Genomic DNA, 115,343 nt, shown 5'->3' on the forward strand with positions numbered 1-115,343 from the left:
CAAATAATGGATGCTCTTATCAAGAATATGCCGCAAGATGATCCGGTATATCAGTTCCTGGATAAGAAACGAGCTCAGGGTAAACCCTACTATGTCTACATGACAGCAGGTGCCAACAAGTTTCTACGAATCTACTATGGACGAGTGAAAGAATATCTTTTATCTCTTCCGGATTCAGAATAGCTTCATAAACACCCTTTCAGACCAGCACGAGTATGGTGGTGGTCTTGTTTTGATACCTAATTTTCAACCTGTATAAAATTTTCAATGTTCTTCACTTTCGCCTTGACTTTTTATTTGCAGGCTGTTTATTTGAAAATCTCGCCGCCCATGACCATCTTCATGACCTCTGACGTGCCTTCGTATATCTCTGTAATTTTGGCGTCTCTCATCATTCTCTCCACCGGATAATCCTTGATGTATCCGTATCCGCCGTGGAACTGCACGGCCTTCTCCGTTACATACATCGCCGTTGTGGAGCACGCCAGCTTAGCCTCCGCCGCCGCGACAGTTGAAGGCAGTCCGCGGTCTCTGCGGTTGCAGGCATCATAAAGGAGATAGCGTGATCCGTCAATTTTCGTCCGCATCTCCGCCATCTCAAAGGCGAGTGCCTGGAACTTATCCAGCGTCTTTCCAAACTGTTTTCTCTGCTTCATGTACTCTACGGTTTTGTCAAAAGCTCCCTGTGCAATTCCCAGGGCCTGTGCGGCAATGCCAAGACGGCCGACGTCCAGTGCGGACATGGCTATTTTGAATCCCTTGCCGGTCTGTCCCAGCAGGTTTTCTTTCGGGATGCAGCAGTCCTCAAATACCAGTTCTGCAGCAATGCTGCCCCGGATACCCATCTTGTTCTCATGCTTCGGCGAAGTGAAGCCCGGCGTTCCCTTCTCGACAATAAACGCACTGATTCCGTGCGTTCCTTTGCTCTTGTCTGTCATCGCAAAAATAACATAGACGTCTGCGATTCCGCCGCCGGAAATAAAAATCTTGGAGCCGTTCAGCACCCAGTGATCGCCTGCATCGGTCGCCTTCGTCTGTGTTCCGGCGGCGTCTGTTCCCGCATTCGGCTCCGTCAGACCGAAAGCTCCCAGTTTCTTCCCGGAAAGCAGGTCCGGCAGATATTTTCTTTTCTGTTCTTCTGTTCCGTAAGTGAAAATCGGCCAGCAACAGAGCGCATTATGTGTCTGCACGATGACACCGTGAGACGCATCGACCTTTGAAATTTCTTCAATGGCCATGATATATGTCAGATAATCGGTGCCCGCTCCGCCATATTCCTGCGGGAACGGCATTCCCATGACGCCGAGTTCGCCAAGTTTAGCGACGGTTTCATACGGATATTCTGCCTTTTCATCGATTTCCGCCGAAATGGGTTCGATTTCATTTTCAGCAAACTCTTTCAGCATTTTTTTCACCATCTGCTGTTCTCTTGAATAACTGAATTCCATTTTCTCCTCCGTTTGATACGGCCCTCCGGCCGCCAAAGATGTTAATATCGTTCTACTATGCTTATTTGCATGATATGTGCCAACCGCTGCCAAAGTCTGCGAAAACGCTGTTCATCCCTCAAACCCTTTGAAAAATCAACAAAAAAGAAACGACCTCCTGTCGTTTCTCATTCCTGTATATCTGTTTTCCGTGATGCGTCAATGCATTTTCAGGTCTTTGATGCTTTAATGCATCGGAACCGGCGGTCTCGCGAGGAGCGGCGAAGGCGGCGAAGCGTCAACGAGCCGGCGAGCCGCCGGCAAAGCCTCGCCAGAGAGCCGCGCGAAAACCGGCGAGCCGCCGGCTGTCACTCCCTCTTCAGATTATACTTCTGCATCTTCCGCACCACGGTGGACTGATTGACTCCCAGCGCTTCCGCAATATCCCGTGTCGTCTTTCCTTCCTTGATATACCGGTGCAGCATAATCTTCTCCAGCTCCTCTGTCGCTGCTTCCAGTGTCAAATCCAGATTCGCGACCATCTTCACCGCCAAGGAAGGCTCTCCCGCTCTGCGCCTTTGTCCGGTGACCCACGGCAGATCCTCCACCTGAAGATACTCGTTATTGCTGACGATCACCATATTCTCCATGATGTTTTTCAATTCACGGACGTTCCCCTTCCATTCTTCGTTTTCCATCTCCTGCTCCACCTCATAGGTGAGAACCTTCTCCTGCCCGTACATCCGATTGAATTTACTGAGAAAGTACATCGCCAGCGGAAGAATATCCTCCTTCCGCTCCCGAAGAGGCGGAACCTCCAGCTGCACCACATTAAGACGAAAATACAAATCCTCGCGAAACTGTCCATCCTCGATCATCTGCTCCAGATTCCGGTTGGTCGCCGCCAGCACCCGCACATCAATATGCCTGGAATGCACCGAACCCAGCTTCCGAACTTCCTTTGTCTCCAGAAACCTCAGCAGCTTAACCTGAAAATCCAGCGGAGTCTCACCGATCTCATCCAGAAATACCGTTCCTCCGTCCGCCGCCTCCAGCAGCCCGGTCTTCCCCGTCTGCATCGCGCCGGTAAAGGCTCCCTTCTCATAGCCGAACAGCTCCGATTCCAGAAGATTGTCCGGGATCGCCCCGCAGTTGATGGTAATAAACGGTTTGTCCCTGCGCGCTCCGTTATTATGGATGAACCGGGCAATCTCCTCCTTGCCCACGCCGGACTCGCCCAGAATCAGCACAGTAATCTGAAAATCCGCCACCTTTTTCGCCAGCGTCAGAATGTCCCGCATCGACTTGCTGACCGCGATAATCGGCCGCTCCGTATCGCTCATGCTGGAGAAATCGGTCATCCTCTCCATATAGAGCTTCTCCGAATTCCGGGACCGCTGCAGTTCCTCCGTCAGCTCGTAAATCTCGGTGATATCTCTGGCGTTGATGACGATAATCTTAATCTCTCCGTCCTCATCAAAGATCGGCCGCCCCGTCACCATGATATGACGTCCCGACTTGACCACCTGCCGCTTGGAAACCGTCGTCTTCTGCTCCGCGACAATATACGCCACCGAGTTCGGCATCCAGACGGGGTTGATCAGGTCTTTCATATATTTTCCTTCGATGTCACTTCTCTTGATTTCCGCAACACGCTCATAAGAGTCGTTAACAAAGAGTACCTTCCCTTCCTTGTCGGTGACAAGGATTCCATCAAAAGAACCCTCCAGAATCTCGATCAGAGACTCTGCAAGCTTCTCCTTGCCGGCCGCACTCAGCAGCGGATTTTCTTTTTTCTTCGCATTATCCTTTGTTCCCATCGACACCATCCCGTGATATTTCACCGTTTAGTTCAGGCACAAAGCCCAGTCCGCCGACGCCGAGGTCCGCCCGCGCCAGAGCCTTCCCGCCGACGCCGCTTACGAATAAACCGCAAATAGAATCAGTTTCCTCTTTTCCCGTACAGTGTACTACAAAAACCTTTTCAATGTCAATTTACGGACGGGGTGTCTCAGACGCATGTGTGGACGATGTATCGACGCACGGGAGCCGCTGCAATAAAGCCCGGAGCATGAAGACCGGCCGCACGAGGGCCTGCTGCGATAAAAGTCAGACGCACGAGGGTCGGGCGCAGTAACTCCGGAAGCATAAAGACCGGAGAGAGCCGGACGCACAAGGACCGGGCACGATAAACTCAGACGGTCATCAAATCCTCGAACAGGTCCAGCTGCACGGATTCATTCTTTTCTTCAAAGGTGCTGAGATATTCGAAAATCTGATCGTTGTCATGCAGGATTCCTTTTTCTTCGCACAGGCTGTGGAACAGGTCCATCAGCATATCGGCGCGCGGGCTTTCCAGCTGGTACCGCATTCCGTAAGTCCGTATGTATTTTTCCTTTATTCCGGGGAAAAGCCTGTCCAGCTGGCGGTAGAAGTACTCGCGGCTGCCTTCGCGAAGTGTCATCCCCATTCCAAAACAGATCACTCCGCGCACCTTCGCCTCCGCACAATAATCGATGATGCCCCGGATATTCTCTTCCGTGTCATTGATAAAAGGAAGGATCGGGCAGAGCCAGACGACAGTCGGAATACCCGCCTCATTCAGCTTTCGCAGAGCGGCCGCACGTTCCTTTGTCGTGCTCACGTTCGGTTCAATCCGGCGGCAGAGTGTTTCATCGCAGGTTGTCAGCGTCATCTGCACAACACATTTTGTTTTCTCATTGATTGCCCTCAGCAGATCGAGATCCCGCAGCACCCGGTCTGATTTTGTGATCAAAGTAAACCCGAAGCCATATCGTGCGGCAAGCTCCAGCGCCTTACGGACGCTCCCAAGTTCATCCTCCAGAGGAATGTAAGGATCAGTCATAGAGCCTGTCGCCAGCATGCATTTTTTCCGTTTCTGCCGCAGCGCGGTCTCCAGCAGCTCCGCGGCGTTTTCCTTGACCTCAATATCTTCAAATTCATGATCCATATGGTAACACCGGCTTCTGGAATCACAGTAAATACAGCCATGAGTGCAGCCCCGGTACAGATTCATTCCGTTTCGCGGAGATAAAATTCCTTTCGCTGTTACAAAGTGCATTCGACGTTCCTCCTGCCAAATCGGCGTTCCTCTCTGCCAGTTCTGACGGCGCACGCTGCCACTGAGTTGTGTGCCGCGGCGCTGCCGGACGGGTTGGCGACGCCCAGAGCCGAACGGGTTGACGACGCCCAGAGCCGAACGACGAAGATTGTATACATATAGCGCTGTTTGAGTTAGAGGCCTTTAAATCTGCCACATTTTTGATTTTTTTCGAGAAATGTGGCAGATTTCACGAGATTTTTACTATGTATAACATATATTTTATAATTGAGGTATCCAAATCACGTCATTCGTACCCGATTTTATAAAATTTTATAGAATCCCGTTGCGCCAAAGTGTACTTAGTGTACATTTCCTTGTGTGAAATGGTAAAAAATGTAAATCTGTGAAAGAAAATCTGCCACATTTTTGGTTTTTTTCGAGAAATGTGGCAGATTCTCCGAACAATGGGCTTTTAAGCGGCTTTGAAATCGTCAATTTACGATTTGTATCACTTGCCATTAATCGAAGTCGTCATTCTTTGTCACTTCTTGTCGTTCTTCGTCATCTTTCGGCCGTCGTGCAAATCAGACAGGTCCATCAAAAGATGAAGTCAAAAGATGAAAAGGATGAAATTCTGCAATCGGTGTCGAATATCTGTCAGGGTACTTTCCGAAACTGTTGCAGGCTTACTCCAGCACCTCTTGTGAGGGCATTCCTGCATCTGCTGTGAGAACGTTCCAACACCTCTTGCGAGGGCATTGAATTTCTCAGCCTCTGAATCTGGCCAGGAGCTCTTCGCACTGCTTGCGTGTTGCGTCAATCAGCTCGTGGCTCTTCTGCTCGGCAAGGGCGATTTTTGCGTCTGCCTTGGCGCGGGCTTCTTCAACCTGGGCGTCGGCGCGTTTTCTTGCGGCGGCAACCTGAGCATCGGCACGTTTACGGGCCTCTGCCAGTTCTTCCTGGGCTCGGCTTTTGGAATCCTTCAGAACCTGCTCCGCCTGTGTACGCAGAACCTCTGCCTGGGAGAGGAGGGATTCCGCTTCCTTGCGCTCGGCGTCCGCCTTCTGCTGAATTTTCTCATTGATGCGCTGCTGACGGACCATTGCCTCAGCAACTGCGGTCCGGGCGTCTTCCTCTGCCTTCTGACGAAGCTTTACAACCTCTCTGTCTGCTTCCGCCCTCTTTGTCTCGATTTCCCTGGCCGCCGCAGCTTTCTTTGTTTCAATTTCTTTGTCCGCCGCAGCTCTTTTCGCTTCGATTTCCCTGGCCGCTTCTGCCTTTTTCGCCTCCGCATCCATTTTGGCGGCATACCTGATGCCTACGGCTTCCTCCTCCGCCTGCTTCTTTGTTTCCGCGGCTTCCTCCTCCGCTTTCTTACGCGCGCCGGCTGCCTCATCAGCCGCCGCCTTGCGTCTGGCGTTGGCCTCAGCGAGAGCCTTCTTGCCTTCTTCCACTGCCGCGTTCTTCAGTGCGGCCACCTCTGCCGCGGTGCGCTGCTGCATCGTCCGGATATTGGAAAGATAGTCATTTGCGGTCTCCTGTGCCTTCTCAAAGATACCGCTCAGAGATGCGGTCGCTTCCGCAATAGACCCCGCTTTATCCATCGTAATTTGGCGATTCTTCAGTTTTTCCTGCGCCTCCGAGAGCTGCTTCGCGGCCTCGTCATACTGCTTTTTCACTGAGCTGAGCTGTCGTCTGGTACTGTTCAGTTTTTCCTGTGATTCTGCCAGAAGCTTATTCGCCTGCGCTCTGGTGACATCCATCTCCTGCTCCAGTGCTTCTTTGTCCTCCGCCGCTCCCCGCAGCAGTTTAATCAGCTGTTCACGTGTCAGGTTCGCCAGTTCTCTGTCATTCATATCGTCGTACTCCTTCCGTATATCCCTCCGTGTTTTTTTACAAAAGCTTTTTCATATGTTTTTCGCACAGCGCGGACAGCGCGGCATGCTCTGCTGCGTGCGGTTTCGCGAATGCCGCGCGTTGTCGTCGGCCGGCGTTGTCGCCGTGAGTCGCTGCCAATCGCCGTGCTGAAAATGCTACTCGAAGATTTCCGCAGCGGCAGCCAGTTCCTGAATGATGCCGATGTGCTGTGGACAGACTTCCTCGCACTGCCCGCATTCGACGCATCTGGATGCCACGCCGCCGTCGCGGGTCTGCCACTCGTAGGTTCCCTGCGCACCCGGATCATGATACAGGCTGCGATTGTTCATGGCCTTGAAAATTCCCGGGATCACGATCCCCTGCGGACAGCCTTTGACGCAGTAACCGCAGTTTGTACAGGGGATGCTGGGCAGACTGCGCATCTCCTCCGCCACCTTTTCCAGGAGCGCCCGTTCATCCTTTGTCAGAGGCTTGCCGCTGTCGGCGGTGTTCAGATTATCCTCCATCTGCGCCAGATCCGACATGCCGCTGAGCACCGTCAGAACGCCGGGCAGCCCCAGCGCGAACCGCAGCGCCCAGGACGCCTGACCGGCCTGCGGATCAGCTTCCTCCAGGAGCTTCGCCGGACCCTCGGGAAGGTTGACCAGATTTCCGCCCCGCACCGGTTCCATCACAATAATCGGCTTGGCGTAAGCCCTTGCAGCTTCATAGCATTTCCGGGCCTCCACCGCTCCATCCTCCCAGTCCATGTAGTTGATCTGGAGCTGTACAAAATCAACGTCGCTGTGCGCGGCCAGCACCTCCTCGAGGCGTTCTGCTTTGTCGTGAAAAGAAAAACCGTAGTTGCGGATCTTGCCTTCCGCCTTCTTCTCCTTCACAAAATCCCAGAGGTGATAATCCTCGTAGAAATGCGTTCTGTCCTCGCCGAGATTGTGAAGCAGATAATAGTCGAAGTAGCCCGCTCCGGTGCGCCGCAGAGATGTCTCAAACATCTCCTTCGCCTCCGCCTCACTCTTCGCCAGAAATGCCGGGAGCTTGGTGGCGAGATAGAAGCTGTCTCTGGGATAGCGGTCCACAAGCGCCTCCTTCGCAGCAGTCTCCGACTCTCCGTTGTGGTAGCTGTAGGCCGTATCAAAATAATTATAGCCGCGTTTCATAAACAGATCGACCATCTGCTTCACGGTTTCGATATCGATTTCTTTGTCCTTCATCGGCAGACGCATGAGACCGAAGCCCAGCCGTCTGACGTCCGTAATCTTTTCGTAACTCACTGCTTCTCCTTCCTGTATTTCCACGATATATCCAAATCCCGGCTCGGGAATCCAGTCCCACATGCTGCCGTTTACATCGGGAAACAGCTCCATCATCATCGCGGCAATCACCCCGCCGTGGCAGACCGTCACCGTGACCGCATCCTGTCCGCCGTGCCTGTGTGACCACATTTTCAGCCGGTGGAGCCCGATCAGCTTCTTTCTGCCGGCAGACACGCGGCTGCGGAACGCATTGCGGGACTCCCCTCCGGGCGGCTCCGCATCGCCCGTTTCATCGAAAGCCCAGCGGTCAAACTCCGGATTTCCTTTCATCTCATCGTAGGTATGGCACTCAAATTCGCCGAACCGCATCTCCTGCAGTTCGGGAATTACTTTGTACTCCCTCTCCCCATAGAGAATCCGCAGGGTCTCCACGGTTCTTCCCAGTCCGGAAACGATGAACTGAGCGTCGTCCGGAACCTCCGGGTAAACGCCTTTGTCACGAAGACGGCAGAGCGCTTCTCTCCCCTGCGGTGCCAGCGGAATGTCAACTCCGCCGTAGAACCAGCCTTTAAGGTTTCCCTCTGTCAGACCGTGACGCAGCAGAATCAGTCTGGACACCATTATTTCACCACCTGTGGAATCCCGCAATAGATCCGGATCACGTGCTCCGCATGCTTTCCGAGGTAGACCAGACACCGTCCGACCTCCTCCCGCCAGGCGCGCTCATCCCTGTTCATCGGCACGACCCCCTGGGTCACATCATCCGCCAGTATGATTTTGTCGCTCAGCGCGTCCACGTTGGACACCAGGTACTCCTTGGCCTCGATCCCTTCCCGGACGCAGGCCAGCACAAAACGGTCGAAATGGTTCAGCGCCCTCGCGTTCAGGTCCACGGACGGCCAGTAGCTGCCGTCGTTCTCGGCGCAGTCGAATATCTCTCCGTCCGACAGCCCGTATGTTTCCTTTGCGTAATCCAGCTTGCCCTGGAACGCTCCGCCAAATATCAATATCATATGTTGTCTTCTCCTTCTCTCGATTTCCCGCAGTCGCGCCGGCGTCATCGAACAAAGCCCGGGGCGGCTCTGCGTGTCTGTCCGTTCAGTTTCCCGCAGTCACCGTCAGTGTCACGATTCCCGCAAACTCCGACCAGCAGATCATATATCCCGCGATGTCTCCGCTCATGCCGCCCAGCTGCCTCCGCGCATAGCGTCCGGCGATTCCCGCAGTCACCGCCATTTCGACAATCATGAGTATGGCCGGGCGGAGAAAGCTCTGCCGGTACGCCAGTGCCAGTGCGGGCAGAACACAGATCGCGCATAAAACACCGTTCATCACATGCCATTTCCACTTCCCCGGCTGCCGGTAATCCTCCCTGTACTGGCTGGTGCCGAGCGGCCTGTGCCGCATCACGGCAGCGCCCGACAGGCTGCGGCTGAGCACCGGAATCATGAAAAATGTCACACACGGGACTTTGTCCCAGCACACACTCATACACGCATACCACGTCAGCAGCAGGAACATCAGCGTTACCACGGCGAATGCTCCCACCGTGGAATCCTTCAGAATCCGCTGTTTGTCCTCCATGGGCCGGCGGGAGAGAATCGCGTCGTTGCAGTCCATGAAGCCGTCCAGATGCATGAACCCGCAGAGAGCGAACAGCAGAAACACCGCCAGAACCGCCGCCAGAGGCGAGGGGACCGCGAGGCCCTGCGGCTGCGCCGCGTCGATGCTCCGCATGCTCCAGATCACCAGTCCCCATATGCTCCCGATAACCGCACCGGTCAGAGGCAGGAACGCCAGCATCATGTTCTTCAGCCCGCCGTCCCATTTTTTGTACGGGCAGGGAAGCGTAATAAAATTCCCCCACGCCATGAAAAAAGCCGTTATAAATTTCATTTCAGCTCCTTGAAAAATCCGAAACCCGTTTCAATGACCCGGTCGCAGACCGCCGCCAGAGTCCGGTCGCAGAGGGCCAGCGCCCGCCGGTAATTCTCCGTCGCCGGGTCAAACACTCTGGCGTCCGAATAGATATAATCCGAGACGAACACCGTGCTCCCGGTTTCCCGGGCGAACCGCTCGAGGTCTGCGGCAACCCGTGCTCCCGCATCCGGGTCATACTCGCCCTTCGGCGGAAACATCTCGTTGGAGAGAAGCGCCGTCACGCTGTCCATCAGAAACACGCCGTTTCTGTCCACGTCAGGTCTGTCCAGAAGAGCGCAGAGATCTGTTCCCTGCTCCAGAGTCGCGAACCCCCAGCCGTCTCTGGCCGCCAGGTGTCTGCGGATCCTGGTCCGGTCCTCCTGATCCGTCGGAATCATGGTCGCCACGTAATACAGCGCGGCTCCGCGGTCCGCCGCCATATCCCGGGCCAGTTCCTGGGCGTGAAGGGATTTCCCGTTTTTGCATCCTCCGCTGACAAATATATTCATCAGAAAAAGTTTCCTTTCTTGATTTCCTCCAGATATCCGGCGTCGATAGAACCCTCCGCCAGAGTCTTCATCAGATCCATGGACGCGCAGCCCGCTTCCATTATCTTGAAGGCGACCGGACAGCCGCTGCCTTCGCCCAGCCGCATCCCCAGATCAAACATAGGCTTCAGTCCGAGACGTTCCATCGCGGTGTTGTAACCCACCTCCATGGACTTATGAGAGGCGAACATATAATGAGTGACCAGCGGCTGGATCTCCCTCGCCATCACGGCCGCCACAATGGAGATAAACCCGTCGATGACCACCGGCATGCGGTTGCGGGCAGCGCCCAGATAGCATCCGGTCATGGCGCACAGATCGAAACCGCCGACGGCGGCCAGTTTGCCGATGGGATCCATATCCCGGCACCGGACGCCAGCGTCCCGGACAATGCGGATTTTCGTTTCCAGACCTTCATTATTCAACCCGCCGCCACGACCCACCAGATCCTCTGCCTCAACTCCGGTCACCGCGCTCAGCAGACACGAGCTGGTCGTCGTGTTTCCGATTCCCATTTCACCGATACCGCAAAGCTGAATCCCCGCCTTTTTCATGGCATCCGCCGCCTCGAATCCGGTCAGGATTCCCTGTATCGCCTGCCGGCGCGTCATCGCCGGCTCCTTCGCCAGGTTCTTTGTTCCCCGCGCGATGCTCCGGTTCACGATCTTCACCGGGATGCTCCCGTCCTTCGTCAGCATGCTGTCCGTGTACAGTTCCTCCGGGATATCCTCCGCGACGCCCATGTCCACGTCCAGCACATCGATGCCGAAGTAGCGGGCCTGCGCGCTCATTCCGGTAATCCGCCGGGTAAAGTTGATGGTCTGGCACAAAGTAACGGTCTGGGGCGCGGAAGCCACGCCCTCCGCCACAACGCCGTTATCACCGCAGAACACGGCGATGCACTGCTTCCGCAGGTCGTTGCCCGTCACGTTTCCCGTGATTCCCGCCATCCGTATGGAAATATCCTCCAGCCGTCCGAGACTGCCGGGGACCTTCGCGAGTTCCTCCTGGCGGGCCGCCGCCTTCTCCATCGCCTCCCGGTCAGGCGGACAGATCTCCCGGCTTAGCGCTTCTATATTTTTCTCATCTTTTTCACAAATCATGACGCAAACTCCTCGTTTTGTTTTGAATACAAATATCTTATCATATTTTTGTCCAGAAAAAAAGTCGCGCATCTTGAAAGTCGGAACTCCCGTAAATATAATCTAAGTATACTTACATAAGTATACTTGATGAAGAAAGGTTATTGAGTTTATGAACAAGAGACTGAAAAGTGACATTCTGCTGCTTCTGACAGCATTCATATGGGGATCCGCCTTTGTCGCTCAGAAGGTGGGCGCAGATATCGGAACCTTTACGTTTAACGGCATACGGACCTTTATCGGCGGGCTGGCCCTGCTTCCCGTGATTCTGATTCTGGATTCCATGCAGAAGAAGAAAGGAAACGGCGAAGCCCCCGACCCAGCGCAGAAGGCTGCGGACCGGAAGGTTCTTCTGGCCGGCGGTCTCAGCTGCGGAATCGTGCTGTTCATCGCCTCGACACTTCAGCAGTACGGCATCTTTTTCACCACTGCCGGCAAATCCGGGTTCATCACATCGCTGTATGCGGTCATCGTACCGTTCCTGGCCGTCGCGACCGGCAAGCATGTGAAGAAAATCATCTGGCTCTGTGTGGTTCTGGGCGTGACCGGGCTGTATCTGCTGTGCATGACGCCGGGAGAAGCGTTCCGCATTCAGCGGGGAGATTTCTTCGTCCTGCTCTGCGCCTTCGCTTTCGCCGTGCACATCATGGTTATCGATTATTTCTCGCCAAAGACCAACGGCGTCAAGATGTCCTGCATCCAGTTCCTGACCGCGGGCGCGATCGGAATCGTATGTATGTTCATCTTCGAGAACCCGAGCATGACGGCGATTCTCCACAGCTGGTTCCCGATTCTGTATGCGGGCGTCTTCTCCTGCGGTATCGCCTACACCCTGCAGATCGTGGCACAGGCTGACGCGGATCCGTCGGAGGCGTCGCTGATCCTCTGCCTGGAGTCTGTATTCTCCGTCATCACCGGGGCGATCATGCTGCACGAGAGCATGGCTGTGCACGGTTATCTGGGATGCGCACTGATCTTCGCGGCGGTCGTAATGTCTCAGCTTCCCTCCAGAGAAGAGCGGCTGGCGGCGAAGAACCGCTGAACAAAATTGAGTCCTCTGAAACTGCGTTTCTAACGCATTCATTAAACACGAACAAAATGCGGACAGTCTACCCATATCGTTTGCATTTTGTTCGTGTTTTTGCTGAAAGTGAAAAAATATTCGTTATTTCCGAAGGACAGAGACGAATAACTTCTTGAATCCGCCTTCTGAAGACGTGTATAATAATTAGTGTCTGCTCATTAAGTCCCCGTCGGACTTAATGGGCGCTGACGGCAGTTTGTCAGCAGCGCCGTGGCGCAAAATCCAACGGAAAGATGCGCCGGCAGACACTAATTGATGCTTGTGCTCAGGGATTCGGCCGTTTCCGAATCCCGCTGCCGCAGGCTTTTCGGATGAAACGCTTGAAAACCCTGCGGCGGGCCACCGAATATGCTCTCTGTATTATTGATATTTCAAGCATATTCGATGACTGAGCGCGCATTAACTATGTCTTTTTATTATTCATTCAACTAAAAGGAGAAAGAGTTTATGGAAAAGTTTTTCAAGCTGAAGGAGAATGGCACGGATGTGCGGACTGAGGTTACCGCCGGCGTGACCACCTTCCTGGCGATGGTCTACATTCTCGCCGTCAATCCCAACATCCTGGCTGCCTCCGGCATGAACAGCGCCGCGGTATTCACGGCTACCGCTGTCTCCGCCGGATTCGCCACGTTAATCATGGCGTTTTACGCAAATTATCCGGTCGCTCTGGCCTCCGGCATGGGTCTGAACGCCTATTTCGCGTTCAGCGTCTGCGTCCCGATGGCCAAGGCGGGCGTACAGGATCCCTGGAAAATCGCTCTGGCGGCGGTACTCTGTGAAGGTATCATTTTCATCCTGCTCTCTCTTACCCAGTTCCGTGAAAAGCTGGTCAACGACATCCCGATGAACCTGAAATACGGCATCACTTCCGGAATCGGTCTCTTCATCGTCATCGTCGGTCTGAAGGGCGCGGGCATCGTAATCGGCGATCAGTCCACACTGGTCACCATGGGCAAGGTCGGCTCCCCGGAATTCGTTCTGGCCATGGCAGGTCTGATCATCATCGCGGTTCTTCACCACTATCGAGTGAAGGGAGACATCCTCATCGGCATCCTGGCCACCTGGATTCTGGGAATCATCGCGCAGGGCGCAGGCTGGTACAAGGTAGATGTTGACGCAGGCGTCTATTCTCTGATTCCGAGCTTCGCGGGAGGATTCCTGCCTGCCAAGATGAACATGTTCGCATTCGACTTCGACTGGATCGGAGCACACGTCATGGACTTCGTCGTCATCGTGTTCTCCTTCCTGTTTGTTGATATTTTCGACACTGCCGGAACCCTCATCGGCGTCGCCTCCAAGGGCAACCTGCTGGATGAGAACGGCAAACTCCCGAGAGCCAAGCAGGCGCTGCTGTCCGACGCCATCGGAACAGTCGCGGGAGCCTGCATGGGAACCTCCACAGTCACTTCCTATGTCGAGTCCAGCGCGGGCGTCGCGGCCGGCGGAAGAACCGGTCTGACCTCACTGACCACAGGCGTACTGTTCTTTGTTTCCCTGCTGCTGTCCCCCATCTTCCTGGCAATCCCCAGCTTCGCCACAACCCCGGCTCTTCTCTGGGTCGGCCTGCTGATGCTGAGCTCAGTCAAGAACATGGTGTTCGACACAGATACCGACCTGGCGGACGTCGTTTCCGGGTTCATGGCCATCGTCATGATGCCCTTCACCTACTCCATCGCCAACGGAATCATGTTCGGTATGCTCTCCTGGGTGCTGCTGAAGCTTCTGACCGGAAAAGCGAAGGAGATCAACGGAATCATGTGGATCTGCTTCTTCCTGTTCGTGGCCCGCATCATCACTCTGGTTGTATAACAAAGGATAATTCAGGGAGTGTGAGGAGTCTTTCTTCACACTCCTTTTTTCGTGAAATAATGCGTGCTCAGCCATCGACTATGCTTTGAGACAGCTCATCGCAGAGAGGTATACAGACACAGATAGGCAGCGTCTGCCCGTCGGTTTCCGGCAGGCGCTGTTTTATTTGTAATCCCGGAAGAAACGCATCAGCCCGTTGTAAAGATACGGATATGTATAGTAGTAGTGATGGGAGCGTCCGGCGAACTCGGTGAAGCTCAGGTTTCCATCGTAGAATCCGGTATCCGTATATGTGAACACGTCGGGATAACCCTTCAGGGTGTCCACAACGCCCTTTGTTGCCGCGCACATGAAATCGTCACTTCCCGAAGCCGCGAAGATATAATAGCCGTCCTTCCCGTAGCCGGATTTCCTCGCCGACTCAGCAAGCGCCGGCGCGGTCGCGGCGTTCTCGCTCTCATTATATCCGGCCTCGTCGTAGTACAAAGGCATGCTGATCGGCAGATAATATTTGAAGTAGCTGATGCGATCCCGGAACACCCGCCAGGTCGTGCATCCGCCCATGGAAAAGCCTCCGATCGCCCGGTGTCCGCGGGAGGCCCGAAACCCCTTCGGCGTCGTGTCCGCCGCGTAGGTGCTGTATTTCTTCTCCACCGCAGGCATCAGGTAATCCGCGATTTCATCCACCATGCCGTTCAGTTCTGTGTAATAGTCTGTATATTCCTTTGTATATGTCGGAGTGACAACGATGAGCGGCTCGATTCTCCTGTTCTCGATCATATTGTCCAGCACGTTCTTAAACGTGTGCGGAAGGAGCCTGGTTCCGAGCCAGGTCGTTTCGGAGCCTCCGTATCCGTGACAAAGGTAGAGTACGTTGTATTTTTTCGAAGAGTCGTAATGATACGGCAGGTATACGGTCGCCTCCTTCCGGACCGTCCGTCCGCTGCCGTCGATCAGCCGCGTGTCATAGTCAATCGTTGTCAGTGTTCCGCGCCGGTCGGCGCTGCTCTTATACGATGACGGCATCTGCTGAATTTCGGTTATCATTTCCTTCTGCAGCGCCGCCTTCCTCGCTGCGGCCTCCGCCTTTCTCTGCTCTGTCACCTGCTGATGGTGCAGAACTGCGCCGCAGCCTGCCGCCGCTGCCGCGAGAATGAGAATGACGGCCGCAATCCTCCGTCTCGCCCTGTTGTTCCCCTGTTTCCGTTCCGATGATACTCTCATACTGACCCCTTTCCGGTCTGCCTTCTGATACTGCTTTCGTTCCATTTTAATCAAAATATTCTTTATTGTCAATATATACTATGTTTTAAAGAGTATTGTTTATTCATACTATCTCCTGTATACTGAAAATGAAAATCTAACGAAAGGGATTCCTATGGCCAGAGGACGAAGCAGTTTTAAGATGGGAACCGTGGAAATGCTGGTTCTCTATCTGTTAGAAAAGAAAGATTTATACGGGTATCAGCTGACGAATCTGATCCGGGAGATTTCAGAGGGCGATGTTGATATGCAGGAAAGCACTTTGTACCCCACCGTCTACAAGCTTCGGGAGAAGGGCTATCTTTCGGAGCGGGAGGTCATCGTCGGCAAACGCCGTCTCCGGGTGTACTATCACCTGGAAGACTCCGGACGGGAACGGCTCGCTGACCTTCTGGAGGATTACCGGCAGATTACCCGCGGCATCCGGCGAATTCTGGAATGTGACACGCTGCCGGAGGAGCAGGAGAAATGAACGGGAAACTGTCACGGGAGCTCAGCAGCTATTTCCGCCAGATCCGGCTTCTGATGCCCGTCTTCACCCGACGGGAGAAGCAGTTTCTGCGCATGTTCCGGGAACGGGTGCTCGCCTTTGCGGAGGAGAATGAATCCTGCGATCTGCCGGCGGTCATCCGGCGATTCGGAACGCCCCGGGACGTGGTCTCCGACTATCTGGACGCCATGGACACGTCGGACCTTTTTCATCATCTTTCTGCGTGGAGGATGATCCGGCGCGTCATTATCATCATCATGCTGCTGGTCATTCTCACCGTAGAGATTCAATGGGGAATGGTCGAGGTTTCCCGATACATCTGTAACCATCATCCCCGTATCGTTACAACTCTGACCGGGGGCAGATAAAGCGCCGGGGAACGCTGCGGAATGTTGCAGGCACCGCGCCGCGGGCTGCCGGAGAACGCCGCGGAACGTCGCAGGCAGGTTGAGGAAGGTTGAAGTAGTTTGAAGAAAAGCACCCTTGACACGGAACTGAACACCTATTTTCGCAATATACGGCTGCTGTTTCCGGTCTATGCCGGGGCGGAGCGCCGCTATGTAAAGGCGCTGCGGCGAGAGATCCGAATATACGCCGAGGAGCACGAAGGCGCTTCAATCTCCGAGATTATCGGCAAATTCGGCTCGGCGAAGGACGTCGTGAAATCGTATCTGAACGCGATGGAAAACGAGGAGCTTTACCGCTATCTCAGACGCTGGAATCGTATCCGCCGCTTTCTGGCGGTGATTCTTCTGGCCGCCTTCATCCTGTCGGCCGCGAAAATCGGTTTTGTTTTCTACAATTTCTACACCGGTCTCGACTCTATCGCGGTGACAGAGGAGACGGTAATCGAATAGCGCCCGCCGCACGTGCGGGTCAGAACCGGAAAAAGCATCCACATCCAATCACGGGAGAAGAAACATGTGCAGAAAAGGAAGAACAATCAAAATAACGGGGCTGCTGACCGCTGTTTTCCTGCTGTTCCTCACGGTCCAGCCGGTCCTCGCGGCAGACGGTGAACAGAGTACCAGCATCCGGCGGCTTCCTGACGGAAGTTACTATGAAACTATTGTCGAGACCGTCCCTGGGCAGCCGGGGGCACTTGCTTCGTCGAGGATTTTCGCTCCGTCAGGAGTTTATACCGTGACAAAATCCAAGACTACCCGCTACCGCAGCGCATCCGGGTCTGTTTTGTGGTTCGTGAAGGTCACCGGCACCTTCCGGTACGGCAGAGGCTCCTCAACCTGCCTTTCCTCCCGGGTCACAGCTAAATCCAGAAACAAAAGATGGAAGGTGACCAACCGCCGCGCCGGGAAAATCAAAAACAAGGCTATCGCGTCCGCAACCGCCAAACGATACGAAAACGGAGAGGTGGTACAGAAGATCCACAAAACCGTCACGCTGACCTGCACTGCCTCGGGACATTTCTATAAACGGGCGCACCGCACCGGAGCCGAAGGGCGCCGCCATTCCTCTGAAAAAAGGCAGCGCCGCGGCGCACAGTCCGGCGGCGAAGTGCGCCGGCAGAGCATGTATTAAATGAGCTCCAGCATCTCCTCCAGGATCATTTCCTTCTCCTCCGGAGAATCCACCCTGGCCGCTTCCTTCCGGTATTCCGCCATCATAGCGCTGAAGATGTCATCCAGCCCCGGCGGAGTATAGCTGATCGTGTTTGCACCCGCGGCGATGGTCTCCCGGATGGTGTCGTCCGTGGGTCCACCCGTAGCAATGATGGGCACTCCCGGAAACTCCGCCCGGATATGCCGGACCAGCTCCGGCGTTTTGGCCGCGGCGGATACGTTCAGAATCGACGCTCCCGCGTCCAGACGTGCTTCAATATCTGTATTTTCATTAACCACTGTGGCGATGACCGGGATATCGATTACCCTCTTGATCATCTCGATATTTCCGTTCTGCATCGGCGAATTGACGACGACCCCGTACGCGCCGTCCGCTTCCGCATCCTTGGCGATCAGCGCGGTCCGCACGCCCTGTGTCGTTCCGCCTCCCACGCCGCAGAACACAGGAATCGACGCGGTATTGATAATCGTCGTATTGATGATCTGCTGCGGCGTAAACGGATATACGGCAAGCACCGCATCCGCGTTGCAGTTACGTATGATAGCGATATCCGTGGTGAAAATGCAGGATTTAATCCTGCGGCCCAGCACCACCATTCCCTTGGCGCTCCAGATCACCTCAGGCATCTGAATTGACTTGGCTCTCAATGTTCCGTTAATTCTCGGTATGTCCTTGTAAGTCATCATTGCATCCCCCTTCATTACTTGTATCATCTGTGCGGCCTGCGCGGCCGCCGTCTGTATCGACCGCATGACCTGTCCGGCCGCATGTTCCGTCTGCATCATCCGTCTCCGGAGGAGTCTTCTCCGGATCTGACGCCGGCCCATCCGGTTCTGACACCGCCGGCCCATCCGGTTTCGGAGGCGCCTCCGCCGTTCCGAAAAGCTGCCGGTCCAGCGCGTCCTCTGTGACATTCATCTCCACCACCGGAAACAGGATTTCTGTCGTATAAATCTTCTCCTCCTCCATGGCGTGAAAGGCGCCGTTCATATCCTCACAGAGCCGCTTGCAGGTCCGGACGCCGATTTTGGTGCTCTCCACCTTCTTCGCCTCTTCATGGATATGATTCTGCAGCACCAGCTTGATTCTGTCCAGAATCAGATCTGCCTTTATTTCCACGGAGAAAGAGTGATCCGCATACTTCATGATATTTGAAAACAGATTGTCGAAGAGCCGCCGCATGGAAGAGATGTCCACATCCACCAGAAATCCCTCCGGCACATTGTACTGCAGATTCACATTGAACCCGCAGCCGATGGTCTCCGCCACGTGCTCCACCAGAAGCTGCTGAAACAGAATCCCTGCATCCATCCGCTCCAGCCTGATCTCCTGTTCCTGATTGCCGAAAACGAGGAAATACCGGAACAGCCTGTCGGAAAGATCCTTCAGCTGAAACGCCTTTTCCCTGCAGGATCCGATGTACCGGTCCAGCTCCTCGCGAGACTCAAACTTGCCACTCTCAATAATGTCCAGGTATCCGATCAGGGAGGTCAGCGGCGTCCGGATATCATGAGACATAGACGTGATCAGTTGCGTATTGGCGTCCCAGGCGGCCTTCTCGTTCCCCATCTTTTCAAGAATCGCGGTCCGCATCACATCCACGCTCGCCGCCAGCTCTCCGATCTCATCCCGATGTCCCGGAACGATGCGCCGGTTCAGATCCCCTTCGCTGATTTTCCGGACATCGTCAGAAAGGTCGCTGACCCGCTCCAGCACCGTACTGTTGTAGATGAGAATAGTCATCAGGAACAGCACCGCCGCGATTAAGACCGCAACGATATCCATGATATAGTACCAGCGCTTCTCTCCGTTGACGTTGATATATGTATAGTACGTCCCGTCCGCAAACGTCACGTACCGGTTATAGACATCCTCCTTGAAATCCTCAGGGCTCAGATGCTTCACCGTGTCTGATTCCGTCGTCCTCGCTCTGTTCTTCTGCACCGTCAGGCTTCCGTCCTGCGCGCCGCGCGTATCGCTGGAATCCACAATCCAGCCGCCGCTGAACACATCCTTGTTGTTATCCCAGACAAGCAACTGCGTGTAGCTTTTTCCGGCGAGCCAGTTCTGCAGCGCCCGGCTGTCCGTCGCCTTTACGTGATTTTCTCCGACAAAGGCTTTCAGCTCGCGGTAGCGGTCCCCGACCGCCGCGGCCTTGGCTTTGTCCGAGAGATAATATCTCTGCGCAACATAGTCTTCAAGCACAGAGCACGCCAGAAACCCGCCGACCGCGAATACCGCCGCGACAAGCACGGCCACGATCAGCTTGAAATTCAGCGACAGATAATGCACGCTCCACCAGTTCCTGATTTTCACCCTGCATTTATTCAATCCGGTAACCCTTTCCCCAGACAGTCTTGATAATTTTCGATTTGCTCACGTTGTCCTCCAGCTTTTTCCGAAGGTTCAGCACGTGCACCATAATCGTGTTCCCGGCGGACGGAAGGTACTTCTCACCCCAGACGCTCTCATAGAGGTCTTTGTTCTGCACCACCTCTCCCCGGTGCTCCATGAAATACCGGAGAATGTCGAACTCCTTGTCGGTCAGGTTGATCCGGGTGCCGTTCCTGCGCACAGAACGGGTCCGGATATCCACCACCACGTTCTCCGCCAGCACCTGTGTATTCTCGTCCGCGGTACGGACGGGATACGTGTTATATTCCGTATGGCGCCGGATGAGGGATTTCACCTTCATCAGCAGCTCCGTCTGGGAGAACGGTTTCACCAGAAAATCGTCGCCGCCGCTGGTATACGCCGCCACCTTATCCTGATCCTGCGATTTCGCGGTGAGGAACAAAATAGGAACCGACGAGGTCTCCCGCACTCTGGCGCAGACCTCCAGCCCGTCCATCCCGGGCATCATGATGTCCAGAATCATCAGATCCGGCGACGGTCCGGCAAGCACGCGCTCCACCGCCTTCCGGCCGTTCTCCGCTTCCTCCACGGCAAATCCCTCGCTGCCGAGAAGCACCGACAGCACCTTCCGGATATCGGGATCGTCGTCCACAACCAGAATTCTGTTATGACTCATTTTCCCTCCTTCCTCCGCCTTCGCCGCACACGCTGACGCCCGCCGCAGCCTCCGTGCCGACGCCCGGCGCGCCGCTCATGCTTATAACAGCCGCCTCGCTCGCGCCGTCTTCGCCGCACAGCAGGTCGAAATCCTCCAGGCTCTCGTAATAGAAATCCGCCGTCCGTATGATTTCCTCCCGGTCCTTTTCGCTGACCGGATCATAAACCCCGACCGTCCGGAAGCCCGCCGCCTCAGCGGTCCGGATCGCATAAAGCCCGTCCTCGAACACCCATGTGTACTCCGGCTGCGTCTGCATGCAGTCCTCCGCCGCATAGAAAATCGCCGGACTGTTCTTTGTCGCCCCCACCTCGCTGCAGGTGAAGATTCCCTCAAAGAGCTCCCGGATTCCCAGCCGGTCAAACGCCGCCTCAATGCATTTCCGATGCGTGGAGGTCGCCACAGTCAGATGGATCTCCGCGTCGTACATCTGCTGAAGAAGCTTCCGGGCGCCGGGCTTGAAGTCCGCCTCGCGAAAGTAGAACTGCTCCACCTGCTCATCGATTCCCCGGGCAATCTCCGGAATCGACATGGTCAGTCCGTAATGATCGATCAGATACTGCGCGCCGGTTTCCACCGTTTCCTCGAACAGCAGATCCCCCAGTCCGGGCTCCGCCTGAATTCCCAGCGTGGCCAGAAAACGCGCCCCCGCGTCGTGCCACACCGGCATCGTGTCCAGCAGCGTGCCGTCCACGTCGAAGATAACGCCGTCAATCATTCTGTTGCAGTTCTTCTGATTCATATCTGATATTTCCTGTATTCCTTTCCTGTTTCAAGATCAACCCACGTAAACGTCTCCTCCTCCAGCAGCATATAGCTGTGGGGGCTGTCCTCCTTCGGTATGGACACCGACCCCGGATTCATGTACAGAAAATCCGGAAAGCCCTCGCACCGGGGCACGTGGGTATGCCCGTTCAGCAGAATCGTTCCCGGCGTCATCGGCGGTCTGTGCTCCGGATTCCAGATGTGTCCGTGGGTGGCGTAGATCGTAAGACGCTCTGTCATGAACAAAGCATAATCCGCCAGAACCGGGAAGTCCAGCACCATCTGGTCCACCTCTGCCTCGCAGTTGCCTCTCACGCAGAGGATCCGGTCCGCATACGGGTTCAGCATCCGGATAACCTCCTTCGGTGCATAGTCCCGCGGCAGATCATTCCGCGGTCCGTGATACAGAATGTCGCCCAGCAGCAGAAGCCGCTCCGCGCCGGATGTCCGGAAAGCCTCAAGCATACGCCGGCAGTAATACGCCGACCCGTGAATGTCAGACGCAATCATGAGCTTCGTCCGCCCCTCCGCTCCCGGCGACTTCTTCGCTTCCGCTGTTCCTGCCGTTTCCTTTCCTTTATTTGCAGGCATCCGCCCCTCCTATCTCGCGAAGGTACTGACGTAAACGCTGACGCCGTACCCGTCGTTAAAGACTACAACATACCAGCGCTTTCCGATCCGCCGGCCGTCCATACCGTTGTCCCGGATGGCCTTGACCTCCTCCGATTGCCGGATTTCCTCCAGCATTTTGCGGTCTATGATCTTGCCGTCCAGGTTCGTGATTTCTTCTCTCGTCATAATTCGTCACCTCTGATTTTATAGAAAAAATTATACCATATTATGCGGTTCCCTTCAATTCATGATATTCGGTTCGGCCCCGCCTGCGATATTCGGTTTCGCCCCCCGCGAAGGGATGCGCGCCCCGGGGAAAGCACAAAAAACGCGGAAAAGCTGCAAAAAACCGCGAATATCCGACCGTTGGGCACGAAACACTTGTAATTTTTATTGTTAACCATTATAATAAGGAGACAGGACGCCGCGCGGGTTTCTCCGCGCGCTGTTTCAGAGTATTCATCCGGAATCGAAAGAAACGAGGTTGACATGAACAGTACGTTGAAGCGGAATATTATTGTTGCCCTGCTCTGCGCCGGAATCGCTGTCACATTTTCGGCCGCGACACTGACGAGCAAGGCCTTTGCCGCGACAAAGAAACCCGCGCAGACGAAGATCTCCTATACTGCCAGCAAGGAGGAAAGCCGGCTGGACGTGAAGTGGAAGAAGGTTTCCTGCTCGGGCTACCAGATTAAAGTTGCGACGAACAAAAAATTCACTCATAATAAAAGAGTTCTGACTCTAAAAGGGAAGAGTGCGACGCAGACGACCTTCACCGATCTGATCCGTGGCAAGGTATATTACATTGAAGTCCGCGCGTATAAGCAGAAAGGGAAATCCCGTTATTACGGGAAATGGAGCAGCGTGAAGAAATGCTGGGTATTTTCCTATGCCGGGCGGGTCACCACGAAGCCGACCTGCGAATCGGGCGTGAAGACTTACCTGGATCCCTCCAGCGGCGCTGTGACGGGAACCAAGGTCATTCCCATGACCCACTCTCACGAAATTTCCAGGAAGACCGCACGCCGGATCACCGGTAAAACCGCCCACACCACCGGCGTCTGCGCAGCATGTGATCAGCCCTTTAATTATATCCGTCGCACTCTCGCGGACAAAAGCAAGGTCACCTTTGTTGCGCCGAAGAACACTGACGCCAACGTCACCAACCCGACCGTCACCAACAGCGACGGCTACACCTACAACTACAAGCTCTACTACCAGAATTCTACCGCTCTGGATTACAAATATCCGGAATATCAGGCCTATCTGAAGGCGCACGGCTGTTCCACCTGCTCACTGACCACCGTGCTGAACGCCACCGTTCCGGCGCTTGCAGACTACACGCCGGACAGAGTCATCGAGGAAGTGGAGCGGACCGTCTTCGGCACTGACGCGGTAAACGCGAATATGAGCAAAACTCTGAGCAAACAGATGCCGGTCAACCTGAAAGGCATCTCCACAATCCTCACCTACTACGGCGTGAAAAACAAGTACGTCTACAAATATACTGCAGCCTCCGCGAAGAAGGAGATCACCGCTCATCTTAAGGAGGGCAATCCTGTCATCATCACGCTGCCCGGCAAGAACAATTATGCCGGCGGCACGCACACCATGGTCATGCTGGGACTGGACGAAAACGGGGACGTCATCATGGGTGACTCGCTGAAACAGAGCAGCGGCAAATGGGGAAAGGACAACCGGCTCGTGAAGTTTGACACGGCCAAAAACGGCAACGTCAATACGGTGAGCAGCATCGTGAAAAGCTTCAGCGCCTATTCCACCTCCAAATCCAAGGTGACCAGGAGCATGTACTATACAAAGGCAAAAGCCGGAAACATCGGATACGTTCTGGTCAACTGACGCGCGCTCAGCCGCCGGATTACGCGCTGCGGCACAGATGCACGGCAGGCGCAACAGGCACACGCCGCATACGACAGATGTACGATGAATACGATAACAATAACGGACAAATATGCTGAATAAAATCTGTGATCTGCTGGAGAAAACCGGCAACATCAGAAGAAGTTCCTATCTGTGGAACGCCATAAACGCGATGCTTTCTGCCCTGCAGAGTCCGGTCATCCTGATGGTGATGACCCGGACCAACGGCGTCTACGACGCCGGGGTCTTCAGCATCGCTTTTGCTGTTGCGAGCCTGATGCTCTATGTGGGCCTCTACGGTCTGCGTCGTTTCCAGGCCTCGGACATTCATGAAAAATACAGTTTCCAGGAATACCAGGCCATGCGCTTTGTCACCTGCGGTGCCATGATCGTCGCTTCTGTCGCCTACTGCGTCTACGGTATCGGCTTCAAGGGCTACGGCCCGGAGAAGGCCGCTGTCGTTTTTCTGATGTGCATGCTGAAGCTGGTGCAGGCCTATACTGATGTCATCCACGGAAATATGCAGCAGAAGGATCGCCTGGATGTGGCCACAAAATGCTCCTCCGTCCGCTATGTCCTGGAGGTCCTGGGATTAATTGCTGCGCTGGCGGTGACGCATGACCTCCTGCTTTCCAGCATCGTCTGCGTCGCGGTCTCCGTCATCGGAATGATGCTGACGACTGTCAACGCCGGCCATCGCTACTGCGAATCCTACCGTCCCTCCATCAGCCGCGGGAAATTCCGCACGCTGCTCATCGACGGCTTCCCCATCTTCATCAGCCTGTTTCTGAACATGTATATCAGCAACGCGCCGAAATACGCCATCGACGCCTATCTCACAGAAGAAATCCAGGCCGTCTATAATATTATTTTCATGCCCGCCTTCATGGTCATGCTCATCGCCAACTTCATTTTCAATCCCATTCTGACGTCTTATGCGGAGCTGTGGCTGTCCGGCACCCGCGAAGCCTTCCTCGAGCTGAACCGCCGGATCCGGCAGCAGCTGCTGCTCGTCCTGGGACTTACTGTGCTCGGTCTTGCAGTCGCATGGACAATCGGCATCCCGATCCTGTCCTGGATCTTCGGCGTGGATCTTCACGCCTACCGGATAGAGCTGTGTATCGTCATGATCGGCGGCGGCGCGCTGGCGTACGCCACCTTCTTCAGTACCGTTGTCACGATTATCCGTGAACAGAACTTCCTTCTGGTATGCTACGGCATAGCGGCGCTGGCCGCTTTCGTCCTGTCCGGCATCCTTGTCAGAAACCACGGAATCCTGGGAGCGGCGACCCTGTACGCAGTAATCATGACAATTCTGGCCGTACTGCTGGCAGTCCTGACATTCAAAAAGCTGTCCGACGCCCGCAGAAATCTGCAAAACGCCTGACAGCTATAAACATCAGTTTTCTTGTTTCCTTCAGTCAGTTCCTGTCTTTCGGCCTTTCAGCTCAGTAGCCCCGCCGTATGGATACGATCTTCCGGAAATTCACCTTGGAAATGCTGATTCCCTTGCGAATCGCATGGATGACCTTTCCGTTCCCCATGTAAATCGCGACGTGGTTTCCGTAGTAGACGATGTCGCCGGCCTTCGCCTGAGAAAGCGATACAGCGCGTCCGTAATGTCCGATGGCCGTGCGGCCTTTGGGAAGAGTGATTCCGTATTTCTGGTACATCGCTCTGACAAAGGCTACGCAGTCGATTCCGTGATACAGGTCGTTTCCGCCCAGCTTATACGGATTTCCCAGATAGCGAATCCCTTCTTTGGAGATCTTCACGCCGAGCTCATCGTTCAGCTTGCTCGTATACTCATCGTAATCGGACCATTTGAGATCCGTCGGCATATTCTGGTTTCCGGTCAGAACCACCGCATTTTCCGGCTCCTCCAGAACCTTCACGCCGGTCTTCTTCTTTGAAATCAGCTTCCCGTTCTCATTCGTCAGCCGATAGGTAATCCTGCTGGAGCCGGCCTTGCCTTTGTCCTGCACCTTGCTCTCGAAAGCGGACAGTGTGGAGTCGTATTTGAAAGTAACTTTCCGGTCAGTTTTCTTTGTCTTATACTTCTCAGAGACCGTCGTCACAGTAAACATCGGATCCTCTTCTGTATTCCCGTCCAGAATCGCCTGCACAGCTTCCGTTCTGGTCTTCACCGTGGGGGCGTCCTCGAACAGGGACAGTTTACGTTCCTGAATCTTCACCTTTGTGTCATAGGAGACCTTCTTCAAAACGGCGCCCTTGGGCGTGTAACTGGCGGCCACGTCCTTCATGACCTTTTTCCCGGTGGACTTCCCGTTGACAACCGCAACCTCTTTTCCTCCGATCAGAATCGAGTAGGGCTCCTTCACAACGGTGCCGTTGGCGTAGGCCGCGCGCGGCGTCATCAGCACCAGCGCGACGATTCCCGTGGCAATCAGCGCAGCCACAATCAAAATCGCAATAGCTAATTTACTGTGTTTCCTGACCATCGATCTTTCTCACTCCTTCTGGAAATAACTGCCGTTTCACATAAACATTTACCCCGTTCGCACGGATTGCAGACGCCTCGCCGCAGATCAGTAGCTGATTACCTTCGTTCCGTTCGGAATATGCCTGTAAATCCAGACGGCGTATTTCTCGTCCAGGCGGACGCAGCCCCGGGTATTCGGCTGTCCGCTGTTGCTCATTCCCTTGACCACTCTGCGTGTTCCCTCATACCAGCAGATGGTATGGAAGGAGTCCCCTCCGGTGAAGAAGGACAGGTGCGTGTAATAATACGGATTGCCGTGCTTCGTCAGGCGTGTCCGCTTCATCTTATGCTTATGAATCGTAAAGCTCTTGCTCTTCGGCGTCGGCTGCTGGAACTTGCCGCTGCAGCAGCGGAAGGATTTATACACCTTCCAGTGCCCCTTTTTGCCCTTGAAGATCGTGACATGCTGCGTGTACTGGCTGATCCAGATGAGGTAACGGGTCTTGCTTCCGTATTTCTTTTTGTTGACCCATTTTTCCTTTACCTTCTTCGTCCAGTCGTTGTTCTTATCCAGTTTCTTGCTGTACGGAACATTTCCCTTTACTGTCTTGCAGTCCTTCCAGCGGACCCATCCCTTCCGGATGACCTTGCCGCTCTTTCCGTCCTTCAGCTGCTTGACATAGATTCGCTTGGGAACATCCCAGTTCAGAATTTTTCTCGGATATTTGTCGGTCACAATAACATAGGTTCCCTTCTTGAGCGTTCCCTTGCTCTTGCTTCCGGTTCTGGACGTGTACAGCTTCGCACTGGTCTTTGTTGTCGTATACCACTTGATGGTTCTGACGCCGCAGGTCAGATACCAGTTCACCGTGACCGATTTGCGGGCGGAAGCCTCAGAGGCTGTCTGATAGTCTGAGCCGTTGCTGCTTCCCTTGTAAATCGCTCTCACATAATAGTAGTAGGTTTTCTTTCCCGAGCGGTTCTTATCCACGTAGGACGTCGTCTTTCCGCTGCTGATGGTCTTCGTCTGCTTCGCGGGAATCTCCGACTTGCTTGTCGTGCGGTAAATCAGGTATCCCGACGCGTCGCTTACCTTCTTCCATTTAATCGTAACATTATTGTCGCTCTTGGGACATTTCACGCTGACGCCGGTCGGCGCGGACAGAAATTTATATCCGCTTAACAGAGCGGACTCGAAAACCTGCGCGGTCTCTCCCTGCTTCGCGGCCGTGCAGACAAGCTTATACTTCGTTCCGCTGTCCTGGATCTTATAAACAAAGCTCGCAATGTCTGTGACCTTCGTCAGGACTTTATCGTTCTGGTCCTTCAGCTCGTAGGTCAGAGTCCAGCCGGCGTCCGTCAGCTTCTTCTGCTGTGCGGGATCCAGCCAGGCACCCGTAAATTTCACCGCGAACTGACCCGGCGTATTCTGTGCGGCGTCCGATGTCACCGGCTTCGCGCTCAGCTTCAGCGGAGCCTTGCTCTGTGTTTCAGCCGAGCTGACCGAAGCTTTGTCCGGCGTCTCTGCCTCCGCGGACCCGCTTTCCGCCGCGGAGCTGTTATCCTCCGTCTGCACCCCCGATGTGCTCTGCCCTGCCTGAGTATCCTCAGCAAACGCAGGCACCGCCACGAACGTCGTGCCGATCATCGCGACCGTCAGAACCATGCAGACAACCTTCTTCAATCTCTTTCTGTGCATTCCTTTATCTCTCCTTACTGCATCAGTGTGTTCGACTTCCAGATCACACATGCATCTTCCCTATACTCACTCGCATATATAATGTAGTTTACCATATCGGAGCGGCAATATCAACAAAAAACGGCCGGGGCGAGGGTCAGTAACAGCCGGGGCGAGAAGCTGAAAGGGGCGCAGAGAGGTCCTGAAACGGCCGGGGCGGGGCGCTGCAAAAGAACCGCGGCGGAGCACTGCGAAAACGTCTGCGGCTGTAATTCGTTGATATTCCTTGCTATTTTCCGGACTCTGTGTAAAAATAAGCGTATGAGACGTATGAGAAATGTTTGTAACGTGAAGAATCAGAGCAGGCCGGATCTGCTGTATGTCATGATATGTGCCGCGGTTTTTCTGGCTGAAGCTTTTCTGGCCCGGCGCCAGTCAATCCGGTACGGCGGCGGATACATGTCCGACGTGTCTTTGTATGTAAAAATCGCCCGGCGGAATCCCACTCCGACGCGCGCCGTCAACTGGCTGTTCAGCCACCTTATGGATCTGTGCGGAAATACACTGGGAATCGCTGTCCTTCTGGGGCTTGCGGTTTCGCTGACGATGGTCGCAAACTACCTGCTGCTGCGCTATCTGTTCTGCAGCCGGTTTTCGGAAAACGGAGGCAGACTCTCAGGCGCTGGCGCCCCCGGATTCCGGGAAACAGGTACGCCGTTCCCAGAGGCGGGCGATACGGCGACGGGATGCTGTGCAGACGCTTCTGCCGACCGGCGGCTTCTGGAGGCAGCCTCTGTCGCAGCTTTGTTCTCCGGCCCCGTCTACATTCCGCATCTGATGCCGTATTTCTACGAGAAAACGCTGAGCAAGTACGCCTGGCAGAGTCCGACGCAGATTATGATGATGCCTCTCGCGATACTTGCACTTCTGCTGTTTTTCCGCATCCGGGAGCGATATTTCCGGCGGATTGCCCCGGGGCAGTGGCTGCTGCTGAGCCTGGCGTTTCTGGCCTCGGCGTGGGCCAAGCCCAGTTTCATCATGATTTTCTATCCGCTGATGGCGGCGATCCTGCTCCGGGATCTGATTTTCGGCAGGAGGGAATGCGGAAGTGTCGGGAGGCGGTTTCGCAGCGTTCTGATTCTCGGGTGCTCCGCCCTTCCGGGAATGGTCTATTTTCTCTACCTGAACAAAGCCATGTTCGGCGGTGCTCCGGGAGCCGCCGGCGCGGGCGCTTCAGAAGCGGCCGGAGCTGCCGCATCGGCCGCCGCCTCCGGCGGAGACGGCAGTGTGATCATCCAGTTCGGTCGGGCCTATTTCAACCAGGACTTCTCCGTTCCTCTGAGCCTTCTGGCCGGTCTTCTGTTCCCTCTGCTGGTGCTCCTCTTCAACCTTCCGGCCCTGCGTGATATCCGCTATGCCTCCGGATGGCTGCTGCTGCTCATCGGCATCGCAGAGCATTTCACGTTCAGCGAGACGGGACGGCGAGCCGCTCACGGCAATTTCGCCTGGGGGAAAAAGGCGGGCGCATACCTGCTGTTTCTGCTGAGTATCTGGAAATTCGCGGAAAACTGGCGGGATCCGCAGTTCCTGCAGCGACGTCCGGGGCTGCGGCGGCTGTACTTCGTTCTGGGGCTTGTGCTGCTGGGGCTTCACGTGGTTTGCCAGTTGTATTACTTCCAGCTGCTGCTGCGGGGACATCACTACATGATGTGACCGCGGTTCGCCGCAGGATATTACTGGATAAGACGACACTTTGATGCTATAATGGAACTATGTTTGAGAATTTGGAAAAGAAGCTGGTCAATCTGCTGATTTTCACGGATCTGGCCAAGATGAAGAAAAAAATCCCGGAGGATTTCTCCGGAGTCAAAAGAATTCAGGATCGGCGTGTTCGCAGGCTCGTGCGGAAGGCGTACAGGATCCCGTTCTACAAAGAACGGTTCGACGCTGCGGGCGTGAAGCCGGAGGACATCCGGACCGGTGCGGACCTCACCCGTCTGCCTTTGTTGCATAAGGAAGAGCTGCGCGCCTGGATGAAAGAAGAAGCGAAGAACCCCAGGTATGACAACTGGTACCACGACACCACCAGCGGATCGTCCGGCGAACCGCTGATGATTCTTCTGTCGCCCAGGGAAAAGGCCTACATGATGGCCAACTGGTTCCGGGTCATGATGCTGGCAGGCTACAACCCCTTCCTCGGTAAAACCATGAGCCGCAAGAGCGCGCACAGCGTTTCCGCCGGCTACGACACCGCGCTCCAGCGCCTGGGCATCCTGCGCCGCGGATTTCTGGACCAGTACGCGCCGGAGGAGGAAATGATCCGGCAGGTCAATGAATACAAGCCGGACTTCCTTTACATGAATAAAACCGAGCTCATGCGGCTCTGCCTGTACTGCAGACAGCACGGCAGCAAAATATATCAGCCGAGGTTCTTTGTGCCCACCGGAGAAAAAACCGACGACATCGCCCGCCGGCTGTTCAAGGAGGTTCTGGGCCCCGGCATCATCGACTCCTACGGAACAGCCGAGACCGGCGCCTGCATGGTGAAGATCGGCGAGAGCCCGGAGTACGTGGTCCACAACGATTCCTTTGTGGTAAACATCTACGACGACAACGACCGGCCGGCCGACGACGGCAAGATCGTGGTGACACCGCTGTACAAGACCGACCTGCCGCTGATTAATTACTCCATCGGCGACAAAGCCACATCCGTGACCCGGAACGGCGTCCGGTTCATCACCGGCGTGCAGGGCAGAATGAACGATTTCTTCCGGTACGAGACCGGAGAAGTCACCACATTCTTCGAAATCGCGCCCATCATCGCTCACTGCACCGACATCCTGCAGATCCGCTTCATCCAGGAATCCTACGATATGATCCGGATCCAGTGCGTCTATAACAAAGAAGAATCCGAACGCACCAGAGATGAAGTAGCCGCACAGCTCACCGCGGATCTGAACAGAAAATTCAAGCACCCCTTCCGAATCGAGTACGACTGGATGGACTCCATTCCGCCGGACGAGAACGGCAAGCTTCGGATGATTGTCTGCAAGGTAAAATAGGCGGCGCGGCATTCAGCGCGAGACGGCCGAGAAGCGCGGGACAGTCGGCGAGACGACGCGGACACAGAACCGCGAGTCGCGGAACAGTCGGCGAGACGCACCGGCACAGAACCGCGAAGCGCGAGCCGACCGCCTCTCACCTTCTCCGCTCCTCGGACAGCACTTCAAAGCCCTGCGCCTGAAAATAGTCCTTTGTCTTATACGCAAAGCTGTTATTTGCGCCCAGACTTATGTTGAACAGGCCATCGCCGCCTCCGCATCCGTTAATCAGGACTCTCTGCTCACCGTCCTGTTCGCTGAGGAGAATGATGACAGTGGCGTAGCTGCTGTTCCTGAAATAAAACCGCTCATACAGCATCTGACAGACAGTAAGGTCCGTTCCCTCAAGCCACGTCTCCGTCAGAAACTCGGCAAACGTTTCATTATATTTCCTCCGAAACGCAGACGCGATATCTTTCAGTTCGCCCTGCGCCGGGCGTCTCATCTTAATCGTTGTAAGGCTCATCGCACAGACTCCTTTCTTATCGGGAACAAATATCTTTTTCTGCTGCGCATGGCATCACCTCTTTCTTTCCACAGTCTTTCTGCAATAACTTCTGCCCTTTTGAACAAAACTCTCCGGAACGCGAATCCTTGATATCCGGATCCGGAGGCTGTATTGAAGAGACGGCACCCGTCTCTTTCACCCCTTCACACATAGAAACGTAAAAAAAGGGCAAAAGGGGACAGCAAAATAAAATTTTTTTCTTTTTTTATCAAAACGCGGAGCAGGCAAATCCTCTCTCCTAAGCATATCTTTGTTAAATATGAACAGAGACTGATGTCTGTTGCCGCCAGGTACTTGTCAAAGGTCATGAGAAATATGTCGAGAAGGTTAACCTGTCCCACCGGATAAGACTTGGGTGTCGCAAGAAGTGTTCCCGGCAGGCTTCCTGCGGTAACAATATGATATTCCCCGACGTCTTCCCTAAAATATTTTAAGGAATTTAAAGCTTCAGGGCATTCCTGTATCTCGTCAAGAACAATAAGTGTATCCTCCGGAACTATCTTCTTTCCTGAAATCAGTGAAAGAATTTCAACAATCCGGTGTGGGTTCTTGTTTTTTTCAAATATTGATTTCAATTCCTCTTCTTCATCGAAGTTGAAATATACAAAGCTGTCATATTCACATTCTCCAAACTCTTTCATCAGCCAGGCATCAGTCAGGTTTTGCCGACCTGACGCGCCCCTCGGAGAATCAGGGGTTTTCGTTCAGGATCGGATTTCCACTGAATGAGCTTGTCAATGGCTTTTCGTTTTAATGTGTTCGCCTCCTTCTATTACTCTAAGACAACGTTATCACGTTTTTACACGATTTACAACGCGAATCAAACACATTTTTACGTACAATTGGCAGTGAAAAATACATTTTTGCACGTAATTTCGACAGTATAATGCACATTTTTACAAAGAAGCCGGTCCGGTTTCGTACCTGACAGGTTCCTGCGGCTTGAAAAATTCTCTACCCGCTGCACAAATCCAGTTCGCGCATAAGCATCATATATATTGAATATTTATTTAAAATATGATTAATTGACAATAGTCTAAAAAGAGTGTACACTGGTTTTGTGGTATTGGGGAGTTGTTCTCTTTTGGAACTTAACGATTGATTTCTTTGTTTACAAAAATCTAATTCCCCGAAGAGCCGTATGGCTCTTCTCTTCGGTATACCCAAATGCGGTCGTGTCTCCACCCATCAAAAGAGAGGGGACTTGTCATATTATATTCGGGCTACTTTCGCGATAACACATTCAGAGACTGGCATAACTTAAAATATGCTATAGCAAAAAGAAAGGACTTCATTATGAATAACTGTAAAGTTAGAAATCGATTAGCATCTGTGATCATCTGCATCATTGCTATTGTAACATCGTTCTCATGTACAATCTTCGCTGATGATGATGCATCTTCTGCAGAGCCTCTTCGTGCACAAGCCAGTTGTAAATCTCATTGTTACGGTGTTACCAACGAACAACACAAACGCGCGCATTATACAACCATCCGCGGTTCAGGCAATACTCCTGCAGCCGCAAAATCCGATCACAACCGAAATATGAAAAAGCATAAAGCCTCTATGCCGAAAGCCACTCATGATGGTAAGTATTTCTAAATATTAGGATCATTACCCTATTATATAATATGGCCGACCTTAAACGCTTACAGCGGATGGAATTTTCATCCGCTGTAAAGTACCTTTTGTCCGCCCATTAGTCTGTATCAAACTTAATGGTCGCTGACAACGATTTGTTAACCGCGCTACAGCGAACGAGTTCAACTGCAAGCAGAAACCGACAGTTTCCCGGTTATCTGCTGTGGTATGATAAAATTTTCAACCCGCATATCGATGCAAAAGCCTGCTACCGGACGGACAAGGAAAAAGCACTGAAAATGACTGACTTAATCGATAAAACGACGGTGATATTTATGAAAAAAACAACCTTAACATCCCTACAGCGGACGGAATTCTCATCTGCTGTGAAATGCCTGTTGAGTCTTCTGCTCTGCATCCTGCTGTTTCTTCTGGCCGGGTGCGGTGACAAAGGCTCGGACACGGAGACATTCTACAAAGCAAAAGAACTCAAGCTCCCGGAAAACCTGAACCGCATTGAGGAAATGTACTTTGACGGCAACGACATCTACGTCGGCGGAGTCCGGGAGCAGAACGCGCGCAGCGTTACAGCCGTTGTTTTGAAAAGCCGGGATTCCGGCTCCTCCTGGACGAGAATACTGAAGAAGACATACACCTGCCCGGATGTGCGGAATTTTCTTTCTCTGGACGTGAAGTTCTCCATGAGCAGCAGCGGCATCGCCGTGATGAGTGCCATTGAAACCGGACGCTCCGTTAAGGATGTGCGTGTGGAGGTCCGTTCCGGAGAGATGTTCGATTATCGCGGAAAACGCCTGACGACACTGAAGCTCCCACCGCAGATGAACATTGCTCATGTAATAATGGATTCCGAATACTCCGGGTACGGCACTCTGGATATCGATGATGACGAATGTCTCGCCAAAATCCTTCATTTCAACGGCCAAACCGGCAAATATAAAATTGTCGCTGACAACGAATACGATTATGATTTTCAGCTTGCCGGCAGAAGGATCTACATCGAAGGCAAATGCCTCGACACCCGCAATTACAAAACCCTGGCTGCCCCGGACTCCGTCAAAGCCGTATGGAAGGACGAGAAGGAATATTTTTCAGACCAGAAAAAGCTTGCTGACGGATCAAAATATCTCTGGCGTGTAGTTCAGACACCGGAAAAAGAAACCCTGTGCTTTGCACTGACGCGGGAAGGGATCTACCGCTTTGCCGGCGACACCAGAACTCAGGTGGGAGAATCGCCTTCCAAAACACTGGGAGAAAATAAATACACCTTTGACCGGTTCTTCGTCCGTGATTCTGACGAATTCTTTGTTCCATACAATGACGACACCTTCTGGAACGGACTTCGGCTGATTCAATACCGGCAGAAAAAATAATCCCGCTGACCTTCGGGATATACGCGTGAACCGGCGCGGTTAAATCGGAAAGGAGGGCGGCCGATGAGGACGATGAAAAAATACAATCATACAGTAAGCGTAATCCCGCGCGTCATCATACTCGCACTCGTATTCGCGCTGACTTCCACGCTGATGCTTTACGCATATCACCGCCCTTCCGGAACGGAGGCTGCGGATCTGAAAATCTGCATGATGAACGGCGATGATAATCTCAGCGGTCTTCTGACAAGCGCCGCATCAGACTGCGGGATCACAGCGGATATACGACAGGTCGTAACAGATTACGAGATGGACGCCGGCGACGCCCGGAAAAAAATCAATCTGGAACTGATGAGCAGCACGGGACCGGACATCCTCATCCTGGACGATATGGATCCGACTCCGTACATAAAATCCGGAAAACTGCTGGATCTCCGGTCAATTGCCGGAGACTCCGGCGTTCCCGCCGAGGTGAAGCAGCAGTTTACATCGAAGGGCAAATGCTTCGCCCTCCCCGCCGCACAGACCCTTTTCGTATACGCTGCCGACGGATCTGCGGGAAGGGAACTGCCGAACACATCCGGATTCGGAACACTTCTCCGTTTCGCACAGAAAAACAACCTGTACTTCGGGAACGCCTATGATAACATTGCCGCAATCGCCTGCAGACTGTATGTTGAGCCGCGGCTCACAGGAGTCCGAAGCAGCGACCGCCGTCTGCTCTGCGATTTCTATCAGTCCCTGCAGCGCCTGCGCGGCCAGAGCCGTCAGAAATACGAAGCAGCATCCTTCCAGCGGTTGAATATGCAGCTGAATCCCCTCTTTTCCTTCGAGGGAATCGGGCACGGAGGAACCGGAGTTTCCATGGACTATCTCTGCAGCATTGAAGACTTTCAGCTTTTGCAGCTGCTGTCAGATAAGGACCGTCTCCGGTACAGGCTGGCTGAGGAAAACGGCCGCATCATTTCCATGCCCTGCTGCATCGTAGCCGTCAACAAAAATGGAGCGCACCGGAGCACTGCGGTGAAATATCTCCGGTATCTGATGTCAGAGGAAGGGCAGCAGCTGGTCAGCGACAGTTCCCTGCTCCCCTCCGATCTGAACTCCCTGTCTGGGATTATGAGGCGCACCACTGAATCCGACAGGATTTCGGAATACAACACTTTGACCCTCCCTGCGCTGCGTTCCCAGACAGTCCGGCTGCTGACCCGCGACCTCGGCAACAGACTCACCAGCCGCGTTACAGACGGCGTTCTGATGGACATTGTGATGACGGAAGCGAACGAATATATAAACGGAAACCAGACTCTGGACGCAGCCGTAGAGCGGGCGGTAGACAGGATCCGTATCGTCCGTTCGGAATGATTAGCTGCCTGCACCATTATCAGCTTCAGAAACTTTTATCTATGGAGGCTTAGTGTGAAGAAATCACTCTTAATCATTTTGTCCGTCGCCGCAGCACTGCTTCTGATGCTCCTCTCCGGATGCGCAGATAAAAACGGCGCACAGAAAATGACGGAAAAGAAAATTTCTCCGCCAGAAAAGCTGTCATACATTTCCTCGATTTCGTGGGAAAATGACAGCCTCTACCTGTGCGGAGTAAAAACACATGGCGAGAGGAATATCAGCGTACTATGCTTCCGCACAAAGGATGACGGGAAAAACTGGGAGTCTGTCTGGAAGGAGAAATACACAGCATCGCCGGGAATGGCCCGCCTGGAGGCAACGGCAGATTTTCACGCCGGGCAGATATGGGTCTCATGGAGTTATCTGCGGCAGGAAAACCTGTCCGGCGCCTTTACCGACGAATCCGCACTGTACGATTCGAAGAAGGGTATTATCGGCAGAGCGTCCGGTGACAAGGCCCGGACAATCTTGCAGGCAGGGCTTTCAGGCAGCAGCAGGATATTCACGGCCACGCCGGAATATCAGTTCAGAAGCTGTGATTACCGGACCGGCAAGGTGAAGGACATCTCTTTGAAGAACTGCAGCGGCGTTGCGGACATCGCTCAGTCTGGAAACATCCTGTACCTCAAAGGACTGAACGGCGGAGCAGCGTGCTGCGACGCCGGCACGGGGAAACAGGTCTCCATCGGGAAAATTGCCGGCGCCCTCTTTCAGTACATGGATAAACAAAAGGCCGTCGGAAACGAGCGGGAGTATGCCGTATACTCCAGTGATTCCGAAGAAATCGCAGGGTTTTATCTGGATCGCAACGGCATCATGCGGTTTACAAAGGACGGATCGCAGAGGCTGGCCGACAAGGAGGATGTGAGTTTCGGAAACAAGGATATCACTTTTGTTGACTCCGCAGCAAAGGACAGTTCCACGATCTATGCCTCAGTCTCCTCCTCCTCCGGGGATTCATGCAGTCTTTACCGATATACACTCAAGGAAAAGTAGGAGGGGAAGAATATGCTCCGTGAATTCCATCCTGTTAAATTCATACTGCCCTCTCTCGCCGGCGTCAGTCTCTTCCTTCTGGTGCCGTACATTGACGTGCTGTTCCGCTCCTTCTGGCGGACGTCGGACGGGCGGTTCGCAGGGCTGGACAATTACCGGGAAGTGATCTGCAACGAAGCCTTCCGTCTTGCGATGAAGAACACCTTTCTGTTTGATCTGGTCTGTATACCGCTTCTTCTCATCGGGTCACTCCTGATCGCTCTGTTCCTGTTTGAAGGTCCGAGGGGAGCGGGAGTCCTGAAGACAGGTTTTCTCATCCCCATGGCGATTCCCACCGCCTCCGTCGTCCTGATGTGGCGGTTTCTGTTCGACCAGCAGGGAATTCTCAACGGAATACTTACCGGCAGCGGTCATGCGGCAGTTCACTGGATGGACAGCGGCATCGCGTTCTGGATCCTGGTGGGCAGCTATATCTGGAGGAATCTCGGGTACAACCTTATTCTGTGGCTGGCGGCGCTCTCCACAGTTCCCCGGTCATCGACGGAAGCTGCCCGGCTGGATGCGGCGGGGCATCTGGCGCGGCTGCGGTATGTGATTCTGCCTCATATCCGGGGCGCATCCTTTGTAATCATCGTGCTTGCGCTTCTGAATTCCTTCAAGGTGTTCAGGGAAGCTTACCTTGTGGCGGGGGACTATCCCGACAGCAGCATCTATATGATACAGAACCTCTTCAACAACTGGTTCCTGAGCCTGGACACCGACAAAATGGCTGCGGGCGCGACCATCGATTCAGCAATCCTGATTCTGCTGATTCTGCTCCTGCAGAGAACATGGGAAATGCGAGGTGAGACTGATGCGTAGAGCTGTTGTCTTCACACTGCTGGCGATTCTCGCCTTTGTCATGTGCTATCCTGTGCTCTTCATCCTCACAGGCTCTCTGATGAGCGGCGATGAGCTGTCCTCCCGGCTGTCGGAGCTGCTCTTCTACAAAGGCGGGGGCTATGTGGACTGGGCTTTGTTCCCCCGAAAGGTTTCCCCGGAATCTTTCCGGGAACTGTTCCTGTTCCAGCCCGGATTTTTCCGCCTCTTCTGGAACACGGTGCTGATCACGGGAGGCGTGCTGCTGGGACAGCTGCTGATTGCAGCTCCGGCAGCCTGGGGATTCGCGCAATACAGGTTCCGCGGCAGAGGTCTGCTGTTTACGCTGTACATCATCCTGATGATGCTCCCTTTCCAGGTGCTCATGCTCCCGGAATATATTCATCTGGGTGCGATGGGACTTCTGAACAGCCTTCCGGCAGTCATCCTTCCCGGAGTTTTCTCGACTTTTCCGGTTTTCATTGAGTACAACTTCTTCCGGGGAATTCCGTCCTCCGTGGTGGAGGCGGCACGGCTGGACGGCGCCGGAGAACCGGATATCTTTCTGCGCATCGGTCTGCCCGCAGGACGCGCAGGAATTGCCGCGGCCATGATGCTGCAGTTTCTGGAATACTGGAGCATCATCGAACCTCCGATGGCGTTTCTGGATTCCCCTGCTAAATGGCCGCTGTCGCTGTTCATCCCATCGATTTCTGTCGATAACGCCGGGATCGCCTTTGTCGCCTCCCTCATTGCCATGTTCCCGGCAATCCTGATCTTCCGCATCGGGCAGCCCGCCCTGGAGGGAGGTATCGCCGCGATGGGCGTAAAAAGGTAGGTGTCCTGAATGGAACGGAAAATATTAATCGGCATCGCAGTCGCGTTTCTGGCTGTCATGATTGTCTTCACCTTCACCTCGCAGTATACCGCCCGGGCACTTCTGCCCGTAATCACCGCCGGGGAGGCCGACCGGGACGGATGGGTGGATTCCTCTGCGGTGCATTACGACGAATCCGGAAAAGCCTTTGTCTACTGGGTCGTGCCGAAGGAAACCATACTCGGGGAAGCCCTCGTCCTCAGCAGATACCCGGTCTGCGTGAAGGCGACGAAAGGAAAGAAAATACAGGCGAAGGGCGCGGAGCAGCTGAATCAGATCGCACTCCGCTGCAACCGGGAAATGGAGGACGGTATGAAGGTCCGACTGGATGAGGAGGAGAAATAATGGCGACTCTGGTTCTGAACAATATCAGCAAGGCTTTTACAAAGGGCACTCCCGTGGTGCGCGAAATGAATCTCCGGGTTGCCGACGGGGAATTCATCGTCATCGTCGGTCCCTCCGGCTGCGGAAAATCCACGACTCTCCGCCTCATCGCCGGACTTGAGGCTCCCGATGCAGGGCAGGTTCTGCTGGACGGTGAGGACATCGCGGCAATCAGTCCCGGAGGGCGGAACATCGCCATGGTCTTTCAGGATTACGCACTGTACGCCGGCATGAGTGTGTTTGAGAATATCGCGTTTCCGCTGCGAATGCGAAAGCTTCCGAAGGACGAGATACAGCAAAAGGTTGCGGAAACGGCCGCACTGCTCGATCTGACAGAGCTCCTCCCGCGGAACGTCCGGAAACTTTCCGGCGGAGAGAAACAGCGTGTTGCCATGGGACGGGCGATCGTGCGTCAGCCCCGGCTTTTTCTGATGGACGAACCGCTGTCGAATCTGGACGCCAGGCTGAGAGGACAGATCCGCAAGGAAATACGACGGCTGCACCGGCAGCTGGGAATCACAACGGTGTATGTTACCCACGACCAGATTGAGGCGCTGACTCTTGCCGACCGGATTATCGTGATGGGAGACGGCGTCGTGCATCAGACAGGCACGCCGCGGGAAATCTACCGCCGGCCTGCTGATTCCTTCGTTGAAGAATTTTTCTGCGCACAACTGAAAGAATATATCGCAGAGCGCGCGGCAGTTCTGAAGGAACTCTGAACGGAGGCTGAGAAAAAACACTCCTGACCTTATTCTTCACGCCTCCCCGGCTACCCTGATATCGATATGCTCCAGAGCCTGATGGAGTTTCTCCACGGCAGCCCCCAGCGTATCGCCCTTTGTAATCACATGACCGATGCGGTGAGGTCCTACCCGGAAGGCGTGAACGCTGTCTCCGGGCGCATAATCGAACTGAATCTGTACGATGTCCGGGTCTGACGGATCGTTGCGGTTTTCCTGTGACAAAATCACCCCGTCTCTGTCGCTGGTGAGCAGCATGCTGGCGTTCGGCGTCAGCCGCGGTCTGCCGGAATCGTCCTTTATCGCCCGGAAGTCCACATGCTCTCCCAGCGCGACGCGGAGGATCTTCTCATAGTAATCGAAGCCGTAATAGATGGAAACCAGCTCCGCAAGACAGGTCGCGCCGGAACGCCCGCCCAGCTCCAGCACATAGGTTTTGCCGTCACGCATGATGAAATCGGCGTTGATGGCGCAGTTGTCCAGCTTCATGGCTGCGATGGCCTTCTCCAGCTGCTCCCGGACGTCCGGAGCGCATGCGCGGTCTGTTTCAAACGGCGCATAATGACCCACCGGCACGCCGGTGTCTCCTCTGAACACGTAGTCGCCGTGAGGAAGAATGAACTCCACCTTTCCGTCCTGTACAAAGGCCTGTGCACCGAACTCATCTCCTTCAATGAATTCCTCTGCGATGAAATAGTCGGACCGGGTATTTTCCAGCGCGTTATGCCGGGCCTCCCGGAAATCCGCCGGCGAGTCCACCCGTGTGATTCCCCGGCTGCCAGAGGAATCCACCGACTTGAAAATCAGAGGAAACTCCAGTCCCTCCAGCAGTTCCTCATAATCTTCCCGTGCGAAGGGAATCTTGCGGAACCGGGCGGTCCGTACCCCGTATTCCTCATAGCGGGACTTCATGGCCAGTTTGTTGGATGCGATTTCCGCGGCCTCTGCGGAAAGCCCTCTCAGCCCCAGCGCATCGCATACCCGGCCGATAGTGATCACCGCCACGTCAGTTCCGGCAGTGACGATGCCGTCAACATTCTCTTCCCGGGCAATCTTCAGAATCGCCTCGTGATCCACTGTGTTCTCATAGCAGACCTTGTCCGCCAGCGGAAATCCGGGGTAGTTTCCGGGTATGCTGGCCACGATGGTGTACAGGCCCATGCGCTTTGCCGCGCGGATCAGAGGAACCTGATAGATCCCCGCTCCCAGAATCAGTATCTTCTTCATTTCCGTACGTCCTTTCCCGCGGGCGCCGCGGCGGCCGCGCCGCCTGTGTCATGCTTTGTCGCGGCGGCAGCTGTGTGATTCGTGCTACCGTCAGCCACGCGCTCTGCGGCAGCTTCTCCGCGCTCCGTGCCGGCCGCGGCAGCTGCGCCGCCCGTGTCGTTCTTTGTCGCGGCGGCCTCTCCGCCTGTATAGATATTCCGCACCACGAACTGCGGATTGTTGCTCATTGTCAGGAACATCCTGCCGATGTACTCACCGATAAGCCCCAGGAACATCATGATTACGCCGGAGAAAAAGAATATGGCGCACATCATGGACGACCAGCCCACGGCGGTAGACGGGAGCATCAGCTTGCGGATGAACACGACGATCGCCCCGATGAGACCTGCCGCCGCGATTACCGCGCCGAACCGTGTGGCGATCCGCAGCGGTACAATGCTGTAGCCCATGATGTTGGACCAGAGCCCCAGAAGCTTTTTCAGCGTGTAGCCGGACGTGCCGTAGGCGCGGTCGAAGTGCTTAATCGGCACACAGGAGATATTCCGCGTGGTCCGCAGGAACAGCCCCTGAAGATGAGTGTACCGGCTTTTGTACTGGATGATATAGTCCCGGACGAATCCGCGGATAATCCAGAAGCTGGAGGTCTTCATGTCCTTCGGCTTGCCGATCAGAATCCGCACTGACATATAGTTTACCCAGCTGCCGAAGTTCCTGAAGCCGGAGTGTTTCTTCTCCGGGTAGTAGCCGTATACGATATCGAAGCCTTTGTCAAACTCCTCGAACAGAATCGGAAGCTGTGAGGGATGGGTCTGCATGTCGTCGTCCATCCCGATGAGCACGTCGCCCTCCGCGTAATTCAGCCCCGCCATAATCGCGTTATGCTGTCCGCTGTTCATGGCGAGCTCCACCACCTTCACAAAGTCGTAGTCGTCCGCCAGCGCCCGCAGCTCGCAGACGGTCTCTCCCCCGTCCGGAGAATAGTCGTCCACAAGGACGAACTCAAAGGGCGTCCGCCCGATTTCCGTCATCTTCTCTGCCGTCAGCTCCACCACCTGACGGATGGTGTGGGACGATTTATAGCATGGAATTACAATCGAATACATACCTTCATTCCTTACCGCGGCCCGCGGCCGCCTTAGATTTCATACCATCAATTATACACGAAAATAACAGAAATTCAATGATTTTGCCCTCTGCTTATGGTATAATGGACATGACCTCTGCACAGGTCGCCATCACTGAAACAAAGGACATTCTAAAGGATATTTTCATGCATATTAAATTCAACGTACCACCATATACCGGCAGAGAGAAGGAAGCCATCTGCCGGGCCATCGACAGCGGAAAAATCTGCGGCGACGGCGAATTCACAAGGAAATGCAGCGACTGGCTGAAGGAGCAGACCGGATCTCCCGGAGTTCTCCTGACCACCTCCTGCTCCTCCGCCCTCGAGATGGCGGCTCTTCTGGCGGACATTCAGCCGGGAGACGAAGTGATTCTCCCCTCCTATACCTTTGTATCCACCGCCAACGCATTTGTTCTCCGGGGAGCGCGCCTGGTGTTCGTGGACATCCGGCCCGACACGATGAACATCGACGAGACGCTGATTGAGGACGCGGTCACGGAGAAGACCCGCGCCATCGTTCCGGTTCATTACGCCGGCGTAGGATGCGAGATGGACGTCATCATGGACATCGCCCGCCGTCACAGCCTGAAGGTGGTGGAAGACGCGGCCCAAGGCGTCATGGCCTTCTACCGGGGCAGGGCTCTGGGAACCATCGGAGACTACGGCTGCTTCAGCTTCCATGAAACCAAGAATTACAGCATGGGCGAGGGCGGCGCGATTCTGATCCGCAGCGATGAGGATCTGGAGCGGGCGGAAATCGTCCGGGAGAAGGGCACCGACCGCAGCCGTTTCCTGCGGGGCCAGGTGGACAAATATTCCTGGGTGGACGTGGGCTCCTCCTATCTCCCCAGCGAGCTGAACGCGGCCTATCTGTATCCGCAGCTTCTGCTGGCAGAGGAGATCAACCGTGACCGTCTGACAAGCTGGAATCGCTATTACACGATGCTCAAACCCCTTGAGGACAGCGGCCGCATACGGCTTCCGTACATTCCGGACGAGTGCCGGCACAACGCCCATATGTTCTATCTGAAAACCGCGGATCTGGAGGAGCGCACGGCGCTGATCCGGTATCTGGGAGAACGGGAGATTTCCGCGGTGTTCCACTATGTACCCCTGCATTCCGCCCGGGCGGGCCGGAAATTCGGCCGGTTCCACGGCGAGGACCGATATACCACAAAGGAAAGTCAGCGGCTCGTAAGACTGCCGATGTATTACGGACTGAGCGAAGAGAACATTGAGGTAGTGACGGATGCAATCAGAAGCTTTTATCAATCCCGATAACGCGGCAGAAAACCGTTCTGCCTTCAGGAAGCAGTTTCTCCTCTACACCCTGCTGTTCATCATTACGGCGCTGGGAGTCTACCTCTGCTTCCTGTATTTTCATGTGACCTTCCTGCGGACCAACCACGGGAACTTCGACGGCATCGCCCAGACCTACCCGGCCTACGCCAGCATCCGGGAATACTTCGCCGCCCTGTTCTCTGGAAACGGGAAGGGCTTCTGGTCCTGGAGCCTCGGCCTGGGCGACGATTACTTTGAACTGCTGAAAAGCAAGCTGGCCAACCCTCTGACCTGGCTGATCGTGGCGGTGCCGGAGAAGTATCTGGACGTGGCCTACGACCTGGTCACGGTCTTCCGCCAGTACCTTGCCGGCGTTGCCTTCCTGTTCTTCGCCCGGGAGGTCTCTCTGAACGGGAGCCAGCGGGTCGCCGGAGCTCTCTGCTATACCTTCTCAGGCTGGATGATCACCGCCGCCGGCGCACAGGGTGCTTTCCTGAACGCGGCAGTCGTGCTTCCCCTCCTGATCATGGGCGCGGAACGGCTCCTGAAGGGGAAATCCCCTCTCCTGTTCATCCTTTCCGTCTTTCTGTTTTTTGTATCCGGCGTGACGTGGACATATGTGGGAGGCATCACCGCCGTCCTGTATTTTGTGCTCCGCTACTTTCATTACAACAAAGGAAAGGGCCCCGGCGCATTCCTGCGCTCTGCCGGCTATTACTGTATCTGCGGCGTCGCGGGGATATTAATATCCTCCGTCTTCGCCTTCTCCATGGTGCTGTCGCTGTCCGACGCAACCACGAGCGCCGCCTACGAGCCTCATACCGTCGTGTACACGCTGAAGGCCTATCTGAACTGGCTGCTGTCGTTCACGTCCATTGCCAGAACCAGCACCTACTACACCTACCTGTATATGCCGATTCTGTGCGTGATGGTTCTGCCCCTCGCGGTAAAGAACATCCGCCGGGGAAGCACCGCCGCCGTCATGGCCGGGATCCTCTTCATCGCGTCGTTCTTCCCGGTGACCGGAAAATTTTTCAACGGCTTCAGCTACAGCGTGGGGCGCTGGTTCTTCGTGCTGGTGTTCTTCCTGGTCTGGGCCGCCGTCGAAACGCTCGGACAGGAGGATTTCACCTCTAAACGGGGACTCCGCCTCATGGCTCTCTGGCTGGCTTTTCTCGGCGTCTGGAACATCGGCGTCTGTTATCTGTGGCTGAAAATCGCGGCGCTGAACGACGTCTGCGCCACCGCGGTCAGCCTTCTGTTCGGATTCCTGATTCTCCTCTGCCTCCGGCTCTGGAAGCACACGGACTTTCTGCACCGGCTCACGGAACGCCGCAGAAAACGGCTGCTGGGTGCCGCTGTGATTCTGCTGACTATGATCAGCGTCATGGGCGCGGAGAATTTCAATGTCTTCCCCTGGTTCAGCGATTCGCTGTACTATTACGCCAGGGTGGGCGGCATCCGCGAAAACTTCGCTCAGTCCACCCAGAAGGCCGCTCAGACGCTGCAGCGGCAGGACTCCTCCTTCTTCCGCACCGACCAGGTGGACGGCAACAACGACACCCGCGTGGCGCGTGTTCAGGCCAACGAGAACCTGTATTTCGGGAACCGTTCTGTCTATATGTACTTCTCGACCATCAGCCGCAGGTGGCTCCTGTTTAACAAAGCCATGGGCAACAACGCCGGATACTTCGACCGAACCACCAGTTTCTCCAACGACAACCGAGCCGCTCTGGATCTGCTGATGGGCGTGAAATACTTCCTCGGGGACAGCAGCACCAAACGCCCGGGAGCCTCGGACTACGCTCCCTTCGGCTTCACCTATGACCGCACGGTCGATGGAGTACAGGTCCTGAAAAGCCGGTACTCCATCGGTCTCGGAACCACCTTCTCCGGCTACATCACTGAGTCGGAGCTGATGAAGTATCCGCCCCTTGTGCGGGAACAGGTTCTGCTGCAGGCTGCGGTCGTTCCCGACGAATCTGTCTCACAGGTCCGGGGACTGACTCATCTGAAGGCCTCCGACATCAGAACGTCCATCCGCTCCCTGGACTACCGGATCCGGAACGAGAAAAACCTGACTGTCCGGAAGTCTTCTATGACGGTGAAGGGCCGCGGAGGCAGCTTCACCATTGACGTTCCCCGGAGCGCGGACGCCGCGAACTGCCAGCTGGTTCTGTCCTTCCGGGGACTGACCCGCCGAACCAATACCTATGAGGAACGGGAACGGCTGGCCGGACGCTCCGGCAGCGCCGTCACCCTTACCGACAAAATCAGCCGGGTATCCTTTGTCGACGACGAAGCCTTCACCATCTATGCCTCCAAAGGCCTCGTGGAGAAGGACGCCATGTACCGGAAGGGGAAGAATCAGGCTCTGACGGACATCGACGACTACAACATCAACCTTGGCTATTACAAAGACGCCTCCGGGCAGATTCACATCCGCATTGACAATCTGGGAGAATACAGTTTCCGGAGCCTGAAGGTCTACGCCGTTCCGATGGATGTCTATCAGGAGAACGCGCCGAAGCTGCAGCAGAACCGCTACCGCATCACCGGCTTCACCAATGACCGTGTGAAGGGAACGGTAAATGCGCAGAAGGACTCCGTCCTCTTCCTGTCCATCCTGGACAACCCCGGCTGGAAGGTCCGCATCGACGGAAGGCCGGTATCGAAAATCCGGGACACCGACCTGGCCTTCACCGGAGTACGGGTAAGCGCCGGAAAACACACCGTGGAGCTGCGGTACAGTCCGGTGGTGCTTCGCCCCGCCGCGCTGTTGACAATTACCGGCATTCTTGCCATAATCATTATCGAGGTTCTGCGCAGGAGGCGCGGGGCGCGGAATAAATATTTTGTCGCGAAGTAAGGAGTTATCATTTATGAAAGGAATTGTTCTTGCCGGCGGAAAAGGCACCCGGCTCTATCCCATGACCCGGGCCGTATCCAAGCAGCTTCTGCCGATTTACGACAAACCGCTGATCTATTATCCGATCTCTGTGCTGATGCTGGCGGGGATCCGGGACATTCTGATAATCTCGACGCCGGAGGACATCGGCGCTTACGAAGAGCTCCTGGGCGACGGCAGCAGGCTGGGGCTGAATTTCAGCTACCGGATTCAGGAGAAGCCCCGGGGGCTGGCGGACGCTTTCATCATCGGCGCGGACTTCATCGGCAATGACCGTGTATGTCTGGTGCTGGGCGACAACGTCTTCTACGGTCAGGATTTCACCCGGCTTCTGAATATGGCCAAAGAACACCGGGAGGGCGCAGCAATCTTCGGCTACCCGGTACGGAATCCCCGGGCGTTCGGCGTGGTGGAATTCGATGAGAACCATAACGTCATTTCCATCGAGGAAAAGCCGGAAAACCCCAAAAGCAGCTTCGCGGTTCCCGGACTGTATTTCTACGACAATGACGTCGTCCGCATCGCGAAGGAGATCCGCCCCTCAGCGCGGGGCGAGCTGGAAATCACTTCCGTCAACAACGCCTATTTGGAGGCGGGCCGGCTGAAGGTGATACTGATGGGGCGGGGTATGGCGTGGCTGGACACCGGCACGCCGGAAGGAATGCTGAAGGCCGCCCAGTTCGTGGAGGCGGTTCAGTCGCGGCAGGGCTTCTACATCTCCTGCCTGGAGGAAATCGCCTGGCGCAGGGGATTCATCAACGATGCGGAGCTGCGCGCCATCGGAGAAAGTCTGAGCATGACCGACTACGGCCAGTACCTTCTGTCCCTGCCGGATGCGAACGTGTAGAGGCCGCCGTGAACGCATACGGCCGGATGCAATTGCATGGAGCGGCTGCGAACATCGCCGAACATCGCCGAACATGCCGAACATATTGAAGGAGAAAGACATGCATATATTAGTAACCGGAGGGGCCGGTTTTATCGGCTCCAATTTTATTTTTTATCTGGCGGAACATCATCCGGACTGGCAGATCACCTGTCTGGACAAGCTCACCTATGCAGGGAACCTGGAAACGCTGGACTCCGTCAGGAACAAAGCCGGATTTGACTTTGTCCGGGGAGACATCGCCGACCGTGATTTTGTAAATGACTTATTCAGTCAGGGGCACTTCGACATTGTCGTCAACTTTGCTGCGGAATCTCACGTGGACCGCTCCATCGAAGACCCCGGCGTCTTCCTGAAGACAAATGTCCTGGGTACGCAGGTTCTGATGGACGCCTGCCGCCGGTCGGGGATCCGCCGGTTCCACCAGGTGGGCACCGACGAGGTATACGGCGATCTGCCGCTGGACCGGCCCGATCTGTTCTTCACGGAGACCACTCCGCTGACCGCCTCCAGCCCGTATTCCGCCAGCAAGGCCTCGGCGGATCTTCTGGTCATGGCCTATCACCGGACCTACGGGCTGCCGGTCACCATCAGCCGCTGCTCGAACAACTACGGTCCCTGGCAGTTTCCGGAAAAGTTGATTCCGCTGATGATCATCAACGCCCTCTCTGACAAAGCGCTGCCCGTCTACGGAACCGGGCAGAATGTCCGGGACTGGCTGTATGTGGAGGATCACTGCAAAGCCATTGACCTCATTCTGACAGACGGACAGGACGGCGAGATATACAACATCGGCGGTCACAATGAGAAGTCCAATCTGGAGGTGGTGAAAACGATTCTCCGCCGGCTGAACAAGCCGGAGAGCCTGATTACCTTCGTCAGCGACCGCAAAGGCCACGACCTGCGCTACGCCATCGATCCGGCCAGAATCAGCCGGGAGCTGGGCTGGCTGCCGGACACCCGGTTCGAGGACGGAATCCGCCGCACCATCGACTGGTACCTGGAGAACCGCCCCTGGTGGGAGCATATCGTCAGCGGCGACTACCGTCAATACTACGAGAAGATGTACCGCGGCCGGTGACGACGGCCTGCGTGGCGAGGAGGACTCGGCGAACGGCAGGTTCGCAGCCGGCAGATCTGCAGCTTCGGGAGAGACGACATCCAGCGAGTTCGCGAACGGGCTGCAGCCGGCGGCGACCGGGACAATGTCCGGCAGATCCGCGAACGGGCTGCGGCCGGCGGCGAGAGGGACAATGTCCGGCAGATCCGCGAACGGGCTGCGCGGCGAGGCGACGAGCAAATTTAAGTGATATAGAACGTGATACAGGAATAGAAGGAAAGGAAATACTGTTTTTATGAAAGCAATTCTGAAGGAAATCCGTGTCAAAAAAGTCATTTCAATTGTACTGCTGATTTTATGCTGCCTGTTTCTTATCTATGAAATCGACAGCATGCGCTATCCGCTGACGTACCTGTATAATGTGCGCTATGCAGAAGGAACCTCCTACAATTTAGCTAAGAAGGTCCTTCCTCTATCTGTTCTCGAGAACAAGACTGACCCCACGAAACGCGACTACAGCAAGCTGGACAAAATCAGCGGAAACAACGACGACCTCATTTCCTACTACCTTCGCAGACCGCACACCGATTACGTCAGACTGAAGGGGTCGCAGACCATCCGGCAGACCTTTGTGGCTAAAGATGACAAAATCAAGCGCCTTCAGTTATTCTTCCACAACCCCGGCAGCACTTCCACCGCGGGACGCCTCACCGTCTCCGTGCTGGACAGCGACGGGAACAAAATCTGTTCCTCCTCCCTCTCCGCGGGGCTGACTCTCAACGACACGCTGACTGCCTTCGACTTCACCCAGGACTCCACAGCGGTAAACGCCAACCGCGTGGCAGGCAGCAAGGTCTCCGCCAAAACCTCGGACGGATACTCCCTGAAAAAGGGTGAGCGTTATACGATACAGATTAAAGGCGACGGGGTACGGGCTTCCTCCGGCTCTGTTTTCGGAATCTATCTGGCAAAAGGAACCTACTCTGGGGCTGAGCTCACCGTCGACGGAAAGAGCTTCGGTAAGACGCAGCTACTCTGCGGCGTCAACTACCTGCATTTGTCGAAAACTCTGCTGTACTTCTTCTTCGGCTGTATGCTCATCGCACTGCTGCTGATTCTGCTGCCGCTGAACCATATCAGCGAAGTGCTGCGCCGCCGCGTGAAGAACGAAAAATGGCGGGAGCGCATCGATGTGAACCGGGCCGTCTCCAGGCTCATGTTCGTCATCACGCCCTTCTTCTGCTACTGGCTGGTGCAGAAGTCAGACGGCAAAGGCCTGCGGACCATCTTCCGTCTTAAAAATATATTCTTTGACTTCGACGGGCTGATGACTATCACGATTTTAATTATGATCATGGCGATTTTCTATCTGATTTTCAACCGGACGCAGATCGCCTCACTGCTGACCACGTTCCTGACCTTTGCCTTCTGCATGGCGAACTATTTCCTGATTCTGTTCCGGAACGACCCGTTAATCGCCACGGATTTCAGTTCCATCGGCACAGCTATGGACGTTGCGGCAAATTATACGATCTCCTTCAGCAAACGGTCTCTCTGGCTTATCGTCATGACCCTGGTTTTCCTGGCGCTGGTACTCTCGCTGAAAAGCGTCCGTGGCCTGCGGCTCCGCTACCGGGCCGTGCTTCTGGTGGCCTGCGGACTCTGGGGCGGCTGGTTCTACGGCGTGGTGCTGAACACCAACTTCCTGAACCAGCACGGCGTGTTCGTCTCCGGCTTCAACGCGAAAGGCGGTTACCACCGCCACGGATCTGTAGTAGGCTTTGTATACACCGTAAAAAACTCCCGGATCGAGAAGCCCTCCGGCTACTCCGTGAACAAAGTGAAATCCATCGCGTCGAAGTACACCTCTGACACCACGGACGGCTCCGCGACGGTCTCAAAGAAAACGCCTAACATCATCGTCATCATGGACGAGGCCTTCGCTGATTTCAGCCTGGTAGGAAATGTGCAGACTTCAGGCGACTACCTGCCCTTCTACCACAGCCTGAAAAAGAACACCGTCAAGGGCGTCCTGTACCCCTCGATTTTCGGCGGCCGCACGGCCGACACAGAGTTCGAATGCCTGACGGGCAACAGCATGCAGTTCTACCCGCTGAACGCTGTGCCGTATAACACGAATATCCGCAGCAAGATGCCCTCCCTGGCCTACGCTCTTGAAGCTCAGGGGTACCGGGGCAATATCGCCTTCCACCCCGGCGTCCGGACCTCCTACAACCGGAACCGCGTCTACCCGCTGCTGGGATTCGAGAAGTACATCTCTCAAGAGAATCTGAAGGATCCGGAGAAGATCCGGGCCTATATTTCCGATGAGGAGGATTTCCGTCAGATCCGCAGAAGCTACGAGGCGTACAAAGGAAAGGGCAGCTCTGCTCCGTTCTTCATGTTCAATGTCACCATTCAGAATCACAGTGACTTCAAGCTTACCAGCGGCTATGTGGAAAAGGAGGTCACCGTCACCGACGGCAGCCTGGCCGACGAGCAGACCGAACAGTACATCAATCTGGCCAAAAAGACAGACGAGGCCCTGAAGAACCTGATCACCTACTTCCGGAACACCGACGAGCCGACGATGATCGTCCTCTTCGGCGACCACGAGCCCCACGTCGGCGCCACCTTCTACGACACCCTGAAGGAACGCATGACCGGCGCCTCCGATGTAGAAAAACAGCTCTGCAAATACAAGGTGCCCTTCATGATCTGGACCAACTACGACAACGACTACGCCTCAAAAATCACCACCTACGCGGCGTCAGCTTCGGATGGGACGGCGCACGGCAGATCCGCAGCTTCGAGTGGGTCCACGAGCGCCGGAAAGTCCACCAACGGCAAGTCCGCGGGCGCCGGAAAGACCGCAGCTTCGGGCGGGACGACGAGCGCCGGAAAGTCCACGAGCGCAAAGTCCACCGGCGCCGAAAAATCCGCGAACGCGAGCGGTGCAGCAACCGCAACCGCCGCAAAATCGGCCGCCAATAACGCAGCCGGCGACACCGATGGACTACAGATCAGCGCCAACTACATCGGCCCATATATCCTGAAACTAATCGACGGAAAAATGACCGGCTACGACAAGTATCTGCTCTCTCTGCAGAAAAAGGTTCCCGTCACAAGCGCCGTTGCCTACATGGGCGACAACGGGAAATTCTACTCCGCAACTGCCGGCAGCAAATACCGCAAATACCTGAATCAGTACCACATTCTTCAGTATAACAATACCGTCGATACAAAAAACAGAGTGAACGATTTCTTCTATCTGAAGAATAAAAGTAACAAGAAGTGACGGAAGGTTCAGGGCCCCGTTAGGCGAAAGCGTCGGCGGGACCGTTTCAGAACAAAACTGCCGGTACTCAAGGCTCAGTCCGATGGTACTCAAGGCTCAGTCCGATTTTCGACAGACCCGCACAGATATAGTCAGTTTAACTCCGGGTCTGAACGAACCCGAACTGTTCACAGTAGAGCCGTTTGAGTTAGACGCACTCTGATCTGCCACATTTTTGGTTTTTTTCGAGAAATGTGGCAGATTTTAGAGCGTTTTTAGTATGTATAACATATATTACAAAATTAGAGTATTGAAATTTCGGCATTCGTACCCGCTTTTGCAAAATCCTGCCGTGTAAAACCGGCCAAACATGAACTCACTGTACATTTTTATGCGTTTACTGGCAAAAAGTGTAAATCTGACGCGAGGATTCTGCCACATTTTTGGATTTTTTGGCGATTTGTGGCAGATTTTCCAATCAAGGTACTTTTAAGCGCCTTTGTAATCGCCAATTTACGATATGATGACTCCCACTGCTCTCATTTTGTCACCATACAGGGAACCCATCAGTGATCCCCCTCGTCGCCCCCTCTCGTCGACTATCCACATCGCTTGCACCTGCGCCCCTCGTCGACCACCCTCACCTGCGCCCCGCGCCGACCTACTCGCCGTCCATCCGCACCCCCTCGCCGACCGTCCCTCACCTCTCGCCCCGCAACCCCAGTAATTTCAACACTTTACCGTTATAAATCGCTTCCGAATGTATAATTGTATTTATAATGTTTTTTCCGCGGGCGGCATCTTCATTTGTGATATATTCAGTACAGAAACCTTATCATTCATCAGAGTTGAAGGAGAAACGAGGAAAATGCTAAAAGGAAAAAAACTATGCACAGAGCCCGAGTGGTGCAAGGGCTGCGGCTACTGTGCGGAGTTCTGTCCCAAGAAAGTGCTGATAATACGGCAGGAAAAAGTTGTCGTCGAAAACCCTGACGACTGCATATGCTGCGGCCTCTGCGAACAGCGGTGTCCGGATTATGCAATCTGGGTAGAGGAGGCGTAGAGATGGCGGAGAAACAGAAACGATTCCAGCTCCTGCAGGGAAACGAGGCCTGCGTCGAGGGCGCTCTGGCCGCCGGAATGCGGTTTTTCGCAGGCTACCCCATAACCCCGTCCACGGAAATCGCGGAACGCAGCGCAGTACGTCTGCCGCAGGTCGGCGGTAAATTTATGCAGATGGAGGACGAGATTGCCAGCATAGCGGCGGCGCTGGGCGCGTCTGTGGCAGGCACAAAATCCATGACGGCGACCTCCGGTCCGGGATTTTCCCTGAAGCAGGAAAATATCGGCTACGCCACCATCGCAGAAATCCCAATCGTTATCGTTGACGTCATGCGGTCCGGTCCCTCCACCGGCCTTCCCACATCCCCCTCGCAGGGCGACGTGATGCAGGCCAAATGGGGTACCCACGGAGATCATCCGGTCATTGCCATATGCCCGTGCTCCGTCCAGGACACCTTCAACCAGACTGTCCGCGCCTTCAACCTGGCCGAACGGTTCCGCACCCCGGTGATCCTGCTGATGGACGAAATCGTCGGACATATGCGGGAAGGCTGCGAGATCATTCCGTCAGACGAGCTGGAAATCCATAACCGGAACACCCACATGATCAACTCCATGCCTTACGCCTTCGGCGAGGGCCAGTACGTTCCGCACATGACCTCCTTCGGAGACGGACACCTTTACAACATCACAGGACTGTTCCATGACGAGGCCGGCTTCCCCACCAACGACAACCGGATCGCCGGTGCAGAGAACGACCGCATCATGAAAAAGATCCAGATATACAAATACAGCGGAATCCTCGATTACGAAGAATACCAGATGGAAGACGCCGATATCGGAATCGTCTGCTACGGCGGCACCACACGGGCCGTCCGCGAGGCCGTGGACGAGGCCCGGGACATGGGCTACAACGTCGGAATGTTCCGCCCCGTCACACTCTGGCCCTTCCCGGAATACGAGCTCGTATCAAGAGCCCGTCAGCTGCGCCGTCTCATCGTGGTAGAGCATAATTACGGGCAGGTCCTGCTGACCGTAGAGGGTATCATCAAAGGAGATACAAAGGTGGAATTTATCGGCAAGGTCAACGGCACCGCCATCAGCCCCACCGAAATCATCAAGAAAATAGAAGAGGGGGATGAATAATATGCCAAGCAAATTAGTACAGGAAACCATGCGGACCAGAAGACTCCCTCACATCTGGTGCCCCGGCTGCGGCCACGGCATTCTGATGCGGGACGTCTGCCAGGCCATCTATAACGTGGGCCTTCCCAAGGAACGGGTCGCCATCGTCAGCGGAATCGGCTGTTCCTCACGGGCGGCGGGATACATGAACTACAACACTCTGCACACCACCCACGGGAGAGCCATCGCCTTTGCCACCGGAATCAAAATGGCCCGCCCCGAGCTCCACGTCATCGTCGTGACCGGAGACGGAGACGCGGCGGCGATCGGCGGAAACCATCTGATCCACGCCTGCCGGCGGAACATCGATATGACCGTTGTGATTTTCAACAACAACATCTACGGCATGACCGGCGGGCAGTATTCCCCCACGACGCCGACCGGCGAGAAGGGAACGACGGCACCCTATGGAAACATCGACGGAGATTTCGACCTTCCTAAGCTGTCCGAGGCTGCCGGCGCTACCTACACGGCAAGGGGAGACTGCTTCCACGTTCCGCAGATGATCCGCCTCATCGAGAACGGCATCCGGCACAAAGGATTTTCCGTAATCGAGGGCGTCAGCATCTGCCCGACCTACTACGGTCGCAAGAACAAAAAAGGATCCGCCGTGGAGATGATGCATTGGCAGGAACAAAACTGTATCGACATAAAAAAGGCGGCGAAAATGGAGCCCGCTGAGCTCGAGGGAAAAGTGCTTCTCGGTGAGTTCAGCCGCGTAGAAGGTCGCCCGGAGTACGTTGAGGAATACGACAAAATCATCCATATCGCAGGAGGTGACCGGTAATGGCGAAAGAACAGCTGAGATTCACAGGTTCCGGCGGTCAGGGCGTCATCCTGGGAACCATTATCATGGCAGAGGCCGCCTTCCTGGACGGCAAACAGGTTGTCCAGTCCCAGTCCTACGGGCCGGAAGCGCGGGGTGGACTCTGTAAAGCCGAGACCATCGTAGACGACAAGCCGATTAACTATACGAAGATCGAGACGCCGACCTTCCTTTTGTCCCTGTCGCAGAATTCCTTCGACAAATTCAGCAAGAAGCTCGCCCCCGGCGCCGCCATCATCGTGGACGACTCCGTCCGGGTGCCGGAGCGGATTTCCCAGAAGCATGAGGTGCTGCGGCTTCCCATCATCCAGTCCGCCATCGATGTGATCGGGAAAAAGGTTTCGGCCAACATCATCGCGTGCGGAGCGGTAAATGAGGCACTGCATCTAGCCTCCCAGAAGTCCATGGAGGAAGCGGTCCTCGCCCATATTCCAAAGGGCAGCGAAGCGCTGAATCTGAAAGCGGTTCGTCTGGGCGCCAAACTGGTGCAGGACCGGCGCAGGACAGAATAGCCCCGAAAGGACTCCGCCACAGCAGCTCGTACTGCACAGAGCGAGCCAGCCGCCGCAGCAGACCGTGTTTTTCTACGAGCCGGACGATGGCGCAGGGAATATCAGACTCTCCTCACAATATCTTCTCCTTCTTTTCAGATTACGTGTTATACTATTCTGAAAGAGGAGGAAGTGATCATGACCACACCATGGCAGAAGGAATGGAACCGCATGCAGCGACAGGAATACGAGTATCTTCAGAAAGGGCGGTTCAGGAAGGAATCCCGCTTGAACCGGCTTCTGGAAAAGCACGTTCCGGACGCTCTTCAGGACAAACTGGATCTCGCGTTTTCCAAGGCCTTTGAATTGATATTCGAGAAGGGAACCGGCGTCATCGAGAAGACCTACAATAAAAACGGCATTGAAGAATCCTTTGTGGAGGAGCGAGAGGAAGCTCTGTCCCGGGGCGATCGGGAATCCCTGCGCCACATCTCCAACAAGGCCGGAGCCGCAGGCGGCCGTAATCTTTTGTTCTCCGGAGGAGCCGGAATCGGCATGGGCATCCTGGGCGTAGGCCTCCCGGACATTCCTTTGTTCACCGCCACGATGCTCAAGGGAATCTATGAGATCGCCCTCCACTTCGGCTACAGCTACGACACGCCGCAGGAAAAATATTTCATCCTGCGCATCATCGAAGCATCTCTGTGCTGCGGCAAGGAGCTGGATGAGCAGAACGCGCAGATCAATCGGTTTCTGGATCGTCCCGAACTGCCAAAGGACTACGACCAGCACGCCCAGATCCGCAAGTCCTCCGCAGCCCTTTCCACAGAGCTCCTGTATATGAAATTTCTGCAGGGCGTTCCCGTGGTAGGCGCGGTGGGCGGCGCATACGATGCGATTTATATGAACAAAATCACGAAATACGCTCAGCTGAAGTATCATCGCCGGTTCCTCATCGATCACAGCGATCCTCTGGACGGTCCGGCGCTCGCATGAGCCGGCTGCGAAGCGCTCGAAGACATCCCGCAACCGAACGACCAACGAAGTGTGCGCCCGGCGAATAATCCGCGGAGAGTAAGAATGCGGCCGGCCGCGAAGTTTCAAGGGCCAATCCGGGCACACGCGTAAGGACGCATACGGTCGCATAAGGAAATTTACATACATTTAACTCCGATAAAGACATCAATTTTACTTTGTGATGCTATCATCAACAGGAAAGGAGAAAAAATGGAACAGTTGAAAAACAAAAAAGGATTCATATGCGACATGGACGGCGTTATCTATCACGGAAATGTGCTGCTTCCGGGCGTAAAGGAGTTCGTGGAATGGCTTCAGCGAGAAGAGAAAGAATATCTTTTCCTGACCAACGCCAGCGGCAAAACGCCTTTGGAGCTCCAGATGAAGCTTTCCCGAATGGGGCTGAACGTCGGCAAGGAGCACTTCTATACCAGCGCACTTGCAACCGCAAGATTCGTCAGCCAGCAGATGGAGCACTGCACCGCCTACGTCATCGGCGAACCGGGACTGGTGGGGGCGCTCTACGAATGCGGCGTTGCTATCTCCGACCGCAATCCTGATTATGTGATTGTGGGCGAGGTACAAAATTATAACTATGAGACGATCTGCAAGGCGGTTTCTCTGGTGCGGGAGGGTGCTCGCCTTATCGGGACCAATTCTGATGTGACCGGCCCCTCCGATCTGGGAATCGTCCCTGCATGCCGGGCTCTGATCTCGCCGATTGAAATGGCCACCGGCAAGCAGGCATATTTTGTCGGTAAACCCAATCCGCTGATGATGCGTACCGGCCTTCGGATTCTGGGCGTCCACTCGGAAGACGCTGCCATGATCGGCGACCGCATGGATACTGATATCATCGCCGGCATCGAGAGCGGCCTGGATACAGTTCTTGTTCTGTCCGGCGTTACCAGCCGCGAACAGGTCAGCCTCTTCCCTTATCGTCCCCGTCTTATCCTCAACGGCGTAGGCGACATCGCAAAATAACCTGCAAAATCGCCACGCATGGCGCGGCACTCCCGAACCGCAGCAGTGCCCCTCGAACTGCGATAGTACGGCAGCCGCATATGGACGGCGAAAGTCTAGAAAAATGCTGCGAGACAGCTGTTAAAATCAGAAAACATCCCCGGCCAACGATACTATCCAGTGAAGAATTGGAACTAATCAACGGACAACTCAACTATATAATCCTACTGAAGATATAGGAGTCTTGATAACGCGCACCACATCGTAAATTGGCGATTACAGAGCCGCTTAAAAGGCCGTTGGTCGCCAAATCTGCCACAAAATCGAAAAAAAACCAAAAATGTGGCAACTTTAAACGCCTCTAACTCGTTTGCCACTTACCACTCTATCCTCAGCCGAACCATCGCCATCCGCCCGACTGCCCGCGCATATTTCTCACCTCACAGTTATACACCACCCGACAATTTCTGTTAACAACAGGGCTTTTTTATGATAAGATGTTCGGTAGTAGAAACGGAGGGAATCATTTAATGAAGAAAATATATTACAATGGCCGCTTCCACACGATGGTGCCGTCGTCATCGGCGGTGGACGCGATCTGTTGCGAGGACGGCGTCATTACAGCGGTCGGACGATATGATGATTTCAGTGAGGAGCTGCTGCGGGAGGCGGAGCTTCATGACCTTGACGGTGCTGTTGTTTTTCCGGGATTTATCGACACCTACAGTGCGCCTGCCATTGACGCTTTTGACAATGCGGCGGAGACGGACCCGGAATTCGGGGAGTCGGAGGTGCTGTACTGGGTCGGGGAGGCTGTAGACTATTTGAACGACAAAGGCGTATGCGTGCTTTGTCTCCACGGCCCCGGCGATAGAAGGAGAGCGCCATTCCGCAGATTCATCGGAACTGAAGACTCATCGATTATTTACGATGTGTCCTGGCAGACCGCCTTTGAGAAGGAGCTCTATGACGGCTGCTTCGATGCAATTCTGGAAAACCCGCGCACCAGCCTGCTTTTGTTCAACCCTGTGTATGATGACAGCAAAAGCGTGCAGGACGCCATCCTGCGCCTGACGCGCACCGCGGCGGAGAATATCGGCCGGCTGGAGGATATGGGAACGATTGAAGTCGGGAAGAAGGCAAACTTCACCGTCTTCGACGAGGACCCGTACGAGAAGGATCTGAAGGCCTTCGCGCATTCGCACGCCGATCTGATCATAAACGAGGGCAATATTGTTTACAGCGCTTACGACCAGGCCATGGAGGAGCTTTATGACCTGTTGTCGAATCAGATGTTTTAGGGGGAAATTATGAAAAAGAAACTTTCGATTATATTTATCTGCGCGCTGTCGCTGGGGCTGGCTGTGTGCGTTACCGGATGCAGGGACAAAAGCAGCTCTTCTGCCGAGGAATCCGTCGTCAATCCGATTAATCTCCTGATTTCCATCGACTATCCGGGCAGGGCGAACAAGCCGGACCTGGAGAACTTCAAGTTCAAGGCGGAGGAGGAGTCTTCGGTGCTGGAGGCTACGGAGCTTTACTGCAATATCAGCGAGATACAGCTTCTCGTCGATACCACAAATAATGAGGTGCAGGGAATCAACGGAATCAACAACGGTGAGCTGAAGAAAAATTATGTGTGGAAGTACAAAATCAACGGCAAGGAGGTCAGTGACAATCCCCAGGATTACGATTTGAAGGATGGGGATAACATCACCTGGTATTATACAAAAAAATAACTAAAAATGCGAATCAACCGCATTCCTTCACGCAATCTTCACATAAATACCTTATACTATGGTTGTTCAATCGAGTTTGGTATTTTATATACCAACTTTCCTTCTTTTATTGAATACACACACTTTCAGAAAAAGAGTCTCATCCCTCGATGGGTCTCTTTTTCTATGTCTTTTTTCATGCCTTCGCGATGCGGGCTCAGCATGGTCCAGCAACACAAGGCTTCACGGCCCACCGCCGCGGCCACGCCTCGCCAACGCAAGAATTCTGCGGTGCGGCCCACTGCCGCGCCAACACAAAAACCCTGTCCGCCGTTATTCCATCCTTGCCAGGCTCGCCTCGGCGCGGCGGCGGGATTCATCCAGATGGCGGGACATGGCCTGCCGCGCCGCCTCCTCATCCCCGGCGGCAAGCGCATCCCGGATTGCTTTGTGCTCTGCAGAGATTTCCCGAAGATTTTTCTCCTCATAAAAGACATTGCGGCGGTTCATACGGATGTATCCTTTGTAGGAGCGCAGAACCCGGGCCATGAAACGGCTCCCCGCAGCTTCATAAATTATATCGTGAAAGCCCTCGTTCAGCTCCAGAACCTGCGACGCATCCTCGCGGCCGGCGTAAAAATCCATCAGATCGCAATGGTCTGTGAGCCGCTGCACATAGTCCGGCGTCATATGCCTGCAGGCCCATTCCACCGCCAGACCCTCCAGCGCCTTTCGCACCGCGTAGATGTCCTCTATATCCTGACGGGTGATTCCCTGTGCGAAACAGCCGCGGTTCTTCCTGTATTCCACAAGACCCTCATCCTCCAGGATTTTGAATGCCTCGCGCACCGGCGTCCGGCTGACCCTCAGCTCCCCGGCGATTCTGTTTTCCTTCAGCTGCTCGCCGATTCCGTATTCCCCGTGCAGAATCCGGTCGCGGAGAATGCCTGCAATCTCGCGGGACAGAGAGAATTCCAGAGTAAATTTTTTTCGTTCCGTCATTTCTTTCTCCTGATACAAAAAACTGCCCTCAGTGATTCAGGGCAGTCGTATTGCGGCGTCGGGTCGAAATCCGGGTCAACCGGCCGGCCGGCTGAACGGTTCCGTTTCCGATCAGATGATGTGGTTCTCCAGAATCTGCTTCTCGAAATCGAAATCGTTGGTCTGCATATAGTACTGCGCACAGTCCACCATCGCCTTCATCGGGCAGAGTCCGATGATCTCGGTTTTGGTGACGTGAACGCCGTAGCGCGCCGCCTCGAATTTCACGGTTTCCACCACGCGGTAAAGAGGCGTCTGCTCGAAATTCGTCATATTGCAGGAGACCTGCGCATATTTGCGTCCGGTTTCCTCATCCTCGATTTCAAAACCCATGGACTTGACGCACTTGAATCCGCCGTCCTTCTCGCGGATGATCTTCGCAATGTTCTTTGCGATCTGCACGTCGTCCGTATCCAGGTCCAGATTAAACGCCACAAGCGGCGGTCTGGCGCCGACTGCCGTCACGCCGGCCGTCGGATGGATTCTGCGTCCGCCGAAATCCGGTTCCCAGTCCGGTTCCTGGACCTTCTCCGCCATACCCTCAAACTGACCTTTACGGATTTTCACGAGGTTCTGCCGCTCCGGACGCGTTGCAGATTCCTCATAAAGGAAGACCGGAACGCCCGCCTCGTCCGCGATGCGCTTTCCAACCACTTTGGAAAGCTCGATGCAGTCCTCCGTCGTGCAGTCCTTGATGGGGAGGAACGGCATTACGTCCACCGCACCCATCCGAGGATGCTCGCCCTCATGGTGATTCAGGTCGATCAGCTCCGCGGCCTTCTTCACCAGCTTGACGCTCGCTTCTTCTACTGCCTTTGCATCACCGATATATGTGATGACACTCCTATTATGACTTTCATCAGAGGAATAGTCAAGCAGCGTGCAGCCGGGCGTGCTGCGGATTTCATCCACACAGGCCTCTACCACCTCCGGCCGTCTCCCTTCGCTGATGTTTGGAATACTTTCGATAATCTGTGCCATTGCGTTTTCTCCTTTTGAAGTACAAATGATTCTGCCCGCCGCCTCGCCGGTTCCGGCGGGCGTTTTCTGTCACGGGGTTATACTGATTTCCGCTGCGGCGTCGGCTCGCGGCGTTCGCCGTCTTGCCGCATTGTGGCGCGGCGTCGCAGCAATTGTCGGCGCTCGCCGTCTTGCCGCAGGTTATAACGATTCTGTGATAGCGCTGAAGCAGCGGGAGGAAATCACCGACGCTTCCTCATACATTTTCTGCCCCTCCGCGCCGAAATAGGAAGCCTTCTCCGCGTCCTTGACGCCCGGCAGATTAATCAGGACGTTCATCCACGCTCCGAACACACAGGACCGGAGCTGCAGAATGCCGACGCCCAGATCGCTGGCGCAGTTCGGATTGGAATGCCCGACCAGCGTTTCCGCAAGCTTCAGGCCCTCATACCCCAGCTGCATCGTGCGGAAGGGAACCTCCGTCGCCACCAGCGTTCCGTCCGCGATGGCCTTCTTCCGTGCCGCCTTCTCTTCTTCGGTGCCCTTCGGCAGCTTAAACGCGTCCGAGATCAGGTTATAGGCGTCTGTGTCTTTGTCCACCGCAGCCGTGAGCTCACGGTACAAAGGCAGCCCCTTCTCCTTCGCCGCGGCGCAGATGTCCTGGAAATCCGCGTACTTTTCCTTCCCCAGTGTGAGATCAGCGACCATCACGAACAAAGCGCAGCCCTCCGCGCCCGAAAGGGCGCTGACAGAACCGCCGCCGGGCGCCGGTGCGTCAGATTTCAGTACGTCCAGAAATTCATTCACCTTCATGTCGACTAATTTCATTTTATAATTTTTCCTTTCTTGACGACCCTCGCGGTCATATTTGAGCCAAAACGATAACAGAGCATTTCCATATCCGGCGCATCCCAGATCACGAGATCTGCCTGCTTTCCGACCTCCAGCGTCCCTACCCGGTCGCCTCTGCCCACCGCGCAGGCCGGATTGATGGTCACCGCGGTCAGAACCTCCTCCGGCAGCATCCTGTATTTCAGACACGCCAGATTCATCACGAACTGAAGGTTCATAGACGGGCAGGAACCCGGATTGAAGTCACTGGCACAGGCCACCGGAATTCCCATTTCAATCATCCGGCGAGCCGGTGCGTAGTTCGCCCCCAGATAGAAGGACGTCGCGGGAAGACACATCGCAGTCGTACCTCCCTTCGCCATCGATTCCAGTCCCTCTTCATCGATGGAAATCAGGTGCTCCGCACTGACGCAGCCCAGTTCCCCCGCCAGACGGGAGCCTCCGATAGCCTCAATTTCATCCGCGTGAATCCTCAGTCCGAAGCCCAGCTCCTTCGCCCGCAGAAGGTATTTCCGGCTCTGCTCATAGTTGAACACTGAATCCTCGCAGAAGATGTCCGCGAATTCCGCCAGTTTATGCTCCTTCACATAAGGGAGCATCTCGCCGCATACCATGTCGATAAACTCATCGGGCCTGCCTTTGTACTCCTCGGGAATCGCGTGCGGCCCCATAAAGGTGGGGATCACGTCCATGGCGTGAAACTCGTTCAGCCGCCCGATGACCTCCAGCATCTTCATCTCGCTGTTGAAATCGAGTCCGTAACCGCTCTTGGCCTCGCAGGTGGTGACTCCGTGGTTCATCATCTCGTCCAGGAATTTTCCGGTCTTGTAGCAGAGATCCGCCTCGTCCGCCTCTCTGGTTTTCCGCACCGTGTCCAGGATTCCGCCGCCGGCCCGGAGGATGTCCAGATATGTGGCGCCCTTCAGCTTCATCGCCACCTCATGCTGCCGGTAGCCGCCGAAGACCATATGGGTATGCCCGTCCACAAGGCCCGGCGTGACCAGCCGGTAATTCGCATCCAGAACCACGTCTGCGCTCTCCGACCCCAGAGGGAGATCGCCTCCGTCGGTAATCTCAGTGATCACGCCGTCCCGGATATAGACGGCCGCGTCCCGGAGCTTCCGGTTTTCGCCCTGCTCCGCGCCCCGGTGGCTGTAGCTGCCCACCGGAGTCTGCAGGGTGCCGATGTTTTTTATCAGTAATGTAGACATACGATCTCCTATTTCACAAATCGGTCAACGACGCTTTCCACCAGCTCGTCGTCTGCCAGGAACGGCAGTGTGATATGACCTTTCCCGTCGTAATTTCTGTTGTATGCAGCCGCGGTGGAGAGAGCGTTCTCGTTTCTGGCCCAGCTTCTCCGTGCCACGCCTCCCATCACGTCCCACATGATGGCGGAGCGAATGATCTCATCCACACGCTCAGAGCCGTCCAGCAGCAGACCGAAGCCGCCGTTGACCGCTTTTCCGATGCCGACGCCGCCGCCGTTATGCAGCGCGCAGAGGGACATTCCTCTGGCCGCGTTGCCGGCATAGCACTGCACCGCCATATCCGCCATGACATTGGAGCCGTCCTTGATGTTGGAGGTCTCACGGAACGGGGAATCCGTACCGGATACGTCGTGATGATCCCGGCCCATCATGATCGGACCGCATTTTCCCTCCCGAACCAGCTTGTTAAATGCCAGCGCGATGTCCCGTCGGCCTTCCGCGTCCTGATAAAGTATGCGGGCCTGGGTTCCGACCACCAGCTTATTTTTCCCGGCATCGCGGATCCATACCCAGTTGTCTCTGTCCTGCGCTCTGCGGTTCGGGTCGATGGTGTCCATCGCCGCTTTGTCCGTCGCCGCCAGGTCCTCCGGTTTTCCGGAGAGGCAGACCCAGCGGAATGGGCCGTATCCGTAGTCAAACAGCACCGGACCCATGATGTCCTCTACATAAGAGGGCCAGATGAACCCGTCTTTGTCGTCCACGCCGTTCTTCGACATTTCCTTAATGCCGGAATCATACATCGCCTTCATAAAGGAATTGCCGTAGTCGAAGAAGTAGCTTCCTCTCTCCGTCAGAGTGCGAATCGCCTCGAAATGCCTGCGCAGAGTTTTGTCCACCTGCCGGCGGAATTCCTCTCTGTCGCTGTGCAGAAGCTCTGTGCGCTCCTCGAAGCTCATACCCGCCGGGCAGTAGCCTCCGTTATACACGTTATGGCAGGAGGTCTGATCGGACAGAAGATCGATCTTGAAATTCTTCTCGACCGCGGCCTCCAGCAGATCCACGATATTTCCATGGTAAGCGATGGAGATTCCCTCCTTCGCCGCTTTCTTCTCATTGGCCAGCCGGAAAATTTCGTCCAGATCGTCCATGACCACGTCCACCCATCCCTGGTCGTGCCGTGTCTCAATGCGGGAGTAATCCACCTCGGCGAAGATTCCCACAGCATTGGCGATGTTCGCGGCCTTCGGCTGCGCGCCGCTCATTCCGCCCAGGCCTGAGGATACAAAGGTATGTCCGGCCAGGTCGTCCTGCTCCGCAACGCCCAGGTACTTTCTGCCTGCGTTGAGAATCGTGTTGAAGGTTCCGTGAACAATACCCTGCGGTCCGATGTACATCCAGCCGCCGGCAGTCATCTGTCCGTAGTTGGCCACGCCCATTTCCTCCGCGATTTCCCAGTCCTCCAGGTTGTCGTATTCTCCGATCATCAGAGCGTTGGTGATGATGACGCGGGGCGCGTCCGGTTTGGAGGGGAACAGTCCCAGCGGATTTCCGGACTCTACGACCAGCGTCTGATCCTCCGTCAGCTCCTCCAGATATTTCTTGATCAGCCGGTACTGAAGCCAGTTCTGGCAGACGGATCCGGTTTCGCCGTAGGTGACCAGCTCATAGGGGTACAGCGCCACCTCGAAATCCAGGTTGTTGTCGATCATGACCTGAAAGGCCTTTCCGGCCAGGCACTTTCCTTTGTACTCATCGATGGGCTTTCCGTAGATTCTTCCTTCCGGACGATAGCGGTACGCGTACACACGACCATATGTGGTCAGTTCTTCCATAAATTCCGGCGCCAGTTTCTCGTGCAGTTCTTCCGGCACATAGCGCAGGGCGTTCTTCAGTGCGATTTTCGCCTGCGCCCTGGTGAGCCGGAATCCCCGGTCCGGCGCTCTCCGGATTCCCTCCTGAAATTCCGGGTAATCGGGATATTCATTTCCCAGCTGAATTTTCATTGCGCCTTTTATCTCGTTGTTATTAAGCATCTGCGTTTCCTCCTATTTCAGTGTAACCTCTTTTTCCACAACCTCCAGCAGGCTGTTGTCTTTAATCATTTCATCGAATTTCACCAGCTCGTCGTGCATGATCACATCCTGATCGATGGGATCTGACTTTGTTCTGATATATTCATAAGCGGCCTTTGTCGCCGGCGCCAGGTTGGAAATCTTACTCTCTCCGATCTTCTCTCTCAGCCAGATCGCCTGAGCCGCCGTGGCAATCTCGATTCCCAGCACCTTCTCCGCGTTGTCCAGGACCATTGCCGCCGTTCTCGCGGAGGTCGTTCCCATGGATACGTGATCCTCCTGATTTCCGGAGGACGGGATGGAATCCACGCAGGCCGGATGGTCATAGATTTTGTTCTCCGAAACCATGGACGCGGCCGCATACTGGGCGATCATGAAGCCGGAGCAGACGCCCGCATGCAGGGTCAGGAATCCGGGAAGTCCCTCTGAAAGCGACGGGTTGATCATCCGCTCCGCCCGGCGTTCGGAAACGTCCGCCAGCTCGGAAACAGCGATTTTCAGAAAGTCGAAGGCCAGTGCCATCGGCTGTCCGTGGAAGTTTCCGCCGGAGATTACATCATCGTCATCCGGGAACACGATGGGATTGTCAGTCACCGCATTGATTTCTCTGGACACCGCATCGTACACATATTCGATGGCGTCTCTGCTGGCGCCGTGGATCTGCGGAACGCAACGGAGCGTATACGGATCCTGCACCTTGGTGTTCTGCACCCTCATGGCGTTCTTGCTTCCCTTCAGCAGGGTCCGCAGATTCTCTGCCGACTCGATCTGTCCTTTGTGCCCGCGAAGCTCGTGAACCTTGGGATCATACGCCTTGGTGATACCGTGAAGTGCTTCTGCGGTCATCGCGGCCGCCAGGTCGGCCACCTTCATCAGGTGCATCGCATCCCACAAAACATTCACGCCGACGGCGGTCATCATCTGTGTTCCGTTGTTCAGTGCGAGGCCCTCCTTGGCCGCCAGCTCCACCGGCCGGATGCCCTCCTTCTCCATGGCCTCTGCCGCCGGCATGATCTGACCTTTATACTCGACGTTCCCGAGTCCGATGAGTCCCAGTGCGATGAAGGAAAGCGGCGCCAGATCGCCGGAGGCTCCCAGGCTTCCCTTGCAGGGGATCTGCGGATGGATGCCTGCGTTCAGCATGTCCACCATCGTCTGAATCGTGGAGAACCGGATTCCGGAGTTGCCCCGGGACAAAGCGTTGCAGCGGAGCAGCATCGCCGCTCTCACGTATTTCTGTTCGTAGGGTTCGCCCATGCCGCAGGTATGACTGATGATCAGGTTATGCTGCAGCGCGGTCGTCTCATCGCGATCGATGAAAACGTTTGCGAATTTGCCGAATCCTGTCGTCAGGCCGTAAATGATCGCGCCCTCGTCCAGTTTTTTGTCGATGTAGGCCCTCGCCTTGTTCACTCTCTTCTCCGCGTCCGGAGAGATGCTGACTTCCTCCATTCCGCGGCAGACGCGGATTACTTCTTCTACTGTAAGGTCTTTCCCGTTGATTACTACTGCCATAATAAAATCTCCTCATTGAATGCTGATTCTGCTCTTTTGAATAATTAACTGCAAAATCGTATAAATATAACTTTACACCCTTCTCTTTCCGATACAGATTATTATACCTTTTTTGCCTTCCCTCTGCTATACTTTTTTGAGAATAATTTGTGTTTTTTACGAGGATTCAGCCTTTTCTCCCAATTTTTTCCTCTGTTTCCCGCAAATACTTTACCACTGTGTCCTGTTAAAGTATTAGAGCTTTATCGTGGATAATTATTAAATCGTTAATATTCTGTCATCTCTATTGACGGCTGAAGCATTCGCATTACTGGATTTTTCAGACTTCTGCGGCACGCGGCCGCGCCGCAGCCCGTCCGGAAAGCCTTTGTCCCCGGAACAGGAGCTCCTGTTTTCATAAATATGCAGTACGCCCCGGTGGAAATTCCTCTGCGCCTGCGTTATAATAGACGGTAGAAGGCCTGCTGAGAAAAGCCGGACAGGAGGAGGAAAATATGCTTAGATACGTAGAAGATATGGAAGCGGAGCTCGCTCTCGCCACAGCAGAGAAAATGGTAGCGGCGATCAAAACCGCACCGAAGGCAAGCGGTCAGGACAAGGTGGTGGCTGCAATCGCCTCCGGCAGCGACAAGGACCGTATCGTCCGGAAAATGCGCAAGCTCGGGGAGGAGTATGAGGAGGAATTCATCACCCGGGACGCGGGATGTCTGGAGAAATGCAAATGCGTTGTGCTCGTCGGTGTCCGCGACGTTCCGCACGGGCTGGATCACTGCGGGATGTGCGGTTTTGAAAACTGCGCAGAGCTGCGGAAAGCGGGCGGAAACTGCGCGCTGACCACAACAGATCTGGGCATCGCAATCGGCTCGGCGGTTTCCATCGCCGCTGACAGCCGTGTGGACAACCGTGTCATGTATTCCGTCGGGAAGGCAGTGAGCCAGATGGACATCTTTCCGTCCGACGTGCGCGTATGCTACGGCATACCGCTCTCCATTTCCGCCAAGAGCATTTTCTTTGACCGGGGTCCCGGCGCGGTGCTCATTTCGGGGAAAGACGAGTAGGCGCGACCACGGCCGCACGGCATCAGCCCGCGAAGAGCAGCGGCACGCAGCCGTTTCCGGCGCAATACCGCGCGACGACCACGGCGACTGCGGCGGCAAAATAACGATGCATAAAAAATAACAGGGACCTCGGAATTCTCCGGGGTTCCCTGATATGCGACTTTATATGTGTGATTTGCTTAGTCTGCGACGTATGGCAGCAAAGCGACGATTCTTGCGCGCTTGATTGCGGTGGTCAGCTCTCTCTGATGCTTGGCGCAAGTTCCGGTGATCCGCTTCGGAAGGATCTTACCTCTTTCGGTAACGTACTTCTTCAGCTTCTCTACATCTTTGTAATCGATTGCTTCTGATTTATCCGCACAAAACTGGCATACCTTTCTTCTTCTCGGTCCGCCATGTCTTCTGTTATCCATTATCTGTGATCTCCTTTCATTAGAATGGAACGTCGTCTTCGATTGCCTCGAAGGCGGGGGGAACCGCTGCTTCCGGTTCCTGCTGTCTCTGCGGCGCCGGAGCGGACTGAGGTCTTGCGTAATTCTGAGAACCGCCGTCCTGACGGTCTCCTCCCCAATCGATGAATTCAACCCGATTGGCAACGACATCCGTCGTGTAGACCGTCTCTCCGTTCTTGTTCTGGTAGCTTCCGGTCTGGATTCTGCCCTCGATCGCAACCTTACGGCCCTTGGTCAGATACTTCTCACAGGTTTCCGCCTGTCTTCCGAACACCGTGATCCGGGGGAAGTCCGCCTTCCTCTCCTCACCGGCCCTCGTCGGACGATCGATCGCGATGGTGAAGGTAGCGACAGCCATCTGTGACGCTGTGTACCGCACCTCCGGGTCTCTGGTCAGTCTTCCGATCAGTTGAACACTATTCATTCCTGCACCTCGATTCTACTCTTTGGCATCCTTTATCTGGCATCCTTGTTGATGACCAGATGTCTCATTACATCGTCGGAAATTCTCAGCCTTCTGTTCAGCTCCTTCGGCAGCTCCGGAGCGGCCTGGAACTCGAGAACGACGTAGTAGCCTTCCTCCTTCTTCTCGATCGGATAAGCCAGCTTTCTCATTCCCCAGACATCTGTTTTGGAAACCTCGCCGCCTCCGTTGGTAATGATCCCAGTGACCTTCTCAACGACAGCGTTCTTCTTCTCCTCTTCCAGAGTCGGATTGATAATGAACATCAATTCATAGTTTGTCATTTTATTTCACCTCCCTGTGGACTTGATGGCACTGCGTCCCGCGCAGTGCAGAGATTGCATGCATCCGCAGCTCCCTGCGAATACGCCCTATTATTATACACATTTGCACGGCAAAAATCAAGATAAATATTTCCTGCGAGCGGAGCGCAGAGGGAACTCCTGAAACCCTTTCCCTGAACAGATGAACTGCATAAGACAATACTGCACGAGTTGTCACTAATCTAAAAAACTGTAGAATTCTACATTTTTTTAGATTACCTCTTGAAATCAATGCATATACCCGATATAATTTATTTGAAAAAAATGTAGAATTCTACAAAAAAGGAGATTATGTGATTAAAAGGGATAATTATCTCCGGCGGCTCATATCAAATAGAGATAACGGTTTTCCCAAGGTGATTACCGGCATAAGGAGATGCGGCAAGTCATATTTACTTAAGGAAATATACAGGCAGTATTTGATTGATCAGGGAGTAAACAGCGATGCTATTCTGATCCTGGAACTTGATGATTTCCGAAATGCGAGATACAGAGATCCGATAGAATTGGGCAATTATGTCCGGGAATACTGCAAGTCCAAAGAGCAGTGTTATGTCATTCTGGACGAGATACAGATGGTTTTTACAATTAAAAATCCGGTTCTTACAGATGGAAAGCATATTCCTGCCGGCAAAACAGATACTGAAGTGGTCTCCTTTGTTGATGTTATACTGGGGCTTTCGCGCGAGAAGAATATAGATCTTTATGTGACCGGGTCAAATTCCAGGATGCTTTCTTCAGACATAATTACGGAATTCAGAGATAAAGCCGTAAACATAGCTCTGGCACCTTTGTCATTTGAAGAGTTCTATGAGTACAGAGGAGGCAGTTCTTCAGATGCGATATACGAGTATATGCAGTATGGAGGCATGCCGCTGGCGGTACTTAAGGACAAAGCAGAGAAGGAGACTTATCTTAAGGGGCTTTTTAAAATGACATATTTCAGGGATATTCTGGAACGCAATAAGCTGAGGAAGGGCAGCTCGCTTGACGAATTATGCAATATAATCAGTGAATCTACAGGTTCACTGATGAATTCCACTAAAATATCCAACACTTTTAAGAGCGTTAAGCACGAAAATATCGATAAACAAACAGTAGATAAATATATCAGTCTCTTTAAGGATGCCTTCATTATAAGAGAGGCGTCCCGATTTGATCTTAAAGGACGTACTGAGATCGGAGCGCTCAGAAAGTATTATTTCTGTGATACCGGGCTGAGAAATGCCCGATTGAATTTCGCTTATCCTGATGAAGGGCAAATGCTGGAAAATATGGTATTCAACGAATTGCTTTATCAGGGATATACAGTTAATGTCGGAGTTTTCAACACAGTTGAAAAGAACAAAAACGGCAATTCGGTCAGAAAGGATCATGAAGTCGATTTCTATGCGGTAAAGGGTAACAGAGCATATTATATCCAGGTTACAGCAGACATTTCGAATAAGGTGACGAAGGACAGGGAGATTCGTCCTTTCATATTATTAAATGATCAGATTCAAAAGGTGATCGTTGTCAACAAACCTATAACTGAGACCCGGGACGAAAAAGGATTCACAGTAATCGGCGCTGCAGATTTTTTACTCAGATTTATACGGAACTGATAGAAAACCCGATACAGCTCCTACATAAAAGGAACTGCGTCAATGATTTATAAAACAGCGTTTCCGGGCGGCATAGGCGATACCCGGCCGCAGGGACGCGCAGGGACGCACAATCCGTCCGAACCGTCTGGGCGGCAGACTGAAGACCGGCGGCTTTACTCTCGCCGCCGGGTCGGTCAGCTGCCGACAAAATTATTATTGAAGATTTTTTACAAACTTGTCCAGATCCCGGCTGAGCAGATACCTGCTGTCTTCCATCCCGCTGTATGAGGCGATTTCGATGTATCGTCCGCGGCGCAGGTACAGATGCTGAGCGGTGTCTGCACTGCCGTAGTACCCGGCATAATCCGTACCACGCACATCCCGCTGTATTTTGTTCATGTCCGCGTCGGAGGGCAGGTCGCCGCTCCTGATAGCTGAACGGATATCCTCGCTGATTACACCCTCCAGGAAAATCCTTGCTATGCGTTCGCTCCGGGCTTCATAATACCGCGCCTGATAATCCATCTGATTATAAGCAATATCCGGATAAGACCTCGGCGGCTTACCGTCACCCACCGTGTAACTGACGGTAATCTTCTTCCGAAACAATACGTTGCTGTCCACAGACGCCTCGAACGAGTTGGGATCTTCCCATATGTTTGTCCGGATGCATTGCTGTATGACACGATTCGCCGACGGATCTATCGCCCCGAACTGAACAGGATGTTCAGCATGAAAATTCTGAAGTTCATCTCTGGAAAGTTCACCCCGTCCGGACAGGCTTCCCGCCAGTACCACCGCCAGACTGACCAGAATCAGAACCGTAGCAATTCTTCCAATTCGGGCTTTGCGCTTCCAGGGAAGGTCGTGCCGCACTGTGCCGTGCTTAATGCGACGGATGATATCTGCACTGGTTATGAAATAGTCTATCCAGAGCCCGGCAGAGCAGATCAGAAAGACAGGCATTGCTGCCAGAACACAGATTCCAACCTCATCTACCGCCATCATCCAGGTACCCGGTTTAAACAGCAGCAGCGCTGACAGATTTCCATGTACCATCCAGATGCCGGTAACAAGAAAGATGATAAGCCACAGCAGCTCGCCTCCGATAAAATCCGCCATATAGCTCCGATAGCTGATTCCGTCCGTGAACAGTTCCTCTGCCGAGCGGTCGTCAGTATAATAGATGTCCCAGCTCCCGCCTGCGTCCACCTGTTTCCAGCCGCCTGCCAGGAAAAGCTCCCGCTTCTGCGGATCCGGAGTTCCCTTTTTCGGCAGGAGCCTGTACCGCCGCCCCGGCTCGGGTTCTCCCCGTTCAAAGACAGTAACACATAATCCGTATTTTTTCAGGTGCCATCCCTCAGCCGCCATATCCGTGTAATAGCTTTCCCGTCGTTCGAAATCGCGATACATCAGCGTTTCAAAAACATATTTTCTGTCCTTTCTCATAGTTTTCCCCTTTCCGCGCCGGCAGTCTCCGCGTCTGCCAGGCAGCGCCGCAGCCGGCGCAGCTCCGACCGATACATCTGCCGTCCCCGCTCTGTTATCGCGTAGGTGATCTTTCTTCCTTCTGACCCTGTCCTTTCAATCAGAGCTTCCCTCTGAAACTGGGACAGAATCGTATATAAAGTGCCGGGTCCCATAGAGACCTCACCCTTCGTCAGCTCCCTGACATAACGGGCGATCTCCGTCCCGCACATTTCCTGCCCGTAAAACGCCATCAATACATAGAACATGGTCTCCGTCAGAGTTTCCAGAGGTTTTTTTGACACGCTTTCCGCCTCCGTTTCGTCCTGAAAATACTAAAATATCGAGAATCGATATTAACTCTGCCTTCAGCATAACATCGAGACTCGATATTGTCAATACGGAAATTAAATTCAACGCACGGACATACGGAAAATTAAATCCATCACGCGGCTTCTTAAAAATCATCTATGCGGCTACGCGAAGACCTTCGCTCTCCTGTCTGCCGCATACCGGAGTCAGGATCCGGCCTGCGGCAGGCTACTTCCAGAGCCTGCCGGGGTACAGTCCTTTGTCCTTCATGGACTGAAGCGCCGCCATGACGGACTCCTTGTCCTCTTTATACGTCACGCCGTACCATTTGTCCTCGGAGCGGAGCACCTTCACGGAGGCTTTCCCGCGGCGAATCAGCTCCTCGACGACTGACGGCAGAAAATATTCCGCCTTCAGCGGATTTTCCGCCAGCGCGCGATCCAGGAATCCGGGGAATCCGGCCTGCATCTCATCCAGCATGGACCTGGTGAATCCCCAGAAATTCATGGAAACCGTGGCGTGGGGATCCAGCCCGGACCAGGTGACCCCGTCGTCCTCAGTGAATACCACGTCCGAACCCCGCCACTGAATGCGCGTGTGCTCCACGACGCTCTGCAGATATCCGGAGTCGCTGACCCGGCAGACACCCCGGGAGACATAACCGTTTTCCGTCAGCGTTTTGTCCAGCCGGTAGCCGACCATGGCAAAATCGTATTTTTCTTTGTCCCCGCCGTTCTCAAGATAATCGTAGAGAGAGGCAAACGCCCCCGGCCCGTAGTAGTCGTCCGCGTTAATCACCGCGAAGGGCCCGTCGATACGATCCCGCGCGCTGAGCACCGCATGGCACGTCCCCCACGGCTTCACTCTGCCCTCCGGCACCCGGTACCCCGGCGGCAGGTCCTCCAGCCGCTGATACGCGTATTCTATCTTCATATACTTCCCGGCGCGGCTGTCCAGCAGTTCGCGGAACGCCTCTTCATGCTCCTCCTTTATAACAAAAATCACCCGGTCGAAGCCGGCCATCATTCCGTCGTACAAAGAAAAATCCAGCAGAATTTCTCCCTGCTCTGTTACCGGGTCAATCTGCTTGAGACCGCCGTACCGGCTTCCCATCCCGGCGGCCATGACCACTAATACTGGTTTATCCATAATTTTCCTCCTCATGTCATACCTGTTATTTTACCATGAATCGTCTTCGATGAGAACCTCTGACCTCCCGTGTCTTGCGTCCGCGTCCTTTCTCCGTCCGACGCGCCCTCTTCAGCAGAGCTGCAGGTCACGGCGTTTCCGGTCCCCGATATATCCAAATCGAGTGAAATAATGCTCATTGCGGTCACAAACAGCACTATTCCTTATGTAGAATATTTCATGTTAAACGGAACGCGCCGGAGAGCTGAACGGTTTTACACGCATTTACCTCCGGCGGAACCATCAATTTTACTTTGCGATGCTATTATCAGACTGAGGTTTTATCAACCGGACAGCGTCAGGTGAAGTATTAAAATCCGGAGCCCTGAAGAAAGGGCTTCATCAACCATGAAGGGAGAAAGAAAGTTATGATGAAAAGAAAAGTGAGTATGCTGCTTCTGGCTCTTGCCATCGCCCTGTCGTTTTCATTCGCGGGGGCCGAGTCTCTGTTCGCCGCGAGTGCTGACAGCTTCGGGGCCGGCGTGACGAAAGCGGCTCCTTCCGATATCACAAAGGCCGGTACCCCCGGCGCCGGGACGCTGAAGGACAGAGCAGTCCGGGCAGGCTCCGCGAAAATCGCCGCTGGCGCAAAAAATGTCGGCGGCGGATCCACCTCGTTCCTGCCGGAAAACACTGCGGTCGGCATTAACTACGGAAGCGGCTACAATTATTGCGATACCTGGTTCCAGATTAAGCCCTCCCACAGCGGATACATCACCGTCTCACAGTATTCCTCCGGAAATATCCAGCTGTGCAGCTCCAGGAAGGGCGGTCTGTCCGACTCCGTCTATGTTTCCGCTCAGTCGGCGACTTCATATATGAAGTATGTGACCTTCGGCGTCAAGGCGAAGACCACCTATTATCTGAAGGTGAGCAGCGGCGGCACATACATGAACGGAATCTACGCCAATTCCGTCCAGTACAAGAGCACCTCCTTCGACGGCAAATACGGAAAATCCAAGAAGAAGGCCGCCAAACTGAAGAAGAACAAGAAACGCAAGGGATATATTCTGTCCAATGGCGGTTCCAAATATTACAAGTTCTCCAAGAAGAGCAAGAAGGTCAAAATCTACATCGACGGAACTACCGACGAGACCCTGAAGGTCGTCGTCACCGCAAAGGCAAAGGGCTTCTTCAAATACAAGAGAACCATCTATATGAATCGTTCCACCAACGGCTACAACGGCAATGTCCTTACCCTCAGCACGAAGGGCAAGAAGAGAACGATCAGCGTTAACGTCAAGGTCAGCAGACTGGGGAATTCCTCCGGCGCATACCAGCTCCGGTATAAGTAGTGTCTGCTCACTAAGTCCCCGTCGGACTTAACGAGTGCTGACTGCAGCCTGTCAGCAGTTCTTCGGCGCGCAATCCAACAACTATTATGTGCGCCGGCAGACACTGCCTGATGCCTGTACTCAGGGATTCGGCCGTTTCCGAATCCCGCTTATCATATTGCAAACGGCTATTGAACATCTCCACAAACGAAAACCGGGATCTCGTCTGAAAATGACGCGGTCCCGGTTTTCTGCCGTTTCGGCGGGCGGAGGAGCTCCCGGATCATCTCCGGATGCTCCGGAGCCGCTCGCAATATCCTTTGTATGCTGCTCTACAGCGGTTCGAAGTCCTCTGCGCCGTGCTTGCAGATCGGGCAGATGAAATCCTCCGGAAGGGTGTCGCCCTCATAGACATATCCGCAGATCTTGCATACGAAGCCCTTCTTCTTGGTTGCCTCCGGCTTCGGCTTGATGTGGTCGAAGTAGTACTGGTACGTAACCGACGGAACATCCGACAGCACGTGCTCCTCCGTCACCTCTCCCACAAAGATGGTATGCGTCCCGACGTCCAGCGTCTTGCTGACCTTCACGGAGATTACCGCGTTGCTGACTCCGCCGACATAGGCGATTCCGTTGTCCGTCCGCAGCACGTCCCCCTCGAACTTGTTCACATCCCGGCCGCTCTGCATCCCGAAGTGCTGGAACACCTCGAACGGCGTGTCCTGAGACAGAATCGACAGGTTGAACTCGCCTGTCTTCATGATCATATCGTGCGTGAAGTTCGCCTTGTTCACTGTCACAGATACCTGCAACGGATTGGACGTCACCTGCAGCGCCGTATTGATAATACAGGCGTTGTCCTTCTCACCGTCCTTTGCGCTCAGCACGAATAACCCGTAAGTCAACTTGAAAATCGCACTCATACATCAACCTCCTATTTTTCCTTCATCAATAGATATATTTTCACCGCAGCAGACAGGTTCTGGAAAAAGACCTTCTCAGAGGTTTCCGGATCCAGCTTCTCCTGCAGCTTTCCGACACGATAGCGGATTGTATTTTTGTGACAAAACATGCGCTCCGCGGCAGCCTGCATATCGCCGCCCGCAAGGACGTAGGCGACAGCCGTGGACAGCAGCTCCTCGCTTTTGTCATCGCCGTTTACAAAGAGAGGCTTCAGATATTCTGCCGAATATTCGCCGGTCATGGGTGACTCCGGCCACGGAATAAACAGCCGGTCCGCCCGCAGCTCATCGAAGCGCCGGACGTCCTGTCCCTCAATTTCCGCGAAAATCTCCGCCCAGTAGGCCTCCATGATACAGGTGTCGAAATCCGGAAGCAGACGGCGGATCTCACTGACTCCCAGAATCACTTTGTTCCGCTCAAGCCCCAGAAGGGCGAAAATCCGATCCCTCTTCTCCTCGAAATCCCGTTCCCGAGGGAAATCTCCGGAAACCATGATCATATATCCGCGTCGGAAGCGGCACACGAAGGCGCACTGCTGCAGCTGTCCGGTCAGGTGAAGATCCTTCAGGGTTTCCTCGACCTCCTCTCTGCTGCGTTCCCGGCACCGGGCGTAGTAAGCGCGGAAATAGATACGGAACGTGGGATTCACCAGCTCCGCCGCTTCCTCCCTCTCCCCGCTGCTGAAATAGCGGTCCATCATGCTTTCCAGCAGCGGCTCCACGATCTCCTGCTTCCCCGTCTTCTGCTCCAGCGCCTTGACATCGGACACAATGTCCTCGAACCAGGCGTCGCTGCCGAACACGAAAACAGGAAACCCGACCCGGTCTGCGTAATCCAACGCCTCCTGCGGAAGTTCCCGATAGATTACCGGCTTGTAGGCGACGGCGTGGACGTGATACTGCCAGAGACTGCGGATTCCGTCAAGAATGAGCTCCGGTCTGTCCTTTGCGTAGAGGAAGCTGGTCAGCACAAGGCTGTTTCCCTCAAAGCTCCTGCTCCGATACGCCTGTCCTTCCTCCATGAACTCAAAATCCAGGATTTCCACCCGGTTCACGGGAAGATCCAGTCCCTTCCCGCCGGCGACCAGCTGAAAATCCCTCGTTGTTTCCAGTTTCAGAAGATCTCTCACCGTTACAGCCATGATCAACCTCTCATCTGCGTTTCTTTCGTCTGTGTTTCTTTTGTTCCCGGCTCTGCCAGCAGCCCGGGCCACCGCGGATAAACCAGACGGTCCATGATAACCGTCGCAAGCATCAGACAGCACAGTCCCATGCTCCAGCCTCCCAGAACATCTGTGACGTAATGAACGCCCACAAATATCCTGCTGAAGCCGATGAGCAGAATGAGCAGGGTCAGCAGCGCTGTCGTTATATTGGCCGCACGCCTGCTCCGGCAGCTTCTGCGCACCAGGAAGATGATCATCCCGTAGCAGACGATTCCGTTCATGGAATGACCGCTGGGGAAGGAAAATCCGCCCTGCGTGATCAGCCGCAGCGCCTCGTCCGGACGCTCTCTGGCGAAACCGGCTTTCAGACATTTATAGAAAACCAGCACCACGGTTCCGGTTACCGCCGCCGGAACGCCGATTTTCAGACGGCTCCGGGGAATCAGCACCAGTATCGCAATGACGGTCACAATAGTCGCCGCGTTTCCCATATATGTAACAGGAATCAGCACCGCCTCAGTGAAACCGGACCGCAGACCGTAAACCGCATAATCCACGGTATGGTCGAAGGCCGCGGTATTTCCGGCGGTCACCTGCAGCGCGATCATGCTGAAACAAAGTGCTCCCAGCGCCGCAAGGAGAAGTCGTCCCCGAATGTGATAATTATCTGAATTTAACCGCTGTTCCATAGGCAATTACTTCCGCTGCTCCTTCCATAATCTGAGAAGAGGAAAAACGCACGTTGATTACAGCGTCCGCACGCAGCGCCTCCGCCTCCTCCACCATTCTCTGGGTGGCGATCTGCCTGGCCTCCTGGAGCATCTCCGTATAGCCTTTAATTTCGCCGCCAACCAGCGTTTTCAGCCCGGCTCCGATATCCTTTCCGATATGCTTGGACTGTACCGTGTTCCCCTTGACAAGTCCCAGGACGTCGAATTCCTGTCCCGGAATGTGATTCAGATTGCTTAACTTCATTTGTTCAAACCTCCGTCTCTGCTAATACCAACCTCATCTTAAGAATACTGACCTCTTCAACCTCTTCCATTATACACGCTGTTTATGCGCAAGGCAAATAACATAATTTCAGGGTTGCCTTTTTCTGCGGAAAAGAAGATAATCATATTAGGCATTTTCAGCAGATTGAACACATCATCACGGAGGTTGATATGACAAAGGATATTTATCAGGTTATTGAAGACGCGTTTCACCAGGCGGTGCAGGTCCGCCGCGCTCTTCATCGCCGTCCGGAGCTCAGCGGCCGGGAGGCGGAGACGGAGGAGCTGATCTGCCGGGAGCTGGACGCGATGGGAGTGGAGTATCGCAGGCATGTGGCGGGACACGGCGTAATCGCCACGATTTACGGAAAAAACCGGGAAACCGCGGTGGGTATCCGGGCGGACATCGACGCTCTGCCGGTAGAGGAACGCACAGAATCTCCCTTCAAGTCTGAAATCCCCGGCGTCATGCACGCCTGCGGACACGACCTCCATACAGCGACGCTTCTGGGAACGGCCCGGGTTCTGAAGGCCGTCGAAAACGAACTAGAGTACAGCGTCCGTCTCTTCTTCGAGCCGGCTGAGGAAACCACCGGGGGCGCCTGGCCCATGATTCAGGCGGGGTGCCTGGAGGATCCCTCCGTTCCCTTTGTCATCGGCCTGCACAATGATCCGCTGCTCCCCTGCGGCACAGTGCAGTTCATCCGGGGCTGCATGAACGCAGCCTCAACGGAATTCTTTGTTACCGTTCACGGAAAGGCCTGCCACGGCGCGCATCCGCACACCGGCGTGGATCCTCTGATCCCGGCCTGCGAGATCGTGCTGGCACTGCAGTCTGTCATCACACGCAGACTGGATCCGGCGGCGACCGCGCTGATTACCGTGGGTGAAATGCACAGCGGCACCAAGGAGAACATCATCCCCTCTGAAACAAAGATGTCGGGGATCATCCGGGTTCTGGACATGGAGCTCAGGGATTACATCAAGGAGCAGGTGGCGACCGTCTGCAGGGGCATCTGCGAATCCGCCGGCGCGACCTGCGATGTGGAATTCAGCGACAGCTATCCGACGCTGACGAACGACGACAGGCTCCTGGAAATAACGAAATCCGTCGCTGTCCGTGAGCTCGGAGCGGAAAACGTGTCAGTCTCCGACCATCCCAGCCTGGGCGCAGACGACTTTTCCTACTTCTGTCAGTCGTCCCGGGGCCTGTACTTCAACGTCGGCGCGCAGAGGCCCGGAGACCGGAAGGCCGCGCCGCTGCATTCCGGGACCTTCGACCCTGACGAGAACTGCATCCATACCGGAATCGTGATGGAGGTATTCGGGGTGATGGAAATCATGAAGGCGCCGGAGATGGACGGTGCGACAAAGGAAAGTGCAGACGGCACCGCCGAGGCAGCCGACACGACAAAAGAGAATACAGACGGCACCGCCGAGGCAGCCGACACGACAAAAGAGAATACAGACGGAGCAAAGGAGACGAGAGAATGAGCAGGTTACGAAATCTTCCGGACGGAATCCGGCTGATGCATACGATTATCCATTTCAATTTTTATTCCAGAGGCATTGAAAAGGCCCGCGCGGAGGGAGACGCAGTGAAGGAGCGGGAGGAAATCGCCTCCTCCACCTTAATCTGGGCGAAGGACGTCGCCGAAAAATTCCGGATGGATATCCGCGTCACCGGACGGGAAAATATTCCTGATAAAGACGGCTTTGTGTTTATTTCCAATCATCAGGGGTATGCAGATATTATAGCGATGTTCATCGCCGCGGAAGGCCGCCAGATTGGATTCATTGCCAAAAACACGCTGGAAAAGGTTCCTTATTTCGGCAAATGGATCAGGATGATTCGCGGGCTTTATATCCAGAGAGGGAGCGCCAAGGAAGCGCTGAAATCCATCTCTGACGGCGCCAGTCTCGTGAAGAACGGCTACAACCTGGTAATCTTTCCGGAGGGAACACGCAGCAGAGGACCGGAAATGGGCCCGTTCAAGCCGGGCAGCTTCAAGCTTGCCACCAAGGCCAAGGCCCCCATCGTACCGGTCACCATTAACGGCAGCTATCACGTTTTCGAGGAAAAGGGATATGCGCAGCCGTCTGTTATCAGCGTGACGATTCATCCTCCCGTGGAAACCCGCGACCTGTCACGCCGGGATCTTTCCGGCGTAGAGGCGGCGGTAGAGGAGACAATCCGTTCGGCGCTGAAACAGGAACAGGAGAATGAACACGGACAGAAATAAGAAAGAGAGGCAATATTATGCTTACAGTTACACAGGATAATTTCGAGAAGGAAGTAATGCAGTCTGACGTTCCGGTATTTCTGGACTTCTGGGCACCCTGGTGCGGTTTCTGCGTCAAGCTGGGCCCGACCGTAGAGGAGCTGGAGCAGGAGTATGGGGACAAATACAAATTCGGCAAGGTCAATGTAGACGAAAATCCCGCGCTGGCCGCGAAGTTCGGCATCATGAGCATTCCGGTCACCATGGTTGTGGAGAACGGAGATCTCCGCAGCAAGGTGATGGGCGCCTACCCCAAAGACGAGCTCGTGAAGCAGCACAATCTTTAGTGAACAAAGAACAGGTATCAGCGGAAGGGCCGGTACCTGTTCTCCGGGCTGCAGCCAATGTGCTGCAGCTTTTTTTGTGAAATCATCTATAAATCAGCGACTGCTTGAGCACCTTTGCCCGGCAGCCGCTGTTCAATCTCATACAGCCGGTCCCGTGCGAAAGCTGTTCCACCCCGGATAGCACGCATTCGCACCGAGCTCCTCTTCAATCCTCAGGAGCTGGTTGTACTTGGCGACTCGCTCGGAGCGGGACGGTGCACCGGTCTTGATCTGACCGGTGTTCAGGGCAACAGCCAGATCCGCGATGGTCGTATCTTCCGTCTCGCCTGAGCGGTGGGAAACAACAGCGGTATAACCGGCCCTGTGCGCCATTTTTATTGCTTCCAGAGTTTCGGAGAGCGAGCCGATCTGATTCAGTTTGATTAAGATAGCATTGCCTGCACCGTACTCAACCCCCTTGGACAGGCGCTCTGTATTGGTGACAAACAGATCGTCGCCCACCAATTGAATGCGGTCTCCCAGTTTCTGTGTCATGAGCCGCCACCCGTCCCAATCCTCTTCATCCAGCCCATCCTCGATGGAACGGATGGGGTACTTGTCCACCAGAGAGGCCCAGTGGTCTATCAGCTCCTGCGAGGAAAACACTCTGCCGGATTTAGGCTGGCGATACATGCCTGCAACAGCCTCTCCATTTTCTGCAAACTTCCACTCCGAAGCCGCGGCGTCGAGAGCCAGAACGAAATCCTTACCCGGCGTATAGCCGGCTACCCGGACAGCCCGCAGGATGAGCTCAACGGCTTCTTCGTCACTATCCAGATCAGGAGCAAAGCCTCCTTCATCTCCTACAGAAATGGATTTGCCCTCTGCCTTCAGAATCCCTGAAAGCGCATGAAAAACCTCTGCACACCAGCGCAGGGCCTCACGGAATCCGGCAGCCCCCACCGGCATAATCATGAATTCCTGTGTGTCCACGGAATTTCCGGCGTGCGCGCCGCCATTGAGGATATTCATCATCGGAACAGGAAGCCGGTTGCCATTAATACCTCCGAGAAAGCGATACAATGGCAGGTTCTGAGAATCCGCAGCCGCTCGGGCAGCAGCGATAGACACCGCCAGGATGGCGTTGGCCCCGAGGTTTGATTTGTCTCTGGTTCCGTCTGCCTCTCGCATAGCGGCATCTACTGCATAGATGTCAGAGGAGTCGACCCCGGAAAGTTTCTCCCTGATTGTCGTGTTGATATGCTCTACTGCTTTCTGAACACCCTTGCCGCCATAGCGGGCAGTGTCTCCGTCCCGTAGTTCCAGTGCCTCAAACTGTCCCGTGGACGCACCGCTGGGAACCATACCCCGACCGACGGTCCCGTCTGCAAGTGAGACCTCTGCCTCTACTGTCGGGTTGCCTCGGGAATCCAGTACCTCTCGGCCAATGACATTTTCGATCTGCAAATTACATTTATTCGTCATAATTTCTGTCCTTTCTGCGCGCAATCACGGCGCTATTTTGTAGGAGGAATCGCCTTCTGCATTCCATCCTTAACGCTTTGTGTGCTTCCGCCATAGTAGAAAAGCGCGACTCAGTATGTTAGAATAAAAGCACACGGAGGTTTTGGAGGTTTTGATGGATACAACTGTTCTTTCACATGTCGAATTATTCCGCGACATCCAGATAAAAGAGCTGCAGCTGTTGCTGCCCTGCCTTCAGGCACGAGAAAAACGTTATGCCAAAGGCGAAATGATCTGCCGGGCGGGAGAGACGATCTCCGAATTGGGTGTGGTGGTCTCCGGCAGCATCAACGTAATGGTGAATTTCTACTGGGGCGGCAGCAATATTTTCGGCCACTTTGAGGCCGGCCAGGTCTTTGGAGAGACCTATGCCGCACTTCCGGAGCGGGAGCTGCTGGTGGATGTGGTGGCAGCCGAGGATTGTATGATCCTGTTTCTCAGCCTCAACAGTCTGCTGACCACCTGCCGGAGGGGCTGCGCCCGGCATCATCAGATCATCCGCAATCTGATTCGCCTCTCCGCGGAGAAAAATTTCTCCCTGTCCACTCGCATGATGCAGACCGCCCCCAAGACGATCCGCGAGCGGCTCTCCCTGTATCTCTCTGAGCAGGCGCAGCGCCACGGAAGTAATCACTTCACGATCCCCTACTCCCGCCAACAGCTGGCGGACTATCTGAGTGTGGACCGGAGCGCTTTGTCCAACGAGCTGAGCAAAATGCAGCAGGACGGCCTGATCCGTTTTCACCGAAGCGAATTCACGCTGCTGAAAGAACTGGACATGTAACGACAACAGCAGATACAGGATAGACGACCCCTGCGGACCGTCCGTCCGTATTTATTGCACGAAATGCTCTTTCGCAAACTCCATATCCTGTACAACCTCTACGGTGCCAAGATACTTTCTCTCCTTATCCCGCACCGCCAGATAGGTGACAAGGAAGGTGCGCCCCTTCTTCTCCATCCAGACGGGAACGCTGTCCCTTCGGTCATTCCGGAAATCATCGATGATAGCGCGGACCAGAGGCTCCACCTTCGGCGGATGACAGGCGAACACCTCCCGATCAATGGCCATTCCGGGGCGCTTGAACACCTTAGGACCCTCATTGAAGTAACGGTTATAGTTGTCCGCATCCACAAAAGTAATCTCCACCGGGATAGTGTTCAAAAGAGCTGTGAGCTGGTCGATGCTCATATGGCCGCCGGGCATGACGACCTCTCCTCCATGCGCAGAGGCTGTCGCTGCCGGCGCCTCGGCCTCTGGCCAGACATCGCCCTTCACGCCCAGGCAATCGTCATAATCCTGAGCGTCTCGGTAAATACCGCGCCACTCCGCTTCGGAGAAGTTCACCGCACAGATCGGGAAGAGTATGTTGTTTTCCTTATAGATCATCTCCTCTGCCCGCTGCAGCGCAGCTCGCAGCCGCTTCTCCCATGCCGCGTCATGTACATCAATCTTACTGACCTCCGCCAGCTCATCACGGATTTCATCGTCCACGATCCACATCACATCGGAGGGACCGGATATCTCATAATTCACCTTCAGCAGCGGGTACAGAAGATCTCCTTTTTTTGCATAGTGAACGGAGAGCTCCCGGATACGGGAAAACAGTTCGCCCAGCTCCTCGTGGGCATCCAGACGTGCCTTTGCCTCCGTGAGCCAGCCGGACAGAACCTCATTCTCCCGTGTCAAAGTGTGTAGCGGGTGGCCGGGAACAGCCGCCAGCTCAGCCATCCGTTCATTTTTGCTTCCGTAGTCCTTCTGCGCTGCCAATTCCTTCGCCCGCTGTACAGACGCCATGACCTCCTTCTCTGCACTGGCGATCTGTTCCTCTCGCGTAGTGCCGTGGAACAGTGCGGAGTGAACATCGCAGAGCTTCTGAACCTCCCCCGGCGGCGTGCCTTCACGCATCAGTTCCTGCTCGGCCTGCATAATCTCGGAAGCCTCTACATTCTGAAATTTCTCTACAAAATCCGCCCGTACACTCTCCAAAGATTCCCCCTCACCCAGACGTCGCAGATATGCCTTGAGCTGTTCTGTGCGAGAGACGGGAGTCTCCTCTGCCGCATCGGCAATCGGCGTCTTTGGCGCTTCATCCTTTGCCTCTGCCGGCATCTCGCCTGACAGGGTAAAGCCGTGCTCCATCAAAACTGCAATCACCTTATCCATGTGGATATTCTTCATTTTTGCTCCTCGCGGAATGGTCATCAGCTTTCCCACCGAGTGCAGCACAGCAGGTTTTTTAATCTCCGTAAATCCCAGTTCCGCCATAATATCCTGAAGCTCCGGGTACTCTGAAACAAGCTCGTAGACAGAGCGCCTCATATCAATTGTTTTGCTCATCATCCTGTCCTCCTTTGTCAGACTCTGCGTGTATCATACCGTGTTTTCCACAAAGTATCGGTTGTTGCTACAACGGAAGAATTCTTTCTGCAGAAAAAACTTTCGGCTTTGTATTTTTAAAATACAGTTATACGCAGGCGTATACGGTTATCAGCTTATTCTGTTGTAAGAGGATGATGTCCTGTATCACAAATCGGAGCTATGGACAATCCCGCAGAAACGGAGCAGCGTAAAGGTAACGACGGCTGTCACTGCGTTACTGATATTTCTTCAGCTGCTTTTCCACCTTATCTGTTTTCAGCCTCTTCACAGCTTCCTTCAGATCATCTTTCACATACGACCGATAGGATCTCCCGATACTGAGAAGTTTCCCCTTCAGAATCATCATGACCGGATAATCTTCAGCGCGTTCTCCCATATCATCATACGCGGGATCGACCGAAACGATTCTGCCGTCTTTCATTGAAACAGAGTAAAGATCCGCTTTTCCGTCCAGATCCGCTTCTGTCACAATAACACCTTTATCCGACAGATAATATTGCACACTGGTCAGCGCCACGAAAATATCCTGACCGCCGTCCTGCGACCTTACTCCCGAAATCCTGAGATGATCACAAAAAACATTAGGTTCTCTAAATCTGCTTTCTTCATAGGTATTCAGTTTTTTCTCCAGCTCAGCGACACTCATCCCCTGAAGCTCCGCAGGATATCTGATATGACAGCAGACGAAAAATCCGCCGGCCAGAACCACAACTGCGGCAACGAGAATCAATGTCCATTTTTTCTTTCCTGACATTCTGTCCCTCCCCCTGTCCTATTTTACTATTGCAGATACCTTAAAATGTCAATTTATTACACACATTTTCAAAGGCAATCTCAGCCGTTATTTCGAGTACACCGCATCATTTTTAGAAAGAAGATATACGCAATACTGATTCATGCTGATTCCCTCTCTCTGTGAGTGCTCTGTCAGTGATCTGTGCAAGCTTCGTGGAATTCTCAGTTTGAACTGCCCGGAATAATATTCCAGACTGTCTGGCTCATAAATCTCCGCTCCGGCTTCCAACGCTGCTTCAATCCATGCTTTTTTCGCATCCAAGGCATTGGCTGCCGCGCTTTCCACAGTTTCTCCACAGGTAATACAGCCCTGCTTTCTGAACGTATAATGGCTGCTTCCACTTCTCGGAGCATTCATTTCATATCCGTAGCTTTCCAATACCTTCCGCAGTTCATTAAACCGGAGGTCTTTCGATAAACTGCATATACGTGCTATCAGTTTGTCTCATTTTGACATTTCTTATACCTCCTGTTTCTATTATATGTGGTGTCGTATATGGTGTCAATTTCTTCTGATAATTGATAATCCATATATTCTTATTCAACTTTGATCTTTTCATTTATGATCTGTATCCCTCCCGCTACCGGCGGATTCAAGGCTTTCATCCGTTAGAACATGTGCTCGCCGGGCGCACAAATAAATAACGGCACAGCCGGGTTTCACGCCCGACTATGCCGATCATTCCAGGGATCAGGAATGCCTGAGAGAATTCTCCTTTGTGCAGCATTTTTTGTAAAATCATCGCCGTCACTCTCCGTGGCTGGAGACGCCGCTTCCCGTAATCGGAATCGCTTCGCCGCCCAGCACGGAGGAGGGCTTTCTGATACATTTGAGAAAGTCTTTGTTCCTCGCCAGCACCTCGCGGATCTCCCGGGCGGACTGTCCGTGATAGGTCTTCTGATCCGCGGAAACGCCCAGCGCGCTGAGGCCCAGCTTCCGGGCAATATACAGCGACCGGTACATGTGATAGCTCTGGGTCACGACGACCATGTTCTTCACCTGGAAGATTGACCGGGCGCGGTACATGGAATCATAGGTAGAGAAACCCGCGTGGTCGCAGAAGATGTCTTCCTCCGGCACGCCGGCCTTCTTGGTGTAGGTCAGCATAACGTGAATCTCGTTGTGGGAAACGGTCCCGTTGTCACCGGTCAGAAGGATCTTGGGAGCGACGCCCTGCTGATAGAGGGCGATGGCCACGTCCAGACGGTCTTTCAGCATGCGGGTGGGAGTATTATAGTCCACAATTCCGCAGCCGAGCACCATGATACAATCCGGATCCAGCTCCTGCAGCCGCTTCTTCTGCGCGCTGCTGAGCTTCGCATCGTCTTCATCCGCACCCTTTACCGCCTTGACAATATACGATTTTTCTTTGTTCACAACATACGAATTGACCGTCACAACAGCCAGCCCGAGGACGACCGCGGCGACGATCAGAATGATAAGCGCTATTCTGATGAATTTCCTGATTCTCTGCAATACATACACTCCTTTTTTGCAAAACAGAATGGAATATGTTAAAATCAAATTGTCTATTATTATAGCACAGATATGTGTGTTTAGGAAGGGTAGTGTAGAGAATGAACCGATTTGCTGTAACAACCAGAAGACCTTACGATATCCTGATCGGGCAGGACATTCTGGCGGACACCGGATCCTATATCAGGGAATGTGTGGAGCCGTGTAAAGCGTGTTTAGTTACGGACAGCAAGGTGAATACAATCTATTCTCAGGTTGTAATTTCCTCGCTGATCGAGGCAGGATACCAGACTTCTAAAATCGTCTTTCCGGAGGGCGAGCATTCAAAAAATATCACGACGTATACAAACATCCTGGAATCCCTGGCGGAGGAGGGGCTTTCCAGAAGCGACCTGATTATCGCTCTGGGAGGCGGCGTGGTCGGCGATCTTTCCGGCTTCGCCGCGGCTACCTATCTGCGGGGAATCAAATACATCCAGGTGCCGACCACCTATCTGGCGGCGGTGGATTCCTCCGTGGGCGGCAAAACCGGACTGAACCTCCTTTACGGAAAAAATCTGGCGGGAGCATTCTGGCAGCCCTCTATGGTAATCTGCGATTACGACACGTTCAGGACCCTGCCGGAGCAGGAGATGCTTGACGGCGTCGCGGAAGCGGTGAAGAGCGGCATGATAATGGAGGCGAACCTTATCGACAAAGTTCTGAAAAAGGATTACGGCAGTGTCATCGAGCGCTGCGTGTCTATAAAAAAATCCATCGTGGAGGCGGACGAGCGCGACACCGGAATCCGCCAGCTGCTGAACTTCGGTCATACCGTCGGACACAGCATCGAGCGCCTCAGCTCCTATAAAACCTCTCACGGCCTGGCCGTCGCGAAGGGCATGGTCATGGAGTCATACGCCGCTTACAAAATGGGACTGACCGATTTCGACGCCAGCGGTTTCCTGCGGGAAACCCTGAGCCGCTTCGGCTTCGACCTTTCGATTCCGTACACCGCCGAAGAGCTCTATAAATACGCGCTGAACGATAAAAAAATCCACGGCGACTGTATCGCCATGGTCATTCCGGAATCCATCGGCAAATGCCGTCTGCAGAAAATTTCCCTGTCTGACCTGGGCAAATTCCTGCGTCTGGGGATGGAGGATTACCCGGGATGACGCCATATATCCTTAATATGCATTCCGTATGTCATTGAAGAACCGCGAGGAGGTAAAAATGCGCACAGTAGTAGCAACAAAGAAAGCGCCTGCGGCCATCGGCCCTTACGCGCAGGCAAACATCATTGATAATTTTGTTTTCACATCCGGTCAGATCCCGCTGGATCCCGACAGCGGCCAGATTGTGGAGGGCGGCATTGAAGCGCAGACCCGGCAGGTCTTCGCCAATCTGAAGGCTGTACTGGAGGAAGCCGGAAGCAGCCTGGAAAACATGGTGAAAACCACCTGCTTCCTTGCGGATATGAACGATTTCGCAACGGTCAACGAGATCTACGCCACCTATTTCCCGGGCGGCGTGTTCCCTTCCCGCTCCGCGGTTCAGGTCGCCAGACTGCCGAAGGACGCACTGATCGAGATCGAAGCAATTGCTGTCATCAAATAGCAGCAGGCATCATTTCACAATTCCCAGTTCCTCGGCTTCTTCCCGCAGCATGGAATAGCATCGGGAATCCCGGCAGACGCCGGTCCATGTCTCGTAAGAGTGGCGTATCGTCCCTTCGTATACAAAACCGCATTTTCGGATTACGCCCTGGGATCTTTCATTGTCCGGCGCGGTGCAGATTCCCACCAGCGCAAGACCCAGCTCCTCAAATGCGAAACGCAGCACTTCACGGCATGCCTCCGTCATGAGACCTCTGCCCCACATATCCTTCGCCAGAGAATAACCGATTTCCCTGGAATTCTCATCTCTGTGCCGGTCATTCTCCAGTCCGATGGTTCCGATCAGTCTGCCGTCCTCCTTCAGAAAAATGGCCCAGGCCTCCACAGGCATAAACATTGTACGTATGATTTCCCGGGATTCCTCTGCACTTTCATGAGGTTTCCAGCCAGCGCGCGGCCCCACATCAGGATCCTTCGCATATTCGTAAAGCCCCTGCGCGTCCTCCTCAGTATAGGCTCTCAGTATAAGTCTCTCTGTTTCCAGTGTTTTCATTTTCTTTCTCTCCTTGCTGTTACAGTGATTTCCGGATTCTACAGGAAAAATTCCGGCTCCGCCCGTCTCTGACAATGCTCCTCCAGATACGCCACATGGGACAGGAAGGCGGTATCGCCAAAATACTTTGCACCCTGAGGACAGTTCACCACACAGGCGTGGCATTTGATGCAGATTCCCGGCACCCGGGACGTCTCCATGACGTCTATGGATCCCAGAGGACAGACGCGGGCGCAGATTCCACAGTCATCGCATTTAATCAGATTCGTCTGAACTTTAGCCTTCAGGAACTTCGCGGGCAGGCCGTCTCTCCCCAGAGGCGTATAATACGGACCCACCTCTTCACGCCCCGCAATCAATGCGATTTCCGCTGTACCCATTCCGGCTGCTGATGCATCGTCTAATTTAGTTTTCACCTGTTCCGCAAACCTGTCCACCTTCGCCAGGTCCTCTGCATCCGGCCGTCCCGGAGCGATTTTTTTCGAGAAGACATGGCGACACGCCACGGCGGCTCCCGCGACAGGAACAAAACCCAGTCCGCTGAGCTCCTGCGTCAGCTCTGTAAGCGAACTGTCGAAATTTCTGTTTCCGAAGGTGACCACCGCAACCGCCTGTGCCCCGTTACCTCTGAACAGCTCACGAATCATGGGCAGGACCTTGTTGGGAACGCGGCCCGCATAAGTGGGCGTCCCGAATACCACCAGCGTCTCCCTGTCGAATACAAAGGTTTCTGTGCGAGCGCAGGGAAGCGTAAAATCAACGGTTCGCACCTCCGGAGCGCCGGTCTCTCCGGTCTCCGCGGCGTCTCTTCCGGCGTTCTCATTTCCGATCTCGCCGGTCTCCGCGGCGTACTGCTCTGCAAGCTTCGCCGCGATGCGCTCTGTCACTTCCTTTGTTCCTCCCGCTGCGCTGAAATACGCCGCCGCAATTTTTCTGATCACCATTCCTTCTCCTCTCTCGCTCTCCGCACGGATGAAAACGACCGTCTCATCGCGGAGGATGCTCCGCAGCGCTCTCAGGCGCTCTTCAGCGCCCTCCGGCGCCCGCCTGGCCGCCGCGCGGATGAAAACGCCCCGACCTTCGCCGGGGCAATATTATCCTATTCTGTAGTGCTGATAATCGAATTGTTGCTCTTATCAATCTGGCTGACCTTCATCTTGGAAGCGTCGTTGGGATCGACCTCCTCCAGCAGACCCAGCAGGCTCGGACCCAGATAGACAGTCTTCAGCTGCTTTCCGTCCAGCGTAATCTTGCTCTGCTCCGTGAAGTTCTGACCCTTGATATAATATTTTCCGCCGACGTTGACCACCTTGGTGATCTTGATCTTTTTGACGCCCATCTTCATGCCGGCCTTTCTGAACGGATTCTTTCCGCCGTAGGCGTACTCCTGTCCATAGAGCATATCATATCCCAGAAGCTTCAGGTTCGGCAGGTAGGATGCAGACTTGTGGCTGACGTTCTGATGGTATCTGAAAATCGTGCCGGTATGGATTCCCACACGGTTCAGCACATCGGCCGCCAGCTGATAGGCCGCCTGATCCTTGTCCTGCTTTTTCATCTTATAATTGCTCCAGATTACATACTGAGTCTGGTAGAGATCCTTCGCCTTGTAGGTGTCCTCTGTGATGTCCAGAGCCGGAATGTGGTCGCCGTACATGACCAGAACCACCTTCTCATCGTATTTAGAAAGAGTCTCCGTCAGTTTCCTGACAAACTGATCCATCTCATAGATCTGGTTGACGTAGTATTCATACTCGTTCTTCGCCGCCTCGCTGGGCGCCTTTGTCACCTTGATCCTGGGATCGGCGATCATCTTCTCGCTGGGGTACTTTCCGTGCCCCTGCACTGAAATCGTATAGATGTAGTCTCGGCTCTTTGTGGATTTCATCGCATCCATAATCTGTGAGGTCAGGATTTTGTCCTTGGCCCAGTTCTTCGGCGTCTTCTCCGCGCCGCTCATGTATTCCAGCGAGGTGAAGGTGTCGTAGCCGATATTGTTGAACACGTCGTTGCGGTTATAGAACATGGCCCTGTGATTATGTATCGCGTGGGTTCCGTAGCCGATATCTTTCAGATCCCAGGCGAGACTCTCCGCGGTCTTGTCCTTCAGGACAGATTTGAACGGATATTCGCCCGGTCCGAAGAATTTGACCGAGATTCCGGTCATCACCTCGAACTCCGTATTCGCAGTACCGGCGCCGCAGGCCGGAACCGTCAGAGACCCGGAGGAATACTTCTTCATCAGCGAACGATAGTACGGAATGGGATCCTGCGAGTACTCCACATTAGTGAACAAAGTAGGGTCCACGAAGGATTCCAGCTGCAGGAAGAGGATGTTCGGCCCGTCCTCGCTGTCCCTGCTCTTTGTCTTCGTGATTTTCACCGTCCCGCTCTTGCTGATGCCGCTATCCTTAATCACCTTCCTCACACTCTCCTCAGAATAGTCGGAAGGCTTGTGAATCCCCTGATTCAGCCATGTGTTGACAAAGCAGTACGCGACGCCGTAATCCTGATAGGCATAGGCAAGATTTCCGAAGAACGTGCTGAGCACGTTGATTTTCAAAAGCCCGACGGTGCTGCCGAAGGCCGTGAGGATAATCAGAATCACCACGAGGAGGTTCCTCTTCAGCTTAAGCTTTCCCTTCTCTACTCTGGGCCCCTTGACAAACAGCCATACGAGCACGACGGCCATGATCACCAGGGAGACGACCATCACAATCAGCTTTGTACGGGAAATATAATTGGTCATGATCGTGGCGCCGTCCGTCATGGCACTGAGATCCTTCATCGTGAAGGGGGTCATTCTCTGCGTCAGAATCACGCCGTTCGCGATTCCGATGGCGATCCAGAGTCCGGATATGATCGTCGCGAAAAATATCCGCCGCCGGAACAGGAAGCAGACCGACAGCGTCGCGAAAATCAGCAGCGCGTTATAAAAAAAGATCAGCGGATGTGTAAATACGAAAATAATTCCGCCCAGTACCGGGATGCTCTGGCGTTCCAGTGTCTCCAGAATAAGATTGACGATGCAGGCCCATATCGCGTACCGCGCCATCCCATAGCGGACGCCTTTGTCTGAAACGATTTTCAAGTCCTTTATTTTTTTCATAAACAAGTTTCCTCTTTTGTATCTCCTTATCCGTTTTCCCCTGTCACAAAGCCATTGGCGATGGCCGCGAAATTCTGCAGCGACAGGGTTTCAGCCCTCTGTCGGGGATCGATGCCGGCCTTCTCCAGGCACGCTCTTATGGCGTCCTTGCTGAAGCCGGCCCCGGTCAGGGAATTAAGCAGAGTCTTTCGCCTCTGCCCGAATCCCGCCCGGACGCAGCGGAAAAACATCGCCTCATCCAGCAGGCTCACCGGAGGCTCCGGGCGCATATCAAGACGCAGCACCGTAGAATCCACCTTCGGCGCCGGAAGAAATACCTCTCTCGGAACTTCCTCAACCACGCTCACCTCACAGTAATACTGCACCGCGACAGACAGCGCGCCGTAAACGCGGGAGCCCGGCGGTTCTTTAATCCGCTCCGCCACCTCCTTCTGCATCATGACGGTGATGCTCTCCACAGGAAGATGACTCTCCAGAAGCTTCATCAGAATCGTCGTCGTTATATAGTAAGGAAGATTTCCGATAATCTTCACATGTTTGTATTTTACACCTGCTTCCTCAGAAATCAAGGACGCAAGGTCCATCTTCACAACATTTTCATTTATGACGCGGATATTGTCGTATCCGGCCAGCGTGTCCGCCAGAATCCGGATCAGTCTCTCGTCGATCTCGATAGCGACCACGCGGCCCGCTTTTTCCGCGGCGGCGCAGGTAAGCACGCCGATTCCCGGTCCGATTTCAATGACCAGGTCCTCCGGTCCGATCTCCGCGCCGTCGACGATGCCGTCGATGACGCCTTTGTCTGTCAGGAAATTCTGCCCCAGACTTCTGGAGAACTGAAAACCGTATTTATTCCGGATCGCCCGGATTACAGATGGATCGTACAGCTCCATAAAATTCCTCTCTCGTTATGCCGAATCCGTTCAGTCTCGCAAGCATCCGCCTGCTGTTCCCGTAGCCGATTCCCAAAGCAGCCGCGACCTTCTCCCGGCGAAGGCGGCTTCCTTCTGCGCCGCACAGACCCGCAGCCTCCAGGTCTTCCATGGTGAAGACCTCACTTCCATCCTGTTTTGTGCAGTGAGCACGGGCGAGAGCCTCGCGGATCGCCTCCGGAGAAGCGTTCTCCACGCCGATATTCTGTCCCCGCAGCGCCTTGTCTCTGGGCACAAAGGCCTCCCCGGCTTCCGGAAAACGTTCCTTCACCTTGCGGCGGATGTTTTCGCCGGCCGGGTCCGGATCAGTGAAAATGATGATTCCCCGCGTCCGCGCAGCAGTCTCAATCTGCTCCCACATCCGATCGCTCATTCCGAAGCCGTGGGTCTCTATCGTCTGGGCGTCCACCGCACGGCGAACCGCCGCAGTATCGTCCCGTCCCTCTACGATAATCACCTCTCGTATTTTACTTTTCATTGGATTTTCCTTTGTTGTCATCGTCACCGGTGATGTACAGGATCTCCCCCGGCTTGATCATATTCAGCTGGGTGCGCGCCTGCTCCTCGATGTAGTTCTTGTCGTTGACGTTCTTCAGCTCCGCCTCCAGCTTCTTCTTCTCCGCCTTCAGCTCCACGTTCTCCTTTTTCAGGTTCTTCTGCTCGATGCGGAGCTCCACGATGTTTTTAACCGAAAGCGCGAAAATAATCCCGACGATTAAAATCACCACGGTCAGCGCCATGCGGGTCTTGTTGATCCGCACTCTCTTTTTTCTTCTCCCGGTATTTCTCCTAGTTTTCCTTTCCATTTTCCATACCCGCTTTTTGTTTCAGCCAGATCTCAGCCTCTTCCATACGCTTCCCCCTGCAGGAACAAGGCTCTCCCATGTCAGTGATGCCTGTATCATGGCATTTGTTACAATAATATCTCTTATCTGTATAGTCCAGCTCAAAATTATGGTCAGTCAGAAGAACCGCCCGTTCTTCCTCCAGATCATCTCTCTCCTTATTGATTCCCGCTCCGACCTCGCTTTCCCGGCCTTCAATCAGCGCCTTGGAAAGTGCGGTTCCCAACTGCTGCATCCGCTGGTCGATCTCGCGGATGCGCGGAATCTGCGCGTACACCTCCTGTGTCCTGTTCTCTGCGTCCCGTTCGGAGCGTTCCCGCAGATACAGGTAATATTCCTTCAGCTGCGCCTGAGTCACCGTGATTTTTTTGTTCACGTCGTTGTCGCCCCGGCGCTTTGCGTCCTCCTTCCAGTTTTCCAGCACTTTGTTGACGTAGCTGAAATTCGGGTTCGTGATCCCGGTGGTTTTCCCGACGGCGTCAAGAACACGGTCCATGCTGTATCCGTATACGTCGAACCAGCGATCCATCATCTCCCGCTCCTTCTCTGTGGCGTTGCGGGTCAGACCCAGCGCCTGCAGAACACGGCGGTACTGGTAGAATCTCTGGTCGATTTCCTCCAGGTAATGGTTCACCTCGTCCACGGTGTACAGCCCGTTCTCCGTCCAGCGCCGGATGACGCTCTCGATGTACCGGAAGCTGTTTTTACCCTTTTCGACGCAGTAGCCGATTCCGTAGGTGACGATTTCCGGCGGAATCCTGTCGTCCATGATCCAGGAGATTACGCTGCGGATCTCCGTGGAGCTGAGGCTGCGCCCCATAGTCTGCTCGATTTCATCGAACAGTTCACGGAAGCGCTCGTCACCGAAGACCGCCTCCTGCTTCTCCGCACTGTCGGAAACAGCCTCGCCGCTGCCGTACATCAGCTCCTTCAGACTCAGAAACTCCACCGCGTAATCAGCCTTCCCGGAAGCGCCGATGTAGTGCCTGCGGATGGCGCCCACCTCTTCCCAGTAGGTCCACGCCTCCGCCACCTTTTTCTCGGAAACGCTCAGCTGCTTGGCGATTACTTTGTCCGTCATCTCCATGCCGAACTCGGCGTACATATATGCGAACAGGTATACCTTGACAAAATCTCCCGGCGCCGCCGGCAGGTATTCATTGATAAAAATATTTTCTATCTGTGAATCGTGCAGATAGAAATCTGTGACTTTTCCTTTGATGAAACTCACGCTCTGCCTCACCCCGATTATGCCTTATCACTGAATTTGGTGTACCGGGCCACCCACGTCAGCTCGACGGTTGCCGTCGGGCCGCTTCTGTGCTTGGCGAGATTGACCTCGCAGATTCCCGGCTTTTCGGATTCCTCGTTATAGTAATCGTCCCGATACAGGAAGATGACGATATCTGCGTCCTGCTCGATGGCGCCGGACTCTCTGAGGTCGGACAGCATCGGCCTGTGGTTCGGCCGCTGCTCCGGCATGCGGGACAGCTGTGACAGAACCAGAACCGGACAGTCCATCTCTCTGGCAAGCAGCTTCAGGTAGCGGGACAGATTACTGATCTCCTGCTGCCTGCTCTCCGCCCGTCCGTCCGACTTCATCAGCTGAAGGTAGTCGATGACCACCAGATCCAGCCCCTTCTCAGTCTTAAGCCGCCGGCATTTGTTCTTAATCTCAAACACGCTGAGATCCGGCGTGTCATCGATGTTGATATTCGCTTTGGACAAAGTATCCGCCGCAAGCATAATGCGGTCCCAGTCCTCCCGGTCCAGGTTTCCCTTCTTGATGTTCTCCATCTCCACCCGGGCTTCCATTGCCAGAAGTCTCTGCCCCAGCTGTTCCTTGGACATCTCGAGGCTGAAGATCAGAACCGACGCGCCGCCCTTCACCGCAGCGTTCTGCGCGATGTTGAGGGCGAAGGCGGTTTTTCCCATTGCAGGCCGCGCAGCCAGGATGACCAGATCGGACTTGTGCAGTCCATAGGTCACCTTATCCAGCTCTCTGAAGCCGGTGGTGACGCCGGTGATCTTGCCCTGATTGCGTACCGCCTCGTCCAGCATGTCGATATCCGTGAACAGAACCTCCTTCAGCGGCGTGTAATCATGGCTCTGCCTGGACTGGGCGATTCCGAAGATAGACTGCTCCGCGTAATTCAGAATCTCCCCCGGATCCTCGTTCTCATCGAAGCCCTTCTCCCGGATCTCCTCCGCGGTCAGAATCAGCTTCCGCAGGGAAGCCTTTTCCGCGACGATCCGCGCATACTCTGACGCGTTGGTAGCGGAAGGAACCTCGCTGGAAAGAGACGCCACATAGCTTCGTCCGCCGTCTTTTTCCAGTATTTTCCGATTCTTCATTTCATCACAGACCGTGACGATATCCACCGGCTTATCCTCCCGGAACAGATCCATCATCACAGTGAAGATGTCTTTGTTCGCCCCGTCGTAAAAATCCTCCGGACGGACCAGCTCAATAATGTCTGAAAGAGCGTCCTTGCTCAGCATCGCCGCTCCCAGAACGGAACGCTCCGCCTCCAGATTATGGGGAGGGATCTTCTCTGCCATCAGTCTGTCACCTTCACATTCAGCCTGGCGGCCACCTCCGGATACAGTTTCACGTTAATCTCAAAGCTTCCCATCGCCTTAATCGGCTGGGGCAGCTGAATCTTTTTCTTGTCTACTGAGATATCGTGCTGCTCCTTCAGCGCCTCCGCAATGTCCCTGGAGGTAATGCTGCCGAACAGTCTTCCGCCTTCGCCGGCCTTGGTACGGATGACCACCTCCAGGTCGCGAAGCTTCTCCGCCGTCGATTCCGCCGCGGCTTTTCTCGCCGCCTCCTCTTCCGCCTGCTTCTCCTTCACCTTTTCCAGTGTATGCACGTTACCCTTTGTCGCCTCAATCGCCCATCCCCTCGGGATCAGCATATTCCGGGCGTAGCCGTCGTTCACCTTGACAATATCGCCGGCCTTGCCGCTGCCTTTTACATCTCTCTTGAGAATTACAATCATCTATGTCACTCCTTTTCCTCTGAAATAATGTGTTTGATCAGCTCCAGAACCTCTTCCGGGCTTTCCTCGACCTGTGCTCCCGCGGTGGTCAGATGTCCGCCGCCGCCCAACTTCTCCATAATCACCTGCACGTTCAGCGCGCCCAGGGAACGGGCGCTCACCACCGTTTTCCCCGCGTCGTTTCTGCTTGCGACAAAGGATGCCCGGACGCCCTTGATGTTCAGCAGCTCATCCGCAACCTGTGAATTGATAATCTGCGCGTCCCGGTTGTATCCCTCACAGACAGAGGTGGCGATGCCGTTGTCGTGAAGCTGTGCCGCCGCAATGCTCCTGGCCCGGACACGGAACGCGTCCATGTCGGTCTGGAAGAACCGCTTCACCTCCGTGGTGTCCGCTCCGGAACGCCGCAGCCACGCCGCGGCCTCGAAGGTCCGGACGCCGGTCTTGACGGCGAACCGGTTGGTATCAATGGTAATTCCTCCCAGAAGAGCTTCTGCCTCCAACTTGGAAAGCGCGCGCTTGCGTCCCGAATACTGAAGGATTTCCGACACCAGCTCCGACGCCGATGATGCGTAGGACTCGATGTACGACAAATCCGCATTCTTGATAGCGTCGGCCGCCCGGCGGTGATGGTCGATAATGGCAATTTTTCCCACCTTGTCAATCAGCGGCCTGCAGGTCAGATATCCGGGCCTGTGGGTGTCCACGATGATTAACAGCGTGTCGTCGCCTGCCAGTTCCTGTGCCCGCTCTCCGGAAATGAAGCTGTATTTGGAAGACTCCTTGGCCTGCTTATAAATCACCCGAAGGGAATCGTTGACCTCGTCCAGAACGATGTGGGCTTCCTTGCCCTGCATCTTGCATACGCGTACCATTCCCAGCGCGGCGCCGAAGCAGTCCATATCCGGATTGGTATGCCCCATGATCATAATCCGTCCGGCGTCCTCGATCATCTGCCGGAGGATATGAGCGATTACTCTGGATTTTCCTTTGTTCGTCTTCTCCACGGTCTGGAGCTTTCCGCCGTAGTAATCGATCTGATTGTACCGCTTGACCACGGCCTGATCGCCGCCCCGCCCCAGCGCCAGATCCAGTGCGGCGCTTGCCGCCTCTTCCGTCTCCAGAATCGTCTCGCCGCCGTTTCCTACGCCGATGGAAAGGCTCATCGGGAAATCCGCCTCCGTCTCGATCTGCCGGATCTCGTCGAGTATCGCGAACCTGCTGTCTACCATGCCCTTCAGATAGGAATGCTGGAAGTACATCACATACTCGTCGCTTTTGTTATTGATAATCGATGCCCGGATGTCCGCCGCCCACTTCCGGATCGTCTTGTCCACCTGCGTGGAAATCTGCATGCGCATGTCCGGCAGCGTGCTGGCGATCAGTTCATCGTAATTATCAATGCGGATGATACAGACACAGGTCCGCTCTTCCTCGTAGGTCTCCTTCAGCGACTCATACCGCGTTATATCGTAGAAGTATACCAGCATATTGCTGGGGGGCGCTGTTCCGTTCATGCTGGAAAACAGCCGGAATTTTTTTCCGTTGCGCTCAATCGTCCGGTAGACATCGGTCTCCGCCGCCGTCATAAGATCGTCGATACGGATCCCTGTCAGCGCGAAGAAATCGCTTCCGGTGATTTCATCATATATAAAAACGTCGCTGATCCGCGAGTTGAATCCAACGATCTTCCCTTTCTGATCCACAACGCACATCGGAAAAGGCACGCTCTCCGTCAGTTTTTTTTCAAATATGGTTTCGCTCATTTACTCTTCCTCACATGATCCGGCTGCAGCTGTCCGTTCGCGCCGTTCTTCTCACATTTCCGCCGCTGCGGCCGGAAAATGTTTCACATGAAACATTACCCTCTACTCCACTGATTTCAATATGTCGATAAGCCGGTTCAGCTCCTCGCGGCTGTAAAATTCCAGTTCGATGGTCCCCTTCTTTCCTTTCTGGTTGATGGAGACTCTCGTTCCGTATATTTCCTTGAGTTCGTTTTCCACCGAAACGGTGTCCGGACTTTTCACTCTTTTCGCCGGAGTCTTTTTTCCCGGCTTTCCTCCGGCAGCCAGCTTCTCCGCCTCTCGGACGGAAATTCCCTCTCTGATGATTCTGTCGCAGATTTCCTTCTGCCGCGCCTCACTCCTCACTCCCAGGAGCGCCCGTGCGTGTCCCGTAGTCAGTCTGCCCGCTCTGACATGCTCCCGTATCTCTTCCGGGAGCTTCAGCAGCCGCAGTGAATTGGTGATGTACGGTCTGCTTTTGCTGACGCTTCTGGAGACCTCCTCCTGCGTCAGTCCGTAGGCCTTTATCATTTCATTGAGACCCATGGCTTCTTCGATGGGATTCAGATCCTCCCGCTGCATGTTCTCGATAATCGCCACCAGCATGTTTTCCTCATCGGTAAACTCTCTGACGATACACGGAACCGTATCCAGATCCGCTTCCCTCGCGGCCCGCCATCTGCGTTCTCCCGCGACGATCTCGTAATGACCGTCCGCATGGCGGACGACCAGAGGCTGAATAATGCCGTGCTCGCGGATGGAGTCGCTGAGCTCTGTAATCTTCTCAGGATCGAAGGTCTTTCTCGGCTGGTTGCGGTTGGGAATGATGTCATTAATATCCACATAGATGATGCTGTTTTCATCCGGACCTTCTGCCGTCTTCTCATTGTTTCTGCCCGGGTCGATAGGAGCCTGGTCCGCGAATAAAGCGTCCAGTCCTCTTCCCAGACCTCTGTTCTTAGGAGACTTCCCACTCATTATAAGACGCCCTCTCTTTCAAGGAATTCCTCTGCAAACTCACGATACGCCTCCGCGCCCTTGGACCGAGGATCATATTCGACGATGGGCATTCCGAAGCTCGGTGCCTCCGCAAGCCGGATATTCCTGGGAATCACGGTGGAATAAACCTTGGCTCCGAAGTATTTCTTGACCTCCTGAACCACCTGAATCGAGAGATTGGTGCGTCCGTCAAACATGCTGAGGACGACTCCCTCCACCTCCAGATCAGGCTTCAGATTCTTACGCACAAGCTCAATCGTGCTCATCAGCTGGCTCACACCCTCCAGCGCATAGAATTCACACTGAATAGGAATCAGCACCGATTCCACTGCACTCAGAGAGTTGATGGTCAGCAGTCCGAGCGAAGGCGGACAATCGATGAAAATATAGTCATAGTCGTTCCGGATCTTGTCGATTGCTTTCTGCAGACGTTTCTCGCGCCCTTCCAGCTGGACCATTTCAATTTCCGCTCCGGCCAGATCCACATTCGCCGGAATCAGATCCAGATTCTCCACACTGGTATGCAGCACAGCGTCCCTCGGGTCGAAATTGTCCTCAATGAGGAGCTCGTAAACGGTATACTCCAGTTCCTTTTTAGAAACGCCGATACCGCTTGTGGTATTACCCTGAGGATCGATATCCAGCATCAGGACCCGTTTTCCTTTCAGCGCCAGACACGCTCCGAGATTGATGTTGGTCGTGGTTTTTCCAACGCCGCCCTTCTGATTAAAAATAGCGATTGCTTTACCCAATTTTATCCTCCTCATTACTGACATGTTTACCTGTTCCTCTATTATAATATACCCCCGTGACATTTGCCATAGTTTCCGGTAAAAAATAAATGTTTCACGTGAAACATTTATTGTAAATCGTGAATTTTCAAGGCTTTCCGGCGTTCTATGGCAGTTCCTTTCCCGTCGATTCTTCATTGTCAGCGCGGGGCTGAGGCTGCCCGTTTTATCGTATCGGCGATTTTTTCGGCTTACCGGCCTGCCTCGGGTAACGGCCGGGCGTGGAGGTTTCTTTTCGTATTATAACAAAGTTATGTTCGAGCCCTTTTATATTCACGGCCTCGACTCCGGCAATCCGGCCGCCCAGCACACGAATCGCCTTTTTAGCAGCGCCGAGTTCTTCTTCTATGTCCGATCCCTTGTAGGAAATAAAGTACCCTCCCGTCTTTACAAAGGGCAGACAATATTCCGCGAGAACCGCCATATCGGCGACCGCTCTGGAAAGGCACAGGTCGTACTGTTCGCGATACCGCTGGTCTCTGCCGAGATCCTCTGCGCGGCCGTGCTGCAGATTTACATTGGTCAGAGCGATTTCCCCGCACATTTCTTCCACGACGCGGACTCTTTTCTGCAGGGAATCGATCAGAGTGAACTGTTTATCCGGAGTCAGTATTGCCAGAGGCACACCGGGAAATCCTCCGCCGGTTCCCAGATCGAGAACGGTATCTGCGGCTCTGTATTCCGGAAGCTTCATCACGGCAGCGGAATCCAGGAAGTGCTTCAGGATAAATTCATCGGGGTCGGTGATGGAGGTGAGATTGATATGCTGATTTTTCTCAAGCACAAGTCTCATATACTCCATCAGTCTGCGGCTGTCTTCTTCTGTGCACCGGATCTCCATCTCTCCGAGAGTGTTCCTCATCATTTCTCTCTGTTTTTCCTTTGTCATCTCTCCACCTATCATGTCCATCAGAGTCCTCCCCTCTTCTGTTTCTCGAGATAGATCAGCAGAACATTGATATCCGCCGGCGAAACGCCTGAGATTCTGGCGGCCTGACCGACAGACAGCGGTCGTATACGCCCCAGCTTCTGAGCGGCCTCCAGACGCAGTCCCCGAATCCCGTCATAATCCAGGTCCGGTGAAAGCTTTTTATCCTCCAGCTTTTTAAACCGCTCGATCTGCTGAAGCTGTTTGGCAATGTAGCCCTGATATTTGATACGGACCTGCACACAGTCTCTGGCATGGGAGGAAAGGTCAGGGCGGTCCGGGTCAATCTCCGCCAGCGAATCATAATCGATTTCCGGTCTGCGAAGGAGATCATAAAGCGAAACCCGATTCTGCAGCGGAGAACTTCCGCGTTCCTCCAGATACTGCGATGCGTCCGCGGGTGCAACTGATGTATTTTTCAGACGGCTGATTTCTCGTTCAACTTCCTGTTTTTTGGAAAGATACCGCTGATAACGCTCTTCTGACACGAGTCCCAGGTCATATCCCTTCTCTGTCAGACGCTCGTCTGCGTTGTCCTGCCTCAGAACCAGCCTATATTCCGCTCTGCTCGTCATAATTCTGTAAGGTTCATTAGTACCTTTGGTCACGAGATCGTCGATTAGAACGCCAATATAAGCCTCGCTTCTGTCCAGGACGAAGGGCTTTCTTCCATTTATTTCCAGCGAAGCGTTGATTCCGGCCATAAGTCCCTGCGCAGCCGCCTCCTCATATCCAGAGCTCCCGTTAAACTGGCCGGCGCAGAACAGCCCGCCGATATTCCTGTATTCCAGATTAAGCTTCAGCTCCTGAGGATCGATGCAGTCATATTCGATTGCATAAGCCGCCCGCGTGATACGGATATCCTCCAGCCCTTCAATCGTATGGTAGAATTCCCGCTGCACATCCTCGGGCATGCTTGAACTCATTCCCTGAATATACATTTCCTCTGTATCAAGTCCCTCCGGCTCGATGAAAAGCTGATGGCGCTTTTTATCTGCGAAGCGTTTCACCTTGTCCTCAATAGAAGGACAATAGCGGGGACCGATGCCCTCGATTTCTCCGCCGAACAGTGCCGACCGGTGAAAATTCTCCCGGATGACACGGTGTGTCTCTTCATTTGTATACGTAAGCCAGCAGGGAATCTGCTCCCGTTCCAGGTGCTCATTCATAAAGGAGAAGGGGACGATTTTCTCATCCCCGTCCTGACGAATCATTTTGTCATAATGAAAGGTCGAGGCAAGGGCGCGGGCCGGCGTGCCCGTCTTGAATCTCCGGAGCTTCATCCCGTGCTTCCGCAGATTTTCCGCCAGCTCTTCAGAAGGAGCAAGTCCGTTCGGACCGCCGGGAAAGCTGCTGCCGCCGATGAATATTTTACCCCGCAGGAATGTTCCCGTGGCGAGGATTACCGCTTTGCTCCGGTAAACGCAGTGAGTTCTGGTCACAACGCCGCAGACTCTGCCTTCTTCTGTCAGCAGGTCCACAACCTCATCCTGTTTCATATCCAGATTCTCTTGTCTTTCCAGAGTCTTTTTCATCTCCATATGGTACTGATGTTTATCTGCCTGCGCCCGCAGCGAATGAACCGCCGGACCCTTTGCGGTGTTCAGCATCCGGCTCTGGATGAAGGTCTTGTCGATATTGATTCCCATTTCTCCGCCGAGCGCGTCGATCTCTCTGACCAGATGTCCCTTGCCGGTTCCGCCGATAGACGGATTGCACGGCATCATGGCAACAGCCTCGAGATTGATTGAAAAAATCATCGTTTTGTTCCCCATGCGCGCAGAAGCAAGCGCCGCCTCACAGCCGGCGTGCCCCGCACCCACGACGATGACGTCATACCGGTCCATTACAATCTGTTCCATTGTTCCCTACTTTCCAAGACAGAATCTGGAGAAGACCTCGTTCAGAATATCATCCGCAACCGCCTCTCCGATAATTTCACCCAGACGCTCGTATGCGCTGTTTACATCAATTTCAATAATTTCCAGAGGTTCTTTCCTCCGGACCGCATCGATGGCGTCGCAGAGGGACCTCTTTCCCTCCTCCAGGAGATCGCGGTGTCTGGCGTTTGTCACCAGCACACTTTCCCGGCGGCCGGCCATATCCGTTTCCACTCGGGAAACTATGCAGTCCTCCAGTGCTTTCAGTCCTTCTATATCCTTCATGCTCCCGGATACCGTCTGTGCTCCCCCCAGCGCCGAAGAAATCTCCGAGGCGGACAGCACCTGCGGAAGATCGGCTTTGTTGATGAGCACGATCGTGCGGGAGGGATCGACATGCTCCATGATGTCATAATCCTCCTGCTCCAGTTCCCTGCTCCCGTCGAGCACAAGAATCACGAGATCCGCTTTGTTGAAGGAGGCCTTGGACCGCTCGATTCCGATGGACTCGATCTTGTCATCCGTCCTGCGTATTCCGGCCGTATCGGTAAGGATTACCGGAATACCGCGTATGCTCAGACTTTCCTCTATCGTATCTCTCGTCGTTCCGGGAATTTCTGTCACAATGGCCCGGGATTCCCGGAGCAGTCCGTTCATCAGTGAGGATTTTCCGACGTTCGGTTTTCCGATAATCGCTGCCCGCAGTCCCTCCCTGAGAATCCGTCCGGTATCTGCGCTGTCAATCAGCGTCTGAATCTGCTGCCGGACGGGATCCAGCCCGGTGAAAAGCTTCCGGTAAGTCAGCTCCTCGATATCCTCATCCGGATAATCGATATTCACTGTCAGATCCACGAGCACATCCAGCAGCATGCTCCGGAGCATCCGGATCTTCCGGCTCAGAATTCCCTCCAGCTGCTCCACGGCCACGTCATAGGTTCTGTCTGTTTTCGCGGAAATCAGATCCATCACTGCCTCCGCCTGCGTCAGGTCAAGACGGCCGTTCAGAAAGGCTCTCTTTGTAAACTCTCCCCGCTCTGCCGCCCGTGCTCCCGAGCGGAGCACCAGCTCCAGGGTCTTCCTCAGCGGAACCATCCCGCCGTGACAGTTGATCTCCACCACATCCTCTGCAGTATAGGTCTTTGGCTTTTTCATCAGCACACAAAGAACCTCGTCGACGATGTTCTGTTCCTCGTCCACGATATGCCCGTATGTCATTCTTCTGTTGACGGGATCGCCGGACACCGCGGGAACAAAGATTTTCCGGAGGATTTCCTCCGCATCCTCTCCGCTGATGCGTATGATCCCGACTCCGCCTTCTCCGTAAGGCGTAGAGATTGCCGCAATTGTATTCTTCATCATAGTATAAAAGCCCGCGAAGTGCGGGCTATATCTCTCAGTTCAGTTCTATGATAACCCTGCGATAAGGATCCTGTCCCTCGCTTCGCGTTGTTACACGAGGATCATCCTGCAGTGTAGCGTGAATGACTTTCCTCTCATAGGGGTTCATAGGCTCAAGCTTCACGGGACGTCTGGTGCGGACGACTTTATTCGCCAGTTTTCTGGCCAGCTGCTCCAGTGTGCGTTCCCGCTTGGATCTGTAATTTTCTGCGTCAACGACGACCTTAACGTAGTTGTCTCTGTCCTTGTTCACCACCAGGCTGGTCAGGTACTGAATCGCGTCCAGCGTCTGTCCCCTCTTCCCGATGATCGTGCCGGAATCGTTTCCGTCGATATTTACGTAAACGTTATCCTCATCCGCCCGGACAACCATGTTGAGCTTCAGCCCCATCTGCTCTGTAACTTCTTCCAGAAATTCCTTTGCCGGATGGTCCTCACAGATCGGAAGAACGTCCATCGTCTTATGGAAATCCAGCTCTTCCAGTTTGCTGCTCCGCTGCACGGGAGCATCGTCGAAATCATTGCGGGAGGACTCGGCCTTCCGATGACGGTTTTTCTTCTCAGATGATTTCCGCGGAGCCTGTTCAGAACGGTTCCCGGCCGACGGCTTCTTTCTTTCAGACGCCGTGACGGAGACCTTTGCCTTTTTTGTTTCAGGCACAGGCTCTTCCTCCTCGGTTTTTTTCTTCTTTTCAACTCTGACCAGAGCAAGCTTGGAACCGATACCGAAAAAACCCCGGCTCGGCTCTTCCAGAACAGTGACGTCAACCTCGTCCCTTGTGAGTTTGAGGTCCGCGAGAGCAAGCTCCACTGCGGAATCTACATCATCGCCCCATTTTTCTGTTACATCCATATTTACTCCTTGTATAAATCCGCGCACCGCAGGCGCGGATCCTGTCGCTACGTTCTGGCAACTGCCTTCGCGTGCTTCTTTCCTCTTTTCTTCGCCTCCGCTTCCTCTTTCATCTTCCTGCGAATCTGATTGAACCGGATATTATAGAAAATCTGGATAAACTGGCTCAGGAACCAGTAGGTCGCCAGTCCCGCAGCGTAGGTCTTCGCCAGCCAGACGATCATGATCGGAAAGCCGTATTTCATGACATTCATCATGGCGTTGCTGCTGTTCGGAGCCTGCCCCGGCATCGCGCCATTCTGCTGTGACATATAGAAGGACGCAAAGGTGGCGATTCCCGCCAGAATCGGCAGAATCCAGGGATCCGGCTGTGCCAGGTCATTAATCCACAGAAAACTTTCGTGAACCGCAAAGTACATGCTTTCCGAAGGAACGTACTTCAAAGGATAACGAAGAAGTGTGAACAGGCCCATAATCACGATCATCTGAATGATCATCGGCAGACATCCTGCCATCGGATTGACCCCTTCCTCCTTATACAGCTCCGTCATCTTCTGATTCATCATTTCCTTGTCATCCGCGTACTGACGCTGGATCGCCTGCAGCTTGGGACCCATTTCTGACATCCCTGCAGTGGAAAGAATCTGCTTCTTATAGAACGGATAAAGACAGAGCTTCACGATAAGAGTCAGGATAATCAGCGCAATCGCGTAATTCCCCACCATATCATACAGCCATGTCAGGATCCATCCCAACGGTGTAGCGAGTATACCAAAAAAATCCATTCATTTCCTCCATTACGGAACAGGATCGTATCCCCCCGGATTCCAGGGATGACACCTCAAGATCCGCCGTATTCCTAAATATGTGCCCTTAATCGGCCCGTACTTCTCCAGCGCCTGGATAAAGTAAGTCGAACATGTAGGGTAGAATCGACATGTAGCCGGAAACAGCGGCGAAATACATATCTGATAGAATCGTATCAGCAATATGAATATCCTTCTTACAAAATTGCTAATATACTTCATTTCACTTCTTTCAATACCCCGGTTCTTCTGAACGCAGATTCCAGCGATTTCTGCACCTGCTGGCACTTTGCTCCGTCGATCGTATTGCGGGCGATGATCACAAAATCATATCCGCACGGCAGGCGCATCCCGCTGAGGCGCATCGCCTCCTTCATCAGTCTGCGCGCCCTGTTGCGACGGACACTGTTGCCAACCTTCTTGCTGGCCAGAAAGGAGATTCTGTTGTGGTCCAGATTATTTTTCAGACAAAACACGACGACATAACGATCGCCCACTGATTTGCCCTTTCTGTAAACCCTGTCAAAATCCTTCTGATATCGAAGTACGTCTTCCCGCCGCTTTTTCTTATGCGGAGAGCTTTTTTCTGCCTCTGGCTCTTCGTCTCTTGAGGACATTTCTTCCGTTTTTGGTGGCCATTCTTTTACGAAAGCCGTGTTCTTTCTTTCTCTGTCTTTTCTTTGGCTGATATGTCTGTTTCATGTTAACCTCCCGTTAATCATATAAATTTGATTTTTGCACAATCTAAATTACAATATGTGCACGCATATTGGTATATTATACTTTTATTATGTTTTTATGTCAATACATCTTCACAAAAACACATCTGTCTTGACACATGATAAGACAACTTGCTATAATATCTGCGATAACCCGTCGGACCGTCCCGTGCGCTCCTGCGCGCCGGATGCCGGCACAGCATATTTTTTTCTTTGCTGAACAAAGAAAGACATGACAGGAGAAAAATTGAAATGAATGAACAAACCGGCTTCAGAGCCTTTTGTAAAAGAAAAGATATCGAAATCAGTTTCAGACGTTATGTACAGGACGCACTGTCCGCCATGGGTCTCGGACTGTTCGCTTCCCTTCTGATCGGGCTTATATCGAAAACCATCGGAGAGCAGCTTTGTAATATTCCCGGAATCACAGAAAAATCCGCAGTACCTGCTTTTCTGATTTTAATCGGTACAGCCGCAATGAATATGATGGGCCCGGCTATCGGCGCAGCGGTAGCCCGGTCTCTGAAAGCGCCTCCGCTGGTACTGTTTTCCTGCATTGCTCTCGGCTATATGGGAGCCACATTCACCGGATTCGGAATCAAATTCACAGGCGGTCCCGCCGGCGCGTTTATCGCGGTGGCAGTAGGAGCGGAATTCGGAAAGATGATATCTAAAGAAACGAAAATCGATATCATCGTTACCCCTGCGGTCACTCTTATTACAGGAGGACTGGCCGCCACTCTTATCGGCCCCGGCGTCGGCTGGCTGATGATGGAGCTGGGAAATTCCATCGTCGCCGCCTGTAACTGGCAGCCCTTCTGGTTCGGAATCTTCATTTCCGTCGTCGTCGGCCTGGTTCTTACCGCTCCAATTTCCTCTGCTGCCCTCTGTATCATGCTGGGTATTTCCGGTCTTGCGGCGGGCGCTGCAACAGCCGGATGCTGCGCGCAGATGATCGGTTTCGCCGTCATCAGCTACAAAGAAAACGGTATCGGCGGTTTCTTCGCCCAGGGAATCGGCACATCCATGCTGCAGGTTCCGAACATTGTACAGCATCCGTGGATTCTGGTACCCCCCACCCTTACGGCAGCCATCACCGGACCGATCAGTACCTGCATTTTCAAAATGACCAATAACGCCGCCGGCGCAGGTATGGGAACCTCCGGTCTTGTGGGACAGATCATGACGCTGACGGATATGGGCTTCACACTCCCCGTATTTTTCAATATCCTTATCATACAGATAATCGCTCCCGCCATTATCTCATGGCTGATTTACAAAGTCATGTACAGAGCAGGACTCATTAAAGACGGAGATATGAAACTGGATCTGTGAAAACATCCGTAATATCATGAATGTTTTCATCGTTTTATGTAAAGCTCAGGTAAAATAAAAGCGGTGTTTTTATACTTATGAACAGTTTTATACACAACCTGTGGATAAAGTTGGGAAATATTTATTTTCCAACTTTATTATTTTCCACTTGTATATGGATAACTTATTAGTTAAAATATGAATTAATCACCGTTTAATCAAAGAGGGAAACATGAACGACAATCATCAGACCTGGGAAAAGGTTTTAGCGATCATAAAAGAGGAGACAACGACGCCGAGTTTTAATCACTGGTTTGCCTCCGCTCATCTTCATTCTCTGGACGACACCGCGAAAATCGCTTATCTGGAGACGCAGGATGAATTTAATGTGAGAATCCTGAACAACCGCTATAAGACCATGCTGGAAAATACCTTCAAAACTGTTCTTCAGGAGGACTACCGTGTCATCGTGCGGAAAACCACGGATTATGAAAATGAGCCGGAAAAGCCGGAAGCAGTCATCAGAAAAGAAAAGGCGAAGGTGACCTATGTCAATAAGGAATTCAGAAACCAGAGGATTTTCAACCCGAAATTCAACTTTGACAATTTTGTGGTAGGAGAAAGCAACGAGCTCGCCTACGCCGTCGCCAAGGCGGTGGCGGAATATCCGGCCCAGTCGTATAATCCTTTGTTTCTCCACGGAAAATCAGGACTCGGCAAAACCCATCTGATGCACGCCATCGGAATCTATCTTCTGGAAAACAACAACGATCTCAACGTTCTCTACGTCTCATCGGAAATGTTCACGAATGAGCTCATCAAGGCTCTGGGAGAGAAAAACGGAACGAGGGAATTTAAGAACAAATACCGGAAGGTGGACGTTCTGCTGATTGACGACATCCAGTTCCTGGAGGGAAAGGAATCCACACAGATGGAATTTTTCAATACCTTCAACGAGCTGTACGCGAACAATAAGCAGATTGTCATCTCCTCGGACAGACCGCCGGATCAGCTGGTGCGGCTCGATGAGCGGCTTCGTTCCCGTTTCTACTGGAAAATGGTGGCAGAGCTTATGCCGGCCGACTATGAAACCCGTGTGGCGATTCTGCAGAAAAAGGCTGAGAATGAGAACCTGACGATGGACAGCGACCTCTACGAGGTAATACAGTTAATTGCGGAACGGATCTCTGATAACATTCGTGTGCTGGAGGGAGCGTTTTACCGTGTTATTTCCTTCTCCAACCTGATGGACAAGAAAATAGACAAGTCCTTTGCGAAGAGGGTTCTGAAAGACATCATCATCAACGGGAGCAACAACCCTACCCCGGTACAGATAAAGAATGTGGTCAGCAAACATTTCAATATTAAAATCAACGATCTGGAATCCTCCAAAAGGACGAATCAGATCGCTTATCCGCGCCAGATCGCAATGTATCTCTGCCGGACCATGACCGACTTCTCTTTTCCTCAGATCGGACAGCTTTTCGGAGGAAAGCATTATACAACCGTAATGCACGCCTGCGATAAAATACAGAAACAGCTGAGAACCGATCCGAACCTGAAGGAGGTCATCGACGAGCTGAAAAAGGAAATAAACAATGTTAACAATTAAGAACAACTTTTACAGATTATCCTTATTTCAAAAACAACTGTTTTTGTTAAAAAATAAAGTTGCTCTGAAGTTATCCACATAATCCACAGGCTCTACTACTAATACTACTAAAATAATTATAAGTAAAAAAACGTATTTCGGAGGTCAATTATGAAATTTTCATGCGATCAGCAAAAGCTGTCGAAAGCTCTCAACATCGTGTCCAGAGCTGTAACTTCCAGGACCACAATGCCCGTCCTGAAAGGAATCCTGCTTGAAGTCAGAGACGGTAAGCTCACGATGTCAGCATCCGATCTTGATGTTTCCATACAGAACACCATCGACGTTGATTCTCCGGAAGACGGATCCGTCATCGTAATGGCCAAGCTATTCGGAGACATCATCCGCAAGCTTCCGTCTACGGAAGTAAACGTCGTCTGCGATGACGAATACAATGTCACCGTTAAATGCATGAACTCCAATTTCAAAATTATGGGAATGTCTACAGATGAATTTCCCAGCATCAATACGCTGGAGGAGGAAAGCAGGTTTGCCGAGTTCGACAAAGATGTACTTCGCAGCATGATTGAAAAAACAGCCTTTGCGGCCAGCGTAGACGAGTCCAGGGGAGTCATTACCGGCGTTCTGATTGAAATGGAGAATGATCAGGTAAACATGGTGGCGATCGACGGCTATCGCATGGCGATTAACAGAAGGAACAAAGTAAATCCGCAGCAGAAAAAGATTATCGTTTCTGCCCGGACGCTGACGGATATCGGACGTATTCTGGGAGAGACGGACAGCAGCGAAAAAACAGGAACCCTTTATCTCAGCAGCAAGAAGGCTGTACTGAGAATGGACAATGTCCAGGCGGAAATGAAGCTGATGGAAGGTGAATTCATCGGATACAGGGATATCATTCCCGGGGAAAGTAAAATCATCATGACGGTGAACCGCGGCATGCTTCTGGAAAGTATAGAGAGAGCGTCTCTTCTGTCCCGCGCCGGAAAGAACAATCTGATCCGGATGAACATTCAGGATACGATTCTGACCCTGACCTCCAATTCCGATGAAGGAAATGTCAGAGAGGAAATTCCCGTAACAAAAGAAGGAGAGGATCTGACCATCGGATTTAACGCACAGTATGTTATCGATGTGCTGAAGGCGGTGGAGGATGACGAGGTGAAGATGCTGTTCAATACGCCTGTCAATCCTTGCCTGATTCAGCCGCTGAGCGGGGATGAATACGAATATCTTGTCCTTCCGGTAAGAATAAACTGATATGTACATAACAGATCTGGAACTGAAAAACTTCAGAAATTATGAAGAACTAACCATTCAATTTGATAAGAATGTAAATATTATCGTCGGAAGGAATGCGCAGGGAAAGACAAACCTCATCGAGGCTGTCTTTCTCTCTTCTATTGGAAGATCCTTCCGGACTTCGCACGACAGCGATTTAATACGCTTCGGTCAGGAGGACGCCTTTGTTCGCGTGCGGGCAGAAAAAGAAGTCATCGACACGAGGGTGGAAATAAAAATCAACAGACATCATAAAAAGTCAATACAGAAAGACGGGAACACGGTTCACAGGACATCGCAGCTGATCGACAACATCATTATTGTGATTTTTTCACCGGACGATCTGAAAATTGTGAAAGAGGAGCCGGAGAAAAGGAGAAAATTCATCGACCGGGAGCTCGCGCAGATTAAACCGGCCTATTATGACAGCCTTTCCAATTATAAAAAAACGCTTCAGCAGAGAAACGCCTGTCTGAAGGAGGAATATGTGGAACCCTCCCTTCTGAGTCTGTGGGATGAGCAGATGATTATTTACGGAAGCGATATCATCCGGATGAGGAAGGAATTCATCGACAGAATCAATGAATATTCGTCGAGGATTCACCGGGGAATTACCAACGGGAGCGAAGAGCTTTCTCTGCGGTATGATCCCAACATTTGCTTTTGTGAGACAAAGGAAGAGCAGCAGGAGCTGTACAGGAAGGAACTGATGAAATCCGCCGCCTCTGATCTGCGGATGCGAACGACAACCCGAGGACCTCAGAAGGATGATCTGCAGTTCTTTGTAAACGGCGTAAATGCGCGAAGCTTCGGCTCACAGGGACAGCAGAGAACCTGCGCTCTCTCACTGAAGCTTGCGGAACTCGACTTCATAAGAGAGGAGACGGGAGAAAAAGGAATTCTCCTGCTGGATGACGTCATGAGCGAGCTGGATGAGAACAGAAGAGATTATCTGGTGAGAACCCTTCATGAAAACCAGCTGTTTATCACGACGACTGATATAGACCCCGGAATTCTGGAATATTATCCGCAGGCGAGAATTATCGAGATAGAAAACGGGAAATGCGTGAATTTGGAAAAACCTGCTAATTTATAATACTCAAGTAAAGAAAAATTAGTGGGTTTTTAAGTGCAAAACAGTTGATTTAACGGATTTTTTCTTTATTAAATGATATTTTAATTAAAAATATCTTAAAATCTTGCTAAAACGCTGATTTTGTTATATAATCAATATTAATGCCATAGCAAAGTATGGAAAATAATGGATAAGAACACATAAAAGGTGGGATTAAATGAGCGCAGAAAAGAGCAAGAATCAGTATAATGCCGACCAGATACAGGTTCTGGAGGGATTTGAGGCAGTTCGAAAAAGACCGGGTATGTACATCGGATCCACAGGTCCGAGAGGACTTCACCATCTGGTCTATGAGATTGTTGACAACAGTGTGGACGAAGCTCTTGCAGGTTTTTGTAAGAAAATCAACGTTATCATTAACGAGGATAACTCCATCACGGTCATCGACGACGGCCGCGGAATGCCGGTGGACCTTCATCCCAAGATGAAGATCCCTGCTGTTGAGGTTATTCATACCGTGCTCCACGCCGGCGGAAAGTTCGGCGGCGGAGGATATAAGGTGTCCGGAGGACTGCATGGAGTCGGCGCCTCTGTCGTCAACGCTTTGTCAACAAAGATGATCGTTGAAATCAACAGGGACGGAAAGACCTATGAAATTGAATTTTCGCGGGGAAAAACCACGAAAAAGCTGAATGTGATCGGAGAATCCTCGCACACCGGATCCAAGACGACCTTCTGGCCGGATCCGGAAATATTCGAAGAGACGGAATACGATTATGACACCCTCCAGCATCGTCTCAGGGAAATGGCCTTCCTCACGAAGGGAATTAAAATCACTCTGGAGGACCGGAGACCGGGTCACAAGAAAAAAGAAGTGTTCCACTACGAGGGTGGATTGAGAGAATTCGTCAAACACATCAACACCAATAAAGATGTCATCAATGACGATATTTTCTATTTCGAGTACAGCGACGGGAATCAGGAGGTCGAGGTTGCGATGCAGTATACAGATCGCTACAATGAGCTTCTTCTTTCCTACGCCAATAATATCAATACGGTGGAAGGCGGTTCTCATCTTGCGGGATTCAAGTCCGCTCTGACAAGAGTGATGAATGATTACGCAAAAAGAACCAAGATGATGAAGGACGGGGATTCTCTTTCCGGAGAGGACGTACGGGAGGGTCTGACCGCGGTCGTTTCCGTTAAGCTGACAGAGCCTCAGTTCGAGGGACAGACCAAAGCAAAACTCGGAAACACGGAAATGAGGGGCTTTGTGGAAACCTCCACGAGTCAGAATCTGATCGCGTTCCTGGAGGAAAATCCAAAACAGGCGCAGGCGATTCTGAATAAGTGTCTCAGCGCGTCCCGCGCCAGAGAAGCCGCACGAAAGGCCCGGGCACTGGTCCGCAGGCAGACGGCGCTGCAGGGACTTTCTCTTCCGGGCAAGCTGGCGGACTGCTCGGAGAAAGATCCGGCGCTTTCTGAAATCTTTCTGGTCGAGGGTGATTCCGCGGGCGGAAGCGCCAAGCAGGGAAGAGACCGTAAACGTCAGGCGGTTCTGCCGCTGCGCGGTAAAATTCTGAACGTAGAGAAGGCCCGTCAGGATAAGATGCTGAATTCAGAGGAAATCAAGAATATGATTACCGCATTCGGCTGCGGAATCGGAGATGAATTCGATATCAGCAAGCTCAGATATCACAAGATTATCATCATGACGGATGCCGACGTGGACGGCGCTCACATCCGCACACTTCTGCTGACCTTCTTCTACCGCTATATGACGCCGCTGATAGAAGGCGGTTATGTGTACGCTGCCCAGCCTCCTTTGTTCCGCGTGCAGAAGGGAAAGAAGACCTGGTATACATACTCTGACAAAGAACAGAACAAACTCCTGGAGGAGATAAAGGATACTGCCGGCAAGGTTGAAATTCAGCGGTATAAAGGTCTGGGTGAAATGGACTTCAACCAGCTCTGGGAGACCACGATGGATTATACCCGGCGGACGATGGTTCAGATCACAGTGGAGGATGCTACGGCGGCAGATGAAATCTTCACGACTCTGATGGGTGACAAAGTGCCTCCCCGCAGAAAATTCATCGAAGAAAACGCCAGATACGCCACACTGGATGTATAGAGCTACGGAAGATACGGAAGACATGAAAGGAAACAGTATTGGATACTTTATTGGAAGATAACAACATCATACAGCACGAAATCCATAACGAGATGAAGAACTCCTACATCGACTACGCCATGAGTGTCATCGTCGGAAGAGCTCTTCCGGATGTGCGGGACGGCATGAAGCCGGTGCACAGAAGAATTCTCTACGGAATGTCTCAGCTGGGAGTCACTCCCGACAAGCCGTATAAAAAATCGGCCAGAATCGTCGGTGAAGTCATGGGTAAATATCATCCCCACGGAGACAGCTCCATCTACGACGCCATGGTGCGTATGGCCCAGGATTTCTCCATGCGTTATCCGCTGGTTGACGGACACGGAAACTTCGGTTCCATCGACGGCGACGGCGCGGCCGCGCAGCGTTATACAGAGGCGAGGATGAGCCCCTTCTCCCTGCAGATGCTCAGGGATATCGACAAGGATACAGTCGATTTCATTCCGAACTTCGACGGTGAAGAAAAAGAGCCGGTGGTTCTTCCCAGCCGTTATCCGAACCTCCTTGTAAACGGATCCAACGGAATCGCCGTCGGAATGGCGACTTCGATTCCGCCTCATAATCTCGGCGAGGTCATCGATGCGACAGTGAAGATTATCGATGATCCGGAGGTCAGCATCGACGAGCTGATGAAAATCGTCAAGGGGCCGGACTTCCCGACGGGAGCTCAGATTCTCGGAAAGAGCGGAATCCGGGACGCGTACAGAACCGGACAGGGAAAAATCAAAGTCCGTGCCATCTGTGAAATTGAAGAGACGAACCGGGGAAAATCTCAGATTATCGTTTCGGAAATTCCTTACGCGGTAAATAAGGCGAGACTGATTGAAAAAATCGCGGAGCTGATAAAGCTCAAAAAAATCGACGGAATTTCCGATATCCGGGATGAATCCAGCCGTGAGGGAATGCGCATAGTCATTGAGCTGAAGCGGGACGCTAACCCTCAGATCACGCTGAATCAGCTGTATAAGCATACACAGCTTCAGGATAATTTCAGCTGTATCATGATTGCATTGGTGGATGGTCAGCCTAAACTTCTGAATCTCTATCAGATTCTGGATGAATATATTAAATTCCAGAAGGAGGTTGTGACCAGAAGAACCCGGTTCGACCTGGCCAAGGCGGAGGCGAGGGCCCATATTCTGGAAGGTCTGCGCATCGCTCTCGACAATATCGACGAAATCATCAAAATTATCCGCAGCGCATATAATGACGCAAAGGAGAAACTGATGGAGCGTTTCGGACTCTCCGAAATCCAGGCGCAGGCGATTCTCGATATGAGA

General features: G+C 53.7%; 110 protein-coding genes (2 of these 110 cut by a window edge). 47 read left to right on the forward strand and 63 right to left on the reverse strand.

Translation table 11 applies throughout. The features are described 5' to 3' along the window. Positions 1–183, forward strand: partial view of an IS110 family RNA-guided transposase gene (locus tag BHK98_RS07880; protein WP_075713136.1) — the 3' portion only. Its footprint begins 1,029 nt before the window's first position; 183 of the gene's 1,212 nt are visible here — the last part of the coding sequence; the start codon falls outside the window, past its left edge; it ends in the stop codon at positions 181–183. Between the two features lie 125 nt (positions 184–308). Here the strand turns inward: BHK98_RS07880 and BHK98_RS07885 are convergent, their stop codons facing one another. The 9 genes from BHK98_RS07885 to cobT form a co-directional block, all read right to left on the reverse strand. Beyond that, entirely contained in the window at positions 309–1,448 is a 1,140-nt protein-coding gene (locus tag BHK98_RS07885; RefSeq protein WP_075713138.1) for an acyl-CoA dehydrogenase, read from the reverse strand. Positions 1,449–1,795: 347 nt separating this feature from the next. Then, positions 1,796–3,247 carry a sigma-54 interaction domain-containing protein gene (locus BHK98_RS07890; protein WP_158024478.1) on the reverse strand — a complete coding sequence of 484 codons (1,452 nt, stop codon included), beginning with the start codon at positions 3,245–3,247 and terminating at the stop codon, positions 1,796–1,798. 374 nt (positions 3,248–3,621) lie between these two features. Beyond that, positions 3,622–4,509, reverse strand: a complete 888-nt coding sequence (locus BHK98_RS07895; RefSeq protein ID WP_075713142.1) for an SPL family radical SAM protein — start codon at positions 4,507–4,509, stop codon at positions 3,622–3,624. 749 nt (positions 4,510–5,258) lie between these two features. Next, positions 5,259–6,347 (reverse strand): DUF883 family protein, encoded by a 1,089-nt coding sequence (locus tag BHK98_RS07900; protein WP_075713144.1) that lies wholly within the window; start codon positions 6,345–6,347, stop codon positions 5,259–5,261. 177 nt (positions 6,348–6,524) lie between these two features. Next, positions 6,525–8,243, reverse strand: a complete 1,719-nt coding sequence (locus BHK98_RS14000; protein WP_158024479.1) for an aldo/keto reductase — start codon at positions 8,241–8,243, stop codon at positions 6,525–6,527. Next, positions 8,243–8,635: a bifunctional adenosylcobinamide kinase/adenosylcobinamide-phosphate guanylyltransferase gene (locus tag BHK98_RS07915; protein WP_075713146.1), complete on the reverse strand. Its 393-nt coding sequence runs from the start codon at positions 8,633–8,635 to the stop codon at positions 8,243–8,245. The genes BHK98_RS14000 and BHK98_RS07915 overlap by 1 nt, the downstream gene beginning before the upstream one ends. An 85-nt stretch (positions 8,636–8,720) precedes the next feature. Next, positions 8,721–9,518 carry an adenosylcobinamide-GDP ribazoletransferase gene (locus BHK98_RS07920; RefSeq protein ID WP_075713148.1) on the reverse strand — a complete coding sequence of 266 codons (798 nt, stop codon included), beginning with the start codon at positions 9,516–9,518 and terminating at the stop codon, positions 8,721–8,723. Then, positions 9,515–10,051: a bifunctional adenosylcobinamide kinase/adenosylcobinamide-phosphate guanylyltransferase gene (locus BHK98_RS07925; protein WP_075713150.1), complete on the reverse strand. Its 537-nt coding sequence runs from the start codon at positions 10,049–10,051 to the stop codon at positions 9,515–9,517. The genes BHK98_RS07920 and BHK98_RS07925 overlap by 4 nt, the downstream gene beginning before the upstream one ends. Continuing rightward, complete coding sequence (gene cobT, locus BHK98_RS07930) at positions 10,051–11,193, reverse strand: nicotinate-nucleotide--dimethylbenzimidazole phosphoribosyltransferase (RefSeq protein ID WP_075713152.1); 1,143 nt, start codon at positions 11,191–11,193, stop codon at positions 10,051–10,053. The genes BHK98_RS07925 and cobT overlap by 1 nt, the downstream gene beginning before the upstream one ends. A 151-nt stretch (positions 11,194–11,344) precedes the next feature. Between cobT and BHK98_RS07935 the strand changes: the two genes are divergently transcribed. Both BHK98_RS07935 and BHK98_RS07940 read left to right on the forward strand, forming a co-directional pair. Next, entirely contained in the window at positions 11,345–12,274 is a 930-nt protein-coding gene (locus tag BHK98_RS07935) for a DMT family transporter (protein ID WP_075713154.1), read from the forward strand. Positions 12,275–12,763: 489 nt separating this feature from the next. Beyond that, complete coding sequence (locus tag BHK98_RS07940) at positions 12,764–14,125, forward strand: NCS2 family permease (protein WP_075713156.1); 1,362 nt, start codon at positions 12,764–12,766, stop codon at positions 14,123–14,125. Between the two features lie 162 nt (positions 14,126–14,287). Here the strand turns inward: BHK98_RS07940 and BHK98_RS07945 are convergent, their stop codons facing one another. Next, positions 14,288–15,349, reverse strand: a complete 1,062-nt coding sequence (locus BHK98_RS07945) for an alpha/beta hydrolase (RefSeq protein WP_075713158.1) — start codon at positions 15,347–15,349, stop codon at positions 14,288–14,290. Positions 15,350–15,503: 154 nt separating this feature from the next. On the opposite strand from BHK98_RS07945, the gene BHK98_RS07950 reads away from it, so the two are divergent. The 4 genes from BHK98_RS07950 to BHK98_RS07965 all read left to right on the forward strand — a co-directional run bounded on the left by BHK98_RS07950 (position 15,504) and on the right by BHK98_RS07965 (position 17,417). Then, positions 15,504–15,860, forward strand: a complete 357-nt coding sequence (locus BHK98_RS07950; protein ID WP_075713160.1) for a PadR family transcriptional regulator — start codon at positions 15,504–15,506, stop codon at positions 15,858–15,860. Beyond that, positions 15,857–16,246: a DUF6120 family protein gene (locus BHK98_RS07955; protein WP_075713162.1), complete on the forward strand. Its 390-nt coding sequence runs from the start codon at positions 15,857–15,859 to the stop codon at positions 16,244–16,246. Before BHK98_RS07950 ends, BHK98_RS07955 begins: the two co-directional genes overlap by 4 nt. Positions 16,247–16,345: 99 nt before the next feature. Continuing rightward, positions 16,346–16,735, forward strand: a complete 390-nt coding sequence (locus tag BHK98_RS07960) for a DUF6120 family protein (RefSeq protein WP_075713164.1) — start codon at positions 16,346–16,348, stop codon at positions 16,733–16,735. 64 nt (positions 16,736–16,799) lie between these two features. Continuing rightward, positions 16,800–17,417, forward strand: a complete 618-nt coding sequence (locus BHK98_RS07965; protein ID WP_075713166.1) for a hypothetical protein — start codon at positions 16,800–16,802, stop codon at positions 17,415–17,417. Here BHK98_RS07965 and BHK98_RS07970 read toward each other — a convergent pair. Genes BHK98_RS07970 through BHK98_RS07995 form a run of 6 tightly spaced genes read right to left on the reverse strand, consistent with a single transcriptional unit; the run spans position 17,414 to position 22,092 of the window. Further along, positions 17,414–18,145: a beta/alpha barrel domain-containing protein gene (locus BHK98_RS07970; protein WP_075713168.1), complete on the reverse strand. Its 732-nt coding sequence runs from the start codon at positions 18,143–18,145 to the stop codon at positions 17,414–17,416. The genes BHK98_RS07965 and BHK98_RS07970 overlap by 4 nt on opposite strands. Then, positions 18,114–19,790 (reverse strand): HAMP domain-containing sensor histidine kinase, encoded by a 1,677-nt coding sequence (locus BHK98_RS07975; RefSeq protein WP_075713170.1) that lies wholly within the window; start codon positions 19,788–19,790, stop codon positions 18,114–18,116. Before BHK98_RS07975 ends, BHK98_RS07970 begins: the two co-directional genes overlap by 32 nt. Further along, complete coding sequence (locus BHK98_RS07980; protein ID WP_075713172.1) at positions 19,783–20,490, reverse strand: response regulator transcription factor; 708 nt, start codon at positions 20,488–20,490, stop codon at positions 19,783–19,785. The genes BHK98_RS07975 and BHK98_RS07980 overlap by 8 nt, the downstream gene beginning before the upstream one ends. Then, positions 20,480–21,271: an HAD family hydrolase gene (locus BHK98_RS07985; RefSeq protein WP_075713174.1), complete on the reverse strand. Its 792-nt coding sequence runs from the start codon at positions 21,269–21,271 to the stop codon at positions 20,480–20,482. The genes BHK98_RS07980 and BHK98_RS07985 overlap by 11 nt, the downstream gene beginning before the upstream one ends. Next, positions 21,268–21,885 carry a phosphodiesterase gene (yfcE, locus tag BHK98_RS07990; protein ID WP_083628165.1) on the reverse strand — a complete coding sequence of 206 codons (618 nt, stop codon included), beginning with the start codon at positions 21,883–21,885 and terminating at the stop codon, positions 21,268–21,270. The genes BHK98_RS07985 and yfcE overlap by 4 nt, the downstream gene beginning before the upstream one ends. A gap of 9 nt (positions 21,886–21,894) precedes the next feature. Next, a complete protein-coding gene (locus tag BHK98_RS07995) occupies positions 21,895–22,092 on the reverse strand; it encodes a hypothetical protein (protein ID WP_075713176.1) in 198 nt (65 codons plus the stop codon). A 303-nt stretch (positions 22,093–22,395) separates the two neighbouring features. Between BHK98_RS07995 and BHK98_RS08000 the strand changes: the two genes are divergently transcribed. Further along, on the forward strand, positions 22,396–23,766 hold the full coding sequence (locus BHK98_RS08000) for a fibronectin type III domain-containing protein (RefSeq protein WP_075713178.1): 1,371 nt from the start codon (positions 22,396–22,398) through the stop codon (positions 23,764–23,766). Positions 23,767–23,878: 112 nt separating this feature from the next. Next, positions 23,879–25,174, forward strand: coding sequence for a lipopolysaccharide biosynthesis protein (locus tag BHK98_RS08005; protein ID WP_075713180.1), 1,296 nt, complete (start codon positions 23,879–23,881; stop codon positions 25,172–25,174). Between the two features lie 61 nt (positions 25,175–25,235). Here the strand turns inward: BHK98_RS08005 and BHK98_RS08010 are convergent, their stop codons facing one another. Next, entirely contained in the window at positions 25,236–26,249 is a 1,014-nt protein-coding gene (locus BHK98_RS08010) for an NlpC/P60 family protein (protein WP_075713182.1), read from the reverse strand. 87 nt (positions 26,250–26,336) lie between these two features. Further along, entirely contained in the window at positions 26,337–27,929 is a 1,593-nt protein-coding gene (locus BHK98_RS08015; protein ID WP_075713184.1) for a L,D-transpeptidase, read from the reverse strand. 309 nt (positions 27,930–28,238) lie between these two features. Between BHK98_RS08015 and BHK98_RS08020 the strand changes: the two genes are divergently transcribed. Further along, positions 28,239–29,621: a hypothetical protein gene (locus BHK98_RS08020; RefSeq protein WP_075713186.1), complete on the forward strand. Its 1,383-nt coding sequence runs from the start codon at positions 28,239–28,241 to the stop codon at positions 29,619–29,621. A gap of 59 nt (positions 29,622–29,680) precedes the next feature. Continuing rightward, on the forward strand, positions 29,681–30,970 hold the full coding sequence (locus BHK98_RS08025; RefSeq protein WP_075713188.1) for a phenylacetate--CoA ligase family protein: 1,290 nt from the start codon (positions 29,681–29,683) through the stop codon (positions 30,968–30,970). 136 nt (positions 30,971–31,106) lie between these two features. Here BHK98_RS08025 and BHK98_RS08030 read toward each other — a convergent pair whose 3' ends face one another. Together BHK98_RS08030 and BHK98_RS08035 are read right to left on the reverse strand one after the other, a co-directional pair. After that, the gene (locus BHK98_RS08030) at positions 31,107–31,475 is read right to left on the reverse strand and encodes a DUF6054 family protein (RefSeq protein WP_075713190.1); all 369 of its coding nucleotides are present in this window, start codon (positions 31,473–31,475) and stop codon (positions 31,107–31,109) included. Between the two features lie 185 nt (positions 31,476–31,660). After that, positions 31,661–32,158, reverse strand: a complete 498-nt coding sequence (locus BHK98_RS08035; RefSeq protein ID WP_075713192.1) for an AAA family ATPase — start codon at positions 32,156–32,158, stop codon at positions 31,661–31,663. 655 nt (positions 32,159–32,813) lie between these two features. Here BHK98_RS08035 and BHK98_RS13360 point away from each other — a divergent pair. The 8 genes from BHK98_RS13360 to BHK98_RS08070 all read left to right on the forward strand — a co-directional run bounded on the left by BHK98_RS13360 (position 32,814) and on the right by BHK98_RS08070 (position 39,733). Further along, entirely contained in the window at positions 32,814–33,119 is a 306-nt protein-coding gene (locus tag BHK98_RS13360; RefSeq protein ID WP_143404562.1) for a hypothetical protein, read from the forward strand. 365 nt (positions 33,120–33,484) lie between these two features. Beyond that, complete coding sequence (locus BHK98_RS08040; protein WP_143404563.1) at positions 33,485–34,489, forward strand: hypothetical protein; 1,005 nt, start codon at positions 33,485–33,487, stop codon at positions 34,487–34,489. Between the two features lie 63 nt (positions 34,490–34,552). Beyond that, positions 34,553–35,854, forward strand: a complete 1,302-nt coding sequence (locus BHK98_RS08045) for a hypothetical protein (RefSeq protein ID WP_075713195.1) — start codon at positions 34,553–34,555, stop codon at positions 35,852–35,854. Positions 35,855–35,908: 54 nt separating this feature from the next. After that, complete coding sequence (locus BHK98_RS08050; RefSeq protein WP_075713197.1) at positions 35,909–36,892, forward strand: hypothetical protein; 984 nt, start codon at positions 35,909–35,911, stop codon at positions 36,890–36,892. A gap of 12 nt (positions 36,893–36,904) precedes the next feature. Beyond that, on the forward strand, positions 36,905–37,753 hold the full coding sequence (locus BHK98_RS08055) for a carbohydrate ABC transporter permease (RefSeq protein ID WP_075713199.1): 849 nt from the start codon (positions 36,905–36,907) through the stop codon (positions 37,751–37,753). Further along, complete coding sequence (locus BHK98_RS08060; protein ID WP_075713201.1) at positions 37,746–38,588, forward strand: carbohydrate ABC transporter permease; 843 nt, start codon at positions 37,746–37,748, stop codon at positions 38,586–38,588. The genes BHK98_RS08055 and BHK98_RS08060 overlap by 8 nt, the downstream gene beginning before the upstream one ends. 9 nt (positions 38,589–38,597) lie before the next feature. Further along, entirely contained in the window at positions 38,598–38,972 is a 375-nt protein-coding gene (locus BHK98_RS08065) for a hypothetical protein (protein ID WP_075713203.1), read from the forward strand. Continuing rightward, positions 38,972–39,733: an ABC transporter ATP-binding protein gene (locus BHK98_RS08070; RefSeq protein WP_075713205.1), complete on the forward strand. Its 762-nt coding sequence runs from the start codon at positions 38,972–38,974 to the stop codon at positions 39,731–39,733. The genes BHK98_RS08065 and BHK98_RS08070 overlap by 1 nt, the downstream gene beginning before the upstream one ends. A gap of 36 nt (positions 39,734–39,769) precedes the next feature. On the opposite strand, the gene BHK98_RS08075 is transcribed toward BHK98_RS08070, so the two are convergent. Beyond that, on the reverse strand, positions 39,770–40,981 hold the full coding sequence (locus tag BHK98_RS08075; protein WP_075713207.1) for an ATP-grasp domain-containing protein: 1,212 nt from the start codon (positions 40,979–40,981) through the stop codon (positions 39,770–39,772). Further along, positions 40,978–42,084 (reverse strand): glycosyltransferase, encoded by a 1,107-nt coding sequence (locus BHK98_RS08080; protein ID WP_075713209.1) that lies wholly within the window; start codon positions 42,082–42,084, stop codon positions 40,978–40,980. The genes BHK98_RS08075 and BHK98_RS08080 overlap by 4 nt, the downstream gene beginning before the upstream one ends. Positions 42,085–42,161: 77 nt before the next feature. Here BHK98_RS08080 and rffA point away from each other — a divergent pair, with 77 nt between their 5' ends. From rffA to BHK98_RS08145, 13 genes are all read left to right on the forward strand, one after another. Beyond that, positions 42,162–43,388 (forward strand): dTDP-4-amino-4,6-dideoxygalactose transaminase, encoded by a 1,227-nt coding sequence (rffA, locus tag BHK98_RS08085; RefSeq protein ID WP_465250944.1) that lies wholly within the window; start codon positions 42,162–42,164, stop codon positions 43,386–43,388. Next, entirely contained in the window at positions 43,357–46,257 is a 2,901-nt protein-coding gene (locus tag BHK98_RS08090) for a YfhO family protein (protein WP_075713211.1), read from the forward strand. Before rffA ends, BHK98_RS08090 begins: the two co-directional genes overlap by 32 nt. Before the next feature lie 13 nt (positions 46,258–46,270). Next, positions 46,271–47,143, forward strand: coding sequence for a glucose-1-phosphate thymidylyltransferase RfbA (gene rfbA / locus BHK98_RS08095; RefSeq protein WP_075713213.1), 873 nt, complete (start codon positions 46,271–46,273; stop codon positions 47,141–47,143). A gap of 100 nt (positions 47,144–47,243) precedes the next feature. Beyond that, positions 47,244–48,263, forward strand: coding sequence for a dTDP-glucose 4,6-dehydratase (rfbB, locus tag BHK98_RS08100; RefSeq protein ID WP_075713215.1), 1,020 nt, complete (start codon positions 47,244–47,246; stop codon positions 48,261–48,263). 274 nt (positions 48,264–48,537) lie between these two features. After that, entirely contained in the window at positions 48,538–51,540 is a 3,003-nt protein-coding gene (locus tag BHK98_RS08105) for an LTA synthase family protein (RefSeq protein ID WP_075713217.1), read from the forward strand. Between the two features lie 847 nt (positions 51,541–52,387). Next, positions 52,388–52,582: a 4Fe-4S dicluster domain-containing protein gene (locus BHK98_RS08110; RefSeq protein ID WP_075713219.1), complete on the forward strand. Its 195-nt coding sequence runs from the start codon at positions 52,388–52,390 to the stop codon at positions 52,580–52,582. A 2-nt stretch (positions 52,583–52,584) separates the two neighbouring features. Beyond that, entirely contained in the window at positions 52,585–53,727 is a 1,143-nt protein-coding gene (locus BHK98_RS08115; RefSeq protein WP_075713222.1) for a 2-oxoacid:acceptor oxidoreductase subunit alpha, read from the forward strand. Position 53,728: 1 nt separating this feature from the next. Beyond that, positions 53,729–54,553, forward strand: coding sequence for a 2-oxoacid:ferredoxin oxidoreductase subunit beta (locus tag BHK98_RS08120; protein WP_075715089.1), 825 nt, complete (start codon positions 53,729–53,731; stop codon positions 54,551–54,553). Next, a complete protein-coding gene (locus BHK98_RS08125; RefSeq protein WP_075713224.1) occupies positions 54,553–55,104 on the forward strand; it encodes a 2-oxoacid:acceptor oxidoreductase family protein in 552 nt (183 codons plus the stop codon). Before BHK98_RS08120 ends, BHK98_RS08125 begins: the two co-directional genes overlap by 1 nt. Positions 55,105–55,281: 177 nt before the next feature. Continuing rightward, positions 55,282–56,079, forward strand: a complete 798-nt coding sequence (locus tag BHK98_RS08130; protein ID WP_075713226.1) for an EcsC family protein — start codon at positions 55,282–55,284, stop codon at positions 56,077–56,079. A gap of 231 nt (positions 56,080–56,310) precedes the next feature. Continuing rightward, positions 56,311–57,084, forward strand: coding sequence for an HAD-IIA family hydrolase (locus tag BHK98_RS08135; RefSeq protein ID WP_075713228.1), 774 nt, complete (start codon positions 56,311–56,313; stop codon positions 57,082–57,084). Positions 57,085–57,593: 509 nt separating this feature from the next. Beyond that, a complete protein-coding gene (locus BHK98_RS08140; protein WP_075713230.1) occupies positions 57,594–58,364 on the forward strand; it encodes an amidohydrolase family protein in 771 nt (256 codons plus the stop codon). 9 nt (positions 58,365–58,373) lie between these two features. Continuing rightward, positions 58,374–58,802 carry a DUF4430 domain-containing protein gene (locus BHK98_RS08145; protein WP_075713232.1) on the forward strand — a complete coding sequence of 143 codons (429 nt, stop codon included), beginning with the start codon at positions 58,374–58,376 and terminating at the stop codon, positions 58,800–58,802. A 312-nt stretch (positions 58,803–59,114) separates the two neighbouring features. Here BHK98_RS08145 and BHK98_RS08150 read toward each other — a convergent pair whose 3' ends face one another. From BHK98_RS08150 to hutH, 6 genes are all read right to left on the reverse strand, one after another. Continuing rightward, positions 59,115–59,783 carry a GntR family transcriptional regulator gene (locus BHK98_RS08150; RefSeq protein WP_075713234.1) on the reverse strand — a complete coding sequence of 223 codons (669 nt, stop codon included), beginning with the start codon at positions 59,781–59,783 and terminating at the stop codon, positions 59,115–59,117. Positions 59,784–59,894: 111 nt separating this feature from the next. Further along, positions 59,895–60,803, reverse strand: a complete 909-nt coding sequence (ftcD, locus tag BHK98_RS08155) for a glutamate formimidoyltransferase (RefSeq protein WP_075713236.1) — start codon at positions 60,801–60,803, stop codon at positions 59,895–59,897. Between the two features lie 180 nt (positions 60,804–60,983). Then, positions 60,984–61,610, reverse strand: coding sequence for a cyclodeaminase/cyclohydrolase family protein (locus tag BHK98_RS08160; protein WP_075713238.1), 627 nt, complete (start codon positions 61,608–61,610; stop codon positions 60,984–60,986). Continuing rightward, positions 61,607–62,845, reverse strand: a complete 1,239-nt coding sequence (gene hutI / locus BHK98_RS08165; protein WP_075713240.1) for an imidazolonepropionase — start codon at positions 62,843–62,845, stop codon at positions 61,607–61,609. The genes BHK98_RS08160 and hutI overlap by 4 nt, the downstream gene beginning before the upstream one ends. 8 nt (positions 62,846–62,853) lie before the next feature. Further along, positions 62,854–64,878, reverse strand: a complete 2,025-nt coding sequence (locus tag BHK98_RS08170) for a urocanate hydratase (RefSeq protein WP_075713242.1) — start codon at positions 64,876–64,878, stop codon at positions 62,854–62,856. A 12-nt stretch (positions 64,879–64,890) separates the two neighbouring features. After that, positions 64,891–66,432, reverse strand: a complete 1,542-nt coding sequence (hutH, locus tag BHK98_RS08175) for a histidine ammonia-lyase (RefSeq protein ID WP_075713244.1) — start codon at positions 66,430–66,432, stop codon at positions 64,891–64,893. 494 nt (positions 66,433–66,926) lie between these two features. Between hutH and BHK98_RS08180 the strand changes: the two genes are divergently transcribed. Beyond that, positions 66,927–67,490 carry a ferredoxin domain-containing protein gene (locus BHK98_RS08180; protein WP_075713246.1) on the forward strand — a complete coding sequence of 188 codons (564 nt, stop codon included), beginning with the start codon at positions 66,927–66,929 and terminating at the stop codon, positions 67,488–67,490. A 179-nt stretch (positions 67,491–67,669) separates the two neighbouring features. Here BHK98_RS08180 and rpsR read toward each other — a convergent pair whose 3' ends face one another. From rpsR to rpsF, 3 genes are read right to left on the reverse strand one after another with little or no spacing between them, the layout of a single operon-like run. Then, positions 67,670–67,903 carry a 30S ribosomal protein S18 gene (rpsR, locus tag BHK98_RS08185; RefSeq protein WP_075713248.1) on the reverse strand — a complete coding sequence of 78 codons (234 nt, stop codon included), beginning with the start codon at positions 67,901–67,903 and terminating at the stop codon, positions 67,670–67,672. Between the two features lie 19 nt (positions 67,904–67,922). Next, the gene (locus BHK98_RS08190; protein ID WP_075713250.1) at positions 67,923–68,366 is read right to left on the reverse strand and encodes a single-stranded DNA-binding protein; all 444 of its coding nucleotides are present in this window, start codon (positions 68,364–68,366) and stop codon (positions 67,923–67,925) included. Between the two features lie 32 nt (positions 68,367–68,398). Then, on the reverse strand, positions 68,399–68,689 hold the full coding sequence (gene rpsF, locus BHK98_RS08195; RefSeq protein WP_075713252.1) for a 30S ribosomal protein S6: 291 nt from the start codon (positions 68,687–68,689) through the stop codon (positions 68,399–68,401). Positions 68,690–69,021: 332 nt separating this feature from the next. Between rpsF and BHK98_RS08200 the strand changes: the two genes are divergently transcribed. Continuing rightward, on the forward strand, positions 69,022–70,332 hold the full coding sequence (locus BHK98_RS08200) for an ATP-binding protein (RefSeq protein ID WP_075713254.1): 1,311 nt from the start codon (positions 69,022–69,024) through the stop codon (positions 70,330–70,332). 195 nt (positions 70,333–70,527) lie between these two features. On the opposite strand, the gene BHK98_RS08205 is transcribed toward BHK98_RS08200, so the two are convergent. From BHK98_RS08205 to BHK98_RS08215, 3 genes are all read right to left on the reverse strand, one after another. Continuing rightward, complete coding sequence (locus tag BHK98_RS08205) at positions 70,528–71,763, reverse strand: DUF2812 domain-containing protein (protein ID WP_075713255.1); 1,236 nt, start codon at positions 71,761–71,763, stop codon at positions 70,528–70,530. Beyond that, positions 71,760–72,086 carry a PadR family transcriptional regulator gene (locus tag BHK98_RS08210; RefSeq protein WP_075713257.1) on the reverse strand — a complete coding sequence of 109 codons (327 nt, stop codon included), beginning with the start codon at positions 72,084–72,086 and terminating at the stop codon, positions 71,760–71,762. Before BHK98_RS08210 ends, BHK98_RS08205 begins: the two co-directional genes overlap by 4 nt. A gap of 235 nt (positions 72,087–72,321) precedes the next feature. Then, complete coding sequence (locus tag BHK98_RS08215; RefSeq protein ID WP_075713259.1) at positions 72,322–73,242, reverse strand: sugar phosphate nucleotidyltransferase; 921 nt, start codon at positions 73,240–73,242, stop codon at positions 72,322–72,324. 407 nt (positions 73,243–73,649) lie between these two features. On the opposite strand from BHK98_RS08215, the gene BHK98_RS08220 reads away from it, so the two are divergent. Next, positions 73,650–74,576: a hypothetical protein gene (locus BHK98_RS08220; protein WP_075713261.1), complete on the forward strand. Its 927-nt coding sequence runs from the start codon at positions 73,650–73,652 to the stop codon at positions 74,574–74,576. Between the two features lie 311 nt (positions 74,577–74,887). Here the strand turns inward: BHK98_RS08220 and BHK98_RS08225 are convergent, their stop codons facing one another. The 4 genes from BHK98_RS08225 to BHK98_RS08240 are packed head-to-tail and all read right to left on the reverse strand — an operon-like array spanning position 74,888 to position 77,658. Continuing rightward, a complete protein-coding gene (locus BHK98_RS08225) occupies positions 74,888–75,478 on the reverse strand; it encodes a flavin reductase (RefSeq protein WP_075713263.1) in 591 nt (196 codons plus the stop codon). A gap of 11 nt (positions 75,479–75,489) precedes the next feature. Next, positions 75,490–76,659 carry a PucR family transcriptional regulator gene (locus tag BHK98_RS08230; RefSeq protein ID WP_075713265.1) on the reverse strand — a complete coding sequence of 390 codons (1,170 nt, stop codon included), beginning with the start codon at positions 76,657–76,659 and terminating at the stop codon, positions 75,490–75,492. A gap of 2 nt (positions 76,660–76,661) precedes the next feature. Continuing rightward, positions 76,662–77,372: a phosphatase PAP2 family protein gene (locus tag BHK98_RS08235; RefSeq protein WP_075713267.1), complete on the reverse strand. Its 711-nt coding sequence runs from the start codon at positions 77,370–77,372 to the stop codon at positions 76,662–76,664. Then, a complete protein-coding gene (locus BHK98_RS08240; RefSeq protein WP_075713269.1) occupies positions 77,347–77,658 on the reverse strand; it encodes a YbjQ family protein in 312 nt (103 codons plus the stop codon). The genes BHK98_RS08235 and BHK98_RS08240 overlap by 26 nt, the downstream gene beginning before the upstream one ends. Positions 77,659–77,849: 191 nt before the next feature. Between BHK98_RS08240 and BHK98_RS08245 the strand changes: the two genes are divergently transcribed. From BHK98_RS08245 to trxA, 3 genes are read left to right on the forward strand one after another with little or no spacing between them, the layout of a single operon-like run. Beyond that, the gene (locus BHK98_RS08245; RefSeq protein ID WP_075713271.1) at positions 77,850–79,172 is read left to right on the forward strand and encodes a M20 metallopeptidase family protein; all 1,323 of its coding nucleotides are present in this window, start codon (positions 77,850–77,852) and stop codon (positions 79,170–79,172) included. Then, positions 79,169–79,921 carry a lysophospholipid acyltransferase family protein gene (locus BHK98_RS08250; protein ID WP_075713273.1) on the forward strand — a complete coding sequence of 251 codons (753 nt, stop codon included), beginning with the start codon at positions 79,169–79,171 and terminating at the stop codon, positions 79,919–79,921. Before BHK98_RS08245 ends, BHK98_RS08250 begins: the two co-directional genes overlap by 4 nt. 17 nt (positions 79,922–79,938) lie before the next feature. Continuing rightward, positions 79,939–80,247 carry a thioredoxin gene (gene trxA, locus BHK98_RS08255; protein ID WP_075713275.1) on the forward strand — a complete coding sequence of 103 codons (309 nt, stop codon included), beginning with the start codon at positions 79,939–79,941 and terminating at the stop codon, positions 80,245–80,247. Positions 80,248–80,385: 138 nt separating this feature from the next. Here the strand turns inward: trxA and eno are convergent, their stop codons facing one another. Then, positions 80,386–81,711, reverse strand: coding sequence for a phosphopyruvate hydratase (gene eno / locus BHK98_RS08260; protein ID WP_075713277.1), 1,326 nt, complete (start codon positions 81,709–81,711; stop codon positions 80,386–80,388). A 154-nt stretch (positions 81,712–81,865) separates the two neighbouring features. Here eno and BHK98_RS08265 point away from each other — a divergent pair, with 154 nt between their 5' ends. Beyond that, on the forward strand, positions 81,866–82,534 hold the full coding sequence (locus BHK98_RS08265; protein ID WP_075713279.1) for a Crp/Fnr family transcriptional regulator: 669 nt from the start codon (positions 81,866–81,868) through the stop codon (positions 82,532–82,534). A gap of 51 nt (positions 82,535–82,585) precedes the next feature. On the opposite strand, the gene BHK98_RS08270 is transcribed toward BHK98_RS08265, so the two are convergent. The 4 genes from BHK98_RS08270 to BHK98_RS08285 all read right to left on the reverse strand — a co-directional run bounded on the left by BHK98_RS08270 (position 82,586) and on the right by BHK98_RS08285 (position 86,414). Next, entirely contained in the window at positions 82,586–84,091 is a 1,506-nt protein-coding gene (locus BHK98_RS08270; protein WP_075715091.1) for a DUF438 domain-containing protein, read from the reverse strand. A gap of 256 nt (positions 84,092–84,347) precedes the next feature. Continuing rightward, positions 84,348–84,887, reverse strand: coding sequence for a hypothetical protein (locus BHK98_RS08275; protein ID WP_075713281.1), 540 nt, complete (start codon positions 84,885–84,887; stop codon positions 84,348–84,350). Positions 84,888–84,974: 87 nt separating this feature from the next. Continuing rightward, complete coding sequence (locus BHK98_RS08280) at positions 84,975–85,307, reverse strand: toxin-antitoxin system HicB family antitoxin (protein WP_465250945.1); 333 nt, start codon at positions 85,305–85,307, stop codon at positions 84,975–84,977. Between the two features lie 369 nt (positions 85,308–85,676). After that, positions 85,677–86,414: a SanA/YdcF family protein gene (locus BHK98_RS08285; protein ID WP_075713283.1), complete on the reverse strand. Its 738-nt coding sequence runs from the start codon at positions 86,412–86,414 to the stop codon at positions 85,677–85,679. 92 nt (positions 86,415–86,506) lie between these two features. On the opposite strand from BHK98_RS08285, the gene aroB reads away from it, so the two are divergent. Next, positions 86,507–87,562: a 3-dehydroquinate synthase gene (aroB, locus tag BHK98_RS08290; RefSeq protein WP_075713285.1), complete on the forward strand. Its 1,056-nt coding sequence runs from the start codon at positions 86,507–86,509 to the stop codon at positions 87,560–87,562. A gap of 58 nt (positions 87,563–87,620) precedes the next feature. Then, the gene (locus BHK98_RS08295; RefSeq protein WP_075713287.1) at positions 87,621–88,004 is read left to right on the forward strand and encodes a RidA family protein; all 384 of its coding nucleotides are present in this window, start codon (positions 87,621–87,623) and stop codon (positions 88,002–88,004) included. A gap of 9 nt (positions 88,005–88,013) precedes the next feature. On the opposite strand, the gene BHK98_RS08300 is transcribed toward BHK98_RS08295, so the two are convergent. From BHK98_RS08300 to rpmH, 20 genes are all read right to left on the reverse strand, one after another. Next, a complete protein-coding gene (locus tag BHK98_RS08300; RefSeq protein ID WP_075715095.1) occupies positions 88,014–88,556 on the reverse strand; it encodes a GNAT family N-acetyltransferase in 543 nt (180 codons plus the stop codon). Positions 88,557–88,594: 38 nt separating this feature from the next. Further along, a complete protein-coding gene (locus tag BHK98_RS08305) occupies positions 88,595–89,500 on the reverse strand; it encodes a hypothetical protein (protein WP_075713289.1) in 906 nt (301 codons plus the stop codon). Positions 89,501–89,655: 155 nt separating this feature from the next. Continuing rightward, on the reverse strand, positions 89,656–91,665 hold the full coding sequence (locus BHK98_RS08310; RefSeq protein ID WP_083628169.1) for an LTA synthase family protein: 2,010 nt from the start codon (positions 91,663–91,665) through the stop codon (positions 89,656–89,658). Between the two features lie 26 nt (positions 91,666–91,691). Further along, positions 91,692–92,558 carry a 16S rRNA (adenine(1518)-N(6)/adenine(1519)-N(6))-dimethyltransferase RsmA gene (gene rsmA, locus BHK98_RS08315; protein WP_075713291.1) on the reverse strand — a complete coding sequence of 289 codons (867 nt, stop codon included), beginning with the start codon at positions 92,556–92,558 and terminating at the stop codon, positions 91,692–91,694. Then, positions 92,515–93,075, reverse strand: a complete 561-nt coding sequence (rnmV, locus tag BHK98_RS08320; RefSeq protein WP_075713293.1) for a ribonuclease M5 — start codon at positions 93,073–93,075, stop codon at positions 92,515–92,517. The genes rsmA and rnmV overlap by 44 nt, the downstream gene beginning before the upstream one ends. Further along, the gene (locus BHK98_RS08325) at positions 93,065–93,403 is read right to left on the reverse strand and encodes an FtsB family cell division protein (protein ID WP_083628171.1); all 339 of its coding nucleotides are present in this window, start codon (positions 93,401–93,403) and stop codon (positions 93,065–93,067) included. The genes rnmV and BHK98_RS08325 overlap by 11 nt, the downstream gene beginning before the upstream one ends. Then, entirely contained in the window at positions 93,387–94,673 is a 1,287-nt protein-coding gene (locus tag BHK98_RS08330; RefSeq protein WP_075713297.1) for a DnaD domain protein, read from the reverse strand. The genes BHK98_RS08325 and BHK98_RS08330 overlap by 17 nt, the downstream gene beginning before the upstream one ends. Positions 94,674–94,690: 17 nt before the next feature. Continuing rightward, positions 94,691–96,004, reverse strand: coding sequence for a replicative DNA helicase (gene dnaB / locus BHK98_RS08335; RefSeq protein ID WP_075713299.1), 1,314 nt, complete (start codon positions 96,002–96,004; stop codon positions 94,691–94,693). Continuing rightward, the gene (gene rplI, locus BHK98_RS08340; RefSeq protein ID WP_075713301.1) at positions 96,004–96,447 is read right to left on the reverse strand and encodes a 50S ribosomal protein L9; all 444 of its coding nucleotides are present in this window, start codon (positions 96,445–96,447) and stop codon (positions 96,004–96,006) included. The genes dnaB and rplI overlap by 1 nt, the downstream gene beginning before the upstream one ends. A 5-nt stretch (positions 96,448–96,452) precedes the next feature. After that, positions 96,453–98,213 (reverse strand): DHH family phosphoesterase, encoded by a 1,761-nt coding sequence (locus BHK98_RS08345; protein ID WP_075713303.1) that lies wholly within the window; start codon positions 98,211–98,213, stop codon positions 96,453–96,455. Between the two features lie 102 nt (positions 98,214–98,315). Then, positions 98,316–99,212, reverse strand: a complete 897-nt coding sequence (locus BHK98_RS08350) for a ParB/RepB/Spo0J family partition protein (RefSeq protein WP_075713305.1) — start codon at positions 99,210–99,212, stop codon at positions 98,316–98,318. Beyond that, positions 99,212–99,985: a ParA family protein gene (locus BHK98_RS08355; protein ID WP_075713307.1), complete on the reverse strand. Its 774-nt coding sequence runs from the start codon at positions 99,983–99,985 to the stop codon at positions 99,212–99,214. Before BHK98_RS08355 ends, BHK98_RS08350 begins: the two co-directional genes overlap by 1 nt. A 205-nt stretch (positions 99,986–100,190) precedes the next feature. Further along, a complete protein-coding gene (rsmG, locus tag BHK98_RS08360) occupies positions 100,191–100,934 on the reverse strand; it encodes a 16S rRNA (guanine(527)-N(7))-methyltransferase RsmG (protein ID WP_083628173.1) in 744 nt (247 codons plus the stop codon). After that, positions 100,934–102,814 (reverse strand): tRNA uridine-5-carboxymethylaminomethyl(34) synthesis enzyme MnmG, encoded by a 1,881-nt coding sequence (mnmG, locus tag BHK98_RS08365; RefSeq protein ID WP_075713309.1) that lies wholly within the window; start codon positions 102,812–102,814, stop codon positions 100,934–100,936. Before mnmG ends, rsmG begins: the two co-directional genes overlap by 1 nt. Positions 102,815–102,820: 6 nt before the next feature. Then, positions 102,821–104,191, reverse strand: coding sequence for a tRNA uridine-5-carboxymethylaminomethyl(34) synthesis GTPase MnmE (mnmE, locus tag BHK98_RS08370; protein WP_075713311.1), 1,371 nt, complete (start codon positions 104,189–104,191; stop codon positions 102,821–102,823). A 34-nt stretch (positions 104,192–104,225) separates the two neighbouring features. Continuing rightward, positions 104,226–105,083 carry an RNA-binding cell elongation regulator Jag/EloR gene (gene jag / locus BHK98_RS08375; RefSeq protein ID WP_075713313.1) on the reverse strand — a complete coding sequence of 286 codons (858 nt, stop codon included), beginning with the start codon at positions 105,081–105,083 and terminating at the stop codon, positions 104,226–104,228. 47 nt (positions 105,084–105,130) lie between these two features. Further along, positions 105,131–105,868, reverse strand: a complete 738-nt coding sequence (locus tag BHK98_RS08380) for a YidC/Oxa1 family membrane protein insertase (protein WP_075713315.1) — start codon at positions 105,866–105,868, stop codon at positions 105,131–105,133. 12 nt (positions 105,869–105,880) lie between these two features. Then, positions 105,881–106,111, reverse strand: coding sequence for a membrane protein insertion efficiency factor YidD (gene yidD / locus BHK98_RS08385; protein ID WP_075713317.1), 231 nt, complete (start codon positions 106,109–106,111; stop codon positions 105,881–105,883). Then, positions 106,108–106,506, reverse strand: a complete 399-nt coding sequence (gene rnpA / locus BHK98_RS08390) for a ribonuclease P protein component (RefSeq protein ID WP_075713319.1) — start codon at positions 106,504–106,506, stop codon at positions 106,108–106,110. Before rnpA ends, yidD begins: the two co-directional genes overlap by 4 nt. Continuing rightward, positions 106,457–106,591, reverse strand: a complete 135-nt coding sequence (rpmH, locus tag BHK98_RS08395) for a 50S ribosomal protein L34 (RefSeq protein WP_075713321.1) — start codon at positions 106,589–106,591, stop codon at positions 106,457–106,459. Before rpmH ends, rnpA begins: the two co-directional genes overlap by 50 nt. A gap of 269 nt (positions 106,592–106,860) precedes the next feature. Here rpmH and BHK98_RS08400 point away from each other — a divergent pair, with 269 nt between their 5' ends. From BHK98_RS08400 to gyrA, 6 genes are all read left to right on the forward strand, one after another. Then, on the forward strand, positions 106,861–107,943 hold the full coding sequence (locus tag BHK98_RS08400) for a PTS sugar transporter subunit IIC (RefSeq protein WP_075713323.1): 1,083 nt from the start codon (positions 106,861–106,863) through the stop codon (positions 107,941–107,943). 211 nt (positions 107,944–108,154) lie between these two features. Then, positions 108,155–109,534 carry a chromosomal replication initiator protein DnaA gene (gene dnaA / locus BHK98_RS08405; RefSeq protein WP_075713325.1) on the forward strand — a complete coding sequence of 460 codons (1,380 nt, stop codon included), beginning with the start codon at positions 108,155–108,157 and terminating at the stop codon, positions 109,532–109,534. Positions 109,535–109,684: 150 nt separating this feature from the next. After that, on the forward strand, positions 109,685–110,794 hold the full coding sequence (gene dnaN / locus BHK98_RS08410; RefSeq protein ID WP_075713327.1) for a DNA polymerase III subunit beta: 1,110 nt from the start codon (positions 109,685–109,687) through the stop codon (positions 110,792–110,794). 1 nt (position 110,795) lies between these two features. Beyond that, positions 110,796–111,911, forward strand: coding sequence for a DNA replication/repair protein RecF (gene recF / locus BHK98_RS08415; protein ID WP_075713329.1), 1,116 nt, complete (start codon positions 110,796–110,798; stop codon positions 111,909–111,911). A 196-nt stretch (positions 111,912–112,107) separates the two neighbouring features. Then, positions 112,108–114,024, forward strand: coding sequence for a DNA topoisomerase (ATP-hydrolyzing) subunit B (gene gyrB / locus BHK98_RS08420; protein WP_075713331.1), 1,917 nt, complete (start codon positions 112,108–112,110; stop codon positions 114,022–114,024). A gap of 38 nt (positions 114,025–114,062) precedes the next feature. Continuing rightward, positions 114,063–115,343 carry the 5' portion of a DNA gyrase subunit A gene (gyrA, locus tag BHK98_RS08425; protein ID WP_075713333.1) on the forward strand. 1,203 nt of this gene lie beyond the right edge of the window, so 1,281 of the gene's 2,484 nt are visible here — the first part of the coding sequence; the start codon lies at positions 114,063–114,065; its stop codon lies off the right edge, out of view.

Source organism: Hornefia porci (assembly GCF_001940235.1).
Classification (GTDB): Bacteria; Bacillota; Clostridia; order Peptostreptococcales; family Anaerovoracaceae; genus Aminicella; species Aminicella porci.

Excerpts from the sequence above, each read along its gene's own strand:
- BHK98_RS08005 (WP_075713180.1), top strand. The coding sequence starts at position 23,879 with ATGCTGAATAAAATCTGTGATCTGCTGGAGAAAACCGGCAACATCAGA.
- BHK98_RS07995 (WP_075713176.1), bottom strand. The coding sequence starts at position 22,092 with ATGACGAGAGAAGAAATCACGAACCTGGACGGCAAGATCATAGACCGC.
- BHK98_RS08030 (WP_075713190.1), bottom strand. The coding sequence starts at position 31,475 with ATGAGCCTTACAACGATTAAGATGAGACGCCCGGCGCAGGGCGAACTG.
- BHK98_RS08220 (WP_075713261.1), top strand. The coding sequence starts at position 73,650 with ATGATGAAAAGAAAAGTGAGTATGCTGCTTCTGGCTCTTGCCATCGCC.
- jag (WP_075713313.1), bottom strand. The coding sequence starts at position 105,083 with ATGGATGTAACAGAAAAATGGGGCGATGATGTAGATTCCGCAGTGGAG.
- rplI (WP_075713301.1), bottom strand. The coding sequence starts at position 96,447 with ATGATTGTAATTCTCAAGAGAGATGTAAAAGGCAGCGGCAAGGCCGGC.
- BHK98_RS08065 (WP_075713203.1), top strand. The coding sequence starts at position 38,598 with ATGGAACGGAAAATATTAATCGGCATCGCAGTCGCGTTTCTGGCTGTC.
- mnmG (WP_075713309.1), bottom strand. The coding sequence starts at position 102,814 with ATGGAACAGATTGTAATGGACCGGTATGACGTCATCGTCGTGGGTGCG.
- rnmV (WP_075713293.1), bottom strand. The coding sequence starts at position 93,075 with ATGAAAAGTAAAATACGAGAGGTGATTATCGTAGAGGGACGGGACGAT.
- BHK98_RS14000 (WP_158024479.1), bottom strand. The coding sequence starts at position 8,243 with ATGGTGTCCAGACTGATTCTGCTGCGTCACGGTCTGACAGAGGGAAAC.
- BHK98_RS08300 (WP_075715095.1), bottom strand. The coding sequence starts at position 88,556 with ATGAAAACACTGGAAACAGAGAGACTTATACTGAGAGCCTATACTGAG.
- aroB (WP_075713285.1), top strand. The coding sequence starts at position 86,507 with ATGAACCGATTTGCTGTAACAACCAGAAGACCTTACGATATCCTGATC.
- BHK98_RS08180 (WP_075713246.1), top strand. The coding sequence starts at position 66,927 with ATGCTTAGATACGTAGAAGATATGGAAGCGGAGCTCGCTCTCGCCACA.
- rfbB (WP_075713215.1), top strand. The coding sequence starts at position 47,244 with ATGCATATATTAGTAACCGGAGGGGCCGGTTTTATCGGCTCCAATTTT.
- BHK98_RS07925 (WP_075713150.1), bottom strand. The coding sequence starts at position 10,051 with ATGAATATATTTGTCAGCGGAGGATGCAAAAACGGGAAATCCCTTCAC.
- BHK98_RS07955 (WP_075713162.1), top strand. The coding sequence starts at position 15,857 with ATGAACGGGAAACTGTCACGGGAGCTCAGCAGCTATTTCCGCCAGATC.
- BHK98_RS08105 (WP_075713217.1), top strand. The coding sequence starts at position 48,538 with ATGAAAGCAATTCTGAAGGAAATCCGTGTCAAAAAAGTCATTTCAATT.
- BHK98_RS07970 (WP_075713168.1), bottom strand. The coding sequence starts at position 18,145 with ATGATGACTTACAAGGACATACCGAGAATTAACGGAACATTGAGAGCC.
- BHK98_RS07935 (WP_075713154.1), top strand. The coding sequence starts at position 11,345 with ATGAACAAGAGACTGAAAAGTGACATTCTGCTGCTTCTGACAGCATTC.
- rffA (WP_465250944.1), top strand. The coding sequence starts at position 42,162 with ATGATTTTGCCCTCTGCTTATGGTATAATGGACATGACCTCTGCACAG.
- BHK98_RS08310 (WP_083628169.1), bottom strand. The coding sequence starts at position 91,665 with ATGAAAAAAATAAAGGACTTGAAAATCGTTTCAGACAAAGGCGTCCGC.
- BHK98_RS07920 (WP_075713148.1), bottom strand. The coding sequence starts at position 9,518 with ATGAAATTTATAACGGCTTTTTTCATGGCGTGGGGGAATTTTATTACG.
- BHK98_RS08115 (WP_075713222.1), top strand. The coding sequence starts at position 52,585 with ATGGCGGAGAAACAGAAACGATTCCAGCTCCTGCAGGGAAACGAGGCC.
- BHK98_RS08265 (WP_075713279.1), top strand. The coding sequence starts at position 81,866 with ATGGATACAACTGTTCTTTCACATGTCGAATTATTCCGCGACATCCAG.
- BHK98_RS08380 (WP_075713315.1), bottom strand. The coding sequence starts at position 105,868 with ATGGATTTTTTTGGTATACTCGCTACACCGTTGGGATGGATCCTGACA.
- dnaA (WP_075713325.1), top strand. The coding sequence starts at position 108,155 with ATGAACGACAATCATCAGACCTGGGAAAAGGTTTTAGCGATCATAAAA.
- BHK98_RS07915 (WP_075713146.1), bottom strand. The coding sequence starts at position 8,635 with ATGATATTGATATTTGGCGGAGCGTTCCAGGGCAAGCTGGATTACGCA.
- BHK98_RS07945 (WP_075713158.1), bottom strand. The coding sequence starts at position 15,349 with ATGAGAGTATCATCGGAACGGAAACAGGGGAACAACAGGGCGAGACGG.
- BHK98_RS08275 (WP_075713281.1), bottom strand. The coding sequence starts at position 84,887 with ATGTCAGGAAAGAAAAAATGGACATTGATTCTCGTTGCCGCAGTTGTG.
- cobT (WP_075713152.1), bottom strand. The coding sequence starts at position 11,193 with ATGATTTGTGAAAAAGATGAGAAAAATATAGAAGCGCTAAGCCGGGAG.
- rpsF (WP_075713252.1), bottom strand. The coding sequence starts at position 68,689 with ATGACAAACTATGAATTGATGTTCATTATCAATCCGACTCTGGAAGAG.
- BHK98_RS08055 (WP_075713199.1), top strand. The coding sequence starts at position 36,905 with ATGCTCCGTGAATTCCATCCTGTTAAATTCATACTGCCCTCTCTCGCC.
- BHK98_RS08250 (WP_075713273.1), top strand. The coding sequence starts at position 79,169 with ATGAGCAGGTTACGAAATCTTCCGGACGGAATCCGGCTGATGCATACG.
- BHK98_RS07900 (WP_075713144.1), bottom strand. The coding sequence starts at position 6,347 with ATGAATGACAGAGAACTGGCGAACCTGACACGTGAACAGCTGATTAAA.
- BHK98_RS08090 (WP_075713211.1), top strand. The coding sequence starts at position 43,357 with ATGCAATCAGAAGCTTTTATCAATCCCGATAACGCGGCAGAAAACCGT.
- BHK98_RS08015 (WP_075713184.1), bottom strand. The coding sequence starts at position 27,929 with ATGCACAGAAAGAGATTGAAGAAGGTTGTCTGCATGGTTCTGACGGTC.
- rpmH (WP_075713321.1), bottom strand. The coding sequence starts at position 106,591 with ATGAAACAGACATATCAGCCAAAGAAAAGACAGAGAAAGAAAGAACAC.
- BHK98_RS08190 (WP_075713250.1), bottom strand. The coding sequence starts at position 68,366 with ATGAATAGTGTTCAACTGATCGGAAGACTGACCAGAGACCCGGAGGTG.
- BHK98_RS08270 (WP_075715091.1), bottom strand. The coding sequence starts at position 84,091 with ATGAGCAAAACAATTGATATGAGGCGCTCTGTCTACGAGCTTGTTTCA.
- BHK98_RS07940 (WP_075713156.1), top strand. The coding sequence starts at position 12,764 with ATGGAAAAGTTTTTCAAGCTGAAGGAGAATGGCACGGATGTGCGGACT.
- BHK98_RS08070 (WP_075713205.1), top strand. The coding sequence starts at position 38,972 with ATGGCGACTCTGGTTCTGAACAATATCAGCAAGGCTTTTACAAAGGGC.
- dnaB (WP_075713299.1), bottom strand. The coding sequence starts at position 96,004 with ATGGCAGAGAAGATCCCTCCCCATAATCTGGAGGCGGAGCGTTCCGTT.
- yfcE (WP_083628165.1), bottom strand. The coding sequence starts at position 21,885 with ATGCCTGCAAATAAAGGAAAGGAAACGGCAGGAACAGCGGAAGCGAAG.
- BHK98_RS08160 (WP_075713238.1), bottom strand. The coding sequence starts at position 61,610 with ATGAAATTAGTCGACATGAAGGTGAATGAATTTCTGGACGTACTGAAA.
- BHK98_RS08130 (WP_075713226.1), top strand. The coding sequence starts at position 55,282 with ATGACCACACCATGGCAGAAGGAATGGAACCGCATGCAGCGACAGGAA.
- BHK98_RS07965 (WP_075713166.1), top strand. The coding sequence starts at position 16,800 with ATGTGCAGAAAAGGAAGAACAATCAAAATAACGGGGCTGCTGACCGCT.
- BHK98_RS08305 (WP_075713289.1), bottom strand. The coding sequence starts at position 89,500 with ATGGTGATCAGAAAAATTGCGGCGGCGTATTTCAGCGCAGCGGGAGGA.
- BHK98_RS08140 (WP_075713230.1), top strand. The coding sequence starts at position 57,594 with ATGAAGAAAATATATTACAATGGCCGCTTCCACACGATGGTGCCGTCG.
- rnpA (WP_075713319.1), bottom strand. The coding sequence starts at position 106,506 with ATGTCCTCAAGAGACGAAGAGCCAGAGGCAGAAAAAAGCTCTCCGCAT.
- BHK98_RS08110 (WP_075713219.1), top strand. The coding sequence starts at position 52,388 with ATGCTAAAAGGAAAAAAACTATGCACAGAGCCCGAGTGGTGCAAGGGC.
- yidD (WP_075713317.1), bottom strand. The coding sequence starts at position 106,111 with ATGAAGTATATTAGCAATTTTGTAAGAAGGATATTCATATTGCTGATA.
- gyrB (WP_075713331.1), top strand. The coding sequence starts at position 112,108 with ATGAGCGCAGAAAAGAGCAAGAATCAGTATAATGCCGACCAGATACAG.
- BHK98_RS08075 (WP_075713207.1), bottom strand. The coding sequence starts at position 40,981 with ATGAAGAAGATACTGATTCTGGGAGCGGGGATCTATCAGGTTCCTCTG.
- BHK98_RS08295 (WP_075713287.1), top strand. The coding sequence starts at position 87,621 with ATGCGCACAGTAGTAGCAACAAAGAAAGCGCCTGCGGCCATCGGCCCT.
- BHK98_RS07895 (WP_075713142.1), bottom strand. The coding sequence starts at position 4,509 with ATGCACTTTGTAACAGCGAAAGGAATTTTATCTCCGCGAAACGGAATG.
- BHK98_RS08225 (WP_075713263.1), bottom strand. The coding sequence starts at position 75,478 with ATGAGTGCGATTTTCAAGTTGACTTACGGGTTATTCGTGCTGAGCGCA.
- BHK98_RS08170 (WP_075713242.1), bottom strand. The coding sequence starts at position 64,878 with ATGCTTAATAACAACGAGATAAAAGGCGCAATGAAAATTCAGCTGGGA.
- BHK98_RS07980 (WP_075713172.1), bottom strand. The coding sequence starts at position 20,490 with ATGAGTCATAACAGAATTCTGGTTGTGGACGACGATCCCGATATCCGG.
- BHK98_RS08020 (WP_075713186.1), top strand. The coding sequence starts at position 28,239 with ATGAGAAATGTTTGTAACGTGAAGAATCAGAGCAGGCCGGATCTGCTG.
- rpsR (WP_075713248.1), bottom strand. The coding sequence starts at position 67,903 with ATGGATAACAGAAGACATGGCGGACCGAGAAGAAGAAAGGTATGCCAG.
- BHK98_RS13360 (WP_143404562.1), top strand. The coding sequence starts at position 32,814 with ATGAATAACTGTAAAGTTAGAAATCGATTAGCATCTGTGATCATCTGC.
- BHK98_RS08010 (WP_075713182.1), bottom strand. The coding sequence starts at position 26,249 with ATGGTCAGGAAACACAGTAAATTAGCTATTGCGATTTTGATTGTGGCT.
- BHK98_RS08120 (WP_075715089.1), top strand. The coding sequence starts at position 53,729 with ATGCCAAGCAAATTAGTACAGGAAACCATGCGGACCAGAAGACTCCCT.
- ftcD (WP_075713236.1), bottom strand. The coding sequence starts at position 60,803 with ATGGCACAGATTATCGAAAGTATTCCAAACATCAGCGAAGGGAGACGG.
- BHK98_RS08215 (WP_075713259.1), bottom strand. The coding sequence starts at position 73,242 with ATGGATAAACCAGTATTAGTGGTCATGGCCGCCGGGATGGGAAGCCGG.
- BHK98_RS07985 (WP_075713174.1), bottom strand. The coding sequence starts at position 21,271 with ATGAATCAGAAGAACTGCAACAGAATGATTGACGGCGTTATCTTCGAC.
- rsmG (WP_083628173.1), bottom strand. The coding sequence starts at position 100,934 with ATGGACATGATAGGTGGAGAGATGACAAAGGAAAAACAGAGAGAAATG.
- BHK98_RS08145 (WP_075713232.1), top strand. The coding sequence starts at position 58,374 with ATGAAAAAGAAACTTTCGATTATATTTATCTGCGCGCTGTCGCTGGGG.
- hutH (WP_075713244.1), bottom strand. The coding sequence starts at position 66,432 with ATGGCAGTAGTAATCAACGGGAAAGACCTTACAGTAGAAGAAGTAATC.
- BHK98_RS08245 (WP_075713271.1), top strand. The coding sequence starts at position 77,850 with ATGACAAAGGATATTTATCAGGTTATTGAAGACGCGTTTCACCAGGCG.
- BHK98_RS08235 (WP_075713267.1), bottom strand. The coding sequence starts at position 77,372 with ATGGAACAGCGGTTAAATTCAGATAATTATCACATTCGGGGACGACTT.
- BHK98_RS08150 (WP_075713234.1), bottom strand. The coding sequence starts at position 59,783 with ATGACGGAACGAAAAAAATTTACTCTGGAATTCTCTCTGTCCCGCGAG.
- BHK98_RS07885 (WP_075713138.1), bottom strand. The coding sequence starts at position 1,448 with ATGGAATTCAGTTATTCAAGAGAACAGCAGATGGTGAAAAAAATGCTG.
- BHK98_RS08080 (WP_075713209.1), bottom strand. The coding sequence starts at position 42,084 with ATGTATTCGATTGTAATTCCATGCTATAAATCGTCCCACACCATCCGT.
- BHK98_RS08205 (WP_075713255.1), bottom strand. The coding sequence starts at position 71,763 with ATGAGAAAGGACAGAAAATATGTTTTTGAAACGCTGATGTATCGCGAT.
- BHK98_RS08240 (WP_075713269.1), bottom strand. The coding sequence starts at position 77,658 with ATGAAGTTAAGCAATCTGAATCACATTCCGGGACAGGAATTCGACGTC.
- mnmE (WP_075713311.1), bottom strand. The coding sequence starts at position 104,191 with ATGATGAAGAATACAATTGCGGCAATCTCTACGCCTTACGGAGAAGGC.
- BHK98_RS08035 (WP_075713192.1), bottom strand. The coding sequence starts at position 32,158 with ATGAAAGAGTTTGGAGAATGTGAATATGACAGCTTTGTATATTTCAAC.
- BHK98_RS07890 (WP_158024478.1), bottom strand. The coding sequence starts at position 3,247 with ATGGGAACAAAGGATAATGCGAAGAAAAAAGAAAATCCGCTGCTGAGT.
- recF (WP_075713329.1), top strand. The coding sequence starts at position 110,796 with ATGTACATAACAGATCTGGAACTGAAAAACTTCAGAAATTATGAAGAA.
- BHK98_RS08000 (WP_075713178.1), top strand. The coding sequence starts at position 22,396 with ATGAACAGTACGTTGAAGCGGAATATTATTGTTGCCCTGCTCTGCGCC.
- eno (WP_075713277.1), bottom strand. The coding sequence starts at position 81,711 with ATGACGAATAAATGTAATTTGCAGATCGAAAATGTCATTGGCCGAGAG.
- trxA (WP_075713275.1), top strand. The coding sequence starts at position 79,939 with ATGCTTACAGTTACACAGGATAATTTCGAGAAGGAAGTAATGCAGTCT.
- BHK98_RS08345 (WP_075713303.1), bottom strand. The coding sequence starts at position 98,213 with ATGAGCGAAACCATATTTGAAAAAAAACTGACGGAGAGCGTGCCTTTT.
- BHK98_RS08045 (WP_075713195.1), top strand. The coding sequence starts at position 34,553 with ATGAGGACGATGAAAAAATACAATCATACAGTAAGCGTAATCCCGCGC.
- rsmA (WP_075713291.1), bottom strand. The coding sequence starts at position 92,558 with ATGGAGCTGTACGATCCATCTGTAATCCGGGCGATCCGGAATAAATAC.
- BHK98_RS08125 (WP_075713224.1), top strand. The coding sequence starts at position 54,553 with ATGGCGAAAGAACAGCTGAGATTCACAGGTTCCGGCGGTCAGGGCGTC.
- BHK98_RS08135 (WP_075713228.1), top strand. The coding sequence starts at position 56,311 with ATGGAACAGTTGAAAAACAAAAAAGGATTCATATGCGACATGGACGGC.
- hutI (WP_075713240.1), bottom strand. The coding sequence starts at position 62,845 with ATGTCTACATTACTGATAAAAAACATCGGCACCCTGCAGACTCCGGTG.
- BHK98_RS08350 (WP_075713305.1), bottom strand. The coding sequence starts at position 99,212 with ATGAGTGGGAAGTCTCCTAAGAACAGAGGTCTGGGAAGAGGACTGGAC.
- rfbA (WP_075713213.1), top strand. The coding sequence starts at position 46,271 with ATGAAAGGAATTGTTCTTGCCGGCGGAAAAGGCACCCGGCTCTATCCC.
- BHK98_RS08025 (WP_075713188.1), top strand. The coding sequence starts at position 29,681 with ATGTTTGAGAATTTGGAAAAGAAGCTGGTCAATCTGCTGATTTTCACG.
- BHK98_RS08325 (WP_083628171.1), bottom strand. The coding sequence starts at position 93,403 with ATGGAAAGGAAAACTAGGAGAAATACCGGGAGAAGAAAAAAGAGAGTG.
- BHK98_RS08230 (WP_075713265.1), bottom strand. The coding sequence starts at position 76,659 with ATGGCTGTAACGGTGAGAGATCTTCTGAAACTGGAAACAACGAGGGAT.
- BHK98_RS08060 (WP_075713201.1), top strand. The coding sequence starts at position 37,746 with ATGCGTAGAGCTGTTGTCTTCACACTGCTGGCGATTCTCGCCTTTGTC.
- dnaN (WP_075713327.1), top strand. The coding sequence starts at position 109,685 with ATGAAATTTTCATGCGATCAGCAAAAGCTGTCGAAAGCTCTCAACATC.
- BHK98_RS07950 (WP_075713160.1), top strand. The coding sequence starts at position 15,504 with ATGGCCAGAGGACGAAGCAGTTTTAAGATGGGAACCGTGGAAATGCTG.
- BHK98_RS08400 (WP_075713323.1), top strand. The coding sequence starts at position 106,861 with ATGAATGAACAAACCGGCTTCAGAGCCTTTTGTAAAAGAAAAGATATC.